The sequence below is a fragment of the Mesorhizobium sp. WSM4809 genome, from assembly GCF_055811655.1.
In genome coordinates, this window is record NZ_JBVVQW010000017.1 from 1 (window position 1) to 113,090 (window position 113,090).

At 61.3% G+C, this 113,090-nt stretch carries 110 protein-coding genes and 2 pseudogenes (1 of these 112 running past the window's edge); 89 read left to right on the forward strand and 23 right to left on the reverse strand.

Features of this window, described 5'->3' with window-relative positions; translation table 11 throughout:
* The 3 genes and pseudogenes from AC0L24_RS27925 to AC0L24_RS27935 all read right to left on the reverse strand — a co-directional run.
* A partial coding sequence (locus AC0L24_RS27925; protein WP_473564428.1) for an NAD(P)-dependent oxidoreductase occupies positions 1-377 on the reverse strand: 377 nt, incomplete at its 3' end.
* Positions 378-1,489: 1,112 nt separating this feature from the next.
* Positions 1,490-1,746 (reverse strand): annotated as a pseudogene (groEL, locus tag AC0L24_RS27930) (chaperonin GroEL); the annotation flags it as partial.
* Positions 1,747-1,791: 45 nt separating this feature from the next.
* The gene (locus AC0L24_RS27935; RefSeq protein WP_473564476.1) at positions 1,792-2,181 is read right to left on the reverse strand and encodes a hypothetical protein; all 390 of its coding nucleotides are present in this window, start codon (positions 2,179-2,181) and stop codon (positions 1,792-1,794) included.
* Positions 2,182-2,663: 482 nt separating this feature from the next.
* Here AC0L24_RS27935 and queC point away from each other — a divergent pair, with 482 nt between their 5' ends.
* From queC to AC0L24_RS28060, 25 genes are all read left to right on the forward strand, one after another.
* Complete coding sequence (gene queC / locus AC0L24_RS27940; protein WP_473564429.1) at positions 2,664-3,362, forward strand: 7-cyano-7-deazaguanine synthase QueC; 699 nt, start codon at positions 2,664-2,666, stop codon at positions 3,360-3,362.
* Positions 3,362-3,718: a 6-carboxytetrahydropterin synthase QueD gene (gene queD / locus AC0L24_RS27945; RefSeq protein WP_473564430.1), complete on the forward strand. Its 357-nt coding sequence runs from the start codon at positions 3,362-3,364 to the stop codon at positions 3,716-3,718. The genes queC and queD overlap by 1 nt, the downstream gene beginning before the upstream one ends.
* Positions 3,715-4,449 (forward strand): 7-carboxy-7-deazaguanine synthase QueE, encoded by a 735-nt coding sequence (queE, locus tag AC0L24_RS27950; RefSeq protein WP_473564431.1) that lies wholly within the window; start codon positions 3,715-3,717, stop codon positions 4,447-4,449. The genes queD and queE overlap by 4 nt, the downstream gene beginning before the upstream one ends.
* Positions 4,450-5,008: 559 nt before the next feature.
* Entirely contained in the window at positions 5,009-5,716 is a 708-nt protein-coding gene (locus AC0L24_RS27955; protein WP_473564432.1) for a DsbA family protein, read from the forward strand.
* A gap of 668 nt (positions 5,717-6,384) precedes the next feature.
* Positions 6,385-7,347: an ArdC family protein gene (locus tag AC0L24_RS27960; protein ID WP_473564433.1), complete on the forward strand. Its 963-nt coding sequence runs from the start codon at positions 6,385-6,387 to the stop codon at positions 7,345-7,347.
* A gap of 134 nt (positions 7,348-7,481) precedes the next feature.
* On the forward strand, positions 7,482-7,892 hold the full coding sequence (locus AC0L24_RS27965; protein WP_473564434.1) for a DUF2958 domain-containing protein: 411 nt from the start codon (positions 7,482-7,484) through the stop codon (positions 7,890-7,892).
* Positions 7,893-7,976: 84 nt separating this feature from the next.
* On the forward strand, positions 7,977-9,704 hold the full coding sequence (locus AC0L24_RS27970) for a ParB/RepB/Spo0J family partition protein (protein WP_473564435.1): 1,728 nt from the start codon (positions 7,977-7,979) through the stop codon (positions 9,702-9,704).
* 534 nt (positions 9,705-10,238) lie between these two features.
* The gene (locus tag AC0L24_RS27975; RefSeq protein ID WP_473564436.1) at positions 10,239-10,562 is read left to right on the forward strand and encodes a DUF736 domain-containing protein; all 324 of its coding nucleotides are present in this window, start codon (positions 10,239-10,241) and stop codon (positions 10,560-10,562) included.
* Positions 10,563-10,712: 150 nt separating this feature from the next.
* Complete coding sequence (locus tag AC0L24_RS27980) at positions 10,713-10,949, forward strand: helix-turn-helix transcriptional regulator (protein WP_404926521.1); 237 nt, start codon at positions 10,713-10,715, stop codon at positions 10,947-10,949.
* Positions 10,946-11,494 (forward strand): S26 family signal peptidase, encoded by a 549-nt coding sequence (locus AC0L24_RS27985; RefSeq protein ID WP_473564437.1) that lies wholly within the window; start codon positions 10,946-10,948, stop codon positions 11,492-11,494. Before AC0L24_RS27980 ends, AC0L24_RS27985 begins: the two co-directional genes overlap by 4 nt.
* Positions 11,482-12,165 carry a lytic transglycosylase domain-containing protein gene (locus AC0L24_RS27990; RefSeq protein ID WP_473564439.1) on the forward strand — a complete coding sequence of 228 codons (684 nt, stop codon included), beginning with the start codon at positions 11,482-11,484 and terminating at the stop codon, positions 12,163-12,165. Before AC0L24_RS27985 ends, AC0L24_RS27990 begins: the two co-directional genes overlap by 13 nt.
* A 180-nt stretch (positions 12,166-12,345) precedes the next feature.
* Entirely contained in the window at positions 12,346-14,316 is a 1,971-nt protein-coding gene (gene rlxS, locus AC0L24_RS27995; RefSeq protein WP_473564440.1) for a relaxase/mobilization nuclease RlxS, read from the forward strand.
* An 844-nt stretch (positions 14,317-15,160) separates the two neighbouring features.
* Positions 15,161-16,984, forward strand: a complete 1,824-nt coding sequence (gene glmS / locus AC0L24_RS28000) for a glutamine--fructose-6-phosphate transaminase (isomerizing) (protein WP_473564441.1) — start codon at positions 15,161-15,163, stop codon at positions 16,982-16,984.
* 346 nt (positions 16,985-17,330) lie between these two features.
* Entirely contained in the window at positions 17,331-19,361 is a 2,031-nt protein-coding gene (locus AC0L24_RS28005) for a conjugal transfer protein TraG (RefSeq protein WP_473564442.1), read from the forward strand.
* Positions 19,362-19,478: 117 nt separating this feature from the next.
* On the forward strand, positions 19,479-19,892 hold the full coding sequence (locus AC0L24_RS28010) for a CopG family transcriptional regulator (RefSeq protein WP_473564477.1): 414 nt from the start codon (positions 19,479-19,481) through the stop codon (positions 19,890-19,892).
* On the forward strand, positions 19,889-20,857 hold the full coding sequence (gene trbB, locus AC0L24_RS28015; protein WP_473564443.1) for a P-type conjugative transfer ATPase TrbB: 969 nt from the start codon (positions 19,889-19,891) through the stop codon (positions 20,855-20,857). Before AC0L24_RS28010 ends, trbB begins: the two co-directional genes overlap by 4 nt.
* Positions 20,858-20,868: 11 nt before the next feature.
* Positions 20,869-21,177 carry a TrbC/VirB2 family type IV secretion system protein gene (locus AC0L24_RS28020; protein ID WP_473564444.1) on the forward strand — a complete coding sequence of 103 codons (309 nt, stop codon included), beginning with the start codon at positions 20,869-20,871 and terminating at the stop codon, positions 21,175-21,177.
* Positions 21,177-21,446, forward strand: a complete 270-nt coding sequence (locus AC0L24_RS28025) for a VirB3 family type IV secretion system protein (protein WP_473564445.1) — start codon at positions 21,177-21,179, stop codon at positions 21,444-21,446. The genes AC0L24_RS28020 and AC0L24_RS28025 overlap by 1 nt, the downstream gene beginning before the upstream one ends.
* Positions 21,440-23,890 carry a conjugal transfer protein TrbE gene (gene trbE / locus AC0L24_RS28030; protein WP_473564446.1) on the forward strand — a complete coding sequence of 817 codons (2,451 nt, stop codon included), beginning with the start codon at positions 21,440-21,442 and terminating at the stop codon, positions 23,888-23,890. The genes AC0L24_RS28025 and trbE overlap by 7 nt, the downstream gene beginning before the upstream one ends.
* Entirely contained in the window at positions 23,887-24,612 is a 726-nt protein-coding gene (gene trbJ / locus AC0L24_RS28035) for a P-type conjugative transfer protein TrbJ (RefSeq protein ID WP_473564447.1), read from the forward strand. Before trbE ends, trbJ begins: the two co-directional genes overlap by 4 nt.
* 31 nt (positions 24,613-24,643) lie before the next feature.
* The gene (trbL, locus tag AC0L24_RS28040; protein ID WP_473564448.1) at positions 24,644-25,966 is read left to right on the forward strand and encodes a P-type conjugative transfer protein TrbL; all 1,323 of its coding nucleotides are present in this window, start codon (positions 24,644-24,646) and stop codon (positions 25,964-25,966) included.
* Positions 25,967-26,698: a conjugal transfer protein TrbF gene (gene trbF / locus AC0L24_RS28045; RefSeq protein WP_473564449.1), complete on the forward strand. Its 732-nt coding sequence runs from the start codon at positions 25,967-25,969 to the stop codon at positions 26,696-26,698.
* Entirely contained in the window at positions 26,688-27,716 is a 1,029-nt protein-coding gene (gene trbG, locus AC0L24_RS28050; protein ID WP_473564450.1) for a P-type conjugative transfer protein TrbG, read from the forward strand. Before trbF ends, trbG begins: the two co-directional genes overlap by 11 nt.
* Positions 27,717-27,729: 13 nt before the next feature.
* Complete coding sequence (locus tag AC0L24_RS28055; RefSeq protein WP_473564451.1) at positions 27,730-28,953, forward strand: TraB/TrbI/VirB10 family type IV secretion system protein; 1,224 nt, start codon at positions 27,730-27,732, stop codon at positions 28,951-28,953.
* Positions 28,954-28,955: 2 nt separating this feature from the next.
* Positions 28,956-29,228, forward strand: coding sequence for a DUF2274 domain-containing protein (locus AC0L24_RS28060; RefSeq protein WP_063171452.1), 273 nt, complete (start codon positions 28,956-28,958; stop codon positions 29,226-29,228).
* Between the two features lie 316 nt (positions 29,229-29,544).
* Here the strand turns inward: AC0L24_RS28060 and hemN are convergent, their stop codons facing one another.
* Positions 29,545-30,894, reverse strand: coding sequence for an oxygen-independent coproporphyrinogen III oxidase (hemN, locus tag AC0L24_RS28065; RefSeq protein WP_473564478.1), 1,350 nt, complete (start codon positions 30,892-30,894; stop codon positions 29,545-29,547).
* Between the two features lie 155 nt (positions 30,895-31,049).
* On the opposite strand from hemN, the gene AC0L24_RS28070 reads away from it, so the two are divergent.
* From AC0L24_RS28070 to AC0L24_RS28175, 22 genes and pseudogenes are all read left to right on the forward strand, one after another.
* Complete coding sequence (locus AC0L24_RS28070; RefSeq protein WP_473564452.1) at positions 31,050-31,799, forward strand: Crp/Fnr family transcriptional regulator; 750 nt, start codon at positions 31,050-31,052, stop codon at positions 31,797-31,799.
* Positions 31,800-32,292: 493 nt separating this feature from the next.
* Complete coding sequence (gene ccoN, locus AC0L24_RS28075) at positions 32,293-33,921, forward strand: cytochrome-c oxidase, cbb3-type subunit I (protein WP_473564453.1); 1,629 nt, start codon at positions 32,293-32,295, stop codon at positions 33,919-33,921.
* Entirely contained in the window at positions 33,912-34,643 is a 732-nt protein-coding gene (gene ccoO / locus AC0L24_RS28080; RefSeq protein WP_473564454.1) for a cytochrome-c oxidase, cbb3-type subunit II, read from the forward strand. The genes ccoN and ccoO overlap by 10 nt, the downstream gene beginning before the upstream one ends.
* A 12-nt stretch (positions 34,644-34,655) precedes the next feature.
* Positions 34,656-34,805, forward strand: coding sequence for a cbb3-type cytochrome c oxidase subunit 3 (locus tag AC0L24_RS28085; protein WP_473564455.1), 150 nt, complete (start codon positions 34,656-34,658; stop codon positions 34,803-34,805).
* Positions 34,806-34,807: 2 nt separating this feature from the next.
* On the forward strand, positions 34,808-35,671 hold the full coding sequence (ccoP, locus tag AC0L24_RS28090) for a cytochrome-c oxidase, cbb3-type subunit III (protein WP_473564456.1): 864 nt from the start codon (positions 34,808-34,810) through the stop codon (positions 35,669-35,671).
* Positions 35,672-35,847: 176 nt separating this feature from the next.
* Entirely contained in the window at positions 35,848-37,365 is a 1,518-nt protein-coding gene (gene ccoG / locus AC0L24_RS28095) for a cytochrome c oxidase accessory protein CcoG (protein ID WP_473564457.1), read from the forward strand.
* Entirely contained in the window at positions 37,362-37,859 is a 498-nt protein-coding gene (locus AC0L24_RS28100; RefSeq protein ID WP_473564458.1) for a FixH family protein, read from the forward strand. The genes ccoG and AC0L24_RS28100 overlap by 4 nt, the downstream gene beginning before the upstream one ends.
* Positions 37,856-40,144, forward strand: coding sequence for a cation-translocating P-type ATPase (locus tag AC0L24_RS28105; RefSeq protein ID WP_473564459.1), 2,289 nt, complete (start codon positions 37,856-37,858; stop codon positions 40,142-40,144). Before AC0L24_RS28100 ends, AC0L24_RS28105 begins: the two co-directional genes overlap by 4 nt.
* The gene (gene ccoS, locus AC0L24_RS28110) at positions 40,141-40,296 is read left to right on the forward strand and encodes a cbb3-type cytochrome oxidase assembly protein CcoS (protein ID WP_027164054.1); all 156 of its coding nucleotides are present in this window, start codon (positions 40,141-40,143) and stop codon (positions 40,294-40,296) included. Before AC0L24_RS28105 ends, ccoS begins: the two co-directional genes overlap by 4 nt.
* A gap of 725 nt (positions 40,297-41,021) precedes the next feature.
* Positions 41,022-42,203 (forward strand): 5-demethoxyubiquinol-8 5-hydroxylase UbiM, encoded by a 1,182-nt coding sequence (gene ubiM / locus AC0L24_RS28115; protein WP_473564460.1) that lies wholly within the window; start codon positions 41,022-41,024, stop codon positions 42,201-42,203.
* Between the two features lie 211 nt (positions 42,204-42,414).
* A complete protein-coding gene (locus AC0L24_RS28120; RefSeq protein WP_473564479.1) occupies positions 42,415-42,519 on the forward strand; it encodes an isopentenyl transferase family protein in 105 nt (34 codons plus the stop codon).
* A gap of 815 nt (positions 42,520-43,334) precedes the next feature.
* Positions 43,335-44,537 carry a cytochrome P450 gene (locus AC0L24_RS28125; RefSeq protein ID WP_473564461.1) on the forward strand — a complete coding sequence of 401 codons (1,203 nt, stop codon included), beginning with the start codon at positions 43,335-43,337 and terminating at the stop codon, positions 44,535-44,537.
* Between the two features lie 94 nt (positions 44,538-44,631).
* Positions 44,632-45,921 (forward strand): cytochrome P450, encoded by a 1,290-nt coding sequence (locus AC0L24_RS28130; protein WP_473564462.1) that lies wholly within the window; start codon positions 44,632-44,634, stop codon positions 45,919-45,921.
* Between the two features lies 1 nt (position 45,922).
* Positions 45,923-46,048, forward strand: a pseudogene (locus tag AC0L24_RS28135) (ferredoxin); the annotation flags it as partial.
* A gap of 168 nt (positions 46,049-46,216) precedes the next feature.
* On the forward strand, positions 46,217-47,062 hold the full coding sequence (locus AC0L24_RS28140) for an SDR family oxidoreductase (RefSeq protein ID WP_473564480.1): 846 nt from the start codon (positions 46,217-46,219) through the stop codon (positions 47,060-47,062).
* Positions 47,062-48,405 carry a cytochrome P450 gene (locus AC0L24_RS28145; protein ID WP_473564463.1) on the forward strand — a complete coding sequence of 448 codons (1,344 nt, stop codon included), beginning with the start codon at positions 47,062-47,064 and terminating at the stop codon, positions 48,403-48,405. The genes AC0L24_RS28140 and AC0L24_RS28145 overlap by 1 nt, the downstream gene beginning before the upstream one ends.
* 130 nt (positions 48,406-48,535) lie before the next feature.
* Entirely contained in the window at positions 48,536-49,534 is a 999-nt protein-coding gene (locus tag AC0L24_RS28150; protein ID WP_473564481.1) for a polyprenyl synthetase family protein, read from the forward strand.
* Positions 49,535-49,832: 298 nt separating this feature from the next.
* Positions 49,833-51,383 (forward strand): hypothetical protein, encoded by a 1,551-nt coding sequence (locus AC0L24_RS28155; protein ID WP_473564464.1) that lies wholly within the window; start codon positions 49,833-49,835, stop codon positions 51,381-51,383.
* Positions 51,380-52,273 (forward strand): terpene synthase family protein, encoded by an 894-nt coding sequence (locus AC0L24_RS28160; protein WP_473564465.1) that lies wholly within the window; start codon positions 51,380-51,382, stop codon positions 52,271-52,273. Before AC0L24_RS28155 ends, AC0L24_RS28160 begins: the two co-directional genes overlap by 4 nt.
* A gap of 85 nt (positions 52,274-52,358) precedes the next feature.
* Positions 52,359-53,408: a type 2 isopentenyl-diphosphate Delta-isomerase gene (gene fni / locus AC0L24_RS28165; RefSeq protein ID WP_473564467.1), complete on the forward strand. Its 1,050-nt coding sequence runs from the start codon at positions 52,359-52,361 to the stop codon at positions 53,406-53,408.
* Between the two features lie 553 nt (positions 53,409-53,961).
* Positions 53,962-55,152: a hypothetical protein gene (locus AC0L24_RS28170; RefSeq protein WP_473564468.1), complete on the forward strand. Its 1,191-nt coding sequence runs from the start codon at positions 53,962-53,964 to the stop codon at positions 55,150-55,152.
* A gap of 68 nt (positions 55,153-55,220) precedes the next feature.
* Positions 55,221-55,718: a GNAT family N-acetyltransferase gene (locus AC0L24_RS28175; protein WP_473564469.1), complete on the forward strand. Its 498-nt coding sequence runs from the start codon at positions 55,221-55,223 to the stop codon at positions 55,716-55,718.
* A 537-nt stretch (positions 55,719-56,255) separates the two neighbouring features.
* Here the strand turns inward: AC0L24_RS28175 and AC0L24_RS28180 are convergent.
* Positions 56,256-57,248 carry an IS481 family transposase gene (locus AC0L24_RS28180; protein WP_473564470.1) on the reverse strand — a complete coding sequence of 331 codons (993 nt, stop codon included), beginning with the start codon at positions 57,246-57,248 and terminating at the stop codon, positions 56,256-56,258.
* A 239-nt stretch (positions 57,249-57,487) separates the two neighbouring features.
* On the reverse strand, positions 57,488-58,162 hold the full coding sequence (locus AC0L24_RS28185) for a GntR family transcriptional regulator (protein WP_127323185.1): 675 nt from the start codon (positions 58,160-58,162) through the stop codon (positions 57,488-57,490).
* 288 nt (positions 58,163-58,450) lie between these two features.
* On the opposite strand from AC0L24_RS28185, the gene AC0L24_RS28190 reads away from it, so the two are divergent.
* From AC0L24_RS28190 to atzF, 8 genes are read left to right on the forward strand one after another with little or no spacing between them, the layout of a single operon-like run.
* Positions 58,451-59,578, forward strand: coding sequence for a BMP family ABC transporter substrate-binding protein (locus AC0L24_RS28190; protein WP_127807751.1), 1,128 nt, complete (start codon positions 58,451-58,453; stop codon positions 59,576-59,578).
* A gap of 29 nt (positions 59,579-59,607) precedes the next feature.
* Positions 59,608-60,738 carry an ABC transporter permease gene (locus AC0L24_RS28195; RefSeq protein WP_127395364.1) on the forward strand — a complete coding sequence of 377 codons (1,131 nt, stop codon included), beginning with the start codon at positions 59,608-59,610 and terminating at the stop codon, positions 60,736-60,738.
* Complete coding sequence (locus AC0L24_RS28200; RefSeq protein ID WP_127321988.1) at positions 60,738-61,664, forward strand: ABC transporter permease; 927 nt, start codon at positions 60,738-60,740, stop codon at positions 61,662-61,664. Before AC0L24_RS28195 ends, AC0L24_RS28200 begins: the two co-directional genes overlap by 1 nt.
* Positions 61,665-61,678: 14 nt before the next feature.
* Positions 61,679-62,380, forward strand: coding sequence for a biuret amidohydrolase (gene biuH, locus AC0L24_RS28205; RefSeq protein WP_127321989.1), 702 nt, complete (start codon positions 61,679-61,681; stop codon positions 62,378-62,380).
* Positions 62,381-62,390: 10 nt separating this feature from the next.
* Entirely contained in the window at positions 62,391-63,914 is a 1,524-nt protein-coding gene (locus tag AC0L24_RS28210; protein WP_127807750.1) for an ABC transporter ATP-binding protein, read from the forward strand.
* A complete protein-coding gene (locus AC0L24_RS28215; protein WP_127807749.1) occupies positions 63,914-64,582 on the forward strand; it encodes a cysteine hydrolase family protein in 669 nt (222 codons plus the stop codon). The genes AC0L24_RS28210 and AC0L24_RS28215 overlap by 1 nt, the downstream gene beginning before the upstream one ends.
* Complete coding sequence (locus AC0L24_RS28220) at positions 64,575-64,925, forward strand: cupin domain-containing protein (protein WP_127399298.1); 351 nt, start codon at positions 64,575-64,577, stop codon at positions 64,923-64,925. Before AC0L24_RS28215 ends, AC0L24_RS28220 begins: the two co-directional genes overlap by 8 nt.
* The gene (gene atzF, locus AC0L24_RS28225) at positions 64,922-66,784 is read left to right on the forward strand and encodes an allophanate hydrolase (RefSeq protein ID WP_127807748.1); all 1,863 of its coding nucleotides are present in this window, start codon (positions 64,922-64,924) and stop codon (positions 66,782-66,784) included. The genes AC0L24_RS28220 and atzF overlap by 4 nt, the downstream gene beginning before the upstream one ends.
* A gap of 226 nt (positions 66,785-67,010) precedes the next feature.
* Here the strand turns inward: atzF and AC0L24_RS28230 are convergent, their stop codons facing one another.
* Complete coding sequence (locus AC0L24_RS28230; protein WP_127807747.1) at positions 67,011-68,735, reverse strand: hypothetical protein; 1,725 nt, start codon at positions 68,733-68,735, stop codon at positions 67,011-67,013.
* 437 nt (positions 68,736-69,172) lie between these two features.
* On the opposite strand from AC0L24_RS28230, the gene AC0L24_RS28235 reads away from it, so the two are divergent.
* The 4 genes from AC0L24_RS28235 to AC0L24_RS28250 all read left to right on the forward strand — a co-directional run bounded on the left by AC0L24_RS28235 (position 69,173) and on the right by AC0L24_RS28250 (position 71,649).
* A complete protein-coding gene (locus tag AC0L24_RS28235; protein ID WP_127322616.1) occupies positions 69,173-69,361 on the forward strand; it encodes a hypothetical protein in 189 nt (62 codons plus the stop codon).
* 275 nt (positions 69,362-69,636) lie between these two features.
* Positions 69,637-70,065: a hypothetical protein gene (locus tag AC0L24_RS28240; protein WP_245466439.1), complete on the forward strand. Its 429-nt coding sequence runs from the start codon at positions 69,637-69,639 to the stop codon at positions 70,063-70,065.
* Positions 70,066-70,542: 477 nt separating this feature from the next.
* A complete protein-coding gene (locus AC0L24_RS28245; protein WP_127322615.1) occupies positions 70,543-70,725 on the forward strand; it encodes a hypothetical protein in 183 nt (60 codons plus the stop codon).
* Positions 70,726-70,740: 15 nt separating this feature from the next.
* Positions 70,741-71,649, forward strand: coding sequence for a LysR family transcriptional regulator (locus AC0L24_RS28250; RefSeq protein WP_127322614.1), 909 nt, complete (start codon positions 70,741-70,743; stop codon positions 71,647-71,649).
* Positions 71,650-72,104: 455 nt separating this feature from the next.
* On the opposite strand, the gene AC0L24_RS28255 is transcribed toward AC0L24_RS28250, so the two are convergent.
* Positions 72,105-73,151, reverse strand: coding sequence for an aromatic ring-hydroxylating oxygenase subunit alpha (locus AC0L24_RS28255; RefSeq protein ID WP_473564471.1), 1,047 nt, complete (start codon positions 73,149-73,151; stop codon positions 72,105-72,107).
* An 810-nt stretch (positions 73,152-73,961) separates the two neighbouring features.
* On the opposite strand from AC0L24_RS28255, the gene AC0L24_RS28260 reads away from it, so the two are divergent.
* The 7 genes from AC0L24_RS28260 (at position 73,962) to AC0L24_RS28290 (ending at position 82,242) form a co-directional block, all read left to right on the forward strand.
* Entirely contained in the window at positions 73,962-75,149 is a 1,188-nt protein-coding gene (locus tag AC0L24_RS28260; protein WP_127332122.1) for a magnesium transporter, read from the forward strand.
* Positions 75,150-75,678: 529 nt separating this feature from the next.
* Complete coding sequence (locus AC0L24_RS28265) at positions 75,679-76,893, forward strand: tetratricopeptide repeat protein (RefSeq protein ID WP_164873696.1); 1,215 nt, start codon at positions 75,679-75,681, stop codon at positions 76,891-76,893.
* A gap of 89 nt (positions 76,894-76,982) precedes the next feature.
* Entirely contained in the window at positions 76,983-77,708 is a 726-nt protein-coding gene (locus AC0L24_RS28270; protein ID WP_164873695.1) for a FecR domain-containing protein, read from the forward strand.
* An 87-nt stretch (positions 77,709-77,795) separates the two neighbouring features.
* Positions 77,796-79,739 carry a CHASE2 domain-containing protein gene (locus AC0L24_RS28275; RefSeq protein WP_164873694.1) on the forward strand — a complete coding sequence of 648 codons (1,944 nt, stop codon included), beginning with the start codon at positions 77,796-77,798 and terminating at the stop codon, positions 79,737-79,739.
* Between the two features lie 644 nt (positions 79,740-80,383).
* Complete coding sequence (locus AC0L24_RS28280) at positions 80,384-80,887, forward strand: hypothetical protein (RefSeq protein WP_128308788.1); 504 nt, start codon at positions 80,384-80,386, stop codon at positions 80,885-80,887.
* A 172-nt stretch (positions 80,888-81,059) separates the two neighbouring features.
* On the forward strand, positions 81,060-81,719 hold the full coding sequence (locus tag AC0L24_RS28285; RefSeq protein ID WP_127807741.1) for a L,D-transpeptidase: 660 nt from the start codon (positions 81,060-81,062) through the stop codon (positions 81,717-81,719).
* Between the two features lie 10 nt (positions 81,720-81,729).
* On the forward strand, positions 81,730-82,242 hold the full coding sequence (locus AC0L24_RS28290) for an OmpA family protein (RefSeq protein WP_127807740.1): 513 nt from the start codon (positions 81,730-81,732) through the stop codon (positions 82,240-82,242).
* Here AC0L24_RS28290 and AC0L24_RS28295 read toward each other — a convergent pair.
* Entirely contained in the window at positions 82,140-83,258 is a 1,119-nt protein-coding gene (locus AC0L24_RS28295) for an SDR family oxidoreductase (RefSeq protein WP_127807739.1), read from the reverse strand. The two genes, AC0L24_RS28290 and AC0L24_RS28295, sit on opposite strands and share 103 nt — an antisense overlap.
* A 606-nt stretch (positions 83,259-83,864) precedes the next feature.
* Here AC0L24_RS28295 and AC0L24_RS28300 point away from each other — a divergent pair.
* The 4 genes from AC0L24_RS28300 (at position 83,865) to AC0L24_RS28315 (ending at position 86,790) form a co-directional block, all read left to right on the forward strand.
* A complete protein-coding gene (locus tag AC0L24_RS28300; protein ID WP_245481778.1) occupies positions 83,865-84,425 on the forward strand; it encodes a hypothetical protein in 561 nt (186 codons plus the stop codon).
* Between the two features lie 223 nt (positions 84,426-84,648).
* The gene (locus AC0L24_RS28305) at positions 84,649-84,936 is read left to right on the forward strand and encodes a hypothetical protein (protein WP_127807738.1); all 288 of its coding nucleotides are present in this window, start codon (positions 84,649-84,651) and stop codon (positions 84,934-84,936) included.
* Positions 84,933-86,180: a hypothetical protein gene (locus AC0L24_RS28310; protein ID WP_127396516.1), complete on the forward strand. Its 1,248-nt coding sequence runs from the start codon at positions 84,933-84,935 to the stop codon at positions 86,178-86,180. Before AC0L24_RS28305 ends, AC0L24_RS28310 begins: the two co-directional genes overlap by 4 nt.
* A gap of 64 nt (positions 86,181-86,244) precedes the next feature.
* On the forward strand, positions 86,245-86,790 hold the full coding sequence (locus tag AC0L24_RS28315; protein WP_245481777.1) for a hypothetical protein: 546 nt from the start codon (positions 86,245-86,247) through the stop codon (positions 86,788-86,790).
* A gap of 4 nt (positions 86,791-86,794) precedes the next feature.
* On the opposite strand, the gene AC0L24_RS28320 is transcribed toward AC0L24_RS28315, so the two are convergent.
* From AC0L24_RS28320 to AC0L24_RS28330, 3 genes are read right to left on the reverse strand one after another with little or no spacing between them, the layout of a single operon-like run.
* Positions 86,795-87,259 (reverse strand): GtrA family protein, encoded by a 465-nt coding sequence (locus tag AC0L24_RS28320; RefSeq protein ID WP_127396518.1) that lies wholly within the window; start codon positions 87,257-87,259, stop codon positions 86,795-86,797.
* Positions 87,237-87,929, reverse strand: coding sequence for a class I SAM-dependent methyltransferase (locus AC0L24_RS28325; protein ID WP_473564472.1), 693 nt, complete (start codon positions 87,927-87,929; stop codon positions 87,237-87,239). The genes AC0L24_RS28320 and AC0L24_RS28325 overlap by 23 nt, the downstream gene beginning before the upstream one ends.
* Positions 87,904-88,941: a glycosyltransferase family 2 protein gene (locus AC0L24_RS28330; protein ID WP_164873906.1), complete on the reverse strand. Its 1,038-nt coding sequence runs from the start codon at positions 88,939-88,941 to the stop codon at positions 87,904-87,906. Before AC0L24_RS28330 ends, AC0L24_RS28325 begins: the two co-directional genes overlap by 26 nt.
* A 285-nt stretch (positions 88,942-89,226) precedes the next feature.
* Between AC0L24_RS28330 and AC0L24_RS28335 the strand changes: the two genes are divergently transcribed.
* Positions 89,227-89,658, forward strand: a complete 432-nt coding sequence (locus tag AC0L24_RS28335; RefSeq protein WP_127807737.1) for a hypothetical protein — start codon at positions 89,227-89,229, stop codon at positions 89,656-89,658.
* A gap of 259 nt (positions 89,659-89,917) precedes the next feature.
* Here the strand turns inward: AC0L24_RS28335 and AC0L24_RS28340 are convergent, their stop codons facing one another.
* A complete protein-coding gene (locus AC0L24_RS28340) occupies positions 89,918-90,415 on the reverse strand; it encodes a metallophosphoesterase family protein (protein WP_127266460.1) in 498 nt (165 codons plus the stop codon).
* 39 nt (positions 90,416-90,454) lie between these two features.
* On the reverse strand, positions 90,455-90,628 hold the full coding sequence (locus AC0L24_RS28345) for a hypothetical protein (protein WP_127395634.1): 174 nt from the start codon (positions 90,626-90,628) through the stop codon (positions 90,455-90,457).
* Positions 90,629-91,220: 592 nt separating this feature from the next.
* Here AC0L24_RS28345 and AC0L24_RS28350 point away from each other — a divergent pair.
* Together AC0L24_RS28350 and AC0L24_RS28355 are read left to right on the forward strand one after the other, a co-directional pair.
* A complete protein-coding gene (locus AC0L24_RS28350; protein WP_127266462.1) occupies positions 91,221-91,529 on the forward strand; it encodes a hypothetical protein in 309 nt (102 codons plus the stop codon).
* A gap of 41 nt (positions 91,530-91,570) precedes the next feature.
* A complete protein-coding gene (locus tag AC0L24_RS28355; protein ID WP_127266463.1) occupies positions 91,571-92,416 on the forward strand; it encodes an SIR2 family NAD-dependent protein deacylase in 846 nt (281 codons plus the stop codon).
* A 245-nt stretch (positions 92,417-92,661) separates the two neighbouring features.
* On the opposite strand, the gene AC0L24_RS28360 is transcribed toward AC0L24_RS28355, so the two are convergent.
* On the reverse strand, positions 92,662-93,171 hold the full coding sequence (locus AC0L24_RS28360) for a ferritin-like domain-containing protein (protein ID WP_127395633.1): 510 nt from the start codon (positions 93,169-93,171) through the stop codon (positions 92,662-92,664).
* A gap of 723 nt (positions 93,172-93,894) precedes the next feature.
* Between AC0L24_RS28360 and AC0L24_RS28365 the strand changes: the two genes are divergently transcribed.
* From AC0L24_RS28365 to AC0L24_RS28395, 7 genes are all read left to right on the forward strand, one after another.
* Complete coding sequence (locus AC0L24_RS28365; protein ID WP_127331622.1) at positions 93,895-94,140, forward strand: hypothetical protein; 246 nt, start codon at positions 93,895-93,897, stop codon at positions 94,138-94,140.
* Positions 94,141-94,224: 84 nt separating this feature from the next.
* On the forward strand, positions 94,225-94,716 hold the full coding sequence (locus AC0L24_RS28370; protein ID WP_245463550.1) for a hypothetical protein: 492 nt from the start codon (positions 94,225-94,227) through the stop codon (positions 94,714-94,716).
* A gap of 724 nt (positions 94,717-95,440) precedes the next feature.
* Entirely contained in the window at positions 95,441-95,641 is a 201-nt protein-coding gene (locus AC0L24_RS28375; protein WP_127395631.1) for a hypothetical protein, read from the forward strand.
* Positions 95,642-96,126: 485 nt separating this feature from the next.
* Positions 96,127-96,360, forward strand: coding sequence for a hypothetical protein (locus tag AC0L24_RS28380; protein ID WP_127395630.1), 234 nt, complete (start codon positions 96,127-96,129; stop codon positions 96,358-96,360).
* A gap of 298 nt (positions 96,361-96,658) precedes the next feature.
* On the forward strand, positions 96,659-96,943 hold the full coding sequence (locus AC0L24_RS28385) for a DUF6894 family protein (protein WP_127395629.1): 285 nt from the start codon (positions 96,659-96,661) through the stop codon (positions 96,941-96,943).
* Positions 96,944-97,040: 97 nt separating this feature from the next.
* On the forward strand, positions 97,041-97,997 hold the full coding sequence (locus AC0L24_RS28390) for an NAD(P)/FAD-dependent oxidoreductase (RefSeq protein WP_245486676.1): 957 nt from the start codon (positions 97,041-97,043) through the stop codon (positions 97,995-97,997).
* Positions 97,998-98,599: 602 nt separating this feature from the next.
* Positions 98,600-98,788 (forward strand): hypothetical protein, encoded by a 189-nt coding sequence (locus tag AC0L24_RS28395; RefSeq protein WP_128289055.1) that lies wholly within the window; start codon positions 98,600-98,602, stop codon positions 98,786-98,788.
* A 3-nt stretch (positions 98,789-98,791) separates the two neighbouring features.
* Here AC0L24_RS28395 and AC0L24_RS28400 read toward each other — a convergent pair whose 3' ends face one another.
* From AC0L24_RS28400 to AC0L24_RS28410, 3 genes are all read right to left on the reverse strand, one after another.
* A complete protein-coding gene (locus tag AC0L24_RS28400; protein ID WP_164895691.1) occupies positions 98,792-99,034 on the reverse strand; it encodes a hypothetical protein in 243 nt (80 codons plus the stop codon).
* A gap of 231 nt (positions 99,035-99,265) precedes the next feature.
* Complete coding sequence (locus tag AC0L24_RS28405; RefSeq protein ID WP_127395628.1) at positions 99,266-99,502, reverse strand: DUF6894 family protein; 237 nt, start codon at positions 99,500-99,502, stop codon at positions 99,266-99,268.
* Between the two features lie 19 nt (positions 99,503-99,521).
* Positions 99,522-100,256, reverse strand: a complete 735-nt coding sequence (locus AC0L24_RS28410) for a Crp/Fnr family transcriptional regulator (RefSeq protein ID WP_127807734.1) — start codon at positions 100,254-100,256, stop codon at positions 99,522-99,524.
* Positions 100,257-101,364: 1,108 nt separating this feature from the next.
* On the opposite strand from AC0L24_RS28410, the gene AC0L24_RS28415 reads away from it, so the two are divergent.
* From AC0L24_RS28415 to ku, 4 genes are all read left to right on the forward strand, one after another.
* A complete protein-coding gene (locus AC0L24_RS28415; protein ID WP_128289054.1) occupies positions 101,365-101,670 on the forward strand; it encodes a hypothetical protein in 306 nt (101 codons plus the stop codon).
* Between the two features lie 340 nt (positions 101,671-102,010).
* Positions 102,011-102,184 (forward strand): hypothetical protein, encoded by a 174-nt coding sequence (locus AC0L24_RS28420; protein ID WP_127266475.1) that lies wholly within the window; start codon positions 102,011-102,013, stop codon positions 102,182-102,184.
* A 139-nt stretch (positions 102,185-102,323) separates the two neighbouring features.
* Positions 102,324-102,533, forward strand: coding sequence for a hypothetical protein (locus AC0L24_RS28425; protein ID WP_127266476.1), 210 nt, complete (start codon positions 102,324-102,326; stop codon positions 102,531-102,533).
* Positions 102,534-103,102: 569 nt separating this feature from the next.
* Positions 103,103-103,936 (forward strand): non-homologous end joining protein Ku, encoded by an 834-nt coding sequence (gene ku, locus AC0L24_RS28430; protein ID WP_127807731.1) that lies wholly within the window; start codon positions 103,103-103,105, stop codon positions 103,934-103,936.
* A 141-nt stretch (positions 103,937-104,077) separates the two neighbouring features.
* Here the strand turns inward: ku and AC0L24_RS28435 are convergent, their stop codons facing one another.
* A complete protein-coding gene (locus AC0L24_RS28435) occupies positions 104,078-104,458 on the reverse strand; it encodes a hypothetical protein (RefSeq protein WP_164873693.1) in 381 nt (126 codons plus the stop codon).
* A gap of 466 nt (positions 104,459-104,924) precedes the next feature.
* On the opposite strand from AC0L24_RS28435, the gene AC0L24_RS28440 reads away from it, so the two are divergent.
* A complete protein-coding gene (locus tag AC0L24_RS28440; protein WP_127807730.1) occupies positions 104,925-106,091 on the forward strand; it encodes a glycoside hydrolase family protein in 1,167 nt (388 codons plus the stop codon).
* Positions 106,092-106,163: 72 nt separating this feature from the next.
* Here the strand turns inward: AC0L24_RS28440 and glf are convergent, their stop codons facing one another.
* Positions 106,164-107,306 carry a UDP-galactopyranose mutase gene (gene glf / locus AC0L24_RS28445; protein ID WP_127807729.1) on the reverse strand — a complete coding sequence of 381 codons (1,143 nt, stop codon included), beginning with the start codon at positions 107,304-107,306 and terminating at the stop codon, positions 106,164-106,166.
* 2 nt (positions 107,307-107,308) lie between these two features.
* A complete protein-coding gene (locus AC0L24_RS28450) occupies positions 107,309-108,481 on the reverse strand; it encodes a glycosyltransferase family protein (protein WP_292633609.1) in 1,173 nt (390 codons plus the stop codon).
* A 356-nt stretch (positions 108,482-108,837) separates the two neighbouring features.
* Between AC0L24_RS28450 and AC0L24_RS28455 the strand changes: the two genes are divergently transcribed.
* From AC0L24_RS28455 to AC0L24_RS28470, 4 genes are all read left to right on the forward strand, one after another.
* On the forward strand, positions 108,838-109,755 hold the full coding sequence (locus tag AC0L24_RS28455) for a glycoside hydrolase family protein (RefSeq protein WP_164873692.1): 918 nt from the start codon (positions 108,838-108,840) through the stop codon (positions 109,753-109,755).
* Between the two features lie 548 nt (positions 109,756-110,303).
* Positions 110,304-110,912 carry a DUF1206 domain-containing protein gene (locus AC0L24_RS28460; protein ID WP_127396345.1) on the forward strand — a complete coding sequence of 203 codons (609 nt, stop codon included), beginning with the start codon at positions 110,304-110,306 and terminating at the stop codon, positions 110,910-110,912.
* On the forward strand, positions 110,909-111,301 hold the full coding sequence (locus AC0L24_RS28465; protein ID WP_127396344.1) for a phage holin family protein: 393 nt from the start codon (positions 110,909-110,911) through the stop codon (positions 111,299-111,301). The genes AC0L24_RS28460 and AC0L24_RS28465 overlap by 4 nt, the downstream gene beginning before the upstream one ends.
* Entirely contained in the window at positions 111,298-112,137 is an 840-nt protein-coding gene (locus tag AC0L24_RS28470; protein WP_127807727.1) for a DUF3618 domain-containing protein, read from the forward strand. Before AC0L24_RS28465 ends, AC0L24_RS28470 begins: the two co-directional genes overlap by 4 nt.
* Positions 112,138-112,215: 78 nt before the next feature.
* Here the strand turns inward: AC0L24_RS28470 and AC0L24_RS28475 are convergent, their stop codons facing one another.
* Together AC0L24_RS28475 and AC0L24_RS28480 are read right to left on the reverse strand one after the other, a co-directional pair.
* Positions 112,216-112,632 carry a c-type cytochrome gene (locus AC0L24_RS28475; protein ID WP_127318947.1) on the reverse strand — a complete coding sequence of 139 codons (417 nt, stop codon included), beginning with the start codon at positions 112,630-112,632 and terminating at the stop codon, positions 112,216-112,218.
* A protein-coding gene (locus AC0L24_RS28480) for a cytochrome c oxidase assembly protein (RefSeq protein ID WP_127807726.1) crosses the window boundary here: on the reverse strand, positions 112,613-113,090 show its 3' portion. 401 nt of this gene lie beyond the right edge of the window; the window shows 478 of its 879 coding nt (coding positions 402-879); its start codon lies off the right edge, out of view; it ends in the stop codon at positions 112,613-112,615. Before AC0L24_RS28480 ends, AC0L24_RS28475 begins: the two co-directional genes overlap by 20 nt.

The following is a 113,090-nucleotide window of genomic DNA, read 5'->3' on the forward strand; positions in this document are numbered from 1 at the left end:
GGCCCGCCGACGAAGAAGCTGACATTGGCGAAATCGACCCCCATGTGGGACAAGTTGCTCGCGGGTGCTTCTAGCGAATCGACGCCAATTGCTGCCGCCCGACGGGCGATCTCGACCGTGTTGTGATAGTCGGTCGTGGACGTATCGATCCACACGCTGCCCGGTGTCATTCCGGCCAACGCGCCTTGCTCGCCTGTCATGTTGTCAAAGACGTCGTGTGGCAGCGGCAGGCAGGTGATGACAATTTCGCAATCGCGAGCCGCTTCGCTGGGTGTGTCGTGCCACCGGGCTCCCTTGTCGACCACGTCTTCCGCGGCTGCGGGATCAACGTCATAGACGTTCACCAGATGGCCGGCTTGCAGGAGCTTGGCGATCATCGGTCTTCCCATGCTGCCGGTGCCAATGAATCCGATGCGTTCAGTGTTGTGGAAATGAGCGGCGCTTACAGCCCCTGCGGCAGACACTGGGTTCCCTTTCATAAATGCAGTCGCGCGCTTCTCTTAGTGGCACGCCGATAGTAGTAAATAGATACCGGCATAGCGATAGGCGAACGGGAAATGTGTGAAAATAATTGGCATTTATGTTGCAAATTTACTGGCGATTGTTAAATTGTGGCTGGAAAGATTTCAATTGTGCTTTGCCGTCGATTTAGAGAGTCTTTCATCCGGGTCGACCGACCGATCACCGATCATGGTGATCGCTCGCATCATACGAACCGGGCCATGATGTGAGTCTGATTGGGTCGAAGGCTTGCTAATGCGCGAGCGCTTCGCCGCCTGGCTCGGGAACATGGCTTGTCGAAGGCGAGGGTGCGCCAAATCATCGAGATGGCCGGCGGCCGCAAGCTGAACCGTCCAAGCCCAAGTCCGCCCCGATTACATGGTCGAGCGTCCATAGGTGTGGAAGCTGGCGGAGCTGCACGGACTCGGAAGCGTCACGCCGCACCACTTCTTTACGGAGCCGGAACGCGGGATCACTGGAGCGGCTGGTCGACAAAAGGAGTGTTTTTCCGAGCTGCGCACAGGCAACACGTGAGCTGGCGCGCCTTGCGTGGCAAAAGGAGAAGCGCGAGAGACCATGGCGCGCAATGGAGCGATTAAGCATGGCGGTAGTGCAACCAAGCTGCCCGGCTGACGATCCGGTCCGCGGCCTTCGGTGCAACTCGCCTTGGAACCGGCCCTCCAGCATTGAGCGCGCAGCGAAAACCGGTTGAACCCAGGAGGCGCAGGCCGGCCGGATACACGAGGAAATCACCATACGTTTCGAGAGACCGCGCATGACCGAGATCTCGCCCGGCGAGGGGATACTTTGCTTTCTCTTGGGAATATGAGTGAGTGTTGAGGGGCGCTCGACAGACCCCCACCAAGCCCGCGTCGCGCACGACAAAAGACGGGTGTGGACATCTCGATAAGCTCCCGACAGGCTAGACGCCCGCGCGGTTATGAGGGCAGTGCCGGTCCAGCCGACACCTGGCATGTGTGCTGAGCTTTATCGCGTGCTCCGCCAAGTCGACCTGATGCGGGTGACCGAAGTCCGGTGCCTTGATACGGCGGCGATCTTCATTCCACCGCGCAGCTTGTTGAAGACCAGTGTGGCCAGGGCCTGCCTTGACGTCTTCCGAGATGATGAGCAGCGGCTTGGAGGTTTGCACGACGGCTTCGAGAACCGGCAGCATGGCCTGCAGGTTGGAGAGCTTCTTCTCGTAGAGATGTAGGCGTCCTCGAGATCGGCAACCCCGCTGGCAGGCCGCGGTCGGGCGGAATGCAAAATCACACATCCATTGCGGTCGCGCTAACCGCCAAGCATATGACCGGCATTTCGTAAGGCGCCGAGGAAGAGACTGGCATGGACCGTAACATCGATCTTGGCCTGCATTGCCAGGGGCATGCTGGTCCAGTTCTCCAACGGCGCCATCAGATCTGAGAACGTGCTGTTCACCATGCAATAGTGGGTAACAAGGCCTTGTCTGTCCAACGCCAGCACGCCAGTCCGTTCGCCTTGATACCGGATGGCTGCAACCCTCTGCACCTGCGCGTCACCGTACACCCGCACGTCGAAAACCAAAGTACCCTGGCTCCTCGCCGCTATCTCCGCGGCTCTTTCGTTGAAGCTCAGCGAGAGGGAGCGGACGCTTTCGACTGCCATCTGGAAAATCGCCCAATCCAGTTCATCCGAGGCCATGGCGGCAATAGCGCGCAACGGAGGGGTGATTGCAACGACGCAGACGGCTTGTTCACAGATGTCGGCTGACAACCAATCTTTGGTGGGTTCTGCCGCCCAACCAACGGCCGACCGCGATGCCCGGTTCGGATTTGATGCTGAAGCGAGGGCACGCCCACCGTCGCTAAACCTGGACCTGTGCACTCGCGTCCACTCCCTTTCCGCTTCGCCTTGCAAAGCACAGCACGTGGCCTCTGCAGCCATGAAGTCGGCGGCTTCTTGCCCAGCCATGTCGCGAGGACGCGTCGCATTTGGGCTCCTGAGCATGTGCCCGGGGTGAACATCCACCAACGAGGCTCAGTCCGCCTTTCGCGACCCTGCCGCATCCCGGTGCGCCAGCGCATCAGACTCCCGCAGGGTTCACAAAGTTGGCTGGCTGGGGTAGGGGGAGCGCAGAGAAATCTCCGGTCGCAGCCTTACCCGGTCAAAACAAGGATACCATGATGAAGACTCTCGTCATCTGCTCCGGCGGATTGGACTCTGTTTCCCTTGCCCACAAAGTGGCGTCGGAGCACGAACTCACCGGGCTCCTGTCCTTCGACTACGGCCAGCGGCACAGCAAAGAATTGAGATTCGCCGCTCTGTGCGCGGAGCGACTGAACGTTGCGCATCAGATCATCGACATCCGCCAAATCGGCCGCGGCCTTCGCGGCTCGGCGCTGACCGACAGTGTCGACGTGCCCGACGGCCACTACGCAGAAGACACCATGAAGATCACGGTGGTGCCGAACAGGAACGCCATCATGCTGGCAATCGCGTTTGGTCTTGCCGCCGCGCATAAGGCGGAAGCGGTGGCGATGGCCGCTCATGGCGGGGACCATTTCATCTATCCAGACTGCCGTCCCGCCTTCATCGAAGCTTTCCAGACGATGCAGGACCGAGCGCTCGACGGCGACGCGCAGATCCGCCTTTACACGCCCTATGTGAACCTCACAAAGGCGGACATCGTCGGCGATGGAGCAGGATACGGAACCCCATTTGCGCAGACCTGGTCCTGCTACAAGGGCGGTGAGCGTCACTGCGGACGGTGCGGGACCTGCGTCGAGCGACGCGAGGCGTTTCATCTCGCGCAGCACGCCGATCCGACCGAGTATGAGGACACCGATTTCTGGCTTGAGGCGCTGCGGAGGCGGAGCGCCTGATGTTCCGCATCACCAAGGAATTCCACTTCTCGGCTTCGCATCAGCTCACCTCCTTGCCCCCCGAACATCAGTGCGCGCGCCTGCACGGGCATAACTACATCGTCGAAGTGGAGCTCTCCGCCGAGGAGCTGAACGCGCACGGCTTCGTGCGCGACTATCACGATCTGGCGCCGCTCAAACGCTATATCGACGAGAGCTTGGACCACCGGCACCTCAACGACGCGTTGGCACATGAGCAGGTCACGGCGGAATACTTGGCCAGGCATTTCTATGAATGGTGCAAGGCACGGCTGCCGGAAACCGCGGCCGTGAGGGTGAGCGAAACCCCGAAAACCTGGGCGGAGTACCGACCGTGACGGACACGCGCCCCGCAATCCGGGTGAGCGAGATATTTGGGCCGACGATACAGGGCGAGGGCGTGCTCATCGGTTTGCCGACCGTCTTCATCAGAACCGGCGGCTGTGACTACCGCTGTTCCTGGTGCGACAGCCTCCATGCGGTGGACAACCAATTCCGCCATGAATGGAAGATGATGCCGGTGGATGCGGTGTGGCAAAGCGTGGTTGCGCTTTCCGGTGGCCGGCCAGTGATGGTGTCGCTGTCGGGCGGCAATCCGGCCATTCAGCCCTTCGGCGGGCTGATCGAGCGAGGCCATGGTGAAGGCTACCGCTTTGCGCTGGAAACCCAAGCTTCGGTGGTCAAGGACTGGTTTGCCGAGCTTGATGTGCTGGTCCTCAGCCCAAAGCCTCCGTCGAGCGAAATGCGGCCCGACTGGGCCGCCTTGGAGGCGTGCATCGAAGCGGCGCGGGAGAAGCCGCAAGTCGTGCTCAAGCTCGTTGTTTTCGACGAGAGTGACTATGCCTTCGCCAAAGACGCCGCCGCGCGATTTCCACGCCTCCCAGTCTATCTGCAACCTGGCAATCACACCCCACCGCGCCCCGGCGATGAAGACGCACCTGTCGACCTTGACGGAATCATGAGACGCATGGAGTGGCTGATCGAAAAGGTGACGCGAGACGGGTGGTTCGAAGCTCGCGTGTTGCCGCAGCTGCACGTTCTGCTCTGGGGCAACAGGAGAGCCGTCTAGGTCCCGCTTGTCGGCGCGAACTGCACCCATCGGATTCCGGCTGACGAACGCGCCCGATGTGACAGCGCTGCCGGCGTAACCGCGCGCTGCTCCAGGCGGAGACCAACCAGGCGCTTGCAAAGCGAGCGCGTACTGGAGGGGCTTAGCTGTCGCTCCGGGTCTGTGACCACGCGCGTGTGAAACCTCACAAAACCATTTTCTACAAAGTGCCGAGACAGAAGCGCCAACAAATCCCCGGATGGGCATGAATGGTTCCCGACTTTGTGTCGCAAATCCTTCGCATGTTCCGCCGTTTCATGGTGCGCCGGACCAAAGCCGTCGCGCGTGGCCACGCGGTGTTCGTGTCCGCTGCGTAAGCCAAACGGCGATCGCGCCAATGTCCTAGCCGGCCTTTTCGCAGCGCAGCGCTCACCTGCGTTCCTGCCCCCACTGGCACGCTATTTGCGGCACCGGGGTGCGGCGCTTGACCGGAGCGCGGCGACGGGAGAAGCGCGGCCACACGGCGGGAGCCGGCGGTGCGGGCGTCCTGTCCTGCCGTTTATGTTTGATGGAGCCACCCATGTCCCGATTGAATGCCGCGCTTGTCGCTGCGATCGCTCTCTTGGTGTTCGCGCTGGGAGTGTTGAAACATCGTCAGGATGCGGCCGAGTACCTGCAGCGTCTGGAAGACCAGCGCCAGATAGCGGCTGACTTGCGCATACGCATTCCGCAGCGGCGCGACGCCCTCCTCAACGACCCAGCCTCGCCAATCGCGGGCAATCCCTTGGGCGATATCGCTGTTGTCTCGTTCTTCGACTACAACTGCGGCTATTGCCGGGCGGCAGCCCTCCACCTCATTCAAGCCCTCAGGGATGATCCCAATGTGAAGCTTGTGTTCAAGGACTTCCCAATCCTGGGGCCAGGTTCCAGATTCGCAGCGCGCGCAGCGCTCGCCTCGCACAAACAGGGGAAGTACGAGGCGTTCCACCTCGCCCTCATGGCTTTCCCCGGCTCCATCAACGAGCGCAGCACCTTGACCGTTGCAGAGCGTGTGGGCCTCGATCTCGAGCAACTGAAGCGGGACATGCAAGACCAGGCGATCACAGATGCCATCACACGCAATTTCGCACTCGCCAAAGATTTGTATATCGACGGCACACCTGCGTTGGTAATCGGCGACGAAGTGATCCCAGGGGAAATCGGGATGGCCAGACTGCAACGCTCCATCGCTGAAGCGCGCGCGAAGGCAAAGGTACAATCTTCGACAGCTGCAAAATCGGCATTTTGACATACTGTCGGCAATGCTTGGTCGCAGGATTGGTTGTCGGAGTGGTTTTGATGTGCTCCTGAACGCCTTTTTCGTGGTTGGCTTCTTGACCGCATCGTGACGCCGGCGGGCGCGACGCCCGAACATGGCACCGTCTCCCGGTGTGCGGCTACATCAAACGAACATTCGCGGCGGCTGCGACCTCGCTTCCTGGACGCTGTGATCCAGCAAGGGGCGCCGAGGCGTGGAGATTCGCAGCCCTGCGACATCGGCTCAAGGATCCGATGGTGATGACCATCAGCGGGGTCCCGACCACCAGTCCTGAATCCCGCGCGCCTGAAGGCGCGCGCCGGGTGCTCGTGCACCGAGCCCGCTTTTTCCTCGGCAGGCTCGGGCGGTCTCGGCCATCCGGCTTCGCCCCCTGGCTCGGGCAGCCTGCCGGCTGCTGACGGCCGCCGGCCGATTGGCCGGCGTGGTTTTCATGGTGGCCTTCCCCGGTGGCGCGCGGTGGGCGGCTCTCCCTTCTAGGCCCGCCGCGGCGTCCCGCAACCCTTCGCTGCGCTTCGGGTCCTCCTCTCCGTTCCGGTCCTTCGGATGCGGTCCGCCTTTCACGGCGGGCCTTTCCGGTCGTTTTCGCCGCCCACCCCGCTTCCGGGGAGGGCGCGATTCGGCGAGCGGAGGACCAGGGCATGCGTTCAAACAACAAGCGTTCCGGCAGCCGAAAGGCTGGCGCAAGCAGGGGCGGGCGCTCAGGCGCCAACCTTTATCAAGAGATCACCGACCGCATCATTGCCGAGCTCGAGCGCGGCATCGTGCCATGGGTCAAGCCCTGGGGAAGCGCAAAGGCAGGCCTCGGCCTGCCCAGGAATGCGGCCACCGCGCGCCGCTATTCCGGCATCAATATCCTGATCCTCTGGGGCGCGGTCATCGAGCGCAGCTATGCCAGCCAGAACTGGCTGACCTTCCGGCAGGCGCTTGCCCTTGGCGGCAATGTCGGGAAAGGCGAGCGCGGCACGACCATCGTTCACGCCGACCGCTTTGTTCCGAAAAACGAAAAGCAACGAGCCAAGGTCGATGGCGACGAACCGCAGGCGGTGCCTTACCTGAAGCGCTTCACCGTCTTCAATGTCGCGCAGTGCGAAAACCTGCCCGAACATCTCCATGCCGCCGCCGATCCGCTGCCGCAGCGCCAGATCATCCCGCAGGCCGAGGCGCTCATTCGCGCAACCGGCGCGGATGTCCGCATCGGCGGCGATCGCGCTTTCTACATGCCGGGCAGCGACTTCATTCAGGTGCCGCCGCAACCGGCCTTCTTTCAGCAGGTCAACTATTACCGCACCTGCTTTCACGAGCTTGGCCACTGGACCGGTCACCCGACGCGCCTTGCGCGCGACCTCTCCGGCTCGTTCGGCTGCAAGGCCTATGCGCGCGAGGAACTGGTCGCTGAAATCTGCGCAGCCTTCGTCTGCAGCACTATCGGCATCGAGCCGACCGTGCGCCATGCCGATTATATCGGCTCATGGCTGACGGTCCTGCGCGAGGACAATCGCGCCATCTTCCGCGCCGCCAGCCATGCCTCGAAAGCCGCCGATCTCCTGCTCGGCTTCAATGCCGACGTCGAAGGCGAGGCGCATGCCGAGATCGCCGCGTGAGCGCGCCCGATCGCCATGCCGACAGGCTTGCGCTTCTGATGGCGCGCGATGCGCGCCGCGCACAAGCCGCTCGATATCGGCGGGTTTGTCTCAGCCGCTCTAATCAGCACCAACCGTTTTGAAGGAACGCCGCAATGATCCTGATCACCGACGAACTGCGCCTTCTTCTGCTCGCCAATGGCGCTGCCGAGACCGAAACCGACCATGTTCCGGTCGTGAAACTGTTCAATCCGGTAGGCTCCGCCACCTGGCTTCTGAGCGAGCTCGACGCCGACGGCGATACACTCTTCGGCCTTTGTGATCTCGGTTTCGGCTTCCCCGAACTCGGCAGCGTCAGCCTTGCCGAACTCCAAGCCGTCAAGGGACCGCTTGGCCTGGGCATCGAGCGCGACCTGTACTTCAAGGCGCGGTTTCCGCTCTCTGTCTATGCCGAAGCCGCTCGCCTATGCGGCCACGTCACCGAGGCCGAACGGCTCTTGCGGCAGGCCGCCGCCGCCCTCTCGCTTTCCCTTCCCGAGCTTCCGCCCGACCGGGCGGTACAATAGCGCCATCCGGCGCAAAACCGTCGCGCCGCTCGGCCTGCGGCCTCGCGGTCAGGCACTTTCAGGCCACAGCAAAGGAGAAAGACCATGCAGCTTGCTCACGTTTCCATCGACCAATTGAGCGTCGCCGCCGCCAACATGCGACATTCCAAACGCGCGCCCGACATCTCCGACATCCTGCCGTCGGTGCGTGCGCGCGGCGTCCTCGTTCCGCTACTGGTCCGGCCCAACGGCTCGCCGGAAACGTTCGAGATCGTCGCCGGACGGCGACGGTATTTCGCCGCCAAGACCGTCGCCGACGAACGCGGCGAGGCCGAGCCGCTGCCATGCGCCATTATGGAGGAGGGTGACGACGCCGATGCGCTCGAAGCCTCCCTGATCGAAAATATCGCCCGCCTCGATCCCGACGAGGTCTCGCAATGGGAAACCTTTACCCGCCTCATCAGGGAAGGTCGCACCATTGCCGATATCGCGGCCACTTTCGGCCTCACCCAGCATCAGGTGAAGCGCATTCTGGCGCTCGGCGAGCTTCTGCCTAGGATTCGCGAAGCCTATCGTCGCGAGGAAATCGACGCCGAGACGGTGCGCCATCTCACCATGGCCTCGAAGGCGCAGCAGAAGGACTGGCTCGCGCTCTTTGCCGACCCCGACAGCCGCGCGCCGCGCGGCTGGCAATTGAAGCAATGGCTGTTCGGCGGCCACTCGATCTCGATCAAGGTGGCGCTGTTTGCCATCGAGGATTATCCCGGCCTGATCGTCTCCGATCTGTTCGGCGAGGAAAGCTATTTTGCCGACGCCGACCTGTTCTGGCTCAAGCAGAACGAGGCCATCGCCGCCAGACGCGATGCCTATCGTGAGGCCGGATGGAGCGACGTGATCGTGCTCGAGCCGGGTCATCATTTCCACGCATGGGACTACGAAAAGACGCCGAAGAAGAAGGGCGGCAAGGTCTTTATATCAGTCTCGCATCGCGGCGAGGTCGGGTGTCACGAGGGCTGGCTATCGCGCAAGGAAGCCCGCCGCGCCCGCGCCACTGGCGAGGCCGCTGAGGCCGAGACCCCGGATAAACCGTCGCGGCCCGAACTCACCGGACCGATGCAGAACTATGTCGATCTGCACCGTCATGCCGCCGTGCGCTTGGCGCTCCTCGACCATCCGGCAGCGGCACTTCGCCTGATGGTGGCGCATTCGATCGCCGGCTCAAGCCTGTGGCAGGTGCGCACCGAGCCGCAGCGCGCCGCCAACGAGACTGTGGCCGCAAGCCTCGCAGCCTGCATGGCCGAGGCCGCCTTCGCCAATAAGCGGCGTGCGGTCCTGGCGCTGCTTGGACGATCCGACGAGGATCGCACAATCGCTGGCGGCAATGGCGGCGACATCGGCACAGCAACCCTGTTTGCGCATCTGCTGACGCTGTCCGACGACGATGTCCTGCGCGTCCTCACCATCGTCATGGCCGAGACGCTTGAAGCCGGTAGCGCCGTCATCGAGGCGCTCGGCAATCATCTGAATGTCGACCTCGCCGCTTGCTGGCAACCGGACGACGCCTTCTTCGAGCTGTTGCGCGACAAGGAAATTGTCAATTCCATGCTAGCCGAACTCGGCGGCAAGCACGTCGCGGACGGCAATGTCGCCGAGAAGGTGAAGACGCAAAAGACGATCATTCGCGACTTTCTGTCCGGCGACAACGGCAGGCAAAAGGTCGAGACCTGGCTGCCCCGCTGGATGAAATTCCCGGTCGAAAGCTACACGGATCGGGGCGGCTTGCGCACCGCCGATCAATGGGCGCGGGTCCGGTCCCTGTTCGGCTGCCAATAGGCGTCACGCTGGTGCGGCGGCTGCCAGGTTGGCCGCCGCCCGGCAACGTACCCCGGTCGCACTGGCCGCATGTTCGAGACCTTTGGCCCCCGCGTCCCCGCGGCAATCCAGCCCGGCAAGCCGCCTTGATCCCGCATCAATCCGACCGTCGCATGCCTGTTCTGGCGCCCGACCCGTAGGCACGATCTCTCGTTGGCATGCCACGGCATCAGCCTGCAGTCCCGCAAATCCCGGCTCCTCCTGCCTGGCTGCAGCGACCGCGCTTGCCACGATCTCCATGCTCTGTGCCAGGACCATCCCCTGCGGCTGGCTTGTTGACCTATGGACGGGTCCGGCCGCCCAAAACCCTCGCCAGCAGCTTTTTTTCCCCGCCGCCTGCGGCGGCTTCCTCGCGCCGCTCCGCTTCAAAAAATCTGCCCGCTCGGGTCCTCCGCTGGCGCTTCGGCCCTATCGGGTTCAGGCGCTCCGGACGCGTCCATCACGGTCCGCCATCGCAGGGGATGGTCCCCGGCGACAGCAAAAGGAGACTTCGAAATGACCGCGATCGGTTACGTCAACAAGCAGGAAAATGGCGCCTACAAGGGCCAGCTCAAGACCCTCAGCGTGCGCGCCGACATCGACATCGTCCCCAACCAGGCCAAGAGCGCCGACAACCATCCCGACTACCGGGTGCTGACGCAAGGGGTCGAAGTTGGCGCCGGCTGGATCCGCACCGGTGAGACGTCCGGCAAGGAATATGTGAGCCTGTCGATTGCAGCGCCGGAGTTCGGGCCGCGCAAGCTCTACGCCAATCTGGGCCGCGCCGCCGGCCAGGACGATGACGACACCTACGCCATCATCTGGAACCCGGCCGATTGATCCGATCGGCCCCGAGCCTCGCGCCGCAACCGGCGCGGGGCTCTTGTCACAGGAGCGGCGAAAACTCGCCCCCCACTCTTCGCCCGTCCCCAAGACGACCTCTCCCGCCCATCCTCGCCGTCGCTTCTCCTAAGCGACATGAGGACAATTATGGATGACGAAAACGAACGCGCCGCCCGCGCCAAGAAGGGCAGTCCGTTTCTCAACACAGCCCAAGCAGCCTTCTACATAGGGCTCTCCCAGCGCACGCTGGAAAAGATGCGGCTCAACGGCGGCGGCCCGAAATTCCGCAAGCATGGCCGTTATGTCCGCTACCACATCGACGAGCTCGACGAGTGGTCGAAAGGCCAGAAGGTAACCGGTTCCGGCGATGGAGGCCGCCCATGAGCCGGCGTCCCTCCATCCGTCTGACCGGCAGCCGCCTGCGTCGCGTTCGCGCGACAAGGGCGATCGCCGCGACCGCGATTGCCCTGGGCCTGATTGCCTTTGGCCCCCTTGCAAACCCGTCGCCCGGGCTGATCTGGAACGGCTCCGCGAGCGCGCCGGTCGGCCTCTATCGCGTCGTGGCGGGAGCGCCCGCACGCGGCGACCTGGTGCTCGCCGACGCACCCCAAGCCATCGCCGGCCTCGCTTCCGAACGCGGCTATCTCCCGCACCGCGTTCCCCTTGTAAAGCACATTGCCGCGCTGCCGCACGAACGTGTCTGCGCCTTCAACGAGGCGATCATCATCGGCGGCAAGATCGTCGCGCGTCGGCTCGCAACCGACCCCCAAGGCCGTCCGCTGCCCTGGTGGAGCGGCTGCCGCGCGCTCGCCGGCGATGAATTCTTCGTGCTGAACGGCGAGGTGCCGCGCTCTTTCGACAGCCGCTATTTCGGGCCAGTGCCGGCCGCGAATGTCATCGGGAGGCTCGTGCCGCTATGGACCGAGTGACCCTCCTGATGCTTGGTATGATCGCTGTCGCGCCATGCGCCTGTTCCGCCTCGACCGGCGCTGAGCCGGTCGCCATCTCCCAAAGTCCGCAGCTTGGAAAGTGGCAGCACTTCGTTGCCGAAGCAAGCAAGCGTTTCCGTATTCCCCAGGCCTGGATTTACGCCGTGATCGATGCCGAAAGCAGTGGCAGGACCATGCTCGGCGGCCGCCCAATCACCTCGCGCGCCGGCGCCATGGGCCTCATGCAGCTGATGCCGGAAACGTATGATGAGATGCGCGTGGCCCATGGTCTCGGCCCAAATCCGCACGATCCGCGCGACAACATCCTGGCCGGCACGGCCTATCTCCGCGCCATGTATGATCGCTTCGGGTTCCCCGGCCTGTTTGCCGCTTACAACGCCGGCCCCGAGCGCTACGAGGCGCATCTGAAGCGCGGCAAGCCGCTGCCGAAAGAGACCGTCGACTACCTCAAGCAGCTCGCGGCGGCTGGGGTTTCGGCCACCGACATGAAGAAATCCAACGGCCAATCTGTCGCTCCAGGCAGGCAAAATGCGCCCTCGGGGCGCTCGCTGTTTTTCCTGCAAAATGGTGTTCGCACCGGCGCGCGAAACGGCGATCTCTTCGTGCCGCTGGGGACCGACGTCGCACCGGTCAAGCAGCCGGACCGCTAGTAGTGGGCGAGCTGGACGCGTTCGAAGGGGCGGGGCGCGTAAGGCAAGATAAAGGCACCGCCTCCATGAGGCGGCGAAGTGTTTGTCTGCACATCTTTTTTGCCGGAGGCAGCCTCCAGCGCCAGGAGAGCTTCGGAGCGCAAATGGCTAATTCGACTCTGTAAAACGCGGAGGCTAAGCATGCACGATGACGAGTTCAGACCCAAGCTCGGGAAGATAGGCTCCCGTGGCTCGAAGGCAGGCAAACGCTTTGCCAGCCAGGTCCGGGCGGCGATCAACCGAGCCGGTGGCCGGCCCCAGCGTGGTGGCCGCTTCGTGGGGAGCCGGACGGGCCGCGGCGGGGCGACGGCCGCGCTGCTGAAGTCACGCGATCGCCATGCAGCCTTCCGCCAGCGCCGGGTCGTCATCAAGGCGCGTGTCGTCAAGCTTTCCGGCAAGAGCGCGGACGGGGCGCGTGCGCATCTGCGCTACATCCAGCGCGACGGCGTCACCCGGGACGGCGCGCCTGGCGAGCTCTATGGCGCCGAAAGCGACCGCGTCGCCGGCAAGGACTTCCTCGATCGTGCCGATGGCGATCGCCACCAATTCCGCTTCATCGTCGCACCCGAGGACGGCATCGAATTTGACGACCTCAAGCCACTGACGCGGCGGCTCATGGCACAGATGGAGGAGGATCTCGGCACGAAGCTCGACTGGGTTGCCGTGGATCATTTCAACACCGGCCATCCGCACACCCATATCATCGTTCGTGGCAAGGACGATCGCGGCGAGAATCTCGTCATAGCGCGCGAATACATCTCGAGCGGCATCCGCGAGCGCGCCGCCGAGCTGGTCAGCCTCGATCTCGGTCCGCGCACCGACCACGAGATCGAGCACCGCCTGCGTCAGGAAATGGAGCAGGAACGGTTCACCAGCATCGACCGCCGCCTGCTGCAACGGCGTGACGACAGTGGGCTCGTTTCCCCCGATAGCCGCGACGCGTTTCGGCAAACCTTGGAGCAGGGGCGCCTGCGCAAGCTCGAGCGGATGCATCTGGCCGAAGAGATCAACTCGGGCCGCTGGCGCCTCGATGACGGGCTAGAAGCGACGCTGCGCCGCATCGGCGAACGCGGCGACATCATCAAGACCATGCATCGCGAGCTGGCGGGCAGGGGGATTTCCCGCAGTGCCGCCGACTGGGTGATCCATGATCGATCCGGCGAGCTGGTCGATCCTGTCGTCGGCCGTGTTGTCGCGCGCGGGCTGGCCGACGAGCTCACCGACCGGCATTACCTGATCGTCGACGGTGTTGACGGCAAGACCCGATACATCGACATCGGCAAAGGCGAGCCGACAGAGCCGACGCCCGACGGCTGCATCGTGCGTGTCTCGCCGAGGAACACAGAACCAAGGCTCGTTGACCGCACGGTGGCCGAAATCGCGGCTGCCCATGACGGCCACTACAACATCGACATTCACCTGAAGCACGATCCGACCTCCAACGACCGCTTCGCCGAAACGCATGTCCGTCGGCTGGAGGCGATCCGGCGCGCTACCGGTGGCGTGGAGCGCGAGCCCGACGGCACCTGGATCATCGCGCCGGATCATCTCCATCGTGTCACCGCCTACGAGCGCCAGCAGGCGAGGACCCAACCTGTGACGGTCGACAAGCTCTCTTCCATGCCTCTGCAGCGGCAGGTTGGTTTTGACGGCGCCACCTGGCTCGACAGCCAGCTGGTCTCCGATGGATCAGAGCGGTTGCGCAATTCGGGCTTCGGCCGTGAAGCCCAGGAGGCGCGGAGCCGCCGACAGCAGTGGCTGATTGCGCAAGGCCTTGCCCATGAGGAGCAGGATCGGATCGTCTATCGCGCCAATATGATCGTGATCCTCCGCCAGCGGGAGCTGAACCGTGTTGCCGGTCAGCTCTCGGAAGAGCTCGGTCTATCTTATGCTGAAACGCAACCCGGAGACCGGGTAGAGGGCACGCTCCGCCGCTCAGTTGAGCTCGCCAGCGGCAAATATGCCGTTATCGAGAAATCGCGCGAGTTCGTGCTCGTCCCTTGGCGGCCGGTGCTCGAGCGGCATGTCGGCAAAGAGGTTTCCGGCCTGGTGCAGCGCGAAGGTATCTCTTGGAACATCGGTCGGCAAAGGAGTGGACCCAGCGTTTCGTGACTTTCATGGCAGCCATGCGCAGGCGCGGTTTCACTTCGACTGGCCCGGCTTTCGAGAAGGTGCTCCGGGAGCCGAGTGCCACCGGCTCTGGCGGGGTCTGCCTCCTCATCAACAGTGCGTTCGCCGCCGATTGCACTCCCCTCGGCGCCTGATCGCAAGCTGCCGTGGGGTCGAGCAGATTTGCTGAACCAGCCACGACGAAAAGCAAAGGGATCAAGCTCCTTCCGGCCGCTATCTGCTGTGGATGCGCTTCCACATGCCATGAGGCATAATGGCACGACGCGTCCGCCCGCTTGCATAGGCAGCCAAAATTGGGGCTGATAGCCCCCGATTCGCATCGCCATCGATCTTTGATGCACGATCAATCGACCAACGCGGAAGACGGGAATGCGCTGGGCAGCAGAGGAAACTAGCATTGCAAATGATTCTTAGGGCCATCGGCAGAGCCTGGCATTCCGCTTTGTTTAAGATCGACACAGCCCGGTTGCGGCGGCAGCGCAGGCAACTCCGCGACTAAGTCGGCCACCGGACCATCCTGGGACAGCTTGCACGGGCGATTTGCGCGGCCGGCTCGGTCGAAAGCCGCAAATCGCGACAGTTGGTGGCGAATTTGACGGCTTTCTCACTCTCTGAGACGGGTGAAGCTGAGGTCAGGAGACCTGTTTAGCCGAGGTCAAAGGTCCTCTCGCCGGGTCGTCAAACACGTTTCCCGACCATCCGCTGGTTGGATGGCAGCTATCCCAACAATCGATTTTACCTCTTTCGCCGATTTCCACTAGGGGCTGAGCGGCGGCGGGTTTCCTTCGCGCCGACTGAGGCTACCGGGAAGAATTCGGAGACGATCATGTGCGGGATTGTTGGCATCGTTGGACATCAGCCAGTGTCGGAGCGGTTGGTTGACGCATTGAAGCGGCTCGAATATCGCGGCTATGACTCAGCCGGCGTCGCCACCCTTTGCGAGGGCTCGTTGAACTGCCGGCGCGCCAAGGGCAAGCTTGTCAATCTCGAGAGAAGATTGAAGGAAGAGCCGCTGAGTGGCTTCATCGGCATCGCACACACACGTTGGGCAACCCATGGGGCACCCACTGAGCGCAACGCGCACCCGCACATTGCGGAGGGTGTGGCCGTGGTTCACAACGGCATCATCGAGAATTTCGCCGAGTTGAAGGACGAACTGGCGGCGGCGGGCGCCGAGTTCCAGACCGATACCGACACCGAAGTCGTCGTTCATCTCTTGGCAAGATACCGCCGGGAGGGCATGGGGCGGGGCGAGGCAATGCATGCCATGCTGAAGCGCGTCAGCGGTGCCTACGCCCTTGCCGTTCTCTTTGAGGATGATCCATCGACCATCATGGCGGCGCGCAACGGACCCCCATTGGCAATCGGTCACGGCGACGGCGAGATGTTCCTGGGCTCCGACGCCATCGCGCTTGCGCCCTTCACAAATGCAATCACCTATCTCGTCGATGGCGACTGGGCCGTTATCAGCAAGACAGGCGCCGATATCTTCAATTTCGATGGCCATCCCGTCGAGCGTCCGCGCCAGACTTCCCTTGCCGGGGCATACCTGGCCGATAAGGGCAACTATCGCCATTTCATGGAGAAGGAAATTCATGAGCAGCCCGAGGTTGTCGCCCGTGCGCTCGCTCATCACATCAACTCCGAAGGAAATCCCATCGATACGGCTTCTTGCATAGATTTTGCCAGCATCCCGAGCCTGGCGATCTCGGCTTGCGGCACAGCCTATCTGGCTGGACTGATCGCAAAATACTGGTTCGAGCGCTATGCGCGCCTGCCGGTCGAAATCGACGTCGCGTCCGAATTCCGCTACCGGGAGATCCCATTGTCGCCGCACTCGGCGGCTCTTTTCATTTCGCAGTCCGGTGAAACCGCCGACACGCTCGCATCTCTGAGATACTGCAAGGGGCGTGGGCTGACGACCGGCGCTGTCGTCAATAGCCGGGAATCGACCATCGCGCGGGAGGCCGACGCGGTCTTCCCAATTCTTGCCGGGCCGGAGATCGGCGTCGCCTCCACCAAGGCTTTCACCTGCCAGCTTGTGGTTCTTGCCACACTCGCCATTGGTGCTGCCAGGACCCGTGGAACGGTAACCGAAGCTGAGGCGAAGGCGCTCGTCGCGAGCCTTGCCGAAATGCCGCGAATCATGCGCCAGGTCCTGAACAGCATCAAGCCAGATGTCGAGCTCCTGGCGCGCGAACTGTCAAAGTGCCATGACGTCCTGTATCTCGGCCGCGGCACCAGTTTCCCACTGGCCATGGAAGGTGCGCTGAAGCTCAAGGAGATTTCCTACATCCATGCCGAGGGATATGCGGCTGGTGAATTGAAGCATGGTCCACTCGCTTTGGTCGACGAAAACATGCCAGTGATCGTCATCGCGCCACATGATCGCTTTTTCGACAAGACCGTCTCCAACATGGAGGAAGCGGCCGCCAGGGGAGGACGGATTATCCTCATCACTGATGAGAAAGGGGCCGCTGCTTCGAAACTCAAAACGATGCACACGATTGTGCTGCCGACCGTCGACGAGATTATCGCGCCAATGATCTTTGCCTTGCCGATACAGCTTCTTGCTTACGAGACGGCTGTCTTCATGGGCAAAGATGTCGACCAACCGCGCAATCTCGCAAAATCGGTTACCGTCGAATGATTTGTGATGGCCCGTCCATACGACACACGCCGGAGCAAAGCGCGTCATCGGCCAGTTGGATGTCGAGGAGATGCCGACCCGTTCAGATGCCTGTGGTCGTATCTCGCGCTAAACGCATGCCTGCGTTTTGATCAGACGAAGCAAAACCACAGAATAGGTCGCGATCGCCGAGGGCGGCCATGGCCGGTGACCCAGTCTGCGGCGCGGGCTCCAGGCACGTAAAAGGCTGCTCTGTGAGCGATCCGGCCCATTCCCCATCGCACCTGGTCGTGCGTAGTGTGCATTTCAGTTCACATCGCTCCGCGCGATGCTTGCCCCCCGACGTTCAGAACAGCGGAGCAAGCCAATGACGCCCACGAAGTTGCTGATCGGGCAGATCGCCGTCGTATTCGCAATCGTCATGCTCGGCGTGTGGGCGGCCACGCAGTGGTGCGCCCATATGCTGGGTCATCAGCCGCCACTCGGCACGCCGTGGTTTGTCGTGGCTGGCTGGCCGATCTACAAGCCGTGGAAACTGTTCGAATGGTGGTACCATTTCGACGCCTATGCGCCCGAGGTCTTCGATAAGGCCGGTGCGCTCGCCGGCGCCAGTGGGTTCGTGGGCTGTGCCGCAGCCATCGCGGGCTCGCTCTGGCGCGCGCGACAGCTCGGATCGGTGACGACCTATGGCTCGTCGAGGTGGGCGACGACTCAGGAGATCGAGGGGGCAGGGCTGTTTCGACCGGCCGGCGTTTTCCTCGGCAAGCTTAAGGATCGCTATCTGCGACATGACGGGCCCGAGCACGTCATGGCCTTTGCCCCAACACGATCAGGCAAGGGCGTCGGACTGGTTGTTCCAACGCTTCTGTCCTGGACCGGGTCGGCCGTCATTCACGATATCAAAGGCGAGAATTGGCAATTGACCTCCGGCTGGCGGTCGAAATTCTCCTATTGTCTTCTCTTCAATCCGACAGATCCGAGGTCGGCGCGCTATAACCCGTTGCTTGAGGTGCGAAAGGGTCCGCAAGAGGTCCGCGACGTCCAGAACATCGCCGACATCCTGGTAGATCCGGAAGGTGCGCTGGATCGCCGGAACCACTGGGAGAAGACAAGTCATTCCCTCCTCGTCGGCGCCGTTTTGCACGTGCTCTATGCCGAAGAGGAAAAGACGCTTGCCCGCGTCGCCACTTTTCTGTCGGACCCGCAACGTTCCTTTTCCGCGACGCTGCAGCGGATGATGACCACCAACCACCTGGGCACGCCCGACAAGCCTGAGGTCCATCCGGTGGTGGCCTCGGCGGCACGCGAGGTGCTGAACAAATCGGAAAACGAGCGTTCGGGTGTTTTATCGACCGCCATGTCGTTTCTCGGGCTCTACCGCGACCCGACGGTTGCGGCGGCAACATCGGCCTGCGACTGGCGCCTTGTCGATCTCATGGATGCCGAGCGACCGATGTCGCTCTATCTGGTCGTGCCGCCATCGGACATCTCGCGCACCAAGCCTTTGGTACGACTGATCCTGAACCAGATCGGCAGACGCCTGACGGAGCGCCTTGAAGGCGACCCTAAGAAGGGTCGCAAACATCGGCTGCTCATGATGCTCGACGAATTCCCGGCGCTCGGTCGGTTAGATTTCTTCGAGACCGCGCTCGCCTTCATGGCCGGCTACGGCATTCGCGCTTACTTGATCGCGCAATCCTTGAACCAGATATCCAAGGCCTACGGCGAGAACAGTGCCATTCTCGACAACTGCCATGTGCGCATTGCCTTTTCCTCCAATGACGACCGCACGGCCAAGCGCATCTCGGACGCGCTCGGCACGGCGACGGAACTGAGATCCATGCGCAACTATGCCGGCCATCGTCTGGCCCCCTGGCTGTCGCACGTCATGGTCAGCCGCCAGGAAACGGCCCGACCGCTGCTGACTCCTGGCGAGGTGATGCAGCTGCCCCAGAACGACGAGCTGGTGCTGATTTCAGGCCTGCCGCCATTGCGCGCGCAGAAGCTGCGCTACTACCAGGATCGGAATTTCACGGAACGCGTGCTACCGTCCCCGGTGCTGCGGGACGGCACTTACGCCGACTGTCCCGCTTCGCGCCCGGACGATTGGACTGGACAGGTCCGCGGCGTTGACAGCCGTCTGGCTGCAGGCGACGAGATTGCCGACGCCGCGATCGGGGACGAGGGCGGCGTCCAGCAGCAGCGACATCCAGCTCTGCCAGAAGATCAAGTCGTGCTTTCTCAAGAAGCTGACCAGGGCGATCTCTTCAAGTCTGTTGACGATGATAGCGAGCCGGTCGCCGACAAGCGTGTCATGGATCGGATTTCGACGGCTGCCCGCGCCTATGGCATCAACGAGGGAAGGGGCGACGATAAAGACATCGTGCCCGGTTTCTGAACGCCGCTTCCTGACGGCGTACTTCGGCGTAGATAACGGCGATAAGCTTTCGTGGGCATCTGGCGGATGCTTGTTCCCGTCGCCGGCGCGCCGGCGCTGGCAGCTGGAACAAGCCTCATGAAGCCCCGCCGCATTCGTCACCAGTTTCTGCTTGAGTTTGAGCTGAGCGAGAAGCTGGACAAACTCAGTCGTGATCCTTCGACCACCAAATCGGCGATTGTCGCGAAGGCGGTAGAAGCCTTCATCGAGCGCCGTGGCGAGAATGAGCTCGACAAACGCTACGGGGTACGGCTCGACCGTCTTTCTCGCGACCTCGCTTATGTCAGGCGCGACGTCGAGATGATGCTGGAGAGCCTGGCGCTCTTCATTCGCTTTTCGATCACGCTTCACGCCCACACGCCGGTCCCGGACAGGGCAACGCAGGCCATTGGCCAGGAGCGCTTCGACAAATTTGTCGAGCAGGTGGGTCGGCAGATCGCGTCCGGAAAACGATCGCTTGGCAAAGACAATGACGTGGGAGGGGAAGGGTGAACTCTCATCCGGAAGCCGACCACCGCCGCAGCGCGATGCTGCGCACCGCCATGGGTCCGGCGATCACCCAAGCGCTCTCCGATCCATTGATCATCGAGGTGATGGTCAATCCCGACGGAGCACTGCGGCTCGATCGGATCGGAGAAGGCCTGGTCGACACAGGCGTGCACATCCATCCTGCCGAGGCGGAGCGGATCGTCCGCCTCGTCGCTTCCCATGTGCGCGCCGAAGCGCATGCGGATAAGCCGATCGTCAGCGCCGAACTGCCGTCGGGCGAGCGATTCGAAGGCCTGCTGCCACCCGTGGTGTTGGCGCCCTGCTTTGCTATTCGTAAGCCTGCCGCAAAACTCTACACCCTGGCCGATTATGTCGCCGACCGCGTCATGCTGCCGCTGCAGGCCGATGCGTTGAAGGGAGCCGTCCGCGAACGGCGCAACATCCTGATCGCAGGCGGCACGTCCTCGGGCAAGACAACCCTTGCCAATGCGCTGCTGGCCGTCGTCGCCGACTGCGACGAGCGGGTGATCCTGATCGAGGATACGCGCGAACTTCAATGCGCAGCAAAAGACTGCGTTGCCCTGAGGACGAGGCGGGGTTCGGTCACGCTCGCCGATCTCGTGCGTTCGACACTGCGCCTCAGACCCGATCGCATCATCGTCGGCGAGATCAGAGGCGCCGAAGCGCTCGACATGCTGAAGGCGTGGAACACCGGTCATCCAGGCGGCATTGCCACGGTTCATGCCAACTCGGCGCGGTCTGCCCTCTACCGCATCGAGCAGCTCGCACAGGAAGCCGTGGTCGCCGTTCCCCGCCGGCTCATCGCCGAGGCAATAGATCTGATCGTCTTCATCGCTGGCCGCGGATCCTCGCGCCGCATCGAGGCGATCGCCGAGGTCACTGGCCTCGACGGCAGTGGCGACTACGCCGTCACCCAGCTCACGCTTCCGCAACTCCAGCAACTCTGAAAGGTCACTTCATGCGCAAGAAGCTTCGCTTTCTCTGGGCCACCGCGCTCGTGTTTCTTCTAACGTTTCCGGCATACGCCGCCGGCTCCGGCATGCCTTGGGAGCAGCCGCTGCAGCAAATCTTGGAATCGGTGCAGGGTCCGGTCGCCAAGATCATCGCGGTCATCATTATCATCACCACCGGCCTGACACTCGCCTTTGGCGACACGGCAGGTGGCTTCCGTCGGCTCATCCAGATTGTCTTCGGTCTGTCGATCGCCTTTGCCGCATCGAGCTTCTTCCTCTCCTTCTTCTCCTTTGGCGGCGGGGCACTCGTCTGATGCTGGCCGGAGAGCACATAGAAGGCTTCGAGGTTCCGGTTCACCGGGCACTGACCGAACCGATCCTGCTCGGCGGCGCGCCGCGAGCGGTGGCGATCCTCAATGGCACCGTTGCCGCGGCCATCGGGCTTGGCTTGCAGCAGTGGATTGCCGGACTGGTGCTGTGGATCTGCGGGCACACTGTGGCTGTCTTCGTGGCCCGCCGCGACCCGGACTTCGCCGGCGTGCTCGTCCGCCACCTTCGCCTGAGGGGGTGGCTTGCATGCTGAATCTTTCGGAATATCGGGGCAAGGCCGACCGGCTTGCCGATCATCTGCCTTGGGCCGCACTGATAGCACCAGGCATCGTGCTCAACAAGGACGGCAGCTTCCAGCGCACATTCGCATTCCGCGGCCCTGATCTCGAGAGTGCAACAGAAGCCGAACTCATCGGCATCTGCGCGCGAGCCAATAATGCGCTCAGACGTCTCGGCTCTGGCTGGGCATTGTTCTTCGAGGCCGAGCGCATCGAGGCGCTGGGCTATCCAGACTCGCGCTTCCCCGACGCTGCGTCATGGTTGGTCGACGAAGAACGGCGCGCGGCCTTTCAAGGCAAGGTCGCGCACTACGAGAGCCGCTACCACCTGACGCTGGCGTTCATGCCGCCGCCGGATAGCCAGGCGCGGGCGCAAAGCGCTCTCGTCGATTCGCATCATTCTCAAGGCGAGAGAGAGTGGCGCCAGGAACTGGCGCGGTTCCGGGACGAGACCGGCCGCGTGCAGGATCTCCTGTCGGGCTTGATGCCCGAAATACGCGCACTGGATGATGCCGAGACGCTGACTTACCTCCACGGCACGATCTCGACCAGCCGCCATCCCGTCGCCGTGCCGGAAACACCGATCTATCTCGACGGCATCCTGGTCGATGCGCCGCTTACTGGCGGATGGGAGCCGATGCTTGGCGACCAACATCTGCGCACGCTCACCATTCTCGGTTTTCCGAATGTCACACGGCCCGGAATTCTCGACGCGCTCAACCACCAGGATTTCGCCTATCGCTGGATGACACGCTTCATTCCGCTCGACAAGACGGAGGCCGCCAAGACGCTGACACGGCTGCGGCGGCAGTGGTTTGCCAAGCGCAAATCGATCGCGGCCATCCTGCGCGAGGTGGTGACCAGTGAACCTGTCCCGCTCGTCGACAGCGACGCCGAAAACAAGGCGCTCGATGCCGACGCCGCACTCCAGGCGTTAGGCGGCGATCATGTCGGGTTTGGCTATCTGACGACGACGGTGACGGTATGGGACGAGGACCATCAAGCCGCCGCGGCCAAACTTCGCGCGGTCGAGCGCGTCGTCAATGGCCTCGGCTTCGCCACGATCCGTGAAGGCGTGAATGCGGTCGAGGCCTGGCTCGGCTCGTTGCCCGGCCATGTTTATGCGAATGTGCGCCAGCCGCTCGTTCACACATTGAACCTCGCCCACTTGATGCCGCTTTCCTCGGCGTGGGCCGGCCCGGCGGCGAACGAGCATCTCGCCAAGGCAATCCAGGCAGAGGCCCCGCCGCTTCTCTTCGCCTCAACCAGCGGGTCGACACCGTTCCGGCTCTCCACCCACGTCGACGATGTCGGCCACATGCTGATCGTGGGACCGACTGGTGCCGGCAAGTCGGTTCTCGTTGCCCTCTTCGCGCTGCAGTTCCGACGCTATGCCGGCGCGCAGGTCTATGTCTTCGACAAAGGCAATTCAGCCCGCGCCGCAATTCTTGCCATGGGTGGAGAGCACCACGCGCTGCGTGCGCACGGTGCGCTTGCCTTCCAGCCGCTGCGCAAGGTTGATGATCCGGCCATCCGCAGCTGGGCGGCCGAATGGATCGCCGGACTCATCGCTCATGAGAACGTCACCGTCACCCCAGAGGCGAAAGAGGCAATCTGGTCGGCGCTCACCAGTCTTGCAACCGCGCCGGCACAGGAACGCACACTCACCGGCCTGTCGCTCTTGCTTCAGTCCAACGCGCTGAAGTCCGCATTGATGCCCTACACGCTCGACGGCCCCTTCGGCCGGTTGCTCGACGCGGATGACGATCGGCTGGCCTTGTCGGATGTGCAGTGCTTCGAGACCGAAGAGCTGATGCACAGCCAAGGCGCTGTTCTGCCGGTGCTCACCTATCTTTTTCATCGCCTCGAAGCGCGGTTCGATGGGCGACCGACCTTGCTCATGCTCGACGAGGCTTGGCTCTATCTCGACAATCCGCTCTTTGCCGCCCGCCTGCGCGAATGGCTGAAGGTACTGCGCAAGAAGAACGTCTCCGTCATTTTCGCCACGCAGTCACTGGCCGACATCGCTGGCTCTGCAATCGCACCGGCTATCATCGAGAGCTGCCCGCAGCGCATTTTTCTTCCCAATGATCGTGCCGTAGAACCGCAGGCACGGGAAGCCTACGAGCGTTTCGGCCTGAACGAGCGGCAGATCGAACTGGTCGCGCGCGCCACGCCGAAGCGGCACTACTATCTTCAATCGCGCCGCGGCAATCGTCTGTTCGACCTGGGCTTGGGCGCCATCGCGCTTGCGCTATGCGGTGCCTCCGATCCCGCCAGCCAGACCCTGATCGACAGGATCCTGTCGGAGCACGGGCAGGACGGCTTTGCCTCCCACTTCCTAAATGCCCGCGGTCACGAGTGGGCCGCCGAGCTTCTCCGCCAATTCCCTCAACCAGACATGGAGCAATCGTCATGATACGGCGCCGTTTCCTTTCCGGCCTGATCACCCTTTCCCTCCTCGCCAAACCGATGGCCGACTATGTCCAGCCAGCCTATGCGCTCATTGTCTTCGATCCGGCGAACTATAGCCAGAATGTGCTGACGGCGGCGCGCTCGCTGGAGCAGATCAACAACCAGATCCAGTCGCTCCAGAACCAGGCGACCATGCTGCAGAACATGGCGCGCAACCTTCAGAGGCTGGATTTTTCTTCGGTGGGCCAGCTCACCGGTTCGCTGCAGCGGATCGACGGCCTCATGGACCAGGCGAGTGGCCTGAGTTTTGATCTGGGCAAGCTGCAGGACCAGTGGCGCCATCAATATCCCGAAAGCTACGACGCTACGATTAAGGTCAGCGATGTGGCAACCGCAGCGCGCGAGCGCTGGCAGAGCGCCATGCAGGCGTTCCGGCAGACGATGGGTGTCCAGTCGCAGATCCTCGAGAACGTCCGCGGCGATCGCGACCTGCTTGCTGATCTCGTCAACCGCAGCCAGGGTGCTGCCGGTGCGCTTGAGGCAAGCCAGGCCACCAACCAACTGATCGCGCTGTCAACCAAGCAGCAGATGCAGATCCAGACGCTGCTCGCGACGCAGTTTCGCGCTGAGGCGGAGGACGCGGCTCGCAAGGCGCAGTCTGAAGAAGCCGCCCGCCAGACGACAAAGCGATTCCTCGGCACCGGCACGGCCTATCCCGCCAACTGATCACCAGTTCTTTCACGAGGGGGAAGGCGGAATGAACGACCTCGGGGTCATCGATCGCTTCATGGAGACTTTCATCCGCTACATCGACAGCGGGTTCGGTCTGCTGTCGGGCGATGTCGCCTTCCTCACCGCGACGCTGATCGGCATCGACATAACGTTAGCCGGGCTCGCTTGGGCATTCGCCGGCGAGCCCAACATTCTCGCCCGCCTTATTCGCAAGGTGCTCTATGTCGGCGTCTTCGCTTTCATCCTGAACAATTTCAAGAACCTCGCCGACATTATATACCGCTCTTTTGCCGGGCTGGGCATCCACGCTTCTGCCGACAATCTTTCCCCCGACAATCTCCTGCGGCCCGGACGTATTGCCGCCACAGGCTTTGAGGGCGCCTGGCCGCTGCTCGATCAGGCGAGCCAGCTTCTTGGCTTTCCTGAAATCTTCGGCAACGCGCTCACCATTTTCGTGCTGCTCGTGGCCTGGTTCCTGGTCATCATCGCCTTCTTCATTCTTTCCATCCAGCTCTTCATCACCATTCTGGAGTTCAAGCTCACCACTCTCGCCGGATTCGTTCTGGTGCCCTTCGCACTCTGGAACCGGTCGGCGTTCCTGGCCGAGCGTGTGCTCGGCAACGTGATCTCGTCGGGCATCAAGGTGATGGTGCTTGGCGTCGTCGTCGGCATCGGCTCCACACTGTTCGGCGAGTTCGCTTCCGCGCTGCACGGCAAGGAGCCGGATTTGGCCGCAGCCATGTCGCAGGTGTTGGGCGCGTTGGCGCTTCTTGGGCTAGGGATCTTCGGGCCTGGAATAGCATCCGGTCTCGTCTCCGGCGCCCCGCAGCTTGGTGCGGGCGCCGCACTGGGTACGGCCGCGGCCGCGGCCGGTGCATCACTCGTTGCCGGAGGTGCTGCGGTCGCTGGCGCGCGCGTGGCAGCTGATGGCGGGCTTGCCGCAATTCGAGCCGGCACGACCATCGGTTCCGCAGCTTCCTCAGCATGGCAGTTGGGGCGTGCAACCTCGCCTGACTCCGGCCTGTCCGGTGTGGCTGCTGGGATGCAGGGCGTGGCAGGTGCCGCCAGTGGCGCCGCGATGCGAGCGGCACGATCTGCCGCGGGAACCTTCGGACGCAGCGCCGATGCCGGGCGCCAAGCCGCATGGACCGCGACCGGCGGGTCGTCTTTCCCGTCGATGACTGAAAGTGCTGCGGGTTCGACCGCCGACGCGGCCCCTGGCTGGGCCAGGCGCCTGCGTTCCCAGCAGTCTGCGCGAGCCCACCGCCACGCCGCCATACAGGCCGTGCGTGATGGTGACAGACCGGGCGGTAGCGCCAATCCCTCTCTCAACGACAAGGACGACTAGATGCTCTTCAAGCGATCCGTTCAACGCTACGGCAAGACACCCGAGCCCATTACACCGTACCAGAGGGCGGGCCACCTGTGGGATGAGCGCATCGGCTCATCGCGGGTGCAGGCCCGCAATTGGCGGCTGATGGCTCTTGGCTGCCTGGCGTTGGCAACCGGGCTCTCGGGCGGGCTCATTTGGCAGTCCATGCAGAGCCGGGTTGTGCCATACGTCGTCGAGGTCGACCGCTTTGGCGAGACGCGCGCCGTCGCCTCGGCAATCCGGGACTACGAGCCAACGGATGCCCAGATCGCCTGGCATCTTGGCCGCTTCATCCAGAATATCCGTTCCGTTTCCACCGATCCGGTGTTGGTGCGGCAAAACTGGTTGGCGGCCTATGACTTTGCCACCGACCGCGGCGCGCACTTCCTCAACGAATATGCCAAGGCGAACGACCCTTTCGGTCAGATCGGCACGCGCAGCGTGTCCGTCCAAGTGACCAGCGTGGTGCGGGCTTCCGACAGCTCGTTCCAGGTCAAATGGACCGAGCAGGTATTTGAGCGCGGCAGCCTTGTCAGCACGACCCGCTGGACGGCGATCCTCACGGTCATGATCCGGCCGCCAAGCAATACGGACCAACTGCGCAAGAATCCGCTCGGCGTCTTCATCAACGCCATCGATTGGTCGCGCGAGCTCGACAGCGCCGCGCCGTCATCCGTTTCCCCCAAGGAGCCCGCCAATGACAAATAGAGCCCCATCGCTCCGTGCCGCGCTGATCCTGTCGGCCTCAGCCGCGGTGCTGTCGGCCTGCGCATCCAAGCCGGTGCCACCGCCCGAGATTTCCTATGACGCTGCCGACTTCAAAGCAGCGTCGATCGAGAAGCCGCCGGAGCAACCGGTCAAGATCGTCGAGGTGCCAAAGCCGCTACCGCTGCCCGGCCAGTTGCAGCCTGACCCGGTCAAGGTCGCCGACGACAAGCGCTCACCTGAAGAACGCGTTGCCGATGCCAACAAGGCCGCAACCCGGCAGCCAACCAGGTATGGCTATGTCAACGCGGTCCAGATCTATCCCTTCACCGACGGTGCGCTTTATCAGCTCTTTGCCGCGCCGGAGCGCGTCACCGATATCGCTCTGCAGCCGGGCGAGAAGCTGACAGCCGTGTCCGCCGGGGACACGGTCCGGTGGGTCATAGGCGATACCGTCAGTGGCACCGCTGACAGTCAGCGCACCCATGTTTTGGTGAAGCCGTTTGCGCCCGAGCTTACCACAAATCTGGTGATCACCACGGATCGACGCACCTATCACTTGCAGCTCCAAAGCACGGAGAAGACCGCAATGGCGGCCATCTCTTGGACTTACAGCGAAGACCAGATCCTTGCGCTGCGTCGGCGAAACGTTCAGGCCGAGGCTGCTACGCCGGTCGCGTCGAATGTTGCGCTCGAAAATATCCGATTCCGCTATTCAATAGCCGGCGACACACCGCCCTGGAGACCGACACGGGCCTTTGACGACGGCAGCAAGGTCTATATCGAATTCCCGCGCCGCATCGATCAGGGCGAGGCGCCGCCGCTCTTCATCATTGGTGCTGACGGCGGCAATCAGCTGGTCAACTACCGCATGCGCGGCAACTACTACATCGTCGATCGCCTGTTCGCCGCGGCCGAACTGCGCCTCGGCGCCAAGCCGCAGCAGGTCGTGCGCATCACAAGGATTGACGGTCGGCAATTGCCGCGTCGGATGCCACTCTTTGCCGGTTTTGGCAGGTGAGGGGACAAGGCTCATGACCGATACGTCCCACTCCAATGCGCCGCCGAAACTTGATCCCGACCAGCTCCAGCTGCGCGCCTCACCCCGCGCGGCTGTGCGCTTCAGGCGAGGTGTGATTGTCGCGATCGCTGCCGCCGGATGCGGTGCCATTTTGGGCGTCATGATGATTGCGCTTCAGGGACCGGCATTGCGACTCAAAGGGCATGCGGAAGACCTCCACCATCCTGACCACAAGCCCACCGCCGAGGGACTCGACGGGCTGCCCAGGGATTATTCCGGCGTCAAGTCTGAGGCCCCGGTGCTTGGACCGCCGCTACCCGGTGATCTCGGCCGCCCCATCCTCGAGCGGCAGCGCCAACTCGGCATCGCGCCGGGACAGGGGGTCTCCGCCGAGGATCAACGCCTTGCCCAGCAGGCGATCGAAGCGCGCGAGTCGCAAGTGTTGTTCCGAATCGACAATCGACCGAGACCGACAGATCTCGCCGGCGGCGGGGAGAGTGTACAGCAGCGGCCTGAAGCGGTTCCGCAACCGGGAGCGACAGGCGCATCGGCTTCCGTCGCTCCAGCCGAAGGCGATCAGAACCACCAACAGCGCAAGCTGGATTTTGTCAGTCAGCGGAGCACAAGCGGGATCTACAATCCGCATGCGCTGCAGACGTCTGCTTCGCCCTACCAGCTGATGGCTGGCAGCGTGATCGCGGCTAGCCTGATCACCGGCATCAATTCCGACCTACCCGGCCTTGTCGTCGCGCAGGTCACAGAGAATGTCCAAGACACAGTCACGGGCAGCATCTTGCTCATTCCACAAGGTTCACGGCTGATCGGCACCTATGACAGCGTGGTGGCGTTTGGGCAAAGGCGCGCATTGCTGGTCTGGCAGCGAATAATCCTGCCGGACGGTTCCTCGATCGAAATCGACAATCTGCCGGCAACAGACAGCGCCGGATATGCAGGGCTTGAGGACAAGGTGGATTTCCACACCTGGCAGCTGATCAAGGGGGTTGCGCTTGCGACCTTGCTTGGCGTGGGCACCGAATTGAGCCTCGGAGACAATGAAAGCGATCTGGTCAAGGCGATCCGCGAATCCGCCCAGCAGAATGTCAGTCGAGCCGGCCAGCGCATAACTGAGAAGAATCTCAATGTTCAGCCCACCATCACTATCCGACCAGGCTGGCCGCTGCGCGTCATCGTTCACAAGGACCTTTTGCTGCGGCCGTACAAAGTTGAACGGGAGTGATTATGGCCAACTTGAAACTTGGTAAGCTTCCAGATCGAACGCCTTTGAAGATCACCATCACTGTGAGCGCGGAGTTGAGCCAAGAACTCAATGCGTATGCTGCGCTCTATCGTCAGACCTACGGCGAGTCTGAAACGGTGGCGGAACTCATCCCTTTCATGCTGGCGGGATTTCTGGAAGGCGACCGAGCGTTTGCCAAGGCCAGAAAAGAAGGTATGGCGACGGCCAGCGTCCCGGGCAAGTCGCGGTCTCAGCCAGCTTCAGATTCCAAATGACCGCAGCAGAGAGTTGGTCAAGTGCAATGGTGGCGCACCGCCCGCTCGGCGGGTCCATCCATAGGAGGCCGAGCTGTCGCCAAGCGATGGTCCATCGCCATCATGCGGCGGCCGATCTCGACCGGGAAGACAACCATTAAGGCGGCAGCGTCGTGTGGAGGCAGCGTGGATGCAGCGCGTCAGCTTAGGTTTTTCCGATCCGATTCGTATGCCTGCGTGCTTGTCATTGATTCCAACGAGAGGGGCGCTGATAACATCGTGGCGTGGCGAAAGGTCACCGATGATGGACCCTGCCCGGTCTGCGACGCACTCTGGCTCAAATTGCCACCGAGTGCCTGGCCTTCCCGCTTTCGAGATATTTGTCGAACTTCGCAGCGACGCTCCTGACAAAGGGACGACTTTCCACCGGCACGACGAAACGGTCGCCATCGAGTTCAAGCAATCGGACGGGGTTGTCGAGGGCCACGGTACTCGACCGGAGAAGGAGCTTCTGGCCGGCTTTGCCGAAGCGTTCCACCAATTCGACTGCCGAGAAGCCGAAATCGCACATCAGCCGCTCGATGATCCAGCCGCGAGCGCGGTCGTCGTTGGAAAAAACAATTCCGCGGACCGAAGCCAACCCACCCTGATCCACCATGCGGCCATATTCGCCGGTTGAAGGCATGTTCTGGACGTAGCCTTGCTTGAATTGGCTGATGGACGAGGGGCCGAGGCCGATTAAAGTTTCGCAGCGATCCTCGGTATAGCCCTGAAAGTTGCGACGCAGAGTCCCGGCGCGCGCCGCCAGGGCCAGCGCATCGTTCGGTTTGGCGAAATGGTCGAGCCCGATTGCTTCGTATGCTTGGTCGAGGATGGCGCGTGCTGCCAGTTGCGATTGGGCAAGCCGCTCCTCCGGGCCTGGCAACCAGGCCTCGTCGATCATGGTCTGATGTTTCTTGAACCATGGCACATGGGCGTAGCCAAAAAGGGCGATCCGGTCCGGCTGCAGCGTCAGCGCCTGCATGACTGTAGACAGGACTCTCTCCCTGGTCTGGTGCGGCAAGCCGTAGAGCAGGTCCAGGTTGACCGATTCGACGCCGCGGGACCGAACGCCGTCGACAACTGTTTTGGTCTGCAAGAAGGTCTGCTCGCGATTAATGGCCTTTTGCACCTTCGGATCGAAATCCTGCACGCCGAGGCTCGCCCTCGTCATGCCGATTTCGGCAAGCGCGTCGAGGCGGGCTTCGTCCATATCGTTGGGTTCGATTTCGACGCTGATCTTGGCGCCGGGAAGAAATGTGAAGCTGTTGCGCAGGACGGTTGCCAACGCCACCATATCTTCGGGTTTGAGCATCGTCGGCGAACCGCCGCCGAAATGGATAGCACGCACACGGCCCTTGCCTGCGACAAGACTGGCGACGGTGGCGATCTCAGCATGCAATGACCGCAAATAGGTAGTAACCGGTTCGTAGTGGCGTGTCTGCTTGGTGTGGCACGCACAGAACCAGCAAAGTTTGTCGCAATATGGGATGTGCACGTAGAGCGATATCTCATCGTCCCCGCCGAGCGCCTCCAGCCAGCCACGATAAGCCGCAGCATCGACGCCCTCATGGAAATGCGGTGCCGTCGGATAGCTGGTGTAGCGAGGGACGTTTTCGACAATCCAGGCAGCTACTTTCGACTGCATGTCGTGGTCACCATGTTTGCATCGCTGGAACTGTTGACTGATTGGCCGGCCAACGCCCTGATTTCGATCAAGTGCAGCTCGGACAAACTGCCGCAAGGATTTTTCTACCCTGGATTGCTATCCTGTCGGTGCTTGGGAGAGGGTAGAGCGAGCGCATGACATTACGGCAAGACATTCACAGTTCCGGCATTCCCGTTCTTTGCCGCTCTTGCGAGGGAAGGCGTCGTGGTATTTGCGGTGCGCTCGATCCAGAGCGTTTGGTTTGGCTCGCCAAGACTTCGTCGCGGCACAAGATCGAGCCAGGAGTCGAACTGATCGGCGACTGCGAGGCTGTCGGCAGCTATTCGAATGTGCTTTCAGGCGTGGTGAAGCTGACGAAGAGCCTTTCGGACGGGCGCCAGCAGATCGTAGCTCTCCAGTTTGCACCGGATTTTCTGGGGCGACCCTTCAAGGTGGAGAGTGAGATCAGTGCGGAAGCGGCAACTGTTGTCACGCTGTGTTCGTTCCCCAAGCCAGCCCTCGAACGGATGATGAAGGATTCACCGGAACTCGAGCGCCGCCTGCTCAAGCAGACGCTGGACGAACTTGACGCAGCACGCGAATGGATGGTGACGCTCGGACGCAAGACGGCATCGGAAAAGGTGGCGAGTTTTCTTCTCATGATCGCCCTGAATATCGATTCCAATGTTAATCCGACTGCCAGCTCGGCGTCCTTCGATCTGCCGCTGACTCGTGCCGACATCTCTGATTTCCTTGGACTGACGAATGAGACCGTGAGCCGGCAGCTGACTCGATTGCGAGCTGAAGGCGTGATCCGGATCGAGAACAAACGCCATGTGATGGTGGAGAGCGTCGGCCGGCTGGAGCAGCGTTGCGACGGCCGAAGGCCGCGGCAGTTTGAATAACCCCAAGCGGCGGGGTCTGCGCCGCCAACTCCGAAGCCGCGGCAGGACATGCTGCGGCTGCAGCCTTCGAGCCCCCGGTAGCATGGACACGAGAGCATCCGCGACCCTTATCGGATAAGCTAGCCACCCGCCATGAGTGTTTCGCTCGCCGATGAAGCATTGATCGTTGAGGTCCTCGTACCGCAATGGTAGTGACGATGTCGCCATTTACGTCGTTCCCGAGCCGTTCCAAGCGACGCTAGCAGCAATACTTCCGAGTCGCGGAGGGCACGCCTCGACATATCGCCCGCCTCAACGTTCGCTCGACTTCAATCCACTTGTCGTGAGCGGGGCAGGCCCGTCGCGCGCTTCCGTATGCCACCTTCTGATTTGCGCGAACTCGATTCTACCGAACAAACCTGGCGCCTGACATGGATCAGGGCGAGCAGAGGCCAGCTGCGCAATTGATGCACAGCGGATTGGGCGTCCGCCCGATTCGGGATCAGGAGTTGCGATGAAATTCGGGACAGCGATCGTCGTGGTGGGCTTGTTTGCTTTTGCAGCCCTGGTGGCTGCCGGCTTCGGCATTGACGGACCTTTCCGCCAGCACATGTGGGTGCTGTTTTTTGCCCTTACTGCCTTCACCGGGATCTTGTTGCGCAACACGGAGTTCAAGCCGGCAACTCCGATCGACCGATCCGCTTATATGGATGATCCGATCCGCTACGGCGCCATCGCCACCATGTTCTGGGGCGTCATTGGCATGCTGATCGGCGTGGTCATCGCGCTGCAGCTGGCCTATCCCGATCTCAACATTCAGCCTTGGTTCAATTTCGGACGCTTGCGGCCGCTGCATACGTCCGGCGTCGTCTTCGCCTTCGGCGGCAACGCGCTGCTATGCACGTCGTTGTACGTCGTTCAACGCACCTGTCGCGCCCGCCTGTTCGGCGGTGATCTCGCCTGGTTCGTCTTCTGGGGCTATCAGCTTTTCATCGTCATGGCCGCGACGGGCTACCTGCTCGGCATCACCGAGAGCCGCGAATATGCGGAGCCCGAATGGTATGTGGACATCTGGCTGACCATCGTCTGGGTGGCCTATCTCATCCTGTTCCTCGGCACGATCTTCAAGCGCAAGGAACCGCACATCTACGTCGCCAACTGGTTCTATTTGTCCTTCATCGTGACCATCGCGATGCTGCATGTGATCAACAATCTGTCGATGCCGGCGTCGTTCCTGGGCTCCAAGAGTTACTCCGCCTTTTCCGGAGTCCAGGACGCCTTGACGCAATGGTGGTATGGCCACAACGCCGTCGGCTTCTTCCTGACTGCCGGCTTCCTCGGCATGATGTATTACTTCGTGCCCAAGCAGGCGAACCGGCCGGTCTATTCCTATCGGCTGTCGATCATCCATTTCTGGGCGATCATCTTCCTCTACATCTGGGCCGGGCCGCATCACCTGCACTACACCGCCCTGCCCGATTGGGCGCAGACGCTCGGCATGGTGTTCTCGATCATGCTGTGGATGCCGTCATGGGGCGGCATGATCAACGGCCTGATGACGCTGTCCGGCGCCTGGGACAAGCTCCGCACAGATCCCATCATCCGCATGATGGTGATGGCCGTCGCCTTCTACGGCATGTCGACCTTCGAAGGCCCGGTGATGGCTATCAAGGCGGTTAACTCGCTGTCGCATTATACCGACTGGACCATCGGTCACGTGCACTCCGGCGCGCTCGGCTGGGTTGGCATGATTTCTTTCGGCGCGATCTACTACATGGTTCCGAAGCTCTGGAACCGCGACAGGCTCTATTCGCTGCGGCTGGTCACCTGGCACTTCTGGCTGGCGACGCTCGGCATCGTCGTCTACGCCGCGGTCATGTGGGTGTCCGGCATCATGCAGGGTCTGATGTGGCGCGAATACGACGAGCAGGGCTTCCTGGTCTACTCCTTCGCCGAAACCGTCGCCGCCATGCACCCCTACTATGTGATGCGCGCCATTGGCGGGGCGATGTACCTCTCCGGCGCCCTGATCATGGCCTGGAACGTCGCCATGACAATCCTAGGCCACCAGCGTGAGGAGAGGCCCATGTCGGGTGCCGCGCCTGTCCTGCAGCCTGCCAGGGAGCCAAACCGATGGGCTTGATGGACAAACATGCCATTATCGAGAAGAACGCCACGCTTCTTCTCGTAGGCTCCCTTCTTGTCGTGACCGTCGGCGGCATCGTCGAGATCGCACCCCTCTTCTACCTCGATAACACGATCGAGAAAGTCGAAGGCATGCGGCCCTACTCGCCGCTCGAACTTGCCGGACGCAACATCTATGTGCGCGAGGGCTGCTATGTCTGCCACAGCCAGATGATCAGGCCGTTCCGCGACGAAGTCGAGCGCTACGGCCACTACAGCTTGGCCGCCGAGTCGATGTACGATCACCCCTTCCAATGGGGATCGAAGCGGACGGGGCCAGATCTGGCCCGGGTCGGTGACCGCTACTCCAATGCATGGCATGTCGCGCATCTTTCGGATCCGCGTTCCGTGGTGCCGGAATCGGTCATGCCGAGCTATGCCTTCCTGAAGGACGCGCCGATCGAGGTGAAGGACTTCTCGACACATCTGGTTGCGAATGCGCGCGTCGGTGTCCCCTATTCGGATGACATGATTGCCAACGCCAATGCCGATCTGAAAGCGCAGGCTGACCCGAATGCCGACACCTCCGGCCTCGAGAAGCGCTATCCGAAAGCAAAGGTGGGCGACTTCGATGGCAATCCGCAACAAGTCACCGAAATGGACGCCCTCGTCGCCTATCTGCAGATGCTCGGCACGTTGGTCGATTTCAAGAACTACGACGAAGCCGCCGGCTACCGCTGAGGAGTGTTTTCCATGGATTACAATTTGATGCGGGAGTTTGCGGATAGCTGGGGTCTGCTTGCCATGGCGCTTTTCTTTGCGGGGGCAAGTGTCTTCGCGCTCCGCCCCGGAAGCCGCGCTCAGGCCGACGAAGCTGCCCGAATTCCGCTTCAGGACGAGTGATCATGAGCGACGAGCATATCGATGAAATCTCTGGGGTCCCAACCACCGGCCACGAATGGGATGGCATCCGGGAGTTGAACAACCCGCTTCCGCGTTGGTGGATCACCATCTTCTACGCCACCATCGTCTGGGCGATCGGCTACACGATCGCCTATCCGGCATGGCCGCTGCTGCACTCGGCGACGACGGGTGTTCTCGGCTATTCGAGCCGCAATGACGTCAAGCACGAGCTGGCGGATGCGGAAGCAGCGAAGGGCAAATACCTCGCGGCGGTGGAGTCGAAAAGTGTCTGGGAAATCGTCTCGGATGATGCCCTGCGCGAATTCGCCATTGCCGCCGGTAGCGCCGCCTTCAAGATCAATTGCGTCCAATGTCATGGCTCCGGCGCCCAAGGTTCCAAGGGCATTCCCAATCTCAACGACGACGACTGGCTGTGGGGCGGCAAGGCCGAGCAGATCCAGCAGACAATTACGAACGGGATCCGCTTCGCGTCCGATCCGGACACGCGCCTGTCGGAAATGCCTGCCTTTGGCGACATCATAGCCGCTGACCAGATCGCTCAGGTCAGCGCCTACGTCGCCAGCCTTTCCGGCGAGGTCCAGGACGCAAGTCTGATCGAGCCCGGCGCCAAGGTCTTTGCTGAAAATTGCGTGGGCTGTCATGGCGACAATGCAAAGGGCAACGAGGAGCTCGGCGCGCCCGACCTGACCGATGCGATCTGGCTCTATGGATCCGGCGAGGCAGCCATCGCCGCGCAGGTCCGTGCACCGAAACAGGGAGTCATGCCGGCCTGGGTCGGCCGTCTCGGCGAGATCAAAGTCAAGGAACTTGCGGTCTATGTCCATTCGCTTGGCGGCGGAGAGTAGGAAGGAAAGCCCTATTCTCGGCCTCCCCCTGCCAAGCGACGAGGCCCGGCGCGAGCCGGGCCTCGACACCATTTCGGCTGCGCCGCATCATCAATGCGGCACGCTTCGGACATTGGCTGGGAGTGGAGACGCATGTGTGCAGTAGTACGCGAATAGAACGGCTCGAAGCCTCGGCCATGAATTCCCCCAATCCGCGCCAGCCGCATTATGCCAGACGCGAGAAAATCTTCCCCAAGCGCGCCTCAGGCAGCTTTCGCCGCTTCAAATGGCTGGTGATGGCGATCACCCTTGGCATCTACTACCTGACACCGTGGTTGCGATGGGGTCGAGGTCCATTTGCCCCAGACCAAGCCGTGCTCCTCGATCTCGCCAACCGGCGCTTCCACTTCTTCTTCATCGAGATCTGGCCGCAGGAATTTTACTATGTGGCCGGCCTTCTGGTCATGGCCGGCGTCGGTCTTTTCCTGATTACCTCGACTGTCGGGCGTGCCTGGTGCGGCTATGCGTGTCCGCAGACGGTATGGGTCGATCTGTTTCTGGTCGTCGAACGTGCGATCGAGGGGGACCGCAACGCCCGCATGAAACTTGATGCCGGTCCCTGGACCGCCCGCAAGCTGATGCTGCGCGTATCGAAGCACGCCGTCTGGCTGGTCATTGGGGTGGCGACCGGCGGCGCCTGGATCTTCTATTTTGCCGATGCGCCGACGCTTGTCGGTGAGCTCCTCACTGGCACCGCCGCTCCTGTCGCCTACATCACGATCGCCGTGTTGACGGCGACGACCTATACGTTCGGCGGTCTGATGCGCGAACAGGTCTGCACCTATATGTGCCCATGGCCGCGCATCCAGGCGGCAATGCTCGATGAGAACTCACTCACGGTCACCTACAATGACTGGCGTGGTGAACCGCGTTCGCGTCACGCCAAGAAGGTGCTGGCCGCAGGCCAGCCGGTGGGCGACTGCGTCGACTGCAATGCCTGCGTCGCGGTCTGCCCGATGGGGATCGACATTCGCGACGGCCAGCAGCTCGAATGCATCACCTGCGCGCTTTGCATCGACGCCTGCGACGGCGTCATGGGCAAGCTCGGCAGGGAACGCGGACTGATTTCCTACGCGACGCTCTCCGATTACAACGCCAACATGATGCTGGCGACCGCGGGCGGCTCCAGTTCAGTCAACCCGTCGCTGGTCAGGACCGCTGATGGCCTGTTCTCCGACAAGGTGGCCCATTTCCATGTCAGCAAGATCTTCCGGCCACGCACCTACGTCTACATGGGTCTGTGGTCGCTGATCGGCCTGGGTCTGCTCTATTCGCTGCTGACGCGCGACAGGCTCGAAGTCAATGTGCTGCACGACCGCAATCCGCAATTCGTCAGTTTGTCCGACGGCTCGATCCGCAACGGCTACACCGTCAAACTGCTCAACATGATCCCCGAGCCGCGGACCATTGTTGTCACCATGCAGGGCTTGCAAGGAGGCGAAATGAGCGTGGTTGGGGACGACATCAAGGCGGGCCGCTCCTTTGCCATCCCGGTCGAGCCCGATCGCCTGAAAATGCTGAAGGTCTTCGTGCGCCAGCCGGCCGACCAAATCCGTGGCGCAGCGCAAACCTTCACGTTCCGTGTCGAGGACAAGTCGAGCTTCGAGGCGGACGAATACACCGCCACCTTCAACGCGCCGGAGATCGCCAGATGACCGCTAACGCTGAAAAACCCCGCGAATTCACCGGCAGGCACATGCTGGCCATCATTCTAGCCTTTTTCGGCGTGGTCATCGCGGTCAATCTGACGATGGCGACGCTCGCCAACACAAGCTGGACCGGACTGGTCGTTGAAAACACCTATGTGGCGAGCCAGCAATTCAACAAGAAGGCCGAGGAGGGTCGCGCGCAGGCAGCACTTGGCTGGACCGGCAAGCTGACCATCGCATGGGGCGAAGTTCGCTATGGCCTCACCGACGTCGCCGGCAAGCCGGTTCCCTTGCATGGCGTCAAGGTGCTGTTTCGCCATCCCGCTTACGAGAAAGAGGACAAGTCGGTCACCCTCGCACCCGCCTCGGGCCAGGAATTCGCAGCCCAGCACATGCCGAAGGACGGCGTCTGGATTGTCGAAGTCGACGCCGCCGCCGGTCTGGATGAACTGTATCGCGACATCCGCAGGATCATGATTTCCAATGGAGCGCTGCAATGAGTTGTTGTGCACCGGGCGCCGAAATGGCGCTTGATCTGGTCAACACCGGATCGGTCCTGCCGTCCAGCCAGGAGATCAAGCTGGCGAGCCGATCGCTTGGCGATGATCTCCGCCAGACCGATCTTTCAGTACCGACGGTTCATTGCGCGGCCTGCATTCAAGCGATCGAGACGGCGCTGGGAAAGCTTGATCGCGTCGAGAGCGCACGCGTCAACCTGTCGACGAAACGGGTCTCGGTCCGGTGGCATGGGGATGAGGTTCCACCATTTGTCTCCGCGCTGGGACGGCTAGGCTACGAGGCGCATCTGTTCGACCCCGAGGTCGACAACAAGGACAAAACGCTTTCGGAGCTGATCCGCGCCGTTGCTGTCGCCGGCTTTGCGGCGGGCAACATCATGCTGCTTTCAGTGTCGGTCTGGTCTGGCGCCGAAGGCGCAACGCGGGACCTGTTTCATTGGGTCTCGGCGCTGATCGCGATCCCGGCACTGGCCTTCGCCGGCGGCATCTTCTTCGGCTCGGCCTGGAATGCGCTGCGTCACGGCCGCATGAACATGGACGTGCCGATCTCGGTCGGAGTGTCCCTCGCCTACGCCATTAGCCTCTATGAGACGATCAACCATGGCGACCACGCTTATTTCGATGCATCGGTGTCGCTGCTGTTCTTCCTGTTGATCGGCCGCACGTTGGATCACGTGATGCGCGAACGTGCCCGCACCGCCGTGAAAGGCCTGTCCCAGTTGGCCGCACGTGGCGCCATGGTGCTCCGCGGCGACGGCGCACGCGACTACCTGCCGGTTGGCGAGATCGAACCCGGCATGCTGCTGTTGATTGCGGCCGGCGAAAGAATCCCCGTCGACGGCAACATCATTCAAGGGGCCTCGGATCTGGACTGTTCGCTTGTCTCGGGCGAGAGCACGCCTCGAAGCGTTGCAGCAAGCGAAGCCGTGCAGGCTGGTGTCCTCAACCTAACCGGCCCGCTGACGATTGAGGCGACAGCCGCCGCGAAAGATTCGTTTCTGGCGGAAATGGTTCGGCTCATGGAAGCCGCAGAGGGCGGCCGCGCGCATTATCGTCGGATCGCCGATCGCGTTTCAGCGCTCTATGCCCCGGTGGTTCATCTCACAGCCTTCGCGACGTTCCTTGGCTGGATGGCGGTGACCGGCGACTGGCACCGGGCGACAACCATCGCCATTGCCGTTCTCATCATCACCTGCCCGTGCGCGCTCGGCCTCGCCGTGCCGATCGTGCAGGTGGTCGCCGCGCGGCGCCTGTTCGAGAACGGCATCATGGTCAAGGACGGTTCGGCCATGGAGCGCCTGGCGACGATTGATACAGCAGTGTTCGACAAGACCGGGACCCTCACGCTCGGCCAGCCCCGGCTGGTCAATGCTGGCTCGATGGATTCGGGCATGCTGGCAGTCGCGGGAGACATGGCCGCGCATTCCCGCCATCCGTTTTCAAGGGCCATAGCCGGCTTTGCCGCTCCTGGCGCGCGGCACAAATTCGATACCGTGACCGAGCATCCAGGGTTTGGCATCGAAGCCACCGACGCCGGAAGCACCTGGCGGCTAGGTCGACGCGGATGGGCTGGATGGAAGGCCCGGACCGGTGGTGAAGGCAAACATGGCTATGGCGGAACGGTGCTGACAAAAGACGGGCTCATTGTCGCGACCTTCAATTTCGAGGATGCGCTGCGCGCCGACGCCGGCGCGGCGATCAAGCGATTGAGCGACGCCGGGATGTCGGTGCAGATGCTGTCGGGCGATACTGGGGGCGCATGCGCCGAAGTTGCAGAAATGCTGGGTGTCGACGACTTCGCTCCGTGCCTGCTGCCGTCAGGCAAGGTCGAAGGCATCGAGACCTTGGCCAAGGACGGACACAAGGTTCTGATGGTTGGTGACGGCCTCAACGACACGCCTGCACTGAGCGCGGCGCATGTCTCGATCGCACCGGCCACCGCCGCCGACATTGGCCGCAATGCGGCCGACTTCGTATTCCTGCGCGAAAGTCTTCTGGCAGTGCCGCTCGCGCTGGACGTCTCGCGCAAGGCGGGGCACCTGATCCGCCAGAACATAGCCATTGCGATCGTCTACAACGCCGTCGCCGTGCCGATCGCCATCCTGGGCCACGCCACGCCTCTTATCGCGGCGATCGCGATGTCCGCTTCATCGCTGCTCGTGATCGGGAACGCGTTGCGTCTGCAAGGCTTTGCGCCGAACCGGATGACGAGAGTTTCTTCGACAGCCGCTGGTTCCGGCATTCATGCATCGGCGCAGCCGTCGTGACGACGCTTGTCTATCTCATTCCGGTGGCTTTGCTTCTCGGCGCGCTGGGGCTGTCTGGCGTTGTGTGGGCCTTGAGCAGTGGTCAATATCAGGATCTCGACGGCGCCGCCGAGCGGATCCTCATCGACCAAGATGACGATCTGGAACGCTGAATGAAGCCGCTGTCCATGTTCTGGAACAAGGTGCGGATGCTCAGCAGCTTGCAATTCCCAGGCCCGACTTGACGTTGATTGTGAAAAGCCTCTCTCAGACAGTGGTTGCGTTGCCAGTCCACGTGCGGAGTTGGCGGCGTACGGAGTGCGAGATCGCGATCACCAGTGGAGCGGGAGCCCGCGCTACCTTCCAACGCGTCTGACTGATTCAGATCAGGACTATCTCCTCATCACCGTGGTTTATCGGCCCTGCAAGGGAGAACGAATGCTCAGTGGAGTTTGGTCGCCAGTGTCACCGTCTCGACGGTTTTGGCTTTTCACCGTAGCGGTCGGCTCTGCTGCTTCGACGAGCCGCGCGCGCTTTCGATCAAAACGGCCGCGAAGAATGAGCAGAGCCAGATTAGGCGATGTGGGAGCGCGGGCGGCGGCCAGATCATTCCGTGGGTCTGGGCTGACGCGCGCCGACCCTGTGCGCAGCGTGATTGTGGCGCTTTGCCCGTCAACAGCCGGCACTGTGAGAAGCTCGCTTGCTGGCTGGCCTTACGCTTGGCTGCGAAGAAACTATGACCGGTCCAATCATGCGCGTCCGCGATTGAACCGATGGTATGCTTCGGGTTTTACTGCCCTGCGCCTTGGGGCGACGCAGTCGCCCGAAGGCGGCGCACAGCACCGGTCCGAGCGTAACCTGTATCTGCCCTGCACAATCCACCCATGGCGGTACGGTGATGTGCAGCCCTAACCATAGCTTCGATATTGTTGTCGTGGGAGCCGGGCCGGTCGGCCTTTCATTCGCCGCTTCGCTCGCCCAAAGCCAACTCAAGGTGGCAGTTGTTGAACAGAACTCCATCGACCGTCTCGCGAATGCGCCTTTCGATGGCCGCGAAATCGCTCTGACTTTCGCCTCCATCAGAATCCTTCGCCAGCTCGGCGCGTGGGATACGATCCCAGCTTCGGAGAAATCGCCGCTTTATGGCGCGCGCGTGCTCAACGGTTCGAGCGCTTTCGCACTGCGTTTTGACGCTCCCATAGCGTCTGGAGAACCCCTCGGAATCTTGGTCCCGAACTGCCGCATTCGCGATGCGTTGTTCAAAGTCGTTCGGCTGCGTGATGAGCCACTTCTGCTGTGCGGCCACCCGGTTGTCCGTGCAACGACCAGCCACAAAGGAGCAGTGATAACGCTTTCTGACGGCATGCAGTTGAGCGCCAGGCTTGTTGTTGCCGCGGATTCGCGCCTGTCGCCCACGCGTGATCTGCTCGGCATCGGCGCCGACATTAATCGGCTTGGCCACTCGATGCTGATCTGCCGGGTGCGACATGAGGGCGCCCATCACCAGGTGGCAACCGAATGGTTCGATCATCATCAAACGATAGCGATGTTGCCTGTCGGGGAGGGGATGTCCTCGTTGCTGCTCACTCTGCCCTCAAGCGAGGCCGACAGACTGCTTGCCTTCACCGACGATTTGTTCCTCTTGGAATTGACGAACCGGTGTCGAGGCCGTCTCGGGAAGATGGAATTGGCAAGCAACCGCCACACCTATCCGCTGGTCACCACGTGGGCGCACAAATTTAAGGCTCCGAGCGCGGCACTCATCGGGGACGCTGCTATCGGAATGCATCCGGTGACTGCGCATGGCTTCAACATCGGTCTCAGCAGCCAAAAGCAACTTGCCGATGCAATCTTAACTGCAAGTCGCCACGGCCGTGACATTGCCGATCCCGCCATACTGCACAGATACGAAAGGTGGCTGCGCCTGTCCGCGGCGCCTCTCTACCATGCTACGAATATACTCGTCGGCCTCTACTCGAGCGAGCAACCGGTGGCACGGCTTGCACGCCATGCGGGGCTTCGGTTCGCCCAACATGTTCCCCTCGTCCGGCATGTCATCTCGGCCATGCTCAAACGATGAAAGCACCAGATTGGAGATCCTTCCCCGAGCGGCGAAGCTCGACACCATATAGCCTAACCGTGTTCTTTCCTTGTACTGAGCTGCAGCGCCAGTCATCGCTCGTTCATTTCGGTTCAGTCTTCTGCAAACAGATGAGGAGGCCCTAGGGCACGGCTGCGATACCGGCTGGGAGCGGCTCCTCCAAGTCCCGCGTGCGATCCAGCCCACTCAGATCGTCTACCTTTCTCAGGCAATCGCGCTTGAGTATCTGGCGCAAGCTCGCTGGCAGGAACGTGAATTTCCCTGCATTCCTGCGGCGTGGAAGAGGGACAGGTGAAGAGTGTCGACCTGGGCCGCAGTTGAAACGAATTCAGAAATATAAAACCAGGTCAATGAGCTCGCGCGGCGACCCCCATTAATTGCTGCTGCGGCAGAGGCCGCGCTAGCGAATCTCCGTCGATACTTTGCCAGTCACACGATCATTCAGCAGATCATCTGCAGGACATCCGAAATGGGACCTGCGAGGCAGGCGTTGTCAACGAGCAGGCCTCGTTCGCCCCAGATGACTACATCGAGAGGTAGCCCATGGTTCAAAAAGGTCAGGCAGCCTGCCATCATTCCAGGACAGACAACTCATGAAGTCGCCAGTCTGGCGTGTGACGACCGCTTTCCGACCTGTTCTGTCGCCTTTTGTCGGGTCCGCGACACCGGCCTTTTTCGGCGAGCTGTCTGGCCTCAGGCTAACTCGGTGAGAACAATCACAATATTTTTTCCTCTGCTGGGTCGCCAAATTGGCACGAGTTTTGAAGCTCCTTCGTTGCAAGCCGGAGCCGCCGACCGACGGTCTTTTTGTGGACGACGTCGCGATCAACTGAAGGAAGAAAGAAAAGTAAAATGTCAAACCCGCATCAGACAGCATTCTATGGGAAGGGAGCCCCGGCGAAGCCGCCGCTACCACAGGCTGCCGCCCTTTTCGACCCTTGCGCACGAAATGTTGATGGCGGGCTACGACGCAAAGGCCGGCCTACTACACTCACCTTATTCTGAATTCGAAGGCGCTGGATAAGTCTACGCTGCGGGACGTCTACATGCCGTCTTACGTCATTGGCTGCCGCAGCGCTTTCGCCCTTCCATAGAGACTGAAGTGCCACGATGTCCCAACAACCACTGCCGACGCTGCCGATGTGGCGCGTCGATCACATCGAGCCCTCGCCCGAGATGTTGGCGCTACGCGCCAACGGTCCGATCCACCGCGTGCGCTTCCCGTCAGGGCACGAAGGCTGGTGGGTGACAGGCTACGATGAGGCCAAGGCGGCGCTGTCCGACGCGGCGTTCCGCCCCGCGGGAATGCCGCCGGCGGCATTCACCCCGGATTCAGTAATTCTCGGTTCGCCGGGATGGCTGGTCTCGCACGAGGGGGGCGAGCATGACCGGTTACGCACGATCGTGGCGCCGGCCTTCAGCAACCGCAGGGTGAAGCTGCTCGCGCAGCAGGTCGAGACGATCGCCGCGCAGTTGTTCGAGACGCTGGCCGCCCAGCCCCAGCCCGCCGATCTGAGGCGCTACCTCTCCTTTCCGCTTCCGGCCATGGTCATCAGCGCGCTGATTGGCGTGCCCTATGAGGATCACGCCTTTTTCGCCGGACTGTCCGACGAGGTGATGACGCACCAGCATGAAAGCGGTCCGCGCAGCGCGTCTCGCCTGGCCTGGGAAGAACTGCGCGCCTACATTCGCGGCAAGATGTGGGACAAGCGCCAGGATCCGGGCGACAATCTGCTGACGGATCTGCTCGCGGCGGTCGACCAGGGCAAGGCGTCCGAGGAAGAGGCGATCGGCCTGGCGGCGGGCATGCTGGTGGCGGGGCATGAGAGCACCGTTGCGCAGATCGAATTCGGCCTGCTGGCCATGCTCCGCCATCCGCAACAGCGCGAACGCCTGGTCGGCGATCCATCCTTGGTGGACAAGGCGGTGGAGGAAATCCTGCGCATGTACCCGCCGGGCGCGGGCTGGGACGGCGTCATGCGCTATCCGAGGACCGACGTGACTATCGCGGGCGTGCATATTCCCGCGGAGAGCAAGGTGCTCGTCGGCCTGCCGGCGACGTCGTTCGATCCGCGCCATTTCGATAACCCGGAAATCTTCGATATCGGACGCGACGAAAACCCCCACCTGGCGTTCTCCCACGGGTCGCACTACTGCATTGGCATGGCGCTGGCCAGGCTGGAACTCAAGGTGGTGGTCGGTTCGATCTTTCACCGCTTTCCCGCGCTGCGCCTGGCCGTGGCGCCCGAAGCGCTGAAGTTGCGCGAGGAGATCATCACTGGCGGGTTCGAGGAGTTCCCGGTGCTCTGGTGATGTGCGGACGCCGCCCGGAATCGCGATCTTCTCTGCAATTTGCCGGCGCGCCTAGAACGCGCCGGTCAGATCAGCTAGCCAACAGGTAATCAAGATGGACGTGCAAGAAACCACGGCAGCATGCGGGGATGCCTTCGCCGAACTGGCGTCGCCAGCGTGTATCCACGACCCCTATCCGTTCATGCGGTGGTTGCGCGAGCACGATCCGGTGCATCGCGCGGCGTCGGGCCTCTTTCTGTTGAGCCGCCACGTCGATATTTACTGGGTGCTCAAGGCCACGGGCGATGCGTTTCGGGGACCAGCGCCGGGCGAACTGGCGCGCTATTTCCCGCGTGCGGCGACCAGCCTGTCGCTCAGTCTGCTGGCGTCCACGCTAGCGATGAAGGAACCACCGACGCATACGCGTCTGCGCCGGCTGATCTCGCGCGATTTCACTATGCGCGAGATCGACAACCTGCGGCCGAGCATCGCGCGCATCGTCGCAGGGCGCCTGGACTGCATGGCGCCCGCGCTTGAGCGGGGGGAGGCGGTGGACCTGCATCGGGAATTCGCGCTGGCCTTGCCCATGCTGGTCTTCGCCGAACTGTTCGGCATGCCCAAGGACGACATGTTCGGGCTCGCCACTGGCATCGGCGCCATTCTAGAAGGCCTGAGCCCGCACGCCAGCGATCCCCAGCTCGCCGCGGCGGACGCGGCCAGCGCCAGGGTGCAGGCCTACTTCGGCGACCTCATACAGCGCAAACGCACCGATCCCAGCCACGACATCGTGTCGATGCTAGTCGGCGCGCACGACGACGATGCCGACACGCTGTCGGATGCGGAGTTGATCAGCATGCTGTGGGGCATGCTGCTGGGCGGCTTCGCCACCACTGCTGCGAGCATCGACCATGGGGTCTTGGCGATGCTGGCGTTTCCCGAACAGCGGCACTGGCTTCAGGGGGACGCCGTGGGAGTGAAGGCATTCGTCGAAGAGGTCCTGCGCTGCGACGCGCCCGCCATGTTCAGCTCCATTCCGCGTATCGCCCAACGCGACATCGAACTGGGCGGCGTGGTAATCCCGAAGAATGCGGACGTGCGCGTGCTGATCGCGGCCGGCAATCGCGACCCGGACGCCTTCGCCGATCCCGACCGCTTCGATCCCGCGCGGTTCTACGGCACCAGTCCTGGCATGTCGACCGACGGGAAGATCATGCTGAGCTTTGGCCACGGCATCCACTTCTGCCTCGGTGCGCAATTGGCCCGGGTGCAGTTGGCCGAGAGCCTGCCGCGGATCCAGGCGCGCTTTCCCACGATGGCATTGGCCGAGCAGCCAACCAGGGAGCCCTCCGCGTTCCTTAGGACGTTCCGCGCGCTGCCGGTGCGGCTGCATGCGCAGGGGGGCTGAGATGCGCGTCGTGGTCGACCAGGATCTGTGCGGAACCACCGGGCAGTGCGCGCTGACGCTGCCGGGCACCTTTCGTCAGCGCGAACCGGACGGAGTGGCCGAATCATGCGTGGCGACGGTCCCGCAGGCGCTGCACGCCGCCGTGCGGCTCGCGGCCAGCCAGTGCCCGGTCGCCGCCATTCGGGTCATCGAAAGCGACGCCAGCGATGACGAGCGCGCCGGCGCCGACCCTGCGCCTTCTCCGGCGGAGGCTGAGCGGCACGCCGCGAAAACCAAGGCAACTCAGGAGGACACGGTGGGACGGTTTGAAGGCAAGGTGGCCGTGGTGACCGGCGCCGGCGCCGGCATCGGCAAGGCATGCGCCCTCGCCATCGCACGAGAGGGCGGCAGAGTGGTGGCGGCGGACATTGATGGCCCGGCGGCCATCGCCTGCGCCGCGCAGATCGCGGCCGAAGCGAGCCACGCGCTGGCCCTGGCCGCGGACATCGCCGATGCGGAGGCGGTGGCAGCGCTATTCGAGACGGCCGAGCGGCACTTCGGTGGGGTCGACCTGCTGGTGAACAACGCCAGCGCTATGCATCTGACCCCACGCGACTGCGCGATCCTCGACCTGGACCTGGCGGTCTGGGATGAGACTATGGCGACCAATCTGCGCGGCACGCTGCTCTGCTGCCGACAGGCCATCCCACGGATGATCGCCCGCGGCGGTGGCGCGATCGTCAACATGTCGTCGTGCCAGGGGCTCAGCGGTGACACCGCGCAGACGTCCTACGCCGCGTCGAAGGCGGCGATGAACATGTTGTCGGCCTCGCTCGCCACCCAGTACGGTCATGCGCAGATTCGCTGCAACGCTGTTGCGCCGGGTCTCATCATGTCCGAGCGTCTCCTCGCCAAGTTGGACGAGTGCATGCAACGGCATCTGCGCCGGCACCAGCTCCTGCCGCGCGTCGGCCGCCCCGAGGACGTGGCCGCGCTGGTGGCGTTCCTGCTCTCCGAAGATGCTGCGTTCATTACCGGCCAGGTCTTGTGCGTCGACGGCGGCATGCTGGCGCATGTGCCGACGTTCGCCGACGGTGGCAACAGCCCCGCAGCGCGGCCTGCCGGCGGCATCCCCGAAGCGGCCGCGGCGCCGCGCTGCTGATGGACATGCTGCTCAACCCACTGGACCGTCGGCACCGGCTGCGGCACGACATTCCAATCATGCCCGGCGCTTTCCCCTTGGTCGGGCATCTTCCCGCCATCGTCTGCGACCTGCCGCGCCTGCTGCGGCGCGGGGAACGGACGCTGGGCAGCCACTTCTGGCTGGATTTCGGCCCTGCCGGACACCTGATGACCTGCGTGGATCCGGATGCGTTCGCACTGCTCCGGCACAAGGACGTGTCCTCGGCGCTGATCGAAGAGATCGCGCCCGAATTGCTTGGCGGAACGTTGGTAGCCCAGGACGGCGGCCCGCACCGCCAGGCGCGCGATGCGGTCAAGGCGGCGTTCCTGCCCAAGGGGCTGACCCAGGCCGGCATCGGCAACCTGTTCGCGCCCGTCATCCGAGCGCGGGTGCAGGCGTGGCGCGACCGCGGCGACGTAACCATCCTGCGCGAAACCGGCGACCTGATGCTCAAGCTCATCTTCAGCCTCATGGGAATCCCCGCGCAGGATCTGCCGGGATGGCATCGAAAGTACCGGCAACTGCTGCAGTTGATCGTCGCGCCCCCGATCGACCTTCCCGGACTGCCCTTGCGGCGCGGCCGCGCCGCCCGCGACTGGATCGATGCGCAGTTGCGCCAGTTCGTCCGCGACGCGCGCGCGCATGCCGCGCGCACCGGGTTGATCAACGACATGGTGAGCGCCTTCGATCGCAGTGACGATGTGCTCTCCGATGACGTACTGGTTGCCAACATCCGCTTGCTGCTGCTTGCCGGTCACGACACCACCGCCTCGACGATGGCCTGGATGGTGATCGAGTTGGCTCGGCAGCCTGTGCTGTGGGACGCCCTGGTCGAGGAGGCGCTACGCGTGGGCGCGGTACCGACCCGGCACGCGGACCTGGCGCAGTGTCCGGTCGCCGAGGCGCTGTTCCGCGAGACGCTGCGCATGCATCCGGCGACCACGCTCCTGCCGCGTCGCGCGCTGCAGGAATTGCAACTCGGCCAACGACGCATTCCGGCGGGCACCCATCTGTGCATCCCGCTGCTGCATTTCTCGACCTCGGCGCTGCTGCACGAGTCGCCTGATCAGTTCCAGCTGGCGCGGTGGCTTCAACGCACAGGGCCGATCCGGCCGGTGGACATGCTGCAGTTCGGTACCGGCCCACACGTCTGCATCGGCTACCACTTGGTATGGCTGGAAATGGTGCAGTTCTGCATCGCCTTGGCGCTGACCATGCACGGGGCCGGGGTGAGGCCGCGGTTGCTGAGCGGTGTCGAAAAAGGCCGACGCTATTACCCGACCGCACATCCGTCCATGGCAGTCCGCATCGGATTCTCATGAGCTGGCATCGCATGCCCCGTCTGGCGGGCAGCGGCGCCGGAAAGGCGCGCTGCACTCAGTGCGACACCGGCAATACCGCGGCGGTTCGGAGCTCGCAGTGGCCGTGTCAGGTACAAGGACTATGAACAACATGCAGACCGGTTCCACGCTACACAACGACCGAACTGGCGTTTCCGCGCCCGGGGAATTGGGCGCTCAGGCGCGCGGCGCGTCCGGCAGGCTGCTGCCGGAGATCTGGATGCAGGACGGCGCAAAGCGGGTCGAACAGGCGCTGGCGCGTCTCCTTTGCGCCGAAAATGACGGTGAGACCGAGTTGATGGCGGCCATGCGCTATGCCACCTTGCACGGCGGGAAGCGCACCCGCGCCTTGCTCTGTCTGGCTGCCGGCGCACTGGCCGAGACGCCGGCGCACATGCTCGACGACGTCGGCGCAGCCATCGAGATGATGCACGCCTGTAGCCTGGTCCACGACGACCTGCCCTCGATGGATGACGACGTGCTTCGCCGCGGCCTTCCGACCGTGCACGTTAAGTTCGGCGAAGCCACTGCGATCCTGGTTGGCGATGCGCTGCAGGCGCACTCCTTTCTGGCCCTGGCGAGGTTGGATGCGCCGGGCAACAACCGTATAGCGCTCGTGCGCGAACTGGCGCAGGCGGTGTCCGCCGAGGGTGCCGCAGGCGGTCAAGCCATGGATCTGTCGCTGGTCGGAAAGGACGTCGAGCTGGACAGGATAGTGGCGATGCACCGGATGAAGAGCGGAGCGCTAGTGCGCGCGTCCGTACGCATGGGCGCGCTATGCGCCATCGCGGAGGATGCCCCGCACGCTGCGCTGTACTGTGCGCTCGATCGCTACAGCGCCTGTTTCGGCCTGGCGTTGCAGGTGGTCGACGACGTTCTCGACGCGACAGCGGATACCGCGACGCTGGGCAAGACCCCCGGCAAGGACGCGGCAGCCCAGAAGCCGACCTGCGCCTCGATCATGGGCCTGCAGGCAGCGCGCCAGTTCGCGCTGGATCTATTGCGCGACGCCGGGGAGGCCATCGCCCCATTGGGACCGCGTGCGGAACGGTTGGGGCAGATGCTGCAGCGGGCCAAAGCGTATCTCTTCCAGCACACGCCCTGCGCATGAGCTCGCCCGTCCGCATGGAGTCGCCCCTGTGCCGCAGCGATCGGCCGGCGGCAGCGGTGCATGCTGCGCCGTGTCCGAGTCCGCGGCAATGGTCAACGGTTGCCCAGCGCGGCCGCGGCGCACGGCGCGCTGCGCGCAAGCCTATTCGGCGGACCGGCGCCGGCATTGGCGCGCGTCCCCGCGCCGGAGCAGGGCTGCCGTCCGGGGCTGCACATGCGCCGGGCGACGGCTGCGACGAGGTGCGCGGCGTCTGCCCGAACCTGATTCTCGTCAACCGCCTGCAGAAAGAACATCCCGCGTGAACGCGCTGTCCGAACAGATCCTTTCCGAACTGCGCCATCTGCTGAGCGAGATGAGCGACGGCGGCAGCGTCGGTCCGTCTGTCTACGACACGGCGCGAGTTCTGCAGTTCCACGGCAACGTCACCGGTCGGCAGGATGCCTACGCGTGGCTCATCGCGCAGCAACAAGCCGATGGCGGATGGGGAAGCACGGACTTCCCGCTGTTCCGCCATGCGCCCACCTGGGCGGCGTTGCTGGCATTGCAGCGTGCCGATCCTCTTCCCGGGGCTGCCGATGCAGTCCAGACTGCAACTCGGTTCCTCGAGCGCCAGCCCGATCCTTATGCGCATGCGGTGCCGGAAGACGCGCCGATCGGCGCGGAGCTGATTCTTCCGCAGTTGTGCAGCGAGGCCGCATCCTTGCTGGGCGGCGTGGCGTTTCCGCGCCACCCGGCGCTGTTGCCGTTGCGGCAAGCGCGCCTGGTCAAGCTAGGTGCGGTGGCGACGTTGCCGAGCGGCCATCCGTTGCTGCACTCCTGGGAGGCCTGGGGCACCTCGTCGACCGCCGCATGCCCGGATGACGACGGCAGCATCGGCATCAGTCCGGCGGCCACCGCCGCGTGGCGTGCGCACGCCGCGACACAGGGGAGCACGCCGCAGGTCGGGCGCGCCGACGCGTATCTGCAGGCTGCATCGCGGGCGACGTGCAGCGGCATAGAAGGTGTCGTTCCCAACGTCTGGCCGATCAATGTATTCGAGCCATGCTGGTCGCTGTACTCCCTGCATCTGGCCGGGCTGTTCGCGCATCCCGCGCTCGCCGAGGCGGTGCGCGTGATCGTCCTGCAGCTCGACGCCCGCCTGGGCGTGCGCGGTCTGGGTCCGGCCTTGCACTTCGCGGCCGATGCGGACGACACCGCCGTTGCGTTGTGCGTCCTGCGCCTTGGAGGCCGGGACGTGTCGGTCGACGCATTGCGCCATTTCGAAATCGGCGAGCTATTCGTCACCTTCCCCGGCGAGCGCAACGCATCGGTGTCGACCAACATCCACGCCCTGCATGCGTTGCGCATGTTGGGAAAGCCCGCCGCCGGCACCACCGCCTACGTCGAGGCCAATCGCAATCCGCACGGTCTATGGGACAACGAAAAATGGCACGTTTCGTGGCTGTATCCCACCGCGCATGCGGTCGCTGCGCTGGCGCAAGGCAGGCCCCGGTGGCGCGACGAGCGCGCGCTGGCGGCGCTGCTGCAGGCGCAGCGCCACGACGGCGGCTGGGGCGCCGGTCACGCGTCCACGTTTGAGGAAACTGCCTATGCGCTGTTCGCGTTGCACGTGATGGACGGGAGCGAAGGGCCGACAGGGCGTCGGCGCATCGCGCAGGCGGTGGCGCGAGCGCTGGAGTGGATGCTCGCCCGCTATGCGGCGCATGTGTTGCCGCAGACGCCGCTGTGGATCGGCAAGGAACTGTATTGCCCCACCCGGGTCGTGCGCGTGGCCGAACTCGCCGGGTTATGGCTGGCGCTTCGTTGGGAGCGGCGCGTTCTAGCCGAGGGACGAGGAGTGGCGCCATGATCCAGCCCGAACGCGCGCTGCCCCAGGTGCTGGAGTGGGGGCGTTCCCTGATCGGATTCGCCGACGAGCATGCCCTGGAAGCGGTCAGGGGCGGCCAGTACATCCTGCAGCGAATCCACCCGAGCCTGCGCGACACCAGCGCCCGCACCGGCCGCGATCCGCAGGACGAAACGCTGATCGTGGCGTTCTATCGCGAACTGGCGCTGCTGTTTTGGCTCGACGATTGCAACGACCTTGGCCTGATCGCGCCGGAGCAACTCGCCGCGGTAGAGCAGGCGCTGGGGCAGGGCGTGCCGTGCGCACTCCCCGGATTCGAGGGCTGTGCTGTGCTGCGCGCTTCGCTGGCCGCGCTCGCCTATGACCGTCGCGACTATACTCAGCTTCTCGACGATACTCGGTGCTACTGCGCGGCGCTGCGCGGGGGAGACGCGCAGGCGGCAGGGGCGGAACGCTGGTCCTACGCCGAGTACCTGCAAAACGGCATCGATTCGATCGCCTACAGCAACGTGTTGTGTTGCCTGTCGCTGTTGTGGGGGCTGGACATGGCGACCATGCGCTCTCGCCCGGCGTTTCGCCAGGTCCTGCGGCTCATCTCCGCGATAGGGCGCCTGCAGAACGATTTGCATGGACGCGACAAGGACAGGTCGGCTGGCGACGCCGACAACGCGGCGATCCTGCTACTGCAGCGCTATCCGGCCATGCCCGTGTTGGAGTTCCTCAACGACGAGCTGGCCGGCCATACGCGCATGCTGCACCGGGTGATGGCGGAAGCACGCTTACCCGTGCCGTGGGAACCGTTGATCGAGGCCATGGCGGCTATCCGCGCGCAGTACTACCAGACCTCGCCTAACCGCTATAGCAGCGACGCAGGCCAGCATGGGCCGTCCTGAACGCGCGGGAGGCGGCGGCGTGCGCTCGCTGCCATCGGTCCGATCCGCCGCAACGCCGTCGCCCGGTGCGACTGATGGAGCGAGCATGAACGACACCGCCCTGAGCCAGCGCAAGGACGATCATCTTGACATCCTACTGGATCCGCGAATGGCGCCGGCCACGGTCGCCGCCGGGTGGGAGGACATCCGTTTCGCACACTGCGCATTGCCCGAGTTGGACCTGACGCAGATCGACCTGCGTGCCTCGCTCCTGGGCAAGACCATGCGCGCGCCGCTGCTGATCAGCTCTATGACCGGCGGCATGCCGCGCGCCGAGACGATCAACCGGCATCTGAGCGAGGCAGCGCAAGCCTTGGGGATCGCCATGTGCGTCGGTTCGCAGCGCGTGAGCCTGCAATCCCGCAACTCTCAGGGGCTGACGCGCAAGTTGCGCCGCCTGGCCCCAGACATCCCCTTGCTGGCCAATATCGGCGCCGCGCAACTGCGCGAGGCCGACGGGCTGGACCTGGCGCGCCGGGCGGTGGATGCGCTGGAGGCCGATGGACTTATAGTCCATCTCAATCCGCTGCAGGAAGCGGTACAGCCGGAGGGCGACCGCGACTGGCGCGGAGTCTTGGCGCAGATCGCTCGCGTCGCGCGCAGCGTGGGCGTGCCCGTCGTGGCCAAGGAAGTGGGGTCCGGCCTGTCCGCGTCGGTGGCTTCTGCGCTCGTCGAGGCGGGCGTGGCGGTGATCGATGTCGCCGGCGTCGGCGGCACCAGTTGGGCCGCGGTGGAGGGCGAGCGCGCCCGCGATGCCGCCGATCGTGCAGTGGCGATGGCGTTCGCCAATTGGGGGATTCCGACCCCGGCCAGCGTGCAGGTGGTACGTCGGGCGCTGCCAGCGGTGAAGCTGATCGCGTCGGGCGGGATCCGCGACGGCGTCGATGTGGCCAAGGCCATCCGCTTGGGCGCGGACATCGCCGGGCAGGCGGCCGGCGTACTGCGGGCGGCGACGGTGTCCACCGAGGCGGTTGTCGCGCATTTCGAGATCGTCATCCGCCAGTTGGCCGTCGCTTGCTTCTGCACCGGCTCGGCTGATCTGGCAGCGTTGCGGCAGGCGCGCTTGTTGCCCTCGGCGCATCAGCCCGCCGGTTGATGCCAACGTCGCCCACGCGTTCGGCAGGCGCCTAGGCTAACAGAGTGCCTTTGTCGTGAGAGGTCTCGGCCTGCCCCGCCGCTTCTAGTTATTACTCAGGGGTGATCTGCAGGGCGCACGAGGCATCTATTTTCACGTGCTCGAAAACTGTCTTACAGTTCAGCCGTGTGCGGTTATAGACGGGGTTGTTCGAAAACCAACGCTGAGGCCGCGAGTATTCTGTCGGCGGGGCAGTCGTGCCATGTTTTCCCGTCTTCCAAGAGCAGCCCCGCAAAAACCTCTGTTGGCATGCCGGTTGCATGGTCGCCGCAAAGGACCCGCACGACCACGGGGTCTCGCAGTCCTTACGCCGGAGTTCAAATGACCTCGATTCGATCAATCGATGCCACAGACCTGCACCGTTAAGTCCATTCACCTTTGTCCGCGTCTGGAAACCACCGAGCGGGGCCGCTCGTCGAACTCCGCCACGCACACCAAGCTGACAGCGATGTTGCCGAGCGCAATTCCATCGCGCCTTGAGTTCCCAGGAAAGACCCAAAGGAGCCCTTAAGAAATGAACGTGCCGAGTTATTCCGCGGCCTTGCCAGATCAGCGGGCCGTGCGGGGGATTTTCTCTCACCGAGCTGACAACATCAATCGCCGCCTGCGAATACGCCCGCTTGGCATTGTTAGCGATTTTGTCGCCGACCAACTCCCGCACCGTATCGCGGAGATCAAAAATAGTGAACAGCGAGCTGAAGCGGTCAAGGCGCTTGGGCGTAGCATTAGCAGGATGCTAGCGGGAGAGGACTACGAGGCGCACCTGCTGAAACTGACCCAGTCGGAGTTTGGAGTCGCCAAGACAGACATCCAATATCTCGTCAATATTGCTTACCAGATGTCTGCATTTGCGGGACTTAACCATGACGATGCCGAGTTAGCGGTAGGGGAGCGTCTGAGGCGTATTGCAGACTTAAGTTGCCAGCGGCAGCCTAGCATAGATGTTCTTTCCTATGAAGATATGATCCTTACCAATCCAGTAGAGAGCGATCCGCGCGTATATTGTCTCGACTCAGCTGGCGTCGAGGAGCGAGATTTTTGCCTGGGTCACCAACTCATTGAGAGAGACTTGCAGTTTGCAATCGACACCCTGCTTGCGTTGCGTGACGAGGTCGGGGCGGATGCGCGCCAGTGTCTTACGCTGTGCCTAGAGCGCCTGGAGTCGGCGAATTACATTCTGACGCGCTTTCATGATTATATGTCGTCTGGTCTATTTGGCGAATTTCGCGAGTTCTACGGAAAAAACCCTTACAAGAATAGGCTGGCTCCAAGTGGCCGGTTCTCGGCCAGCGTTGTCGCGGTCTCTGTACTACTCGTCGGTGAAGAAATCTTCCGCCAAAAACCGCAATTCTATCGGGATGTTTATCGGCTGTCCGAATACTATCCCAGAGGATGCATTGGTGCGGTCTTTGGCTGGTTGTCATCAGATAAGAGGCGCGCGGGGGTCCGGCCAGGCTGGCTTGAAGGCAAAGCAGCCTTTCCTAAAATTGCAACCGTCTCGCCCGTCGTGGAGCGGAAAGGCACTGAAATCCGAGAGCTGTACGCATCCTGTGTCGATGCGCTGGATCGGTTCACCCGGATGCATCGGAAGACGGCTTTTAAACATACGATTGAACCAGGTCGCCCCATCGCTGGAGTTGAGGCGTCGGAAAGCATGGCCGCTGTGCTTTCACAACGGCTGCTAACGGCGGCGGATCAAAGCTAACTGGCGCAATTGTCTGCGTGAAAACTGGCGCGGCTCCAGCCCCGCCGGCGTTCAATAGGTGATGGTCGATGTCTCAAGACGACGTGGTCTTTCGTAGGTTTGAACGTGGGGATGTCGATAATGTATGGCACCTGCATAGGAGTGCATCCGAGGCTGTTGGTGTGTATGGTCCGGAAGGGGTGTGGGAGGATGATTTGCGTAATGTCGGAGAAGTATATATCGAGTCTGGCGGAGACTTCGTGGTTGGGCATATTGGTATCCAGCTCGCAGCTATGGGCGGATTGCAGCCTGTCGACGAAGAAATCGCAGAGCTCAAACGGTTGCGGGTCGATCCCGCCTTTCAACGACGAGGGCTTGGAAGGAGAATTCTTAGCAAATTGGAATCGCGAGCCGTTGCTCTCGGATTCAAATACATAGTGCTCGAGGCGACCACAATCCAAGTAGGGGCTCAAAAACTCTATGAGACGGCTGGCTATATTAGCCGCGGGGAAGGGACGTTGCACGGATATACCGTGATCTTCTACAAGAAATGTCTCTCCGGCCACGATGGTGTTGGTTTCTGCTGAGTGTCCCACCATCAGCCTTTGTAAGGGGCGCGTCACGACGCGCAACCGTTGTTCGCGAAACCCGGGCTCTGCAATGAAGCCGCACCGACGGAGCGTACCCGCTGAGTTCGGAGCCGTCGTGCGGATTATGGCCGTCGCGTCCGATTCATAACATCTTGCGACTGAGCCGGCTGGGCTACTCGAAACATTCGCGATAGATGATGCAGTCAAAAGTGTGCATGCCGCACGAGCGGCTACATTGTTGTAGCCTTTTCAACAGCGTAGGAATCAGACGGTATTTTTGACGGTATATTGAGAAGAAGTTGACGAAATTTACACGAAGAATCATGTATTTAGCATTCCTGTTGATGATTGAGTGGGAGTGAGGGTACAAACGGCGGCAATAGCGTAGTTTCGGCGGCGAATTTCGCCGTCGCGCAATGTTGTTGCAGTCCGTACCTTACTCCGCAGAGCTGGCGTTCTCCGTTTCTGCCTCGGTGGTTCGATCTGCGCCCAGTTTCCGGATGATGTAAAATCGCTTTAGAGGGCGGGAGTGCTCTAGCTGTTTAGTCCCGGCATTTGCTGGAGCGGATCGAGTTTGAAGCGTTCCGGTTGTGACGCCCACGCCTTGCAGATGAACTCGTAGGGCGTAAGGCCTTTGAGGGTCTTGAGCCTGCGACCGAAGTTGTAGGCCGAGATCAAGTCGGCAAGGTGCTGGCGGAGTTGGTCGTGGCTCTCGTAATAGAAACGCCTGACGGTTGCATCCTTGATAGTCCGGTTCATCCTCTCGACCTGGCCGTTGGTCCACGGATGCCTTGCCTTGGTCGTTCGGTGCTCGATGTCGTTCGTGGCGCAAGCGTATTCGAAGGCATGGGCCCAGAAGCGTTCGCCGTTTGCGATGGCCTCCTTGATCAATGGCACGGCCGAACCGCCGGCGCCGGGCGTCGTGAACTGGATACCGTTGTCGGTGAGGACAGTGTGGACCTTGTAGGGCACGGCCGCGATCAGGCGCAGTAGGAAGTCTCTCGATATGGCGGTGGTGGCCTTCTCATGCAGTTCGACGAAGGCGAATTTCGAGGTGCGGTCGATAGCGACGAACATGTGCAGCTTGCCCTGTTCTGTGCGCACCTCGGCGACGTCGATGTGGAAGTAGCCGATCGGATAGCTCTTGAACTTCTTCTTCGCCGGCTTGTCGCCTTCTACGTCCGGCAGGCGGCTGATGCCGTGGCGCTGCAGGCAGCGATGCAGTGATGAGCGCGTCAGGTGTGGGATCGTCGGTTGTAAGGCATAGAGGCAGTCATCGAGTGGCAACAGAGTGTAGCGCCGGAAGGCGACTATGACGGCCTCCTCTTCGGGCAAGAGCACTGTCGATCTAGGCTCTCTCGGACCGGTCGGCAAATCTGCCACCGAGGTCCGTTCCCGCCATTTGGCAACAGTCTTTTGGTTGACCCCGTAGCGCTTCGCCAGCGCCCTCAGGCTCTCTTGACTATGCTGTATCGCTCGACGGACCGCCTCTGTCGTCGTGGCGCTCCCATGAAGAACCTGGCCCATAGCGCATCCCTTGATTCGGAGGACAAGGATGCCCATCAAAATCTGGGATCAAACATCTAGTCCCTCATCGCTCACGCCTCGACGTAGAATACCAACTGGGGCACGTATATCGGTCTGGTTGACCATGCTGCTTCAAAGCCTTGCTGCCGAGCAGCGTAGCGCCTCATATCAGCCGTTGCGCGATACTGTGCGCCGCCTGGAAGCAGACATCGTCCCGAGATTCGGGATGTTCGGAATTTTCAGGCCACGTCCCGCCGAACTGGCTTGCCGCCATCAGCCGCGAACACCGCGCTCGCCTCGCTGACGATAGAGACATGATCCCTGGCGGCCTTGCCCGCAGCAGCGCCGTCTCCGCGCATGATTGCGGTGACGATTAACTCGTGTTCCTGCCAGGATTTGGCCAACCGTCCGGGCAGCATGAACTGAGCGCGCCGGAAGGGTGCCAACCGGCTGCGGGTCATCACGGTGAGATCGTGGATATGCGGGTTGTGGGCACCACGATAGAGCCGGGTGTGGAACTCGGTATTGAAATACTCGTAGTCCTCCTCGGCGCCCAGTTGCACCATCCGCGCCGAAGCCTGATGCTCGATTTCGAGCGAGCGGCGCTCGGCACTGGTCATGCGCTCGGCCGAGAAGCGCGCGCAGATCGCCTCCAGTTCGGCCATGCTCTCGAACATCGAGGCGAGATGCTCTTGCGTCACGACAGCCACGATAGCACCCCGGTTGGGCCGCCTTTCGACCAGCCCCATGGCGCTGAGGTGGCCGAGCGCCTCCCTGACCGGGGTGCGTGATACGTCGAAGCGGGCGGCGAGGGAGGTCTCGTCGAGCTTTTCGCCGGGGCGTAGGTAGCCGGTGACGATCCGGTCCCCGATCGCCCTCACCATCTGATCCACGGTCTTGCCCGACCTGATCAAGTTGCGCTTCCCCGACAAATCTCCTCCGCCCGTCTTCTTGTGGAGGGTCGACGCAGCGGCCCATCGACTCAACATACCCCTGTATGCCTCTATTTTAATCTGCCTGTCAAATTGGCTGTTTTCAAGGCAAGAAGTGCATGCAATTGCCCGCTACATAAGCAGGCTCTTTTAAATGTACGACTGATTCCATTCATTAATTTCGCCAAAGAAACTGGCATGGCGATTGCATGCACTTTGTTGACGGCATGTTAACCGGCCCGGAAAGGGTCCTACAGGGGAGCATTCACAATGACCGCGAGATTCACGCTTAACCGCCGCGAGCTACTCAAGACCTCCGCCGCTGGAGCCGCACTCGGGCTTGCGTCCGCTGCCTTCCCCATCAGCAGGGCCTTTGCCGCTGCCGCCACCGTCGGCTTCATCTATGTCGGGCCGAAGGACGACTACGGCTACAACCAGGCGCATGCCGAAGGGGCGGCGGCGTTGAAGGGTATCGAGGGCATCTCCATCGTCGAGGAGGAGAACGTGCCGGAGACGGTCGACGTCCAGAAGACGATGGAATCGATGATCAATCTCGACGGCGCCTCGCTGATCTTCCCGACCTCGTTCGGCTATTTCGACCCCCACATGCTGGCCATGTGCACGAAATTCCCCGACGTGCAGTTCCGCCATTGCGGTGGCATGTGGGACAAGGCCAAGCACCCGATGAATGCCGGCTCCTATTTCGGCTATATCGGTATGGGCCAGTATCTCAACGGCGTTGTCGCCGGCCACACTTCCAAGACGAAGAAGCTCGGCTTCGTCGCCGCCAAGCCGATCCCGCAGGTGCTGCTCAACATCAATTCCTTCCTGCTCGGCGCGCGCTCGGTTGATCCGACCATCACTTGCCAGGTCATTTTCACCGGCGAATGGTCGCTGGCGGTCAAGGAAGCGGAAGCCACCAACGCACTGGTCGACCAGGGCGCCGACGTTATTAGCTGCCATGTCGATAGCCCGAAAGTGGTGGTCGAGACGACCGCCGGCCGTGGGGCCTTCGTGTGCGGCTATCACGCCAACCAGAGCCCGCTGGCGCCGGAAAAATACCTCACCGGGGCCGAGTGGAACTGGGCCAAGGTCTACAAGATGTTCGTCGACGACCTCGTCGCCGGCACGCCACTGCCCAACTTCACGCGCGGTGGCCTGGCCGACGGCTTCGTCAAGATGAGCCCGCTCGGTCCCGCCGTCGGCGAGCCGACGCGCAAGCAGTTCGACGCCACGCTGGCCGAAATGATGAACGGCGGCTTCGCCGTCATCAAGGGACCGCTGAAGAGCAACAAGGGGGCTGTCGTCGCCACCGCGAGCCAAGCATTCCCGGAGACCGCGATCGAGCTCGAAAGCATGGATTATCTGGTCGAGGGCGTCGTCGGTTCGACCGCCTGATCTGAGGGGGTGGGGCGATGACGGACACGATGACAGGGGCCGGCATGCCGGCACTCTTCAGCGCCAAGGCCTATTCGGCGGCGGTGGAATGGATTGCGCGGCGGGCGGAGGCTTTGGTCATTCCGCTCGCGGCGCTGATCGTCGGCATGGCGCTGTTCAGCCTGTTCATTGTGCTCGTCGGCAAGTCGCCGATCCTGCTCTACCAGACCATGTGGCGCGGCGGCTTCGGCTCCTGGTTCTCGGTCCAGAACTCGCTGTCGCGCGCCGCTCCCCTGCTGCTGGCCGCGCTCTGCGTGGCCCTGCCGGCCCGGCTCGGCCTCGTCGTCATCGGCGGCGAGGGTGCAATCGTGCTCGGCGGCGTCGCCGCTGCGGCAGCCGGCACTGCGCTCAGCGGCGGGCCATCGTCAATCGTCATTCTTGCCATGGGCGTGGCGGGCATGGCCGCCGGCGGCATCTGGATCGGTGCCGTCGGCGCGCTGCGCCATTACCGGGCCGTCAACGAAACCATTTCCAGCCTGCTGATGGCCTACATCGCCATCGCGCTGATGAACCAGCTGGTGGAAGGGCCGTTGCGCGACCCGGCCTCGCTCAACAAGCCGTCAACGCAGCCGCTGGCGGACATCTACCGCATCGGCAACATTCCGGGCATGGACGTGCATTGGGGGCTGGTTGTCGGTGTCGTCGCTTGCATCCTCTCCTGGTTGCTCATCGAAAAGACCCGCTGGGGTTTTGCCGCGCGCATCGCCGGCGGCAATGTGCGGGCAGCACAGGTACAGGGGCTGGCCGTCGGGCCGCTGATCGTCGGCTTCACCGCGCTCGCTGGCGGCTTTGCCGGGCTTGCCGGCATGCTGGAGGTCGCCGCCGTGCAGGGGAGCGCCAACGCCTCGCTTTCCGCCGGCTATGGTTACACCGGCATCCTTGTCGCCTTCCTGGCCCGCCACAATCCGCTGGCCATCATTCCGTTCGCCATCCTGCTTGGCGGCATCGACGCCTCGGGCGGGCTGATACAGCGCCGCATGGACCTGCCCGACGCCACGGTGCTGGTGCTGCAAGGCATGATCTTCATCGTCATCCTGTTCAGCGAAACCCTCTACGGCCGCTTCAAGGCCTTCAATCCCGATCTTTGGAAAAGACCCGATCTCGTGAAGGGAGCCGCCTGATGGACGCGACCGAGATCGGCCTCTGGGGCGTGCCGCTGGCCGTGCTCGGCGGCGCCATCCGCGTGTCGACGCCCTTCATCTTCGTCTCGCTGGGCGAGGCGATCACCGAGCGTTCGGGTCGCATCAATTTGGGGCTCGAAGGCACGCTGGTCTTCGGTGCGATGACCGCCTATGCGGTGGCGGTGATGACGGGCTCGCCATGGCTCGGCCTCATCGCCGCCGCCTTCGCCGGCCTGTGCTTCGGCCTGTTCCATGGCTGGATCTGCAGATTCCCGAAAGTCAACGACATCGCCGTCGGCATCGCGCTGATGCTGTTCGGCTCGGGTCTCGCCTTCTTCTTCGGCAAGCCGTTTATCAAGCCGAAGGCGCCCAATCTGCCGGCCATTCCCTTCGGCGGCTGGTCCGACATTCCGCAGGTGCAAGCCGCACTCGACGTCAACGTGCTGTTCCTGATCGGCGCGGTGCTGTCGGTCATCCTGTGGTGGGCGTTCCGCAACACCCGCGCCGGCCTCATCGTGCGCGTCGTCGGCGACAGTTCGGACGCGGCACGCGCCATGGGCCTCAACCCCGATACGGTGCGGCTGCTCGCCACCGGTGTCGGTGGCGCGCTGGCCGGCATCGGCGGCGCCTACCTGTCGCTCTACTATCCCGGCAGCTGGACCGAACGCATCTCGTCGGGCCAGGGCCTGATGGCGGTGGCGCTGGTCATCTTCGCGCGCTGGAACCCGCTCGGCTGCTTTGCTGCAGCGCTTTTGTTCGGCGGGGCGGGAGCTCTCGGCCCGGCGCTTCAATCGGTCGGCGTCACGCAGGGCTACTACATGTTCTACGCCGCTCCCTACATCCTCACCCTCATCATCATGATCGCCACCTCGTCGCCGACACGAACGCTTGCGGGCGCGCCGGGCGAATTGTCGATCACCAAATGACTGGAGTTTTGCCGATGAACGCCAGAGCCGAAGTCACTCAGCATACGATCGACGCCGAGCCTTATCCTTGGCCCTACAATGGCGACCTGCGGCCCGACAACACGGCGCTGATCATCATCGACATGCAGACCGATTTCTGCGGGCCGGGCGGCTATGTCGACCATATGGGCTACGATCTGTCGCTGGTGCGCGCACCGATCGAGCCGATCAAGTTGGTGCTGTCGACGATGCGAGCCAAGGGCTACACCATCATCCACACGCGCGAGGGGCACAGGCCCGATCTCGCCGACCTGCCGGCCAACAAGCGCTGGCGCTCGCGCCGCATCAATGCCGGCATCGGCGACCCTGGCCCGTGCGGGCGCATCCTGGTGCGCGGCGAGCCGGGCTGGGACATCATCCCCGACCTTTACCCGACCGAGGGCGAGCCGATCATCGATAAGCCCGGCAAGGGCTCGTTCTGCGCCACCGACCTGGAGCTCATCCTCAATCAGCGCGGCATCGAGAACATCGTGCTGACCGGCATCACCACGGATGTCTGCGTGCACACCACCATGCGCGAGGCCAACGACCGCGGCTATGAATGCATGATGCTGGAGGATTGCTGCGGGGCGACCGACTACGACAACCATCTGGCGGCGATCAAGATGATCAAGATGCAGGGCGGCGTCTTCGGCACGGTGTCGAATTCCAAGGCGCTTGTCGCGCAGTTGCCATGAGGAGGCCGCGATGAATGACAGGAAAGCGGTCGGCGTCGAGACCATCGGCATGACCATGCGCTTCGGCGCCTTCACGGCGCTGGATGCCGTGTCGGTGAAGGTGCCGGCGGGCTCCTTCCACGCGCTGCTCGGCGAGAACGGCGCCGGCAAGTCGACGCTGGTCAAATGCATGATGGGTTTTTATCACCCGACATCAGGCGACCTGCTGGTCGATGGCCGCGAGGTGGCGATCGCTAGTCCGCGCGACGCCTCGGCGCTCGGGCTCGGTATGGTCTATCAGCATTTTACGCTGGTGCCGTCGCTGACCGGTGCGGAAAACCTCGTCATCTCGCGCGAGAAGGTTCCGGGCATTATCGATTGGCGTAGGGAACGAGCCGACCTTGCCGTGTTCATGGAGCGCATGCCGTTCAAGCTGCCGCTCGACGTTAAGGTGGCGGAACTCGCCGCCGGCGAAAAGCAGAAGCTCGAAATCATCAAGCAGCTCTATCTTGGCCGCAGCTTTCTAGTGCTGGACGAGCCAACCTCGGTGCTGACGCCCGGTGAGGCGCAGGAGGTGCTGGGGCTGGTGCGCGACATGACCAAGGCCGGCGACCTCACCGTGCTGATGATTTCGCACAAATTCCATGAGGTCACCGCCTTCGCCGACGATGTCAGCGTGCTGCGCAAGGGCAGGCTGACGGGAACCGGCCGCGTCGCCGACCTCGACCACAAGGCGATGGCGGCGATGATGATCGGCGACCAGCCGATCGCCGCGCTCGACAGTCGCGCGGCGCCGAAACCCGATGCCGAGATCGTGCTCAAGGTCAAATCGCTGAAGGCGCCGGACCGCACCGGGCTGAAGTCGATCCGCATCGAGAATCTCGGCGTGCGTTCGGGCGAGATCGTCGGCATCGCCGGCATTTCCGGCAATGGCCAGAAGGAATTCCTCGAGGTCCTGGCCGGCCAGCGGCCGCGCGACGGTGGCGAGGTGCTGGTACGCGGCTCCGCCTATGCGGCGACGCGGGCCGAGGCGCGCGCGCTCAATGTGCGGCTCATCCCGGAAGAGCCGCTGAAGAATGCCTGCGCGCCAAAAATGACGGTGGCCGAGAACATCTCCTTCCGCACCTTCGACATCGACGGCAACGGCAGGCCGGTGAACTGGATCAGCGCCAGCGCCATACGCGCGTTCAGCGCCAAGCTGGTCGAGCAGTTCAAGGTCAAGACCGCCTCGCTATCCTCGCCCATCGCCTCGCTGTCGGGCGGCAATGTGCAGCGCGCCGTGCTGGCGCGCGAACTGACCGGCGAGGTCGACCTGCTGATCGTCTCCAACCCGTGCTTCGGCCTCGACTTCTCGGCGGTGGCCGAAATCCGCGCCCGCATCATGAAGGCGCGCAATGCGGGTGCGGCAGTGCTGCTGATGTCGGAGGACATCGACGAGCTTTTGGAACTGTCCGACCGCATTTTCGTCATGTCGGACGGCGCGCTGGTCTACGAGACGCCGATCGCGCAAGCGAGCGTGCAGACCATCGGCGAGCATATGGCGGGACATCACTGATGGCGGAGATTGATGCGCAGCCGTTCGCCTTCTCCTTCAAGCCGCAGACGATGGCGCTGGTCGTCATCGACATGCAGCGCGATTTCGCCGAGCCCGGCGGCTTCGGCGCCAGCCTTGGCAACGACGTCAGCCGGGTGGCCGCGATCGTGCCGACGGTGAAGAAACTGATCGAAGGTTTTCGCGCCGCCGGCCTGCCGGTGATCCACACCATGGAGTGCCACCGCGCCGACCTGTCGGACCTGCCGCCGGCCAAGCGCAATCGCGGCAATCCGGCGATCCGCATCGGCGATGTCGGGCCGATGGGCCGCGTGCTGATCGTCGGCGAGCCGGGCACCGCAATCCTCGACGAGCTTGCGCCGCTGCCGGGCGAGATCGTCATCGAAAAGCCCGGCAAGGGCGCCTTCTACGCGACCAGCTTCGGTGGCGAGCTGAAGCGGCTCGGCGCACAGCAGCTGGTTTTCGCCGGCGTCACCACCGAGGTCTGCGTGCAGACGACGATGCGCGAGGCCAACGATCGCGGCTATGAGTGCCTGCTCGCCGAAGACGCGACGGAAAGCTATTTTCCCGAATTCAAGGCGGCGGCACTAGCCATGATCCGGGCGCAGGGCGCCATCGTCGGCTGGACGGCAACGACCGACCAGGTGCTCGAGGGAATTGCCAATGCCTAATTTTGCCTTTGCCGGCCTGCTCGACGGCGGCTGGCGCGATCTCGCGTTCGAATATTTCCGCGACGGCATCAGCGTGCACTGGCTGCTGAAGGGCGGGCCGGTCGAGCCGTCGGTCGCGATCCTGAAATACCGGTCCGGCGCCAGCGTGCCGCGACACCGACATGTCGGGCTGGAAACCATCGTCGTGCTGGAAGGCACCCAGAGCGACGAGAACGGCGACTATCCCGTTGGCAGCGTCATCCTGAACCCGGTCGGCACCGAGCATTCGGTGTGGACGAAGGACGGTTGCGTCGTGCTGATCCAGTGGGACCTGCCGGTGATCATTCTGGAGAAGACGAAATGAGCGATATCCATTTCGACATAGCGAGCCTTCACGCAGCCTATCGGGGAGGCCTCGCCGTTGGCGATGTGATCGCGACGATCTTCACCCGCATCGAAGCGGCCGACGACCCGGGCATCTTCATCCATCTCACCGCCAAGGCGGATCTCCTAGCCCAGGCCGCGGCACTCGGTCCGTTCGACCCGGCGACAAAGCCGCTCTGGGGCATTCCCTTCGCCGTCAAGGACAACATCGACGTCGCCGGCATGCCCACGACGGCCGCCTGCGCCGAATACACCTATTGGCCCGAGAAAGACGCCACCGTTGTGGCGCGGCTGAAAGCGGCCGGTGCGTTGGTCGTCGGCAAGACCAATCTCGACCAGTTCGCCACCGGCCTCGTCGGCGTGCGCACGCCCTGGCCGATCCCGCGCAATGCCATCGACGAGGCGCTTGTGCCAGGCGGCTCCTCCTCGGGGTCGGCGGTGGCGACGGCGCGCGGCATCGTCTCCTTCGCGCTTGGCACCGACACCGCCGGCTCCGGCCGCATTCCGGCCGGCCTCAACAACATCGTCGGGCTGAAGCCGACGGTCGGCGCGTTGTCGGCCGCCGGCGTCGTGCCGGCCTGCCGCACGCTCGATTGCGTCTCGGTGTTCGCGCTGACCGTCGATGATGCGTATGGGGTGTTCTCCGTTGCCGCCGCGCGCGACGCTGCCGATCCTTATTCGCGTGACATCGCCGTCCAGCCGCTCGCCGCGCGCCAACCGGTGCTGACCGTCGGCGTGCCTGTAAAAGCGGAGCTCAAATTCTTCGGCGATACGGCCATGCAGACTGGTTTCGAAGCTTCGCTTGCCATTCTGTCGCGGCTTGGCTGCCGGCTGGTCGAAATCCCCTTCGGCGATTTCTACGCCACCGCCAACCTACTCTATGAGGGTGCCTGGGTGGCCGAGCGCTATGCGGCGATCCGCGATTTCATGGAAGCCAACGAAGCCGCCTTGCATCCGGTGACGCGCAAGATCATCGGCGGCGCCAGTAACCTGTCGGCGGCAGACGCCTTTTGCGGCCTCTACGCCTTGCAGGCCTACAAGGCGAAGCTCGCCCCGGTCATCGCCTCGGTCGACCTGTTCTGCGTGCCGACCGCCCCAACGCACTATACCACTGCTACCGTGCTCACCGATCCCGTCGAGACCAACAGCCGGCTCGGCACCTACACCAATTTCGTCAATCTTCTGGACATGTGCGGCATCGCCGTGCCGACCGGCAAGCGCGACGACGGGCTGCCGATGAGCGTGACGCTGCTTGCGGCCGCCGGAGCGGACGGCCTTGTAGCATCCGTCGCGCGCGATCTCCATGCCGCGAGCAGTCCCACCCTCGGCGCGACTGGCTGGCGGCAGCCGAGCGCGCAGCCTGTCGGCGCATCAGTCGAAGATGGCACTATCGAGTTGGTGGTGGTCGGCGCTCACCTCTCGGGAATGCCGCTCAATGGCCATCTCAAGGAGGCTGGTGCCCGGTTCTGCCGGGCGATGAGGACGGCATCTTCATACAAGCTATATGAGCTCGCGGGCCAGACCACGCCTAAGCCGGGACTGGTCCGTGTTGAAAACGGCGGCACTGCGATCGAGGTAGAGGTTTGGCGGCTACCTGCCGACGCATTCGGCCACTTTGTGGCCGCCATCCCGTCGCCCCTGGGCATTGGCAATATAGAGCTTGATGACGGCAGCACCGCCAAAGGTTTTCTAGTGGAATCCGTGGGCTTGCTGGGCGCTTTTGATATCTCGTCATTTGGGGGCTGGCGCCGCTTTCTGTCAGATCGTTCCCGCTTGAACACTTCGTCAACGGAATATGCGGAGGCAAGAGCAGGTGGCGACACCGCCCGCGGCGGTTAAACTTGTGATATCCTTGATCGCGAAGCCGGAAGCTGCCGTTTCGCTATCGGCCCCGCTTCTGCCTTCATCTCTCGTTTCTCGAGTGGCCAATCAAAACCGGAGGAGTAACACGACGGGTTACTCGATTTGATCCCGCCGCACGGTCGCACACCATGGAATATCGGAAAGACCGGTAGGACGAAGCGGCTAGCTCTGCCCGCGAAGATTCTTCGTCCCGTTTCGGCGATCAATCCCGGCGTGGTTCGTAAGGCTTGGCGGCCCGTTTAGCGACGCGCTCGCGGTACCTCGCGTCGGTTCCACTTCGGTTTTCCGGCTTGGTAAGCGTTTCGACAGGCTTCCCGAGGACGACCAGCAGCGTGTCCCATTCTTCCTGGCCGAGCGTCTTGTAGCGGTACTTCAGACCCGGCGAAGCCAAGAGCTGCTCGATCTCAGGCCGCGCGAAAGAGGCCGCAGGGCCAATGCGGCGAAAGCCGCTACGCACGGCATCGGTAGCCGCGGTCAGGTCGCTGAAGCCATACTTGCCCGGATCGTAGACGGAGTACTCGCGCAGCAGCCGCAACAGGTCGGGCACGGCATCGACGCCGCGGTCCCCCTGGCGCTTGATCAGGTCGGTGGCAAAGCGGCTGACCGCCGGATCTGCGAGAATCGCGCGCTCTTCGGGCAGAGGATCGGTGTATGCACCCACAGGGAGGCCGGCCAGGGCATTGATCCAGTGGCGCGCCTCCTTCTTGTCGGTGGCCGCGAGGTAGCGGCGGGCGGCGAGCCGCCGCAGATCGGCGGAGTCGCCATCGACCTGTTTGATGATCGCCCACAGCCCGTCTGGGGATCGCACCCGTGGGTCCTCCAAGACGCGAACCAGCAGGCGCCGGTCGCTTTCGCCGAGCGGCTGGTCGTTCGCGCGGAACGAGTCCATCCATTGATTGGCGAGCGCGAACACGGGACCGCTCACCGGCTTACGCGGATCGTCGAGCGCTCTGGCAAGTTCCTCGCGCGTTCTCGCTTTCGCCGCTTCCATATTCACGCCGCGCGAAACGCTGGTGTGGTCGAGCAGCAGCCGGTTGACCGGAACCTCGGCGTACATCCTTCCGTCACCGAGCCGCAGACGCGCCCAGCCGAACCGGAAGTTCTCGATCCCGCCCGAAGTCCCGATCAGCAACGGCGCCGCCGGGGCAAAGATCGACAGGATCGACTGCCGCAGCAGCACCTGTTCACCGGCGTCGGTGATGGTGAGCGCCTTGCGGTGGGGTGCGGAGGGTTCGAGCGACCAATCCAACCGTCCCGATCGGGGCTTGGAATCGGGCGCGGCAGGGCCGTCCTCGATAGCGATGGTGAAGTCGGGTTCGGGGGCGTCGTCGCTTTGCAGCAGCGCCTTGCCCTCTGACATCATCAGGTTCCATTCGGATTCCAGCGCGCGCTGAGGGGCGAGCGGATCGGAGGCATCGTAGCGCCGCTCTTCCAGCAGGCCATGCCCGATGACGGTGCTTCGTTTTCCGGGCGTCGAGTCTGGCACGACGCGGTAGGTATAGGAATGACCGCGAAGGGTCTGGACGCGGACCGAAGTGACGCCCGGGGTCTTGAGCAAGGCCGCGCACAATGCATCGCAACGGCCCTCGAACGGGCGGGCGAGGAGAATATCGCCCTTGAGCGCAATCGGTGCGTTCGACTGAATGTCCGGCTCCTCCAGGCTGGCCAGCATGCCCCTCGCCCAGGTGAGGCCTGGCTGGGGGATGGTCCAAAACAGTGCCAGCGTCGCGGCGCCCGACATGACGTTCAGAGGAACGCCTGAAAGGAAACTTCCGAGCAGCAAGCAGAACAGCGCGAAAGCGATGCCATACATGAAGGCCGTTGGCATCGACCCGAGGATGAGCCCCGGGATGATCAGGAAACTGCCGATGATGACCAGCCATGGCATTGTCAGCGCCACGAACGCGCCGACGCCGGTGATGATCAAGTAAGTCTTCAACCACATGCGCGGAACCTTACCGCGCAGAATTCAAAAAATGATAAAGCTACTGATCTCGGGTCGGTGCCGTCTTTCGGCATCCACCCGTTGACGGGATCTCGTTACGCTCACCTCAAAAGGCTGTCGACCGTCCGCCTTTGGGGGTTCTGGCGCCCACATCACATGACCGACTCGGGTCGCAAGGGGAACGCCAGCTTCTAGCCCATCGCGCCCAAACCGGAAGGACAGCAGACGGCCCCAAAGCTGCCGGACTCCAATGCGCCTCATGTCGGCCGTTGAAGTCCAACTTTGCCACGACCTGAAATGCCCAGGGTCGGAGGACGCGAAGACCGAAATCGCCTTTGGGCGGCAGAGGTCCGATGGCCGATTGTCCCGGAACCTCAGGCCGATCGAAGAGTTGCCATTGCTTCACAAAGGAGAGGCTGATGGTGGAAAAATCGGTCGACAAGAAAGTTGGCAAGCGCCCCGGCAAGGAGCTTGAAGCAGACGCGCGAGGCCAATCAGAAGAGCACCACAAAGGCGGAAAGAACGACGGTGTCTCAAGCGCCAATCCGCGCGTTTTATCAGGCGAGAAGGATGGCGACGCCACATTTCCTCTAAAGCGGGAACAGTGACAGCAGCGTCATTCCAGCGCTGACCGAACCAAATCTCGCCCACGGTTGTCTGCGACTGATTGCGCCCCAGCTGGCCTCGGGAACGAGGCTGGACCAGATAGCTCTGATGTCGCAGCCGATTCAGGGTACAATTTCCGCAATACAGAAACCCTGGCGCTGAAACCAGTGGTTCCAGGCCTAATGAAGAGGACGTCTCATCTCTGGCCTAAACGCGTTGTCGCGCGAAGGTGTTTGGGTGGTGATTATGTTGTTTTCTGTGGAAGAGGCCACCCTCAGTGGCGGTCGTTTTTGTGTGGATAAGACGTGCATGGCCTATTGGTTCTGCGCGTCATGCCGCGCACTCTCACGCAATGAAGGCGGAGTATGTTGAACTGGTTTTGTTCGAGCAGTCTTTCGCCAATATCAATCGGCCGTTTGCCGATCGAGTGGCTGACGTCGCGGAAAAGACTGGTGGCTCTGTTCTGTTCGATATTCGCGTCGAGGACGACACTCGCATTCAAAGGATGGCAGCTATCGGTTATGGCGCAAACGGAACCGTAGCGATCATGATGAACAAGCAGGGACAACTTAGCACCACGCCGGTGAATGGGAACGACGACATTCTCGTTGCCGAACTTACTGCTTGGTGTTCGCTACCGATGGCTAAACAGGTCTGCGTTAGTTACCATGGTGCAGCCGCGCGCCTGCTTGCTAACCTTCTTTGAAACGAAACGTGTTGGCGCGTTTGACACAAGGAGCCACCTCAATGGGCGGGCCAGGCGCCGGGGCCTCAGCGTAAGGGTGTGGCCCCACGATATCTCCAGCGCACGTATGCGGGTTGGTACCCTACTCCGGCGCAATTTCAAATGTCGGGTTTCTTTACTAGCGAATCGTCATTGCCGCACCAAAGACGCAGTTCCAAGAACAGATTTTGTACTCTTGGCGACAGTCTCTACCCCTGCTGGTATTACAAAGACTGTAGACTTGCGCACAATCCGAACCGCAGCTTTTATGCTCGCCTACGTCCGCTAGAGCGCTTTCATCGATGCTGTCCTTAGAGGTCACACCACATTGATGATTATAACCTGGCAGGCCAGATGACGCGGTCGCGTCGCCACATTGTTCGACGGCGATCGCCGATACATTTGCAAGGGCGACAAGACCGAGAGAAGCTAATATTACAATTGATATGTGGCGCATGATTGCTCCATTCGATCGATGAATTAGTTGAAGAAAGTGGAACAAACATTATTCCATCTTTCATTGTCTTTAAAAAATCAATGTCGCTTGAAGATGCTTCTTCGACAGGATTAATTATCCTCGATGACGGCGCTGCTGTCTTGTGCTATGTTTTGTTCAGCCTGCTGCAAGAATTGCAGCGGTGATGCCGGGGGCTGCCGATGCGTTACCTGAACTCCGCTCACTATATCGATGTGGTGGCCAAGACCGGTTCGATCCGCGCCGCCGCGGAATTGCTCGCCATAACCTCGACGGCGCTCAATCGGCGTATATTGGCGATGGAGGCCGAACTCGGCGTTGCCATTTTCGAGCGACTGCCTCACGGCGTGCGATTGTCCAGCGCCGGCGAACTTCTAGTGCAGCACATGCGCAACCAGTTATCCGATATGGAGCACGTGAAATCGCAGATTGCAGACCTTGCTGGCGCCCGGCGCGGCCATGTGGCGATCGCCTGCAGCCAGGCGCTATTGCCCTACCATCTGCCGATGCAGATCTCACTCTACCGCAAGGAACATCCGAATGTGACCTTCGGAGTGCACCTGCGCGACCGGGAGGAGGCCGAGCGTGCCTTGGTCGATCACACGGCCGACATTGCCATCGTCTACGAGCCAACCCGGCTGGCTGCCTTCATGACACTAATACGGGTGCACCAGCCGGTGCATGCGGTTATGCGGCCCCATCATCCGCTGGCTTCTCACGAGACGGTGCGCTTGCGCGCTTGCCTCGACTATCCAATCGCGCTTCCCACATCAAGTTACGGTGTGCGCTACCTGCTCGACATCGGGGCGCAATCGTCATCGCTGCAGCTGGAGCCGGTGATTCAGTCAGACAGCTTCGAATTCCTGCGCAACCACGCTATCTCAGAGGATATCATCACCTTCCATTTCCCGATTGGCCTATCCCACCAGACGATGACCGGTGACATGATCTCCCGGCCGCTCGACTTGCGCGACGTGCCCGCTGGCATGCTCTATGTCGGCCAACTCAAGGGCCGCACCCTACCGGTGGCCGCTGCACGTTTCGCCGACCAGCTTTCCGCTTCGCTGGCGCAGCAGTATGAGGTCTCGTGATGGCGCCTATTAGGGGTCAGAACAAGAGCAGTGCCGGGCATCTTGCATCCTATCAAATGAATGCAATCGAATGACGCCTATTCTCGGAACGCTATCGCACGCGACTTCATGCCAAGTCCTTGGTCGCTTACCACGAAACCTTGATCGCCCGGGGCCAGAAGATGACCGGATAGCTGTGCTCGGCCGGCCGTGCGACTGGGCTGACGCAGGCGTTGCCGGAGCAGCAGCCGCGCCTCACGGGCAGAGAACCTGCGATCAGTGCCGATCGGGCCAATCAGCTCCAGCCTGCTAAACTTGGTCGTCAAAGCCGCGTGCGCCGATCTGCTCTCCGCATTGAGCGAGCTCCGATTGCCACGACGCTCGTAACTCGTCTTACCGTGCCCGCCCTATTCGACTGGCCGGAGGGCTCTCGTGCCGGCGCCGAGCTATCCGGCGGACAAGGACGCCAGGGGCGCTCACAGCCCCAGTGCCGCAGCGACACGTTCCTGGAAATACTGCACTCCCCGCTCATGCCGCCCCGAGAGCGGGCCGGAGCTATAGGCTCCTGCGGCATAGTTGCGATGCGTATCGGCGCAGATGGCGTAGTCCTCGCGTACCACGGCCAGAGTGCCTTGCACAGATTTCGCCCTGCTCTCGGATGCTTCTGCAGCGATATCGGCAAAGAAGAAATGGTAATGCTGGTCTGTGTGATGCGGTGAGGTCGGGTTGATCCGGCTAACGTTCATGCCGCCATCGAAAAGCGATAGCGTCCAGTTCGGCCACATCCAAAGCCATTTGCCGCGATAGAACAGACCGTCTTTCGGCGGTGCGGTCATCCGGACATAACCGGGATGGGCGGTGGTCTGGAAAGCTTCGAAGTCGATGGCAGCGTAGAACGAGGGATGTGTGCCAGGGATGTGGTAGCCTTCGACGAAATTGTCGGTGTAGATCTTCCAGTTCGCCGTAAAGCTGACGGTGGCCTGATCGGTGGCGGCATAGGTCTCCAACGGCTCGTCCGCCAGTTCGTCGGGCAGAGAGCCAAGTTGATCCAGAAGACTTTCCTTCGGGTCGAGTGCCGCGAAGAGCAGCCCGCGCCATTCCGACAAGTGCACCGTCTCCAGCGGCCAGTCTTCGGCGATGATCGCGGGATCCTTGCCATACCATGGGGCCTGCACCAGCCGTCCGGTGTCGGCAAAGGACCATTTGTGATAGGGGCAAACGATCAGCCCACATTTGCCCGCGCCATCGGCCAGAAGTTTCGCCCCCCGGTGGCGGCAGACGTTCTTAAATCCGCGCAAGGTCCCGTCCCGGCCCCGGATGGCGAAGATCGGCGTGCCGGCGATGTCGATGGCAAGGTATTGACCGGACGTCGCGACCGAGGCGACAGGCCCCATGAACTGCCAGGTGTGCGCGAAGATGCTGCACCGTTCCTGCTGCCAGATATCATCGCGTACATAAAGCGACGGGTCCAGGTTCAGGTATTGCACAGGCGGAGTGTCGAGTGGCAGCTGGTCGGGCCGCAAGGGGTCTGGCGTCATAGGCTAACCTCCAGTTGCGGCAATCCTGTCGTAAGCGGGGCGGCATCGCAAGAGAATTGGCTCTGCTGCGCACAGCCTGTAAGCCGGCGTGCAATTTTGCTCTAAAGCAGATTTGCTGGAGTGGCGGTCGTTTCCAATTCGCCGACCTAGTTGTCGACCGCGATCATCACGTGGGATGCTTAACCGCAGCACAGGTCCCAGGTCGACTTCGAGCCCAGTTCGTCGTCCGCCTGGTGGACGGCGGGTATCAGAATAGTGCCGTTCGCTCGCGAACGACGGGGGATGGAGTCGTGAGCTGACGAGAGAAACTTTGCCCGAGGACGCCAAGCTAGAACGGCAGCTTACCGCCGAGCGTTCGGCACGCCGAATCCTGATGTTGGCTTAAGCGTATCTCAGACATTCAGTCTGACCAGACTTTTGCGAATGGCGTCTTTGCGCTTCGTCTCGGTCATTGAGATATTAGCAGCCGCTTCCAAGAAGCAGACATCAGTGACCGCGCCATAGCTCTCGATGCGCAACGATATCAGACTCTCCAACCCGCCATTGCCCACATGCATTTCCCAAGACGGCCATTGATCGCTCAGGCAGGAATTCCGGACCGGTCCGGATCACCCAGGTGAGATGGCGTCTGCCGGGTCGACGCATGCGTCAGGCGGCGTATGTCAACTCGTTTTAGGCCGCAGTAACTTCGAGAGCCAAGGCGGACTGCTGGGGCAGGAAGAAGCTGAGTATTTCCACATTGGTGCGATCCGGTACTTAACATATTATGTGACCTTCAACTGGGGGTTATAGCGAATGAAAGATGAGACCGGCGTTCAGAAGTTGGTGCGCACACTGCGTGCCCGAGCACCCGACGACGCAGCTGAATTGCTGGCCAGAGAGTCTCCCGAGTTCATCCGCGACACACTAGAGCTGTTGCCAGAGGGGCACGCCCGCAAGGTGGCCGAGCATTTGCCATCGCATATGCGGCCCATCAGGCCCCCTGACGATGGCGAGGATTTCGCGATCCCCGAGTCGCTTGTCGAGGTAATGGACCCGATTTCCGCCAGCGTTCCTGTCGGGACGACGGTTGCTGCCTCGGTGGAAGCTGTCAGACGCGCCCAGGTGCCGACCGAACTCACTTATCTCTACGTCACGGACGAGGGCAATAAACTGGTTGGCCTGGTGGTCCTGCGCGATCTGATGCTGAGCGAACCGGACGCCATTGTCGACCAGATCATGCTGCCCAAGCCGTTCGCTCTTGATGTAGGTCTCTCTTTGAGCAACGCCTGCAAGGCAGCGGTACGGCGTCACTACCCTGTCTATCCGGTGGTGGACGCGGAGAACCGGCTGCTCGGGCAGGTTCGCGGCTGGCGCTTGTTCGAGCAGCAAGTCATTGAGATTTCCGCTCAGTCTGGCCAAATGGTAGGTGTCCAGAAGGAGGAGCGCTCTTTCACGCCGCTGTTTTCAGCCTTCTTGAAGCGTCATCCGTGGCTGCAGTTGAACCTCCTGACGGCCTTCATGGCCGCATTCGTGGTCAGTTCGTTCACAGGAACCATCGAGAAGATCGTCACGCTGGCGGCATTCCTCCCGGTCTTGGCCGGGCAGAGCGGAAACACGGGCTGCCAAGCACTGGCTATGACGCTGCGTGGCCTTGCGCTGGGGGATGTGGACAAACGACCGAAGCTGCACTTGGTGGTGAGAGAGGGCGCGCTCGGGATCGCCAACGGCTTGCTTGTCGGCCTTCTTGCGGCTGCGGCGATGTGGTTCTACGCCTCGAGGCAACCGGAGTCGGCGGCCCAAGCGCCCATGTTAGCACTTGTGATCCTGCTTGCCATGTCCGGATCGTGCCTCATGTCTGGAATCTCCGGCGTGCTGATCCCGTTGGGCCTGCGCCGGGTCGGCGCCGACCCGGCGGTCGCTTCGGCGATCTTCCTCACCACCTTGACCGATATTGTAGGCATGGGCCTGATGCTGGGGCTGGCCACCATACTCGTGCTGTAGCGAGGTACGTCCCTGGGAATTGGGGCAACAAGCTGATCTCGTCGCGTTCAGCGAATTGCGAGAGCCAGGCCGCATCGCGCACGCATCGTGAGAAGCACCCTCCGGTAGCTCTCTGACCCCTTGCGCAACGCGCCGGAAGACCTTTGGATAGGCCGTGGATGACCTTGAAGCCTATTCAGTGACCAGAACACGCGCAGAATCGCGCAAGCAATATTAACCTCGTCGGTTTGCGATCCGCCATTCAGGATCTGGTTGTTTGCCGCTGGTGCCGAATATTTCAATTACGTCCAGCAACTCCAAGCAGACGTTTTTGCGACCAGCGCAGCCAAAAATAGGAAATAAGCCTGTTAGCTTGTTGCGCAGCTGCAACAGCTGCTGAGGCTCGCATGATCTGGTGGCAGTTCAGTCGCCTTTTTTCTTGTAGTCATGCGATTCCTTCGCACTAGTCCGGTCGGGGTGGGTTCTCGGCATGCAATCTTCGTCTCGCACGATTTTCGGCTTCGCCGCAGCGCTGCTTTTTAGCGGGGTATTGCCGGCCGGCGCACAAGGTCTTTTTACGGCCTATGACGATGCGTTTTCGGCCCGCATCGCCAGTCCGGCCGACAATGGAACGCTCGCCCAATTCGTCACGGTTGCGGTCAACGCGGGCCAATACGATCAGGCGATCTCCTCAATCGAGCAGTATCTGATCCAATACCCCCGCGATGCGCGCGCCCGGCTTGCGGCCAGCCGGTTGTACTATCATGTCGGCTCCTATGAATTGGCCCGGCGGCAGGTGCAGTACGGCATCGAAGTCGGCGGTCTGACAGCGGGTGAGCAGCAGGAAGCTGTTCGCCTCCTCGGCCGGATCGATCGTGCGTTGCGTGGCGTCACCTGGGAACTCGCCCTGACCGGCGGCGTATTCAGCGCATTCACCGATTTTGCGCCGGGCGGGGCGCAGGACGAGGAAAGCTTCGTCTCGCCCTACGGGCGGGCGGAAGGCTTTGTCCGGTGGGACCTCGGCACGCCAAGTGCCGACGCGCTGGTGCTTTCAGGGTCGTTGACGGCGACAGAGCGTTTTTTCACGGAAGACCTGTCGGTTCCGGGCAGCGATAAGACTTTTGTCCACGGCAACGCAGCGATTACCTGGGACAAGGGGCTGCCCAATAGTGGGATCGATTCGCTTCGCCTGCTGCTCTCCGCGTTTACCGTTACAGACCGTTTCGACAGCGATATTCAGGAAACCGGCATTGGCCTTGGTGGACGTTTCCTCGTTCGACCGACGGTCGAAACGACGCTCTTCGCCGGTGGCGGCTACATCGATCTAAGCGCCTCGCAAGGCATTTTCGCCGACAGCAGGGTCTTCTATGAGGCAGGCGGCAGCTACCGCTTCCGCAATGGCCAGGCGCTCGGACTGCGCTTTGTCGGCTCGAATGACTTCGCTTCCGGATCTGGAGAAATCGGCCGCAGCTACTCAGGCGAGGTCCGCTATGGCGGCCTGTTGATGAACGTACCGGATCTTTTCGCATGGTCACACCAGATCGCCTTCTCAGCCGGCCACAGCGACATTCCCGATCTCTCGGTCGGCATCGGCACAAATATTAAGAGCGACTTCTGGCGCATTGCCTCGGAAAGCGATTTTCAGCTGACGGAAGCCCAGAAGATCAGCGTTGATCTCGCCTGTCGAGAAACCACCTTCGCCATCGCCAACCGCGACCGAAAATCGTTCGAAATGCTCATGAGCTATACGTTGACGCTCAATTGAAAGAGGCCTCGATGAGGTACCGTCAGATCGCTCTTTTTATCGCCTGCCTTGCTTTCACGGTACCATCCGCCGCTGAGACAGTCGGGTCGATGACAGCCTATCAGACCAACATCGTCCGCAACAACGATGGGACAATGAACGTTGGTGCTGGCGTCGAACTCGGCGACCAGTTGCGCAGTGACCCCACCGGTCTTGGAATGCTGGTGTTCCGGGATGAATCGAGCGCCAAGATTGGTCCGAACACCAGCCTGACAATCGATGAATTCGTCTACAATCCGGGCTCCAGTTCCGGAAAGATCGATATCGGGATGAACAGCGGCCTGGCACGTTTTTATGGCGGCCAAGTTTCTAAAGGGGGCGTCATGCAGGTTGCGACGCCGCACATGGTGCTCGGGGCGAGAGGCGGCATCATCGAAGTGCTGGTGGCAGCCGGCCAAACTGTCGGCATATTGCGCGCCGGCCGCATGACCTGCACGATCAATGGCAAACGACTGGTCATCACAAACCCGGGCTACGCCTGCACGTCGGAAGATGGCAAGCTGCTGACCGGCTACGGTGGCATCGACACCTTCCCGATATTGGACAGTATTGACCGGATAGCGGGCACCGGCCTGCCAGGGGCACCGGGTCCTGGGTTGGACGTAAGCGCAATTTGTGCATCGGCACTCGGCGGCTCGCTCGAAGTCTGCGGGTCCACGGACGGCGCATTGCCAGGAGTGATCTTGGAATTCCCTGACAGCCCAATGCCACCTGCGGGCAGCGGGGGGCGGAGGGGCGAGTGTGAGGGTGAGCGTTGCTGTTACTACTGCGATTAGACTGGCCCCACGATGAGCCGCTTGGTCGGTAGTCCCTGGGCTGATTGGCGGCAAGCTGGCAGGCGCAAAATATCCGGCCTTGTGGTCGTGCTCCTGCTGCTCGCTTGCCATTTGGCTTTTGACGCACCGTTGTCGCGTCTGCGTGAGCGGACGTACGACTTCTATCAGTTTCTCGCCCCACGCCAGGCGACGAGCAATCCTGTCGTGATCGTCTCGATAGATGACGCCAGCCTCAAGGCACATGGGCGATGGCCTTGGAATCGTGGCCTCTTGGCCGATCTGGTCGATGGCATCACCGAATCCGGCGCGGCGGTGGTCGGGCTTGCGCTGGTACTCCCCGAGGCCGACAACTCGCCTGAAGGCATCGCCGGAGACAAGCACTTAGCAGCGGCGCTGGCCAAAAATCGAACGGCGCTTGCCGTCAGCCTAGGCAATGAGGCGACAGTTTCAGAAGCAGAACCCAAAGCCGGCTGGTCGATCGTCGGGCAAGTACCCGATACACTTCCCGGCTTCACCGGCTTGACCGGCTCGCTTGCCGAATTCTCGAACACTGCCGCGGGCCTTGGAGTGATTCGCACCTTGCCCGATCCCGACGGCGTACTGCGCCATGTGCCGCTGCTCTGGCTTCGCAACACCGCTCAAGGCGTGCAGCTGTGGCCGTCCTTCGCACTCGAGCTCCTGCGCCTTTACGCTGGACAGGACGGGTACATAGCCCGGATGAATGCAGCCGGGTTCGACGCACTCAGGATGGCCGGCGCCATTGTGCCGCTCGAGCCGGAGGGGAGCATCCGCCTCTGGCAAACCGCCACCGATGCGCCCCGCCTGTCTGCCAGCACTATCCTTTCGCGCCATGGCGATCCGCGGCTGCGCGACGCCATCGCCATTGTCGACCTGTCGGCTGTGGGACTGACGCAGTACCTGCCCACGCCAAGGAGTCCAGCACGATCAGGAGCGGACATCCACGCCGACGCGGTTGGCCAGATGCTTGCCGGGAGCTACCTGGCCGAGCCAACGCACGCGCGTATGCTCGAGCGGCTCTGGTTTCTCCTCAGTGCCGTCGTTTTCATCGGGCTGTCCGGAGTGCTCGCCGGGCGTGTCGTGCTTGGCGCCCTCGCACTGGCGCTGCTGGCCGTCACGCCGTTTGTGTTCGGCGCTCTCGAGTACAGCATGCAGGGTGCACTCTATGACCCGCTGCAGCCGGCGCTTGCAACGATCATGGTTGCGGGCTTCGAAGGCTATGTCCTCTACAGGCGCAGCGAGCAGCGCCGGTCCACCTTGGCGCGACAGTTCTCCCAATATCTGTCGCCCTCCGTGGTGCAGCGCCTCGCAAGCTCGGACACCGAGGCAATCCTGTCTGGCGAGAAGCGCGAGATCACAATCCTGATCAGCGACATACGCGGCTTCACGACGATGAGCGAACAGCTCGATACCCATGAGATCGCCAAGGTAGTCAACCATTTCCTTGGTATTGCGACCGATGAGATACTCAAGCGCGACGGCACCATCGACAAGTTCATGGGCGATGCGGTGCTGGCCTTCTGGAACGCGCCGCTTGATCAACCCGATCATCGCGAGCGTGCGCTCGACGCGGGTCTTGCCCTGATCGAGCGGGTGAAGCGCGAAGATGCCGCCTTCACTGCGGATGGCCATCGCTCGATCGAAATCGGCGTCGCCATCGAGACCGGCATCTGCTCGGTAGGCAATTTCGGCTCCCAACGACGCTTCGATTACACCGCAATCGGCTCCCCGGTGAACCGCGTGGCACGTCTCGAGTCCACGACCAAGAAGCTGGGCATCCCCCTGGTGCTCGGACCCGGCTTTGCGGCAGGAGCATCGATGCCGGTCGTCCAGGCGGGCGCCTTTGAGCTCCAGGGTTTCAAGGGCGAGGTGCCGGTTTTCACTGTTCCGGAGATGCAAGCTGCTCACCAAGGTGTGAGCCGCGAAGTAGAGATCCAACAATCTGGCGCCCCTGGCGCGGTGGTTGGTTCGCCGCCATCCGTGCAAATGACACCGCCTGATGTTGCGCCCTGAACCCGAAGCACACGCTGACCGGATTCAGCCGATCGCAGGGGTGCCGTCCTGCATCGTGAACTAAGACCGCTGGGGAGGACCTAGGTGCCATCAGGCGGCATCCGGCCTGCGCAGCCGTTGTTTTTGACGGCGGGCGTCTCGCACGCCTGCAGGATTAGGCCAATTTGGTCGGCCGCAAAATACCGGAGCTGAAAGTAGCCCATCTATTCCTGAAAGCTGCCATTCTAGTTGCGGCCCCACGCTCATCAACCGTCTGCCGGCGCGCAGCGGTCATCCAACAGAACACCGGCCGACCTGTTCAGTTCGAGTTGATGAGCGACGCACGCTCCAGCCTTCTCGCATGGCTGGAGCGACGCGGTAGAAGATGCCCTGGAACTGCTGAGGCTACGGAAACCTACAGATGCAGCTCCATTTCCGAGTGGAGCCGCGTATGCTAAGCGCCTTGTTTCGGTCGTTGAGGCGAACTCCTGCGATCCCATATGTGGACATAGTTGCTGAAGACGCTTTGAACCAGACTCGCGTGGGAGTGAGGTTGCAAAACGCCTCCTCCGGGTGAGAACTCCCCGCAGAGAGCCGCTTCTTCAGACAGGCTCCGACCAGGCCGCAGGATAGGCGAGGCAGCCCCAGAATTTGGAGACCAGAACATGGCAAGCGGGGAGCAGCAAGACAAATCAGCGGCGGAAAAGGCAGTATGGCCGCTTCTCTTTCTAACGGCGGCGCTGCAGGCGTATCTGGGTCTGTCGTTGGTAGCCTATGTGTTCATGGGCGTGTCAAACCCGGGCTCCGGGATGGCCGGATGGACAGCGGCCATGACAGGCGGGCTCCAGACGATTGCGGCCATGGCGGCCTTTGTGCTGGCTCTTCGAGGCGATCTTCGCGGCACTAACCTGGCGTTAGCCGGCAGCATCATGCTGGGCTGGTTTTCGATGCTGCCTTCGGTCGCTGAGCAAGGGCTCGACTTTGGCGGTGACGACTGGGGTACCCCGGTCTATTTCGTGGTCTCCCCCATCATCGCGATCGTTACGGCAACGCTAGCTTGGCGCAACCTATACCTGGTCCCGGCAGCTTTCATCGTAACAGCACCGACCTTCATCGGCATTTTGGTCGTCATCGTCTTCGGAATCGCCATCGCTTTATACGGCTTCTGAATGCGTGGCAGGTTCGAGGCTCGAAGTCGCAAGGATTGGCTTCGGCCCGTGAATCCGAGGCGTATCGAAGGTCCGGCTTCGGGTCGCATCCGGCCCGCTGCAGCATTTTCCACTTTGAGGCGAAATCATTCTCGACTATGGTCTGCCAGACTTAAGGCATGGGGGATTGCCGATGGTTTTATCACGCAGGGGAGTCGTGATCGGCGGCCTGGCGCTGGTCGCGGTCGGTGCAACCGGCAATATCGTTCTAGCCGCGACGGCAAAATCCTTTTTCGCCGGTGACGCCAGCGACAACAATTTTGTCTATCGCAAGACCAACTTCGCCAAGATCGACAAGAGATGGCATCGCCAGATCGTGAAGTATTTCAGCAGCGAGCCGGTCGGCACTGTCGTGGTCGATACCCGCCACCACTTCCTCTACCTCATCATGGAAAACAAGACCGCCATCCGCTACGGCGTCGGCGTAGGCAAGGACGGCTTCAAATGGTACGGCCGCGCGACGATCGACCGCCGCGCGCTGTGGCCACGATGGGTCCCGCCCCCCGAAATGCGTAAGCGCAAGCCGGACCTACCGCCGATGGTCGCAGGCGGCGCGTCCAACAATCCGCTCGGGCCGCGCGCGCTCTATCTGTACCGCGACGGCGCCGACATCGGCTACCGCCTGCATGGCACCCTGGAGCCATGGAGCATCGGCACCGACGCTTCCAGCGGCTGCATCCGCATGTTCCCGGAAGACATCATCGACCTCTACCAGCGGTGCCCGATCGGCACCGCGGTGGAGGTGCTGCCGCACATCGCCGACCAGGCGCCCGCTTCCACAACTGTCGAATGATTGGCGCCTGATGAACCGCATGATTGAAAACACGCGCCGGCTGCTCGCTGCCAGCCTGCTGGTGTTTGTCGCATCCTGCTCGACCAGCAACACGCTGGCCCCTTCCACGCCAGACGTCACCAACGCCGAGATTGCCGGCTTCCAGAACGTGCAGCCGGGCAGCGAGGAGGATTTTATCCTCAATGTCGGCCGCCGCACCTATTTCACACAAGGTTCGGTTGCGCTCGATTCTGTCGCCAAGGCCACCCTCGACACCCAGATCGCCTGGTTAGCAAAGCATCCGCGCTGGCTGCTCAAGCTGCAGGGTTTCGCCGACGATCCCGGCGCAAGTGAAACGGCGCTGTCGCAGCAGCGCGCCGATGCGGTGATGGACTACCTCGCCGCGGGCGGCATAGACCGCAATCGCATGTGGGCCAAGGGCTACGGCAAGGAGAGGCTCGTCCGCGACTGCCCCGACGCCGCCTGCAGGTCGCAGAACCGCCGCGTTGTGTCTAATTTGCGCGATGAGAGGGACGAGTCGTAGGTGGCAGCAGTTTTGCTTGTCATCGGAGGCCGTAGGCAGCTTTGTCCCCGTAAAGCAGACATGCCGACGATAGCACTTGCCGCAGGACTGACCAAAGCGAGAAGTCGCATCGCCCAGTTTGGCATCTCAAATCGCGGCGCTTTTGCTCCATGAGCACCCAGCCGCGACCTGAGCACCCGGGCTATCTCGTATATGCTCATCGTTTCACCCGCTATTGCAACGAACCGCTCGCCATTTGCTGCAGGATCGGTCATAGCGCGAATGTGTAGATCGGCGACGTCGCGGACGTCCACGATCCCGTAGGAAAGCTTCGGAGCTAACGGCAGATTTCCGTCCAGCATACGTTGGATGAGTGAAATTGACGGAGAATAGTCGGGGCACATGACCGGCCCCAATATCACCGTCGGGTTTACTGCTGTAAGCTCTGGCCCACCTTTTCGCCTCACAAAATCCCAGGCATCTTTTTCGGCTAACGTCTTCGATCTGACGTAGGCGGTGAGAGTGGGAATGCTCAAGTCACTCCAATCGGCCTCAGTGAATTCAGCGGTGTCCATATCGCGAGCGTAACTCATGGCAACGAATGACGATGTGATCACCAGCCGTTTAACCTTCGCTTCATGTGCTGCTCGCAACACTCGTAGTGTGCCAGATCTGGCGATGCCGATGGTGTCAATATTGCCACCCTTTTGTCCAACGGCAAATGGAGAGGCGACATGTAGCACGTAGGAGCTACCGGCGGCGGCATCATCCCAACCGGGATCGGCACTCAAATCTGCCTCGATGAAGGAAAGAGAAGCGCCAATTGATGATGCGCCCATCTGCTCGAGTGTACGACGAACTTCTGGTTCGCGTGTCAGCGAGCGTACAGTGCATCTAACCCGGTATCCAAGATCGAGCAGCTGCAAAATACAGTACATACCGAGGAAGCCGGAACCTCCCGTAACCAGCACTTGTTGGGATTGCGTAGAACGTTTGAGAGGTCTGATCATCGGCATCTGAAGTTGCGGGATTTCCATCGCAGTTTAAGCACTGATTCGATAGCCGACCACGCCCTTTCCCGATAACTTGGTCCTCTCCCCGGAAAAGCACAATCTCATATAGCTGGAAGACATGCTGCCCGACGACTATGCAGAGTGGGTCAAACCACGTCCACCTCCTCCCCATCTGAGAGCAAACCGACCGGCGCTATTTCCTCAAGCTGATCAAATGCAGGCGCGCCGAATCATCGCACCGCGCGCGGGCGCAAAGCGGCTGGAATGCTTGGACCGCTTCAAATGCCCGCACTCAATCGCTTTTCCGGACCTTCGCGTAACGACAGTTCGGTTCGAGCCATGATAGGCTTTGCGCCTCGAGAATGGTGGCGTCATTGCGCGGCGAACGGCCTTCTTGCGTATCCGGCGAAGGGGTGACAAACTGGGCAGTCGGACTTTTTGAGAGGGTGACGATGGCGTTGGGGGGGCCCGCGGATGGCAAGCGCAGGCGCTTTGCTCGACACAACACGGCCGCCCGTCAGGCGATGAATCTTAGTGCCAGCGGGGTAGTTGGAGCGTTAGCATGCCTGGTCATCGGGCAAGTTTCCGTTCACTTGAACCCGGCGGGTGCTCCCGCAATAGCGGTTGGCGATGCATATTCTCGCCATCGTGATTGTGTTCGCTGTGCGCGAACCGTTCCGTTTGCCATCTTGCAGCACTTCTCGCCCACTCGCCAAGATGATTGCCGTTGGCTGCGTCCTCGTTCTCGCAGCCGCTCTTTATGTCATCGCGCTGGCAGACTTCCCCCACAGGGTTGATGGAGATGCAGCGGCGCAGGCGAACAACGCTATGGAATTTTTGGTGGGAAACGGTCGTCACTACGGGGGCGGCAACGTGGTGGAAGAGACGGCCGAGATCGATGACGGACATCTCGATCTCTATAGCTTGGAAATGACGAACCTCTGGAAACTGGCGCTGATGCTCCGCTCCTTCCGTTCTGGAACGCATGGCGCCTGGCGAGAGGTTCGGACGGCTAGGTGCGTCGAGTTCGACATCGAGACGGAGAAGCCGATGCCGGTCAACACCGATGGTGAGATCGTCACCTCGACACCAGCTCATTTCAAGGTCCACGCAAAGGCGATCTCGGTCTTTGCGCCTCCGCCCGTGGGCATTCGACGTCGCACAGAAGGAGCATTCGGTACGGACCTTTGATTTGTCGGGCGACCATCCCGGTGTCAAGGCTGCGCAATAGCTCGTCCGGCCGCCGAGGCATGCATGATTATCGTGTTCTCGACGCGCTTCAAAGGCGCCTTCCACGCACCGCGGGTATTCTCCAAACGCTCGCTTAGAAGCAGGGCCAAAGATTTGTTGCCCTTCGCCGCTCGAATATTAGCAACCTCTTGACGATCGCCAGCCGCGCTCCAGAATCCCTCACATGGTGCGGGAACAGACTGGCATCGGCTTTGGCCACGAGGTGACGATAGGCGTCACCCATCTGGAACTGCTCGACGACCGTCGGGCCAGCGTCAGCGTTGCGACCTACAACTTCCTCTTCTCGATCGACACGCCGAAGAAGGCAAAGGCGCCGGACAAGTTGAACCTCATCGGCCACGCCAGGGCGGTCGATTATGAAGCTGGCAAGGCCACGGTCGGCGGTTTGGTCACAGTCGAAGCGGGCTCCCATCAGGGGGTGGAAACTCGCCGCGCCGGTGCTCCGCGATGAGAAAATCCGGGACTGACAATCTCGTCCCGGCCATCAAGAGCCCCGGCGATGCGCCGTCGATGAAGGGCGCAGAGCAGTTCGAGATTTTCCCCGACTACGGCCCGACGATCAACAAGCGCCACATGGTAGCGGCAGCGGTCGTGACAGTCCCGCTCCTGTTCGGTTTCACTGGCCTTGCTATTCGTTATGCCGCTGTTGCTTCAACGTTGGCGGAACCAGGCTTCGAGTCTTATGCTCGTGCGCTCTGCCGATGGGATTGCCACTGGTATCTGGATATTTCCGAACGCGGCTACGAGCGCTTTCCCATCCCAAACCAAAGCAACGTCGGACGATGGGGCTTCTTTCCATTCTATCCGATGCTGGTAGCGGTGATCCGGGCGATTTTCCCCTTCGCCACGATACTGGTCGCGACGATCACTTCGATTGCATGCAGCTACACCGCGTGTCTGGTGGCATGGCCGCTGCTGGAGAAGAACATGCGGGCCTATGTACTGTACTGCGCTTTTCTGCTTAGCGGCCCGTTATCCTTCCACTTCACAACTTTCCTTTCCGAATCTCTTTTCGTGCTCCTGACCTCGATTGTCTTCCTGGCACTCAAACGTTCCAGCTATCCCGTCGCTGGCATCTCGTCAGCGCTCCTCTCGGCAACGAGGCTCGTTGGGGTCCTCGTCGTCTTTGCGACCGTCATTCAAATGTTCCAGCAGCATCGCGAACGGGGCGGCTCACCACTCTCCTTTCCGCGTTGGGTGCTCGGTCGACCGGATCTGCTCGTCGCTATCTTTATCTCGCCTGCCGGCTTGTTTGCCTACATCCTGTTTTTGTATGTCACTGTCGGCGACGGCTTTGCATTTCTGCACGTCCAACGCGCCTTTGGACGAGTGGCTGGGAACCCGCTCCTGTTTCTATGGGACGGACTCTCAGCATTTCCCAAGACCGGGTGGCTGCCCACGGCGCCGCAATGGAGTGCGCTCGCAGCGATCATCGGGCTGGCGCTATCAGTCGTGCTGGTGGCTCGCAAGCAATATGGCGCTGGGGTCTTCTGCGCGATCTGCATTCTCGTGCCATTGATAACGAATCTGGCCTCCATGGTCAGATACGTCATTGGGCTGGCGCCTCTGATAATGTTGATGGCCGTCCTGTTGTCGGCGTCGAAACTGACCTGGCTGGCCGCTTTGGTTCTCTTCCTGGTCGCCTGCTATTTCATGACGGTGGCATGGATTGGGGGCTACCTTGCTTTGGTCTGACACCCTCAACCCCCATGGACGCGCTATCTCGCTTGGCGCTTACGCGCTCGCCGCGGTTCTGGCCGTGTCCGAACTCGCCATCCTTGCGCTGGCCCTCCATCCGAATGTCCACGCCGACTATCGTGCCTATTACATCGACCGCACGACGACATGCCTCAACCGCGATGCCATTGGCAGCTACTCACTCGGCCAGACAGTGTCCTTCCGGTCCGATGGCGCCAAACGGGTAGCCGGCATGAAAGTTTGTGGCTGGTCGGGGCCGGTAGCCGACGGCACGCATTCGCTGGGCGAGACCTCGCGGCTTCGCCTGCAGATACCGCCACTTCGCGACGGCCTTAAGGCAACGCTACAAATGGCCGCTGTCATTCGTCCGCCACAGATGACGCAGAGGGTGATAATCTCGGTGCATGGCGTGTCCGTGCATAAGGTCACACTGTCGGGCAAGCAACCGATAACCGTCTCGTTCGTCATTCCGCACGCAGCTTTTTCGGACGCCAGCACGTTCGAAATGACCTTTGACTATCTTGACGGGATCCCGCCCAGCCAGGCCGCCAGCGACATTTATAAGCGCTCCATCAAATTGGTGTCGTTTCGACTGGACGCCATTTAGAGCATTATTGCCTCTGGCGGGAGCGATTGCCGTGCCGACCGGGAATGCGTCCGGCAAAAACCCACCGGTCAAGCACGAAGAAATTGATGCCGGGGACAAGCAAGCACGTAATCAGCACGGGAATGATGAGCGGCAAGCCCAGCTTTACCGTCAGCAACGCCGGCGCCCCATAGGCAATGGCCAAGCCTGTTGCCGCCAGCAGGAGAAAACGCGGAGCTTCAGTTCGATGCGATCGGCCCGACACGAACGTCAGGGATTTGTGAGCCAGATACGAAAACAGGGTGGCTGCGGCATATGCCCCAAGCGAGGCATGGATGGGCGTTAAACCGAGCCATTCCGATTTGGAAAAAACAGCAACCAAAGCGGCATACAGAAGTGTGGCAGCGATGCCGACCAGGCCGAAGCGTGCCAGTAGCTTCAGGGCGTCGTCGCCGGCAGGCCGATGCTCATGCATGCGCACTACACGCATACTGTGCCCCCAGCGGCAGGGGGGCGAGCGCGCGCTCGACTTTTCGGGCCAAGGGCCCGCCCGACGGCAGCAGCAGGAAGTGCTCGGATCGGATGTTGCTGAAGCCTGCTTCTTGAAGGAGGGACGCTGTTTTGGCTGCGCTGAGCAGCACCGCGTCATGGTCGAAGGGACACCGGAACACAGCCAGACGCGTCAGCGGATTATAGGGATTGTGCTCGATGATGCAGGCGGCACCGCCTGGGCGTACGACGCGCCGCATCTCGCGAACGAACCCGAGCCAGGAAGCGGGCGGAACATGATGGACGACGCAGCTGGCGAAGGCCAGATCGAAGACGCCATTGTCGTATGGCAGGTTCGGCGTGGTGCAGACCGTGTAGGTGACGCTCGGATTCTCCTGGCTGGCACGCAAGATGGATTCCTGCGAGATGTCACAGCCCTCCAGGCACTCGAAGGCGCCTTTGAGATAGGGATGGAGCACACCTACGCCGCAGCCGACATCAAGCACCCGCAAATCCGGGCCGGCATGACGAAGCCCCCGCTCGACCACAATGCGTCGCAGCAACTCGGCCTTCGCCATGAGAAAGAAGTCGTGCTTAAGCCCTGAAAAGCGGATCGATCCCTGGACCGTCTCACCATAATTGAATCTATAGCTGTCGAAGGGTTCGGACATTGGCCGGGACTCCAAGCCGGGATTTTCGAGGCGAGCGGCGGCTCTTGCCCGGGACGGCTGGCATCGGCCGGTCGAAGCCGGTGAGGCGATCGATCACGTAAAGCGGGCGCCGTTTTACTTCGGCGTGGATGCTGCCGACATACAATCCGACAACGCCGGTCATGAAGAGGTTGATGCCGCACAGGAGCGACACGATCATCACGGTGGATGTCCAGCCGGCAACAATGCCTGTTTCAAAGGCCCAGGCGTAGATGGCGTAGGCACCGAAGGCTACGGCCAGCGCAGAAATGGCCAAGCCACCCCAGAGCGCCAGGCGCAGCGGCTGTTCCGAGAAGCTGACGATGGCGTGCGCAGCAAGATGCACCATCTTCCAGAATGGGTATTTGGTCTGGCCATGGGTTCGTGCCGGGCGCTCGAAAGGCACCGACGCCTGCTTGAATCCCATCCAGCCAAACATGCCCCTGACGAAGCGATCGTGTTCGGGCATCTGCCTAAAAGTTCTCAGCGCTTTGGGACCGACCAACCGGAAATCTCCAACATCGCGCGGAATGTCAACGGTCGTCATCCTTTCCAGCAAGCGATAGAAGAGACTTGCCGTGAAGCGCTTGAACCAGGATTCGCCCTCGCGTTTGACGCGCCGGGCATAGACAATTTCGAAACCTTCTTTCCACTTCGCCACCAGATCGAGAACCACCTCGGGTGGGTCTTGGAGATCGGCATCCATGACGATGACGGCATCCCCCTGGGCGGCGTCCATACCGGCTGTGATTGCTATCTGGTGCCCAAAATTGCGGGAAAGCTCGATTAGCCGAAAACGAGGCTCGGCGGCGACCACACGCCGAAGGTAAGTGACGCTGCCATCGCTGCTTCCGTCATCGACGAAAATAGCCTCTGTCTCACCGTCCAGCTGGTGGATTAGCAACCTGATCCGCTCGATCAGACGAGGCAGCACTTGTTCCTCGTTGTATATCGGCAGAACCAGCGAGTAGCGCAGCGACACGTTCGCTCTCATCCCGGCACTTTGGATTACAGAGGCCTCCATGCCGATCAAATGAAACGCCAGCCTCAAAGTTCCATAAGGCATTACTAATTTAATTTGTTGTTGCAGGCGGGTGGCGAGCTGTTCGTTCTGAACGGCTTCGGTCTGATTTGGGATGAGATATCGTTTCGCGCGCCGGCGGAGCAATGCGCTGTTTCGCAATCATTGTCGGGCAAGTGGCCGCCTTGCCAGCTCTTGTCAGCGCGTCGGCGCGCGATAATTTTTGAGGGGAAGGGACTTCGACCAAAGGAGCCGACGATGGAACACCAAACTTTAAGCCAACTGCAGACAATTGCAGAAGTAGAACCCCTGTCGACATACCCGATCATGACCCGGCAACAGCGCATTGAGCGCTGGGCAGAGTTGCTGGAACAACATCCCGAGCGACGCCTGACAGCGCTTACCGGCACTGAGTATCTGAAGCGGGAAGCTCGCGACGCAGCGCGCGGTGAGGGCTCGCCAATTACTGTGGCCTTCGAGGACCCGCTACTGCGTGCGTTAGGCCTGAAGGATGACACCTATGGGGCAGCAAAGCGCTTCTTCGAACTGTCTGACGGGGAGTTGCATGACATCGTCTGCAGTTGCCATGTCGGAACCACGTTCAGAGGGCAGTGGGCTGCCGCTAGAGTCCGCCGGGCAATCGGAGGGAACAGGTTTCTTAAGTGGCTTAGAGAGAGTGTGTGGCACTGAGGTCGCCAAGGACGGCGATTGAAGCTCGTTTCAAGCGAGGTGGATGAACGATTGGGGCGCCAGTGGAGCGCCGTGTTGACGACGGGGGTCGGCGCCTGTCCCACGGCTGTGCAGATGGGTGGGGCGCTCCTCGGTCCCAGTTTACTCGCGGTGCGTTCCAGCATGGCTGCAATACTCCAGGGGCAGGATTCTGGAATCCTGTTTGCGGCTAGCATCACCACGTGAAGACATCGATCGTTCGCCATCTGCTGCGCTAACCTCAATCTCGGCGGCGCCTGGCCTGTATGGCAGCAAAGGTGACTGGGCGAAAATCCCAGGCGTCGACGCCGACGTCGTGCTGGCGCGTCATTGGCTTCAGCCGGCCATGAGAATGGCCGTGCAGGTTTATCGATTTCTTGCCGATCTTGTTCCAGGTGCGGAACGGGTAGTGGCAAAGAACCAAGAAACTGCCCTCGACAGTTAGCTCCTTGTAGTGTTGCACGCTAGCCCAAGCCGAAGCGCGGAGCGTTACCATGCCGTCGTTGTTGCCGATGATCAGGTGTTTGGTGCCGTGGAGGCAGGACAGCAGCGAAGACACTGTCTCGGCCGATCCCTTGGCGAAGTCGCCGAGGTGCCAAACCTCGTCATTTGGAGCAACAGTCTCGTTCCAAAGTTCAGTCAGTGCCTGGTCGTGCGCCACCAATGAACTGAAGGGGCGGGGGTCGAGCCGCAGAATGCGGGGATCGTTGAAATGCGTGTCGGAGGTGAAGAAGATCATGCGCCGCCGCTGGCTGAGATGAGCGCTCAACGGACGCTTTTAAGTTCGGTTGCCGGAGCGGCTTTTGGGTCCATCATCGATCCTGATTTGGGCTTCCCTGAGCATCTTGAGTGCCTCTTCCTTGGTGAGGCCGCACTTGCGCGCAAAGTAGAGAGCTTCGATCGCCTTTTCACGATCTGTGGCTTCTGTGTGCTGTTTAAGCTTTTCACCCATCGTTCTCTATCACCTTTTGATGCCACCGAACCATCACGGTGCCGGGTTGTTCCCATCCATCGGATCTGCTGACCTGCGGAGCGCCGCTGCCTGATGTCGCCGATAAACGAGATCCCGAGACCTGTAGCAGGCATCAGCTTGGTCGTTTCTATGTGGCCCGTCTGGGAGGCACTGTCGGAGCTCTAAAGTTGCCGAACGCTTTGCGGCGGTTGCTTTTGGCTACGAGCGGGCGCGGCAGGCATCTACTGCCGAAGGCGGCTCGCGCTCGCGGAGGAACCATGCAACGCGCTTTTTGAATCGCAGTCTGAAGACCCAACCGCGATCACCTGGTGCGCCCGACGGTAGGACAGCGAGAAGCCTTGCCTATGCCTTTGCAAGGTTGCCATGGCGATCCGGAACCTCGAGGCATGTGGAGAGTTGTCCAGCAGCCCAGCGGAGATTCAAGCCATGGCGCCACCAGATGCCAATCCCGGCGTCGCCGCGCAGCCGAAACGCTCTAGCAAGCCGGCAACTCCATCACCGGCACGGCACAAGGCCTCCGGAGCAGGATTATCTATCGACGGGCTCCCAATGGTATGAAGGACAATGGCCCATGAACGTCGCCAACCTGCAATTGGAAGGTTTGCTTATGGCGGTCGCGGCCGTCAATAACGCCTTGGTCCGCAGAGGCCTTCTCTCGGTCGATGATATCGACACGGCGTTGAAAAACGCGGAAGCCTCCTTCACGGTTGATGAGCGCCTCTTCGAGGATATGTCGCCGGCTAACCGCGACGCAGTGTGTTTCCCTTTGCGGCTTTTGCGGCTGGCTAACACCGAGCAGTTCGAAGCGAGTGTGCCACCGTTTTCCGAGCTGGCCAGGCAGGTGGGGATCACCAAGGAGCCTAATAACGACCAGATGTGAGGGAGGAAGGTCGACCTGCGCGGGTGGCCTCGAAAGACGTGATGAACGATGACCCTGTAGATTCGCTCGCCAACGCAATTCGGCATCGCAGCGCAATTCTGTTTGTTGGGGCAGGGGTTTCGATCAGCGTTGGATTACCCTCCTGGGAGAAGCTGATAGAGCGAATGGCAAAGGAGCTCGGCGTCGACGACGAATTTTCCACGAGACGCGATCGTTTTCAAACCCTGGCCGAGTACTATCGCATCAAGCATGGCAGCATCGGGCCACTTCGCAGTTGGATGGACAGAAACTGGTCCGTCCCCAAGGACCGGATCGAGAAATCCGAGTTGCATCGTCTCATCGTGAGGCTCGACTTCCCTGTCATCTACACAACTAACTATGATCGGAATCTGGAACTGGCTTATGAGATATACGGTCGGGACTACGTGAAAGTGGCCAATGCACGCGATGTGGCGCAGGCCCGCCAAGGCATTACCCACATCGTCAAGTTCCATGGTGATTTCGACGAGGATTCGTCCCTCGTCCTCACCGAAACGGACTACCTCGATCGTCTCTCCTTCAATTCTCCGCTGGACGTGCGTTTTCGCTCGGATGCGCTCGGCAGCACGATCCTCTTCATTGGCTATAGCCTTTCCGACCCAAACATTCGGTTGTTGCTGCACCGTCTCTGGCAGACGTGGCATCGGTCCGGCTATGAGAAAGATCGCCCGCCCTCGTTCATCTTCATGACCAGCCGAAACCCTGTGGAGGAGGCCGTGCTTGGACGTTGGGGCATTTCGGTCGTGGTCGGCGAAATCGACGAGCCGCAAGCTGCTTTGGTGGACTTCCTCAGCCGGCTGGCGGAGATGGTTGGGGATGGGGAACTGTCGCCAAAAAGTGGGCGATAGCAACATCCGTATGATGGGCAGTTCGGCGGGCTCTCAAGGAGCGGCACATGGCAGAGAATTCCGTCCGGAATTTCAAGTTCAATTGGCGTCAAGGATACTATCGCGGCACGGAGAGCTAATCGGAAACTTACTCACGCACTGCCTACTTTGAAGTGCCTTTCAGCGGTAACGGCTCAACCTCGATGCGCCTTGCGCCGAGCTTCGGCGCAAGGGGCGAGCTTGTTTAGCGATACGCTACCGGCTGATCAACGCTTGGCGTTTTCACTCTCCGAGTCGGCCCGCGCCAGGAACTGCTCGGTTGTCGTTGGAATATGGCTTTTCAACCAGTCCGCCATTGCGACTTCCTCACGCAGGTTCTCTTCGCAGACCTGGGCGACCTCTGCTTCACCCAGCGATTTGGCAGCGGCGATAAGGATTGTGTAGGAGGCGATTTCCATGTGCTCGAACGTGTAGCTTGCAAGCGATCCTTTCATCACTTCGTCACCGGCGAAGACACCGCTGAGCGACTGCGCCATTGCCGTCAGCTTGCCGCCGGCATCCTTCAGTGTGGAAGATCCTTGTCCGATGCGGTCGAGACAGGTTTTCAGCCGAGCAGCCTGCTGCCTGGTCTCCTGGACGTGCTGGCGAATCCGTTCGCTGAGCTCAGGATAGTTCTCAATTCGGTTCAACTGCCCATTCAACATGGTCTCGGCCTGCTCTTCCATGGCGTGAGCATCCCTGAGCCATTGGACAAGCCATTCGCGCGATTCTGACATTTCATATCTCCTTCATGGGTCGGCCAGAACTTTCAAAGGGAGATATTGTTCCTCATAGTTTGACCTGCGGAGTCAGCCTGTGTCGCAGGCTTTTCCCAGTCGGCGCTGCAATCAGGCTCTCGGCACCAGGAGAGAATAGCGCGGTACGGGCACTGCCGCTGTGTCCAAGCTGGCAAACGCATTTCTGCAGAAATGACCGAACCTGCTGCCTGTCGCGGGTTCGGCGACGGATGGACCTCTGTTTCGCCTCGGCTCGTATTCCGATGCCCGCGCTGCCATGTAGGGCTAAGCTGTATCTCGCCGGAGCGGCTTCGCATTTTACCGTTCGCTTGCGAAATCAACCCCTACCTGATGCGCGTCCAGGGACGAGGCATGTTCACCTGCGGAGATCTTATCTCACGAAGGGATCGCAATGGAACGTCAGGGCATTTCGGAGGTTGGTAAGGAAGTTTCGCAGCTAAGGAAACGAGCCATGACTTCTTCAGACAATTCTTCAACTGACATATCACCACGCCCCGAAAAATCGGGCGGCAGGACCTCGTCTAAGCCGGCGACACCGTCACCGGCCGCAGAGAAAGTCTCCGGAGCAGGCCCTGCGATGGCCGAGCATTCGAAAGACGCCAAGGCGCCCAGAGGCGGTCGTCAGCCTGGGGCTTATGTCAAGGATTAGACGGCCGAGCTGGGTTGAGTTTCGGCTGCCCGCTGCAGTCGAAGGAGGTTCTTATGCAGATGATGGGAATTGTCGTCAGCCGAGACCAGGCTCCGATCGTGGAATTCCGCGGAGAGGGAGGCGAGTGTATTACAGTCACCCTGCAGGCCGGGCATACTCTTCCCGACGACCAACTCATTGCAAAGGCCAAGGCTATGATGATTCAGGTCGCTCAGTTCGGGATGGACCAGACCAACAGTGCAGCGATGTCCGACCGGTTGTCAGCCGATGAGGTGATTCAATCCGGAATGTCGGGATAGAATAGCGGGAAGGCGAACAACCACCGCCGGGGCAGCCTTGCGCAACCGAGCGGGCAATAGTTCCATGCAGACCGATCGAAGAGCATGCGGATCGACGAGCGCTCGGTGGGCGTGAACTCATCCGGCGGCCTTGCTCCCGGTACGGAGCCAGCACCGCGCAGACGAATTTTCGGGATTATCAGCCAAGCCCACCATGAGCATATCCCCTTGCTGATTGGGAAAGTGACGGCATTGCGGAACTTCGGATCGCCGCCGCGCTTAATCCGGCGAAGGAGTGATCCGATGAACGCGACCAAAGAGTTTTTTGAAACCTGGCTGCAGGAGAATGTCGGCACTCTTGCTGGCAAAGAGGAAGTGAGCTTCGCCGTGCTGGTCCAGCAATTCGAGCAGGATGCCGAAGCGGCCGGTTATGGTCGCGAGGTGCGTGAGGACGAGCTCGGAAACATTGAAGATGCGATCGAGCAAGCGCTAAAGAACGCCCGGACTGGCGTGCATGGTGACGCCGATGGCGAACCCACCGACGTGGCAGCCCTCATGGATGCGCTGGAGGTCGAAGATGCCAAAAGCGGGCCGTAGGCCTTACCAGATTAGCTCTATTCGTTTGTCGAAGTTGCCGGGGTAGCCCTATGGAGCAGTTTCGCAAGGACATGGCCGCCTTGGCAGAGCCAGCTTTCTGGGTGACGATAGGTTTGCTTCTGGTCCCGTATGCGCTTGGAACGGTGCTGCTCGTTTGGACCTGCGGCTGTCTGTAAGTTTGCTACTGACACACCCGTAGCGGTTCAACGGCCCTAACGCCCGAATTCCCTACAATACCGAGCTGATGCGCTTGCGGGGGCCCTGTGCTGCAGCAAAGTCTGAACGATCTCGTCGCGAGAAAAGTTCTCGTCGACACCAGGCTCCTTTGCTCCTGGTAACAATATCGCGCTGACAGCTTTTTGCGAGAGGGGGGGAAGGCCGCCGTTCATGTTCAGGCGACCACGCTATCTGCGCTCTCATAGTTCCAGCTACGGCCCTCCAACACAATGCTCCGATCACGCGCCTGAGCATCCGCGCGTGCCCCTACATCGAAAATAGCCCTGCAGCTTGCGAGTTGCCTTGGAACACTTGTGTCATATCGAAGTTCGGCCTCGTAGGAGAACAAAGATGGCCATCACACAAGCTGCCAACGACAACCACCAGCCGGGCGAGAAACCGGAACATGCAACCGAATTCTCACTCAAAGCGGCAATAGACCAGTTCAGGGCGGGACGCAGGTGCAAAATGGCACTATGGGCGACAAGAATCGGGGCGAGGCACTGAGATGCCGCGGATCAATGATGACGGTCGCAACGAGAATACCACATCAGCTGCAGCAATCATTATCGACAAGGAACGTGCTGAGCGCGCCGCCAAGACGGCGCGGTTGAAGGAGGCTCGCCTCGCACAAGCCATCACGCCCGGTCCCAGCCAACGCAAGCCGCGTGTCACCAAAAAGGTTCGCAGGATTTTTGTTGCTGGCTAGGAGGTGTCCGTGACTCGCAATCACGACTAGGAAAGATACGACCGCGCCAAACGTATCAGCCAAGAGATGCTGGACGCTGAACGAGCCGAACGCGCTGAGAAGACGGCGCGGCTGAGACAAGCAAGGCTTGCACAGCATCCGGTGAAGTCACCGCCGGCGCAGCCGCAAATGCATCGCGAACCCATCCCGGCTCTCAAAAAGAGAAGCCGTAAGGTGAGTGAATTCTTTTAGGCTCTCTCGCTCGCCTACAGCACCATGCAGGAACACCGTCGGGACTTAACAGGCCTGGCGGCAGGGGCTTTCACGACTTGCCCAGCTCGATCCGTGCACATGCTCCCTTTGTTGTACATCCCCCTGCAGTTGGTGAATCCGGCGCCCTGTTCGAACTTGCATAGGTTAATGACCTCTTCCCTGAAACGAGTCATGCATGGGCTTGCCGCCCAGCATCTGCGGCCTTGAATTAAGTCCTAGTCAAAGGGGCGTACATGACCTACGACACCGCCGGTGATCAACCTATCTATCCTGAAGGGTTGAGATTGCTGGAATCGGTCCTCAAGAAGCTTTGCAAGGAAGCGGAGATTCAACTGATCTCTTACAACGCCGAGCAGATTGCGGCCGAGCTTATAAAATTATTCCAGAGTGGCATGAAAGACGAAACGGTTCTGCTTGTCATCATGCGGGCGCGGCTGCGAAAGAGGCCGGTCTTGGCGGTCGGCTAGTCCTTCTTACCGTCAGTCCACGATCCACGGCGCGGCGTTCAACGGCGACTTGCGAGCGTCTTCAGCGTACGATGCCGCACGATCTCGCGGAGACTTCTGCATCTCCGCCACCTCGCCATCGTCAGAGCTGCGAGCGTAGCGTGCTGGCAAAGTAGCACGAGTGGGAGATGGGAGGCAGCAACGCTGCCTGAGGTTTGATGGTCACGCGCACACCCGCTGCATCCTTTTCGACACCGCCGCGTTGAGGTCAAACCTGCCAGAAATGTTTGATCCGCTGGCACAATGACTGGAGCGGCTAATGCCGAAATTTCGCTTCGAGTTTATCGAGGGCATGTCGCAGCCTGCAATCTTTGCCGATATGGCTGATCGAGATGAGGCTGTCAGAGAGGCGAAGCGCACCGCCAAGGAGGCCATGCTCGACGGAATTGTCGAGGGCGTGGACCCGACCAGTTGGGTGACGAAGGTTTATGATGAGGCAGGCTATCTCGTCGCTACTCTCGGATTCCAGGATCTGGTCTCCGCGCCCAAGGATACGGAAGAGCTCAAGGAAACAGAGGAGCCTGGCGTCCTGCGATCGGGTTGAAGCCTGGTTTCTACGCTGTTGCCATCGAGCAGATGTCCCGAAGACCGCCCTTTGAACATTGCACGAACCAAATCGTTCGCCGGTGATGCGTCGCACCATGCACGACAGCCACGTCAGCCGACCGACCGCCGAGACCGAAGATGTCCTGATCGTCGGAGGCGGGCCGGCGGGATTGACCGCCGCTCAATATCTCGCCCGTTTTCGCCATCGCGTGCTGGTGATCGATGCCGGCGATCCTCGTGCCGCCTTGATCCCAACGAGCCATAACTGTCCTGGCTTTCCCGAAGGGATAAGTGGAGCCGATATTCTGGATCGCCTTCGACGTCACGCCACCTTGTATGGAGCCACTCTGGTTGGAGGGCAGGTCCATTCCCTCGCCGCTGCCTATCGGGGGTTCGTCGCTGAGACCTCGATCGGCGCAATCCGGACACGCAAGGTGTTTTTGGCGACAGGGATCATCGATACGACACCTGTCATTCCGCGTCTGCGCGAGGCAATTGCCGCAGGTGTCGTTCGACTCTGCCCTGTATGCGACGGGTATGAGGCGATCGACCAGAAGATTGCGGTCGTCGGGCACGACGAGAGAGCCTTTAAAGAGGCCATTTTCCTCAGTCGGTTTACATCGCTCATAACGATGCTTGGGAGCGACGCATCCGACTTTTCGCCCAGCACTCGTCGTGCGGCGAGGGCAAGAGGCATAGTCATCGGTGACGCTCTCGATACGCTCTGCCCGACAGCAGACGGTTGCGAGGCGATTTTGAAAGATGGGACGTCATCCCGCTTCGATGCCATTTATCTGGCACTGGGATGCAAGGTACGTTCTCAACTCGCCGAGGCGGTAGGCGCAAGATGTTGTGAAGAGGGCTATGTCACAGTCGACGAGCATCAGCAGACTTCCATCCAGGGCATGTACGCCATTGGTGACGTTGTCAAAGCGTTGAACCAGATAGCCGTCGCTTTTGGACAGGCTGCCATTGCCGCGTCGCATGCCCATAGAGAGCTTGAGAGCGCCGAGCGGACTGGATTTGCAGATCAGCCTTCTCAACGGACATGAAGATCACGGGGCTGATCGAGCTCTTGGCTGCCTTGATGGCGCCTGTGAACGTCTTACCCGGCCGACAAAGGAATTGCCGCAACTGGCCGAGAATGTCGATCGCGAAAGGTCCTGATACTCCCACCGACAGTTTGCAGCCGCGGAACATTCACTGCGGTACGAGGTTTGGTTGCCGGCCTACAATCCTCCCTCATTGTCTGGGCCTTGAGGCTGCCGAAGCAGCTTCGGCCCGTCTCGGCTTGTCCGGGGCGGGCTTTCGTGGCTGTCGCAACTCGGCTTGCCAAGCCATTGTTTCTGTCCAAGATCATAACTGCCAGCCTCAACTTTAAACGTACAGCAAGCCCAGAAATTCCCGTTAAGGAAGAGGCTTTCCGGATATGGTTGAAGGAGATCACACGTAGACCGGTAAAAGGCCGTTGCTGGCTCGGGCCGGATGGGCCTTTTTGTTCAGTGTCCGAAAAACGCGCGGAACATTCTTTCTGGTCCAGCGTTAGCGCGCGCCGGACGACCCGTTCTGCGATCTCTTGCAGGCCGGCGCTGCAATCAAGCTTCAGCGCGCCTCGGCCCCTCCAGAGACGGTGACGCACGGGAGTTGAGATGCGATGCATAGAGACGCCTTCACCCCATCAGAACTTGCCCTGCTCACCCGCGTCTTCGCACGCAGCAAAATTAAAAACGAAACCGCAACCGAGAGGGAACGGCGCGCATCACGTATTCTGGCTTACTACCAGGCGGGAATCACGGATGAGGATGAGCTGGAACAGCTTTCTCGCCAACCGCTGGGAAGGTGACGACTAGTCTTCCTTCTTCAGAGCTTCAGCCTCGTCTTTGAGCTTCGGCCAATCGGCTCCATGCTTGCGAAGCAGCGTTCGGGCCTGCTCGGGGTCAATTTCCGTGACCTCGACAAGATGTTCGACCTCAAGCTCCTGGCCTTTCGCAACCCGGCTTGCTTTGTTCGCTTTTCTTTGCACGTCGACACCCACTGCTGAGACAACATGAACGAGCGCTGAGAATGCGCGTTCCAGAACTTCATACAAAAATACGCGACACCGATTAAAAATCGGTCGGATGGGACATGTATGAGACTGGCCATGACCTGCTGCTGTGCCTTACCGTTTTTTTTCCATGTGGGGGAACCCGAGCTTGTTCGCCGGTCGAAATGGCGGCGGCATCTTCGGGCGATAGTCCGATCACGCGGCGTTCCTCGCCGCTCATGCCATTCTATGTGCCGGCACTCGGCAGCATTCTGACGCAGCAAGTCAGGCACGTTATCTCATCAACTTGATCTGAAGCGAGATGCTCAGCCTCAGAATCCTGTCGCCGTTTTCGTTCCGCACTTCAACAAATACTTGCTGCCCGTCCACCTCGGTAAGCACATCTCTCGTAAGGTCGATAAGGCCCTCGAAGCCCGCGCGGCGCACCTCCTCCAGATCGGCACATTCGATGCCGATTACGTCCTCGACGACCACGTCGTGATCGCCACTATCAAAGAAAAATCGTGCCATCCGAGAGCTTCCGTCACCACTAAGCTGCGGGGTTCCTTTGGTGCAGGTAGGTCGTGTCGAAATCACCTGCACGAGTGAGGCCGGGCCAATCAAGAACATGCACTCTTGACCCCGTCGTGGCGATGAGGCCCCTGCGTCGAAGTTCCTGAAGCATTCGGTTGACGTGGACTGTAGACAAGCCCAATGCATCGCCAAGTGCTGCCTGGGTAATCGGAAGATCCGCGACGTGATCCTGGATGCGTCCAACCGAGCGCAAGCGAAAGATCAGTTCGCACAAGATGTGAGCCATGCGCGTGTATGCCTCGCGTCTTCCCACATTCGTTACCCATTCTCTGTAAATCGCTGCATCGATCAGCGTCGACCGCCAAAAAGCCGTCGCGATTCGAGGATGCTGTTCGCAAATGGTGCGAAGAGCGTCATGTCGCATGAAGCCCAGTCTGGCTGCTGTCAGGGTCGTAAAATTGCAATCCATGACCGACAGATGCAGTCCGTGCAGATCGGGAATATCCCCAGCCACAAAGAAGGATGTAATCTGCCGTTTGCCGTCGCCGGTAAGTTTGGTGGAACCGAGCAGGCCATCCAAAACCACGAACGAATTGACAGGGCGGTCACCCTCACGCACCAGGTCGTAGTTGGCCAAAAAATCCTTCTCCTGAATTTGGATGCCTTTCAAAACCTCGACATCGGCCTCTCGGAGATCCGAGATGCTCTGGAGCTTGCGAATAAGGACATCCAAGGATGAGGTGGGTGACAAATTGGCTACCTAGCTGATGTTGATTATCGAACTTGCATTCGCTTCAAAAGTTCCGGGTAGCCGTAAAGAGGCGCCGGACTGATGGGTCGGCAGTTGGGAAAGACGCGAACGCACCCAGGACCCCTGGTTGGGACCTCAGTGCCCAGCGGTAGAAGAGGCCACGTTGGGTTGCTCGCTTGGGGTGCGGCAACGCTCCCGACGTGAATAAGCCGCACCCTTAAGGGAGCCGCCTAGGCCGTGCAGCAACCTATGACATAGGCTGGGTTCGAATTTTGACGTCACATCAGGGGCTCAAGCTCCGTTGAGCCCGCCCGAATTCCGCACAAGCCGCAAGAAAGAAAGCGGCAGGCCAGAAAGGGGTGATAATCCCTTGGCCATCGCGTTTGGCATGCGATTGACGCGCACCCAAGCCGAGGCGACGCGGTATGTGATTATGCGATAGCCGAAGGGAGATATCGAATGAAAGAAGACCTATCAGGAGGCTCATTTTGACAAGCGTGAGCGACTGTCGGCGGCGAGGGCTTCGCCCAGCTCATCGCCCCTCAGCTCGGGGCCGACTGACTAAAGGCCGTACTGATTGGAACTACAAAAGGAAGCTTGTTGGGGCCGGCCCTTCTCCAAGTTGCCTGTCTCTCAAGGCCCCTGGCTCTCGGTAGCGGGCTTTTGCATTGCTGGTTCCCCGGAAGGGCCGGGAAGTCCGCCACATTGCGTGAAACATGCCGTATCGCGGGGAACATTTTAGCAAACTGTAAATTCAACGGTCTTCTGGTAGGAGGCCAATGTGTCCCGGCGAAGCGTCGACAAAGACCGATTGGAGCGCGCAGACCGTGAGGCAAAGATTGCTAACGCGGCCGAGAGAGAGGCGCGAGATACAAAAACTGCGCGACTTCGAGAACAACGCCTTGCTGCCGAAGCCAAGGCTTCGCAATCATTCAAGAAAGGTCGATCCAAGGGCTAGGTCGCTTACCCGCTGACGCTCGCCCCGACGCGCGCAAGTGGTGCGGGCCCCGTCCAAACGTGAGGTGCATGCGATTGCGAATTTTTTCTTGGAACCGTCTTTTCGCAGCGAAGTTCGGTACCGAAGGGACATTCCAATATGGAGTTGATCATGAAACAGGTTCTTTTGGCTTCAGCCATTATGGTACTGTCAACTGGCCTCGCTGTTGCGCAATCGACCACCACGACCACAGGCGGATCGTCGACCTCGACGACCCAGACAACGCCGAGCACTACGACCGATCAGGGAACGGATTCGACCACCACGAGTGGAACGAACTCTAACTCGAACTCCGCCAAGGACTGCGCTCCAGGTCAACAAACTGGCAGCGCCAAGCAGGCCGCGCCAGGTCAACAGGATACCGATGCTAACTCGGCTGCTCCTGGCCAGATGAAAAAGACCACGGAAGGCTGCTGACGTGTCTTGGAACTGTTGCCCTGTTCCAGATTGATGCAAAGGGGTCGACTCTCAGGGTGTAGCCGCTCTCGAACGCCCGTCGTGCTAGGTCGGCACGGCGGGTCGATACCAGACCAAGGTCTTGTCGTTTCGCGGCGAGTCGCACGCGAGGTGTGCCGTGTTGGTTCACCCTAGGTGGCACCTGCTTTGCACCGCCCGCGACAGCAGGGGAAACCAACACCCCAGCGAGTCCCGTTATCCCAGGGACGGCCCGCCGCTGCCGCTAATGGGACGGCGGGCTTTTTTCTTATTCCATGAAACGAAAGGTCATTCCGTAAGTTGGCTTCCCAGGGAGGAACCAATGAAAAAGGATGGCGACGGCCGTGTGAAGAAGGGCAATGAGCAATTGCTTGCCCGACGTTTGTCTGAAGAAGTCGGCATTTCGGAGCCGGATGCGCGCGGTCTGATCAAGCTTATCGGCACGGATTGGAATTCGCTGCTTCGTGAAGCCCGTTTTTTGAAAGAGCGGCATTAGAATGCTCCTGCCTGTCGTGACTAAATTATTATTCAATCGACTCTCGCCAATATGAGCGTAGTCTACTCTCATCGGCGGTATTTTCAGGGCACCGCCGGCTGTGAGCGAAGAACATGCTTCCGCCCCAACGGAGGAAGCCATGACCGCTCCCGCTACCATCGGCGTTGCAAATCCCGAAGAACTCGCCCTCCTACAGCAGGTGTTTCAGCGGGCCTGCAAAGAGCGTGCGCTAGCAGAAGGCAGCGTCGAGGCCGAGGCACTGAGCGCCCGTCTGATGTGGCTGTTCCAGCACTCCGGAGCCTACTTCGATGAAGCTACTTTCGAAGAGATGCTGCGGGGTGAAGGCTGATGAGCCGCGCACCTTATCTGGACCGCCTGGATGATCTTATTCGCCAGCACAAGGAGCTTTCTGCCCAAGGGGAGATCCTGCGGGCGGAATGTCGACTGAGTTGCTATGTCTTGGAGGAATCGGCCGATGGCCTACGGGGAATAGTTGGCAGGGCTTGGGACGCCAGAGTAGCACGGCTTCGCCGTGATACTATTCGGTCCGGAACGTGATTACCGTTGCAACTCGGGTATAGCGCCATGTTCACAACAAGTCCTCCAGTCTTAATTGTAGCATTTCCCTTGTGCCGGTAGCGTATGCGTCAGGTCATTCGGCCCACGCTTGTGTCCAGTTAAGGTCGGCACGGTCACTCAACCCGAGCTTGGTCCGCTTGATCCTGCCGACTCCCTTACGCGAACGCTTTTTGTCGCACTGAGCCAGAGCTCCGATGCATTTGAAGCACCCTTAAGCACCTCGTGTGCTTGCGAAAGCGACGTCTGCTCCTGCGATCGGGTGGAAAGATGCCGGCGCACGTCGCGGAACAGAACCGTGTGCCTGACGTTGTGCCGAGATCGAGGTCTAGGAGAAACGGCATGGTTGCGCCACGCGCGGTGTGGAAGGGCTTTCTGAGGGTCGGTTCCGTGTCATGCGGGGTGAAGATAGTTGGTGCCACAAGTGAGGCATCCAAGATCCACTTCAAGATTTTGAACCGCAAGGACGGTTTACCCGTCAAAAGCGCCTATGTCGATGAAGAGACCGGCGATGTTGTCGAAGCCGAGGATCAGATCAAAGGGTATGAGGCGGACAAGGGTGATTTCATTCACGTCGAGCCGGACGAGATAAAGAAACTGAAACTGACGTCGCAGCATACACTTGACGTCGATTCCTTCGTTCCGGTTGCCGAGATCGACACACGTTTTCTGGAGAAACCATACTATTTGATCCCGGCAGACGGTGCCTCTCTGGAGGCCTTTGCCGTCCTGCGCGATGCGATGGCCAAGAAGCGCGTTGCGGCACGCTCCTGCGTCGTACTCTATCAGCGCGGGCGCGAAGTGTTGATACAGCCCCTTGGAAAAGGGATGTTGCTGACCGAGCTACGGACCCACAATGAGATGACATCGGAAGACACCGTCTTCAATGACGTGAAAAGCCCAAAATTCGATTCGGATTTGCTGGAAATCGCGGAGCTTCTCATCGACAAGAAGGTAACGAAGTTCGATCCTTCGAAATTCGAGGACACCTACGAGGATGCGTTGATTGCCATGATCGACGCCAAGCGCAAGGGCAAAAAACCGCCGAAACCAGCGCCCAAACCCAAGGAGAACGTGGTCGACTTGGCCTCAGTTCTCCGAAAGAGCCTTGCGAAGGAAGGCATCGCCCAGCCCGACCAAAAACCAAGAGCCGCAAATCAGCATAGTCAAAGATAGCGATCACCATCGCTGCGGTGCTCAAAGAACCAGTGCAATTGCAGTGTTAGGTTAGAGGTGACGGAACTGGCTGTGAGCAAAGTCGATGTCGGCGCCGAAGCAATGCGCGATGAAGTGGCGCAGGGCCAACGCCGCTGATCTTCAGGCCGTGAGCCCAGCCTCACGCCTCAAACGTTGAAGCCGTTCGCTCGGCACTCGACGCCGTGCATGCTGCCCGTCGGAGGCGTGAGCCTTGACCGTGCCTTCATCTACAGTGACTGGCAAAGGTACGATCATCACCTCCGGCGCCATATCCCTCCATACAGCTTGCAGCTTGCTCGGGACTGCGACGGATTCATGCCGATCGTCGGTGCGTTGCGATGGCACTTGGTAGGAAGGGTCTGCCCGGATCACCGGCTCCAGATCGTGCGGGAAGTTCGGCGCATGGACGGGCAGTGCTTCGGCCGAATTTTCGCCCTTTTGAGTGATGGCCGGAAGCATTTCAGCGATCTCGATCAGGATATCTTTGACCAGATGTCTCATCTGTGCGCCCGCCCGCTGCGGCCCATTGCTATGGCGATCAAACTTGTTGAGGCAACCAATGTTCCCGCTTGAAGCGAATGGCGGGCTTACCGGGAAAGATCGGCGGAGCGGCTCATGCGTTACTCCAGTCGACATCGCTGCGATCCTCTCGCCTGGCATGATCGATGCCGGAAAGTCGTATTTGAACGTACTGTTCCCTGCCTTCGTTGGAGGGGTGGAAGATCCGATGACGGCTGTGTGCCTCGCCCCCGACTTGCCTTGCGCAGCTTCTTCCCTGGCTGCTGTCTGCCCTCCGGTTGGGTTCGATCGGGAACAAAGGCTCGACCATCCGGTTTGGAACCATCCCGTTAAGCACAGGACCAATGTGCAGCCTGGCGGATGAGAGACGGCTGCCGGATTGCTATGGCTGTTCCCGATCTGCATTCGGCAGCCGAGATTGAGCCCAAATGCCCTAAGGAGACTTCGCATGAGCGAAGCAGGACACAGCGCAGGCAATGAGGTGACTTCGATTGCGGGCACGTCGCCGTTCGCCAGTTTTTTCATGGCTGGCTTCGAGTGCTCGTCGCACCGGCGCAAGGACGGCGTTCGCCTCGATCTTATCCGCGCGACGTCGCATTATTTGCATGCCCTGGGCGACTACCGCGGTTGCGCCGAACTCGGTCTTCGTACCATCCGCGACGGTTTGCGCTGGCACCTCATCGAAACCGCTCCTGGAACCTATGACTGGTCAAGCTGGACGCCGATGGTCGAAGCAGCGCAATCGGCAGGTGTCCGGATCATCTGGGACATCTTCCACTACGGATCTCCAGACCATGTTGATCAGGGATCGATGCATTTCATCGATGCCTATGCCTCGTTCGCCGCGGAAGCTGTGAGGGTTCATCGTTCAATCGCCGGTACAGCGCCTCTGTTGTGCCCGATCAACGAAATTTCGTTTTTCGCCTGGGCTGTTGAGGTCGGCTATTTCCCGCGCGTCGGCCCGAAGAAGCGGGGATGGTTCAAGCGGCACCTCGTGAAAGCAGCAATAGCCGGCGTTCGCGCGATGCGGGAGGTCGATCCCGCTTGCAGATTTGTCTGGGCCGAGCCGCTTATCCACATCGCTCCTCGCGACCGGACCCGCACCGAACGGCGCCGGGCCGAAAATGCCCGTCAGGGACAGTTCGAAGCTTACGACATGCTGCTGGGCCAAGCCGAACCTGAGCTGGGTGGGAGCGAAGATGTCGTCGACGTCGTTGGCTTGAATTTCTATCCACACAATCAGTGGTACCTAAACGGGCCGACGATTCCGATGGGGCATCACGAGTACCGTGCCCTATCGGAGATGCTGATCGAAGTCGCGCATCGATATAGCAAGCCTATGTTCATCGCCGAGACTGGCTCCGAGGGGTCTGGCGGGCCGGCTTGGCTCCATTATGTCTGCGACGAGGTGCGTGCCGCAGAAAGCCTCAAAGCCCCGATCGAAGGTATTTGCCTTTACCCGGTAACCGCCTATCCGGGCTGGGACAATTCGCGGCATGCGGAAGTGGGATTGTTTTCAGTCGTCCAGGCGGACGGCAGCCGACACATCCGCAAGCCCGTCGCGGACGAATTGGCCCGCCAGCAAGCTTTGTTCGCGGCGAACCCGACGCGTTAAACACATGAGCTGCACGAGGGACTGCGCGAGCGCCTGTCGGCCCGCCGATGCTCCCGGGTCCAGGTGGGGGAGCTACAGCGCCCCTTCGACCAACGACGCATTCACCACGCCCGCCCATTCCGGGACGCTCTTTTGAATGCGTGCGAAGGTTGCCAGGGCCTGCCCGACCACCTGATCCATGTTGTAGTAGCGGTAGGTTGCCAGGCGGCCGACAAACCACACGTCGGGGCAGGTTGCGGCGAGCGCTTCGTAGCGCTTGTAGAGTTCTTCGTTTTCGGCCCGCGGCACCGGATAGTACGGGTCCCCGATATCGGTGGGATATTCGTATGTCAGGCTGGTCCGCACGCTCCGTTGGCCGGTCAAATGTTTGTACTCGGTGATGCGTGTGTAATCTTCCGTCTGGGGGTAGTTGACGACGGCAACCGGCTGAAACTGCTCTTGGTCGAGTGTGACGTGCTCGAAACGGAGCGAACGATAAGGAAGACGCCCTAGCTGCCAGCCGAAATATTCGTCGATCGGGCCGGTATAGATCAGGCGGTTGAATGGTATCTTGTCACGAATTTCGCGGAAGTCGGTCTGCAGCATGACCTTGATGTTCGGGTGATCGAGCATGCGCTCGAACATCCTCGTGTATCCGCCGGCAGGCATCTTCTGGAAGCTGTCGCTGAAATAGCGGTCATCGCGGTTGGTCCTGGTCGGCACTCGTGCCGTCACTGATTTGCTCAGCTGGTTCGGATCGACGCCCCATTGCTTCCTTGTATAGCCACGGAAGAACTTCTCGTAGAGCTCGCGTCCCACGGTGCTGACGACAACATCCTCGGCCGTTCGCACGTCCTCTACCGTCTCGCGCCGCGATGCGAAGAACTCCTCCAACTGTGCGGAATTCAACTCGAGGCCATAAAGGCGGTTTATCGTGTCGAGATTGATCGGGATGGGAAGCAGTTTCCCGTCGACCGCCGCCAGAACCCTGTGCTCGTATGTGCGCCATTGGGTGAACTGCGAGAGGTAGTCCACGATCGACTGGCTGTTGGTGTGAAAAATATGAGGCCCGTAACGATGGATGAGGATGCCGGCTTCATTGTAGCAATCGTAGGCGTTGCCGCCGACATGGCTGCGGCGGTCGACCAGGAGAACGCTTTCATGACGCTGGGAGGCTATCCTTTCAGCAAGAACGCTGCCGGCAAACCCCGCGCCCACGATCAGCCAATCGAACATGGCTATGCGCTCCTGCGGAGCGGGACGACCTTCTTGCGTCGGTAGGCGCCCTCAATGTGAGCGGCCATGGCCTTCCATGTTCTTTCCCACGACATGTCAGCCAGATAGGCATCGACTTGCGGCAGCAGCATCTCGCGCGGTCGCAAAAGCAGGGAGCGCAGCTTGCTGTCCAAGTCGTCACCGTCGGCGATCTCCACCAGCCCAGCAGCGCCGTAGCTGCGCACAACGTCAACGATTGCCGTCGAGATCACCGGCAGACCCGCCGCCAGAAACTCTGGCGTCTTGGTTGGGCTGATGAACCGGGTCGCTTCGTTGAGCGCAAACGGCATCCACCCGGCATCCCAATGGCGAAGATAATCGGGCAGGTCGCAGTAGGCCTTCGCGTCCAACCAATGCAGGTTGTCGGCCTTCGGCAGGATTGCAGGATCGATTTTGACAACGGGGCCGATCATGACGAAATGCACGTCCGGCATGGTCCGCGCTGCTAGCGCCACGAGGTCGACGTCCAGCCGCTCGTCGATGACGCCGAAATACCCCACCCTCGGGTGAGGAATGCCGGCCTGATCGATGGGGTCCTTTCCTGGCAGCCTTGCCTTGTGAAAGTGTTTCACATCGATGCTGCTCGGAAAGGGGTAAATGGCCTGATGCAGGCGGCGCTTGGTCTCGAACAGGCTCAGGCCACCGGTGAAAACGAGATCGGCGCGGCGCAGAAGTTCCTTTTCCATCTGCGCCAGTTCGGGCGGCGCATTCTTGAAGGCGGAGAGTTCGTCCATGCAGTCGTAGACGCATATGTCTGGGTCAAGGAACTCCGTGAAGCGAAGAGCCATCGGCGTGTAGTACCAGGCGATCAGCCGGCTGTGCGGCATTGAAGCTATAATCCGCTGAACAAATCTCCGCTGGACGGCATCTGATTTCGCGGCCGACGCGCCGAGCGGAAGCACTGGTGTCACAATTAGAATGTTTGGCGATGCCTCGCTCGTCCGCATCAGCGGCTGTGGCAGTTCTTCAAAAACAGGCTCTTCAAAGTAGATCACTCTCTGCTGCATGGATGCAAGAGTGAGAATATGCTGCGGGCGTTGATGGACGAAATTCCAACGCAAGTGGGAGAAGCAAACCAGTAGATTTTCCCTGCCAGCGTGTTTACTGGCGGACACCCTGCCCAAGGCTGCTTCCATTGAGATTTTCCTTCCTGTAATCTTTAATTTATGCTGCGACTAACATTTGTTAATCGCAGATGGAGGAGAAATAGACTTCGGTACCAGCTCCTAACTTTCCATCGCGTGAGTTGTTCCAAGGTGAAGTGAAGAGCTCTCAGTCACCGCTCGGATGACGGATGCGACGATATTTCCGCGGAGCTGAGAATGGCCACCACGCGTCGCCGGGCTTTGAAAGCGTGAGCGACGGGGGAATGTCGGTGGAGAACTGACCTGCCGTATTTGCGTTTAAGTCGCTGGTTATAAAATGTGCAGGACATCAAGTTGATTCGCCCGCATCACTGGCGAGTCCGTGCCAGGCGAATTCCGGGGCTGATATGAAGATCGACTTTTCAACCAATGTTTTTCCGCTGTTTCATCCGCAAAGCGTGGATGATCTCAAAGACCCTTGCCCCGTCTTTGATGGCAGCCTGTGGCACGTCTTCGGCTCGAGCGGCACGGTGACCAGCGAGACGTGGAGGATCCTGCATGCCACGGCGCCGGAACTTTATGGGCCGTGGACCGAGCATCAGTCGATCGAGCTTCCTATCAATGGGAGTGGTGTTGCGGCTCCGGGGGTCATTCACGAAAGTGGCGTCTTTCACATGTTCATCCAGACCGAGTTCATGAAGTCTGGTGGCCGCTGCGAGCATGCGGTTTCCAATGACGGGTTCCATTGGGTGGTTCTTAGCCCGGCAATCCTCGCCATCCCGGACACGGAGGAAGATGGCATTTACGATCCGCATCCCGCAGTTATTGGCGGCAGGCGCTACCTCGTCTATTCCGCCATGCCAAAATTCACCAGGGTGCCACAGCCCGACATCTATCTCGCGCGTAGCCAATCCGATTCATGGTTCGGTCCCTGGAAGCGGATCGGCAAGATCCTCGACCATAATGAAGTTCCTCACCACAACACGAGAGAGGATCCCGACTACGAATGGGGGATAGAGGGCGCACAACTGGTCGAATTGCCGGATGGCCGCGTGCTTCTCAATGCCACTTGCTTTCTCCCGAATGGCCTTCGGGGAAACCGGCAACGCGTGTTTTTTGCCATCGCCGATGATGTTGCTGGACCTTATGTGTCGATGGGACCGGTGCTGGAACCAGGCCAGCCGGGAGAGAACGGCCACTCGACCGTGATGATCGAAGGGGGCCAACTTTCGCTGTTTTACCAAAGCCGGGTCGCCACGACCGATCATCGGTGGCGCTACGGCTTGGCCAGATGCGACGTCGCCCTGTTTTCCAAGGTTGCATGAATTAGGTGTTGCTCGGACGGAACAATCCGTCGGAGCGCGTGCACACGACACCATGCAGCAGTCGCGGCGTTCGAAGACATGGGCGAACTGAATATCTCTGCTCCTTCCCGCAGGAGAATGAAGCATCAGCACGTATTCTATGCCTTCATCCTCGCTTCGTTGAAGGCGTCCAACAGCGCAGGGACGTGCCGGGCGTCCAGAGCGAGCAGATGATCGACAGGCGGACAGCCGAATAGACAAAGGTCAGCCAAAGCCGAGGCAACCGGCGGCCTTCCGCTCGACCCGTGCGCAGTCGGGAGCACAAGGTTTGTACTCGAGCCACTGAAGCTCCGCACGAGGGGCAGCTCAGCTCATTCGTGATTGTTGCGTCCCGGACGAGCTCTCCGTTTCAGCCTGATCATAAATGCTTTCACCTAGTGGAACATCGGAGGTTCCACGAAGTTGGGAAGCCACGGAGGACGTGCACATGAACAGTGTCATCTATCTTATCGGCCTTATCGTTGTCGTGCTCGCGGTCCTCTCCTTCCTCGGTCTTCACTAGGTGGCCCATGCAGCATGAGAACGATCAGGGCGGACAGCCCACCGATTTCGACAAGGCGAAAAGCGACGTTTCCGACAGGCTTCGCCAGGAACAAGAACGTGCCAGCGAGTTGCTTCACGACGCGCGTGACACGGTGACCCGTAAGGCTGGCGATTATGCATCTGAAGCCAAGGAGGTCATTTCCGACAAGGCGGAGGAAGCTCAGCGCGACATCGGATCGAGTCTGGCGGCGCTGGGCGGCGCACTGCGCGCGGCCAGTGACCATCTGGCCAACAACGATGAAAGGAACGCATCGAAGTTCGCATTGGATGCCGCCGGTGGCTTGGAGCGGCTTTCATCGTCATTGAAACAGAAACCGTTCGGCCAGGTCCTTGAGGACGTGCAGTCCTTTGGCCGGCAAAATCCCGGTGTCTTGCTTGCCGGGTCGGTATTGGCCGGATTGGCTCTCGGGCGATTCATCAAGGCTTCTCCGCCGACAAGGCCCGAATTTCAGGATGATCCTGGAGACTTCAGATCACACACCGATCAGGCACAGGGTTGGTCCGTTGATCGTTCGCAGGATTCGGGCCTCGTCGGCGATGATGGGGCCACGCAGAACGCGGAGCAGGACAGATGAACACCCAGGACAATCCCAGCCTTACCGGACTGATCACCGACTTGGCCCAGAATGTCACCACACTGGTGCAAACCGAAGCCAGGCTGTTTCGGGCCGAGCTATCTGAAAAGCTCACCAAAGCCGGAGCAGGTGCCGCTGAAGTGCTCGGCGGCGCGATCTGCCTGCTCGCGGCATTATTGGTGTTGCTGCAGGCACTCGTTATCGCACTGACGCGGGCAGGGCTCGGCGCGGGGTGGTCTTCCCTGCTGGTCGGTGTGGTCGTGGCGATCCTCGGCGTCATCCTGCTGCGGACCGGGATGGCCAGCATGGCGCCTTCGGAACTTACCCCCGACCGGACCCAGGAACAGCTCAAGCGCGACGCGAGCGTGATCAAGGAACAAGTGAGATGACTGAGAAATCCGCAGCCGAACTTGAACGCGAGGCCGAGGCAGCCCGCGCCCGGGTGATGGAGACCGCCGAATCCATTCGAGGCAAGATGACGCCCGGACAATTGCTTGATGAGTTCACCGGGCTGTTCTCGGGAGGGGAGAGCTCGGCCATGCTCAGCAATCTCAGAACGCAGGTCCGAGACAATCCTTTGCCGGTCACCATGGTCGGCGCGGGTCTTGCTTGGCTGATGTTCGGCAGCGGTACCTCAAACACGGCCCACGGTTCGGCTGGCTACCCATTGCCTTCAGCGCCGGGAAGACATGATGAAGGGGAGCGCGGCGGCTTCGGCGGCACGCTCTCCGATGCCGCCTCATCGCTGTCGTCGGCTGCTACCAGCGTCAGCGGTACCGTTTCGAGCGCGGTAAGCAACGCCGCCGAGGGTTTGACGGGCAGCACGGCCACTGCAAGATCGGTGACCGGCGACATGGCGGCGAAAACCGCCCGCTCTGCCCAAGAACTGTTTGAGAACCAACCTTTGGCCGTAGCGGCCGCCGGTCTCGCCATCGGCGCCGCCATAGGTGCAATGCTGCCCCATACCGCAACGGAGGATGAGCAACTAGGCGCCTATGGCGACAAGCTTCGCGACACCGCCGAAACCATGCTCGACAGGGGTCTGGATGAAGCCAAGCAGGTCGCCGCCGACGCCTATGAGACCATTAAGCAGGAAGCTGGCCGGCAACATATGGAAGCAGGCACAATGGCCGATCAGCTCGGCGAGGTCGTGAAGTCCACAGCAGACAAAACCGAACATGCCGTGCGCGACCGGATCTCCGATCCGTCTCAGCGTCAAACCTAGCTTGAGATGATCCGGCATCAACGATAGTCGGTCTCTTCAGAAGGCCGGCGTTGTTGTTCAAACGGTGAACCGCTCGAGTCATTTCAGAGCGTAGAGGTAAGCCGCGATATCGCGCGCCTGCTGCTCCGTGATCCGTGTCGATGGCATGGCCGTGTGCGGATCGACTTCCCTGGCCGATCGTATCCAGCGGATCAGGTTCTCTGGATTGTTGGCCAGCCCGCCACCGATAAAGATGCGGCCAGCAAGACTGGCATCCAGGCGAGGACCGACCTGCCCTTGAGCGCCCGGCACGCCCGTAATCGTATGGCAGCCGGAACAGCCATTCGCAGTCATGATCGGCAAGGCCCTCGCAGTGTCACCGCCCGTGGCCGCCTCCGCCTCGTGGCGGACGCGCGCGGCCCGATCGGACCACCAGGTCATTCCGGCCACGGCCGCGACGAGCAGCACCAGCGCGGCGATGACGGCGGCAAGCAGTTTAGACAAGCTCGTACGCATGCGCCGCCTCCCTCCTTCCGCTCGCCTTGATCCACAACGCGACCAGCAGCAGCGCTGCGCCGCCATATATCAATCCAGCCGGAACCCACATCACCAGTCCGGCAAGTTGCTGGTCCTCCAGGGGGCTCAAATTCCACAGTGCCGCTCCCACGGCGTTCTCCGGGTACCAGAGGCGTGGCGAGAGCAACAGGAGAACGCCGAGCAGCCCGGTATGCAGCGAGGTGACAAAGAGGTGCATCACTGCGCTCCCATAAGCATGCTGGCGGCCGGGACGCGGCAAGAGGACCCACCAGAACAGCAGCCCTGTTCCGAAGAAGCTCGCGTGCTGTGCATAGTGCAGTACGCCGCGTTCGAGCGCGGCCTCGAACAACACCGGAATGTGCCAAATCCATATAGCAATGCCGTGGATAATGGTCGCGCTGATCGGCCGCGTTGCGAAGGCCCAGACCACCCTCAGC

What these genes read in the sequence shown, in the direction of transcription:
- AC0L24_RS28060 (WP_063171452.1), top strand. Translation starts at nt 28,956, where the DNA reads ATGGCCAACTTGAAACTTGGTAAGCTTCCAGATCGAACGCCTTTGAAG.
- AC0L24_RS27975 (WP_473564436.1), top strand. Translation starts at nt 10,239, where the DNA reads ATGACCGCGATCGGTTACGTCAACAAGCAGGAAAATGGCGCCTACAAG.
- glf (WP_127807729.1), bottom strand. Translation starts at nt 107,306, where the DNA reads ATGTTCGATTGGCTGATCGTGGGCGCGGGGTTTGCCGGCAGCGTTCTT.
- AC0L24_RS28220 (WP_127399298.1), top strand. Translation starts at nt 64,575, where the DNA reads ATGCCTAATTTTGCCTTTGCCGGCCTGCTCGACGGCGGCTGGCGCGAT.
- AC0L24_RS28200 (WP_127321988.1), top strand. Translation starts at nt 60,738, where the DNA reads ATGGACGCGACCGAGATCGGCCTCTGGGGCGTGCCGCTGGCCGTGCTC.
- AC0L24_RS28010 (WP_473564477.1), top strand. Translation starts at nt 19,479, where the DNA reads ATGAAGCCCCGCCGCATTCGTCACCAGTTTCTGCTTGAGTTTGAGCTG.
- AC0L24_RS28295 (WP_127807739.1), bottom strand. Translation starts at nt 83,258, where the DNA reads ATGGAAATCCCGCAACTTCAGATGCCGATGATCAGACCTCTCAAACGT.
- ccoN (WP_473564453.1), top strand. Translation starts at nt 32,293, where the DNA reads ATGAAATTCGGGACAGCGATCGTCGTGGTGGGCTTGTTTGCTTTTGCA.
- queD (WP_473564430.1), top strand. Translation starts at nt 3,362, where the DNA reads ATGTTCCGCATCACCAAGGAATTCCACTTCTCGGCTTCGCATCAGCTC.
- AC0L24_RS28195 (WP_127395364.1), top strand. Translation starts at nt 59,608, where the DNA reads ATGACAGGGGCCGGCATGCCGGCACTCTTCAGCGCCAAGGCCTATTCG.
- ccoG (WP_473564457.1), top strand. Translation starts at nt 35,848, where the DNA reads ATGAATTCCCCCAATCCGCGCCAGCCGCATTATGCCAGACGCGAGAAA.
- fni (WP_473564467.1), top strand. Translation starts at nt 52,359, where the DNA reads ATGAACGACACCGCCCTGAGCCAGCGCAAGGACGATCATCTTGACATC.
- AC0L24_RS28150 (WP_473564481.1), top strand. Translation starts at nt 48,536, where the DNA reads ATGCAGACCGGTTCCACGCTACACAACGACCGAACTGGCGTTTCCGCG.
- trbL (WP_473564448.1), top strand. Translation starts at nt 24,644, where the DNA reads ATGAACGACCTCGGGGTCATCGATCGCTTCATGGAGACTTTCATCCGC.
- AC0L24_RS27970 (WP_473564435.1), top strand. Translation starts at nt 7,977, where the DNA reads ATGCAGCTTGCTCACGTTTCCATCGACCAATTGAGCGTCGCCGCCGCC.
- AC0L24_RS28330 (WP_164873906.1), bottom strand. Translation starts at nt 88,941, where the DNA reads ATGAGAGCGAACGTGTCGCTGCGCTACTCGCTGGTTCTGCCGATATAC.
- AC0L24_RS27965 (WP_473564434.1), top strand. Translation starts at nt 7,482, where the DNA reads ATGATCCTGATCACCGACGAACTGCGCCTTCTTCTGCTCGCCAATGGC.
- AC0L24_RS28145 (WP_473564463.1), top strand. Translation starts at nt 47,062, where the DNA reads ATGGACATGCTGCTCAACCCACTGGACCGTCGGCACCGGCTGCGGCAC.
- AC0L24_RS28235 (WP_127322616.1), top strand. Translation starts at nt 69,173, where the DNA reads ATGGTGGAAAAATCGGTCGACAAGAAAGTTGGCAAGCGCCCCGGCAAG.
- AC0L24_RS28250 (WP_127322614.1), top strand. Translation starts at nt 70,741, where the DNA reads ATGCGTTACCTGAACTCCGCTCACTATATCGATGTGGTGGCCAAGACC.
- AC0L24_RS28210 (WP_127807750.1), top strand. Translation starts at nt 62,391, where the DNA reads ATGAATGACAGGAAAGCGGTCGGCGTCGAGACCATCGGCATGACCATG.
- trbE (WP_473564446.1), top strand. Translation starts at nt 21,440, where the DNA reads ATGCTGAATCTTTCGGAATATCGGGGCAAGGCCGACCGGCTTGCCGAT.
- AC0L24_RS28355 (WP_127266463.1), top strand. Translation starts at nt 91,571, where the DNA reads ATGAACGATGACCCTGTAGATTCGCTCGCCAACGCAATTCGGCATCGC.
- AC0L24_RS28440 (WP_127807730.1), top strand. Translation starts at nt 104,925, where the DNA reads ATGAGCGAAGCAGGACACAGCGCAGGCAATGAGGTGACTTCGATTGCG.
- AC0L24_RS28350 (WP_127266462.1), top strand. Translation starts at nt 91,221, where the DNA reads ATGAACGTCGCCAACCTGCAATTGGAAGGTTTGCTTATGGCGGTCGCG.
- AC0L24_RS28285 (WP_127807741.1), top strand. Translation starts at nt 81,060, where the DNA reads ATGGTTTTATCACGCAGGGGAGTCGTGATCGGCGGCCTGGCGCTGGTC.
- AC0L24_RS28270 (WP_164873695.1), top strand. Translation starts at nt 76,983, where the DNA reads ATGACAGCCTATCAGACCAACATCGTCCGCAACAACGATGGGACAATG.
- AC0L24_RS28160 (WP_473564465.1), top strand. Translation starts at nt 51,380, where the DNA reads ATGATCCAGCCCGAACGCGCGCTGCCCCAGGTGCTGGAGTGGGGGCGT.
- trbJ (WP_473564447.1), top strand. Translation starts at nt 23,887, where the DNA reads ATGATACGGCGCCGTTTCCTTTCCGGCCTGATCACCCTTTCCCTCCTC.
- AC0L24_RS28005 (WP_473564442.1), top strand. Translation starts at nt 17,331, where the DNA reads ATGACGCCCACGAAGTTGCTGATCGGGCAGATCGCCGTCGTATTCGCA.
- AC0L24_RS28385 (WP_127395629.1), top strand. Translation starts at nt 96,659, where the DNA reads ATGCCGAAATTTCGCTTCGAGTTTATCGAGGGCATGTCGCAGCCTGCA.
- AC0L24_RS28380 (WP_127395630.1), top strand. Translation starts at nt 96,127, where the DNA reads ATGACCTACGACACCGCCGGTGATCAACCTATCTATCCTGAAGGGTTG.
- AC0L24_RS28470 (WP_127807727.1), top strand. Translation starts at nt 111,298, where the DNA reads ATGACTGAGAAATCCGCAGCCGAACTTGAACGCGAGGCCGAGGCAGCC.
- AC0L24_RS28215 (WP_127807749.1), top strand. Translation starts at nt 63,914, where the DNA reads ATGGCGGAGATTGATGCGCAGCCGTTCGCCTTCTCCTTCAAGCCGCAG.
- ccoP (WP_473564456.1), top strand. Translation starts at nt 34,808, where the DNA reads ATGAGCGACGAGCATATCGATGAAATCTCTGGGGTCCCAACCACCGGC.
- AC0L24_RS28460 (WP_127396345.1), top strand. Translation starts at nt 110,304, where the DNA reads ATGCAGCATGAGAACGATCAGGGCGGACAGCCCACCGATTTCGACAAG.
- AC0L24_RS28085 (WP_473564455.1), top strand. Translation starts at nt 34,656, where the DNA reads ATGGATTACAATTTGATGCGGGAGTTTGCGGATAGCTGGGGTCTGCTT.
- AC0L24_RS27990 (WP_473564439.1), top strand. Translation starts at nt 11,482, where the DNA reads ATGGACCGAGTGACCCTCCTGATGCTTGGTATGATCGCTGTCGCGCCA.
- AC0L24_RS28360 (WP_127395633.1), bottom strand. Translation starts at nt 93,171, where the DNA reads ATGTCAGAATCGCGCGAATGGCTTGTCCAATGGCTCAGGGATGCTCAC.
- AC0L24_RS28370 (WP_245463550.1), top strand. Translation starts at nt 94,225, where the DNA reads ATGCGGATCGACGAGCGCTCGGTGGGCGTGAACTCATCCGGCGGCCTT.
- ubiM (WP_473564460.1), top strand. Translation starts at nt 41,022, where the DNA reads ATGTGCAGCCCTAACCATAGCTTCGATATTGTTGTCGTGGGAGCCGGG.
- AC0L24_RS28130 (WP_473564462.1), top strand. Translation starts at nt 44,632, where the DNA reads ATGGACGTGCAAGAAACCACGGCAGCATGCGGGGATGCCTTCGCCGAA.
- AC0L24_RS28450 (WP_292633609.1), bottom strand. Translation starts at nt 108,481, where the DNA reads ATGGAAGCAGCCTTGGGCAGGGTGTCCGCCAGTAAACACGCTGGCAGG.
- AC0L24_RS28105 (WP_473564459.1), top strand. Translation starts at nt 37,856, where the DNA reads ATGAGTTGTTGTGCACCGGGCGCCGAAATGGCGCTTGATCTGGTCAAC.
- AC0L24_RS28335 (WP_127807737.1), top strand. Translation starts at nt 89,227, where the DNA reads ATGGAACACCAAACTTTAAGCCAACTGCAGACAATTGCAGAAGTAGAA.
- queC (WP_473564429.1), top strand. Translation starts at nt 2,664, where the DNA reads ATGAAGACTCTCGTCATCTGCTCCGGCGGATTGGACTCTGTTTCCCTT.
- AC0L24_RS28025 (WP_473564445.1), top strand. Translation starts at nt 21,177, where the DNA reads ATGCTGGCCGGAGAGCACATAGAAGGCTTCGAGGTTCCGGTTCACCGG.
- AC0L24_RS28405 (WP_127395628.1), bottom strand. Translation starts at nt 99,502, where the DNA reads ATGGCACGATTTTTCTTTGATAGTGGCGATCACGACGTGGTCGTCGAG.
- AC0L24_RS28190 (WP_127807751.1), top strand. Translation starts at nt 58,451, where the DNA reads ATGACCGCGAGATTCACGCTTAACCGCCGCGAGCTACTCAAGACCTCC.
- AC0L24_RS28175 (WP_473564469.1), top strand. Translation starts at nt 55,221, where the DNA reads ATGTCTCAAGACGACGTGGTCTTTCGTAGGTTTGAACGTGGGGATGTC.
- AC0L24_RS28280 (WP_128308788.1), top strand. Translation starts at nt 80,384, where the DNA reads ATGGCAAGCGGGGAGCAGCAAGACAAATCAGCGGCGGAAAAGGCAGTA.
- AC0L24_RS28325 (WP_473564472.1), bottom strand. Translation starts at nt 87,929, where the DNA reads ATGTCCGAACCCTTCGACAGCTATAGATTCAATTATGGTGAGACGGTC.
- trbF (WP_473564449.1), top strand. Translation starts at nt 25,967, where the DNA reads ATGCTCTTCAAGCGATCCGTTCAACGCTACGGCAAGACACCCGAGCCC.
- AC0L24_RS28415 (WP_128289054.1), top strand. Translation starts at nt 101,365, where the DNA reads ATGAAACAGGTTCTTTTGGCTTCAGCCATTATGGTACTGTCAACTGGC.
- AC0L24_RS28020 (WP_473564444.1), top strand. Translation starts at nt 20,869, where the DNA reads ATGCGCAAGAAGCTTCGCTTTCTCTGGGCCACCGCGCTCGTGTTTCTT.
- hemN (WP_473564478.1), bottom strand. Translation starts at nt 30,894, where the DNA reads ATGCAGTCGAAAGTAGCTGCCTGGATTGTCGAAAACGTCCCTCGCTAC.
- AC0L24_RS28100 (WP_473564458.1), top strand. Translation starts at nt 37,362, where the DNA reads ATGACCGCTAACGCTGAAAAACCCCGCGAATTCACCGGCAGGCACATG.
- AC0L24_RS28055 (WP_473564451.1), top strand. Translation starts at nt 27,730, where the DNA reads ATGACCGATACGTCCCACTCCAATGCGCCGCCGAAACTTGATCCCGAC.
- glmS (WP_473564441.1), top strand. Translation starts at nt 15,161, where the DNA reads ATGTGCGGGATTGTTGGCATCGTTGGACATCAGCCAGTGTCGGAGCGG.
- trbG (WP_473564450.1), top strand. Translation starts at nt 26,688, where the DNA reads ATGACAAATAGAGCCCCATCGCTCCGTGCCGCGCTGATCCTGTCGGCC.
- AC0L24_RS28475 (WP_127318947.1), bottom strand. Translation starts at nt 112,632, where the DNA reads ATGCGTACGAGCTTGTCTAAACTGCTTGCCGCCGTCATCGCCGCGCTG.
- AC0L24_RS28375 (WP_127395631.1), top strand. Translation starts at nt 95,441, where the DNA reads ATGCCGCGGATCAATGATGACGGTCGCAACGAGAATACCACATCAGCT.
- AC0L24_RS28290 (WP_127807740.1), top strand. Translation starts at nt 81,730, where the DNA reads ATGAACCGCATGATTGAAAACACGCGCCGGCTGCTCGCTGCCAGCCTG.
- AC0L24_RS28305 (WP_127807738.1), top strand. Translation starts at nt 84,649, where the DNA reads ATGGTGCGGGAACAGACTGGCATCGGCTTTGGCCACGAGGTGACGATA.
- rlxS (WP_473564440.1), top strand. Translation starts at nt 12,346, where the DNA reads ATGCACGATGACGAGTTCAGACCCAAGCTCGGGAAGATAGGCTCCCGT.
- AC0L24_RS28320 (WP_127396518.1), bottom strand. Translation starts at nt 87,259, where the DNA reads ATGCGTGTAGTGCGCATGCATGAGCATCGGCCTGCCGGCGACGACGCC.
- AC0L24_RS28260 (WP_127332122.1), top strand. Translation starts at nt 73,962, where the DNA reads ATGAAAGATGAGACCGGCGTTCAGAAGTTGGTGCGCACACTGCGTGCC.
- ccoO (WP_473564454.1), top strand. Translation starts at nt 33,912, where the DNA reads ATGGGCTTGATGGACAAACATGCCATTATCGAGAAGAACGCCACGCTT.
- AC0L24_RS28465 (WP_127396344.1), top strand. Translation starts at nt 110,909, where the DNA reads ATGAACACCCAGGACAATCCCAGCCTTACCGGACTGATCACCGACTTG.
- AC0L24_RS27985 (WP_473564437.1), top strand. Translation starts at nt 10,946, where the DNA reads ATGAGCCGGCGTCCCTCCATCCGTCTGACCGGCAGCCGCCTGCGTCGC.
- AC0L24_RS28435 (WP_164873693.1), bottom strand. Translation starts at nt 104,458, where the DNA reads ATGAGACATCTGGTCAAAGATATCCTGATCGAGATCGCTGAAATGCTT.
- AC0L24_RS28425 (WP_127266476.1), top strand. Translation starts at nt 102,324, where the DNA reads ATGACCGCTCCCGCTACCATCGGCGTTGCAAATCCCGAAGAACTCGCC.
- AC0L24_RS27980 (WP_404926521.1), top strand. Translation starts at nt 10,713, where the DNA reads ATGGATGACGAAAACGAACGCGCCGCCCGCGCCAAGAAGGGCAGTCCG.
- AC0L24_RS28390 (WP_245486676.1), top strand. Translation starts at nt 97,041, where the DNA reads ATGCACGACAGCCACGTCAGCCGACCGACCGCCGAGACCGAAGATGTC.
- AC0L24_RS28180 (WP_473564470.1), bottom strand. Translation starts at nt 57,248, where the DNA reads ATGGGCCAGGTTCTTCATGGGAGCGCCACGACGACAGAGGCGGTCCGT.
- AC0L24_RS28340 (WP_127266460.1), bottom strand. Translation starts at nt 90,415, where the DNA reads ATGATCTTCTTCACCTCCGACACGCATTTCAACGATCCCCGCATTCTG.
- AC0L24_RS28310 (WP_127396516.1), top strand. Translation starts at nt 84,933, where the DNA reads ATGAGAAAATCCGGGACTGACAATCTCGTCCCGGCCATCAAGAGCCCC.
- AC0L24_RS27960 (WP_473564433.1), top strand. Translation starts at nt 6,385, where the DNA reads ATGCGTTCAAACAACAAGCGTTCCGGCAGCCGAAAGGCTGGCGCAAGC.
- AC0L24_RS28420 (WP_127266475.1), top strand. Translation starts at nt 102,011, where the DNA reads ATGAAAAAGGATGGCGACGGCCGTGTGAAGAAGGGCAATGAGCAATTG.
- AC0L24_RS28365 (WP_127331622.1), top strand. Translation starts at nt 93,895, where the DNA reads ATGCAGATGATGGGAATTGTCGTCAGCCGAGACCAGGCTCCGATCGTG.
- AC0L24_RS28170 (WP_473564468.1), top strand. Translation starts at nt 53,962, where the DNA reads ATGAACGTGCCGAGTTATTCCGCGGCCTTGCCAGATCAGCGGGCCGTG.
- atzF (WP_127807748.1), top strand. Translation starts at nt 64,922, where the DNA reads ATGAGCGATATCCATTTCGACATAGCGAGCCTTCACGCAGCCTATCGG.
- biuH (WP_127321989.1), top strand. Translation starts at nt 61,679, where the DNA reads ATGAACGCCAGAGCCGAAGTCACTCAGCATACGATCGACGCCGAGCCT.
- ku (WP_127807731.1), top strand. Translation starts at nt 103,103, where the DNA reads ATGGTTGCGCCACGCGCGGTGTGGAAGGGCTTTCTGAGGGTCGGTTCC.
- AC0L24_RS27935 (WP_473564476.1), bottom strand. Translation starts at nt 2,181, where the DNA reads ATGGCCTCGGATGAACTGGATTGGGCGATTTTCCAGATGGCAGTCGAA.
- AC0L24_RS28345 (WP_127395634.1), bottom strand. Translation starts at nt 90,628, where the DNA reads ATGGGTGAAAAGCTTAAACAGCACACAGAAGCCACAGATCGTGAAAAG.
- AC0L24_RS28455 (WP_164873692.1), top strand. Translation starts at nt 108,838, where the DNA reads ATGAAGATCGACTTTTCAACCAATGTTTTTCCGCTGTTTCATCCGCAA.
- AC0L24_RS28125 (WP_473564461.1), top strand. Translation starts at nt 43,335, where the DNA reads ATGTCCCAACAACCACTGCCGACGCTGCCGATGTGGCGCGTCGATCAC.
- AC0L24_RS28070 (WP_473564452.1), top strand. Translation starts at nt 31,050, where the DNA reads ATGACATTACGGCAAGACATTCACAGTTCCGGCATTCCCGTTCTTTGC.
- AC0L24_RS28300 (WP_245481778.1), top strand. Translation starts at nt 83,865, where the DNA reads ATGCATATTCTCGCCATCGTGATTGTGTTCGCTGTGCGCGAACCGTTC.
- AC0L24_RS28395 (WP_128289055.1), top strand. Translation starts at nt 98,600, where the DNA reads ATGCATAGAGACGCCTTCACCCCATCAGAACTTGCCCTGCTCACCCGC.
- AC0L24_RS27955 (WP_473564432.1), top strand. Translation starts at nt 5,009, where the DNA reads ATGTCCCGATTGAATGCCGCGCTTGTCGCTGCGATCGCTCTCTTGGTG.